Below are 115,343 nucleotides of genomic sequence, written 5' to 3' on the forward strand. Positions count from 1 at the left end.
CATTAAGGTCTCAGGGATATACTGACCCCCATGGATTCCAAATCTTCCTTTTGCCATAAGTTTCTATCTCCTTTTTATCAAATTCGTTCATAGAATTGATCGTACCTTTCAGCATTCGTCCCCCATCTTAAAAGAGGTGGAGGGATTTTGCTGAATGAAGTTAAAATAAAAAAAGCCTTCATCCCCTCATATAGGGACAAAAGCTTTGTGACTTCTGCGGTACCACCCAAATTGACGTAAAACGCCCACTCTACATGTATACAATCATATACACCCTTATGATAACGGATAGGTTCCCCGTAAGCACCTACTCTCTCCAACGATTTCAGGCTTCCCTCACAAGTCCATTCAGAATTATCATTGCAACCGCTTTTCACCATACAGCGGCTCTCTAAGTACAAATCCCAATTCCTACTACTCTTGCTCATAGGTTTAATAAATTAAGAATATTTTAGCACTTTAGTTATCGAGTTGTCTAGTAAAATATATTATTTTACAAAGGAAGAATGGCGTTCAAAAACAATCCCTGTCCTCTTTAGCTTAATAATTCACGGATATCCTCTTCCGTTAATACGGAGGTTGCCGCTGCATCTGAATCAATTATGTTGGTAATTAAATCTTTCTTTTTTGCTTGGAGTTCGTTTATTTTCTCTTCGATCGTACCACGGGAAATTAGTTTGAACACTTGAACTTCTTTTGTTTGTCCGATTCGGTGGGCGCGGTCCATTGCTTGTTCTTCTACCGCTGGGTTCCACCATAAATCATAGAGAATCACCGTATCTGCCCCGGTAAGGTTTAAGCCGGTTCCTCCTGCCTTTAAGGAAATGAGGAAAAAGTCTCGCTCACCTGAATTAAAGCGATCACATAGATCCACCCGCTCTTCAGAAGGGGTTTGCCCATCAAGATAAAAATAGGAGATTCCCCGAGTGGTTAATTCTTTGCCAATTAGATTTAACATTTTTGTAAATTGGGAAAAGATTAAAACCCGCCTTTGAGACGTTTGAGCTTCTTCCAACAATTGAAGAACTTGTTCAAATTTAGCTGAACTGCCTTTATAACCATCAACAAATAAGCTCGGATGGCAGCAGATTTGTCTAAGTCTTGTTAACCCGGCAAGAATTTTAATCCGATTTTTTCGGAAAGTCTCTTTATCAAGATGCTTTAATGAATCTTGTCTTAACTTAGCTAAGTAGGCCGCATAAAGTTTCTTTTGATCCGGCAACAAGTCAACCCCTACGAGGTCCTCTGTTTTTTCCGGAAGCTCTCTGAGAACATCCTCTTTTTTCCTCCGCAGCAAAAACGGCTTAATTCTCCTTGAAACGGTTTCGGTTCTCAAATGACTAAATTCCTTTAGCGTTCCTAATAACCCTGGAAACACGACATGAAAAATCGACCATAGTTCTTCAAGTGAATTTTCTATTGGAGTTCCTGTTAACGCAAAGGAGTGTGTTGCCCTGACCTTTTTCACTGCTTTAGCCGTTTGGGTGAACGGGTTTTTGAACGCCTGGGCTTCATCAAAGAAGACCATGTGGAACGGTTGTTTTTCATACCATTTGATGTCTGCTCGCAGTAAGGGATAGGATGTGATTAAAACATCTGAATCCATTCCATCTTTTTGTAAAAGAAAGCGTTCTTGCTTGTCCCCGTCAATAATTAGCGCTTGTAATTCCGGTGCAAACTTCATTAATTCACTCTGCCAATTATACGTTAAGGAGGTTGGACAAACGATGAGAACAGGCTGTTTCTTTTCCCGTATGCTATCCAATTCAGAGACAATAAACGAAATACTTTGCAAGGTTTTCCCAAGCCCCATATCATCTGCCAGAATTCCGCCAAATCCATAGTGTGCCAAGGTTTTAAACCATTTAAAGCCATTTTTTTGATAGTCTCGTAATACCGAATCTAGCCGGGCCGGGATCTTAAAATCCAGTAATTCCGGATGAGAAATCTCATTTAAAAATTGTTGAAACGATTCCTCGATCGTTAACAGATCACGATGCTCCTCTAAAATGTCTAAAAGCCGCATGCCCTTTGCAATGGGAATATCAAGCTCATTCTCCATATCCTCGGGGTCTAATGGAATTTCGTTAAGAAATTGTTGGAGCCGTTGAAATTCCTTTGTTTCTAACGAAAGCAAAGATCCATTTTTCAAACGATAATATTTTCGTTTTTCCTCTAACGCCTGTAATACTTCGCGAATTTGTTTGTCAGGAATGCCGTCCAATTCAAACTTAAATTCAAGCCAATTCATCCGCTCTTTTCTCATCTTAATCCGAATGCGGGGGCCAACCCCTACACCAATCACTCGATTTCTAACCGCTGTTGTCGCGTAAACAACAACAAATTTTTCGAGCTTTGGAATGATATTATGGAGAAATTCATATTCTAATTCCTCATTTTGCATATAATATCCGCTATCGGTTTTGGCAAATGAACTGTCATCCATCAATTGCAAGATGGTTTCTTCTTTTTGGACATCCCTTATGAGCAGAGGGTTCATCTCGAGCTTTTCTTCTTCAAGCGGATTAAATAGGATATGGTCGTATTGAAATTCGAGAGAGGCTAACAAACGATTATTCACACGATCCAAATAGAGTTTCGCTTGCAAAGGAACTTTCAACATTTGATGGGCCAATTCATCTGCTAGTTGAACACCCCCTAATGTTTTGAGCCCAGGGATGATTTTTTCTTTAAAAAAGGCAAGCTGGTCAGCTGGGATTGGAATGTAATTTTTTGTTTTTAGCATTTTTTTCATATCAATAAGACGCTGACAATCCTCGTTTTTGAAGCGAAAAATCTTACCTTTGGATAAAACGGTTTGATAGGCTTTTAGAACAATGATTTCATCCAACCCGTTTATTTCAAGCTGATAGCCTTGATTTTCCCTTAAGTGAAATTCGAGTGAAAGTGGATCAGTCGATACTTGTGGTTTCTCATAGACGGTTTCAAAGTACTCAAGTTTTACTAACGAGATCGGTTTTAATAAGTGTAATAGATTGTCCCATAACGAGGGTGGAATGAAGAGCCATCGCTTGTTTGTGTCAATGTCCTGATAAAATGTTTCATCGACCATGACTTTTATAAGCTGCTCTAAAATTTTATTTACATTTTGATGAAAGCAGTAGTTCTTCGGATGATACGTAAAGGTTGGAGTGATCGGATAAGTTTGCCCTGATTGCACTTGTTTTAAAAAGAATCGTATATCCTGTATAAAGGTAGAGTCGAGTTCAATCCCGATGGCCATCATTTTATCAAAAGGCTTAAGCGTAAATCCTAGTTCAAGAACTTGCCTGTTTTCAAAGTATTGTTGACTGCCGCTGGACTGGACAGGACTTAATTGAAATAGAGATATGAATCCTTCTGCTAAAGGTGACGATTTGACTTCAATTGCCGAAGTACCCTGTCTTTGTTTTTCATATATAGATAGTAGAACAGCTGCAATATGTTGACAGTCTTTTTGGAAAGACGATAATTGAGGGCAGCTGCACTTCGTATGAATGGAACGTTCTCCCTTTTGGATCGTGACGTGGAATTCCTCTGCCCCTGTCACAATCGCCTCACAAACATTTTCATCATATTGAGTAAAGGTTACCTTGTTTGCTCGGTAAAAGGCCTCTCCTCTTTTGAAGGAGACGGTTCCGCACATGTCTTTCATGATTTTCGGACTTAACTTGATATTCATATACACATGCTCCTTCCTAAGAATTTGAGGTCACTTTTACAAGTATACAAAAAATTTATCTATAAAATAAGGGGTGAGCTCCTTTTACTCCACATATACCGGAAAACGCCAACTTTGTTAAGGGATTGGCAATCACTGTCTTTAATGGAATATAAAAAGCAATCTAAGTAAATAGTAAGGTTGACATAGGAGGTGATAATAATGAATTCACAACGCGCGAAGGAAATTTCAGAGTCTGGAGATCTGGTTCAAGTTGTCTATAATAAGGAACCTGTTTATATACAACATGTTGATGAACAAACGGAAACCGCTCGAATTTACCCTCTTGATGAACCAAATAACGAGCAGACCGTTCCGCTTTCAAGTTTACACGAAAAGTAAATATTGTTTCCTAAACTGTACTCCCATACTTATAAAAAGGCTCGCGTATAAAGGCTTTCTATGGGAGGCATTTATCTTATAGCAAACATATTTTACTAGATATCAAGTATTAATTTATCAGAGAATCAAAAAGAAAGAAGTACTCCTTTCTTTCTTTTTGGTTTTTTACCTCCTTTACTTTCCAATGTTACAAGTGTACAAGCTAAATTACTGTAAAAACATAGATTATTATATGAAAAGGAATGGAGGTGAGCTAGTAGAATGCCTATAAAAAATAATCGATCTGCATTTTGTATTTTTCCTGGCTACAGATGGTGTGGTCCTGGTTGTAGTGGGCCAGGCCGACCAATTAATGATGTTGATGCTTGTTGTAAATACCATGATCTTTGTTTAGATAGACATCCACAGTGTTATTGTGATCGCAAATTCCTCGAATGTCTCCGTCCTAAAGTCAATCCTCATACTCCAAAAGGAAGAGTGGCAACTCTCATGTATATCTATATGAAAGCTCAAACCAAATTCACCTGTAATCATGATTAATTAAATGGATGATAACTATCAAAAACACAAAAGACAAATTTCTTATTTTAATAGGAACCAATAATGATATATATGGAATTTCTATTTACTAGATGGTTGTCCCTTTCAAATATTTATTTACAACATACTGTAATATATGAAGTTCTCTAAGGGAACTTCCAGACATTATTGGAGGTGAGCAATTCATGAGCAATTACGGAGGAGGCTACGGTGGTGGCTATGGCGGTGGTTCAAACTTTGCGTTGATCGTTGTGCTTTTCATCCTTTTAATTATTATCGGAGCTAGCTTCAGGAATTACTAGGGTGAAAGCGCCTATTTCTAGTTGGAGGTGAATACGATTATGAGTCAATCTGGTTCTGGGTTTGGACATGGATTTGCGTTACTAGTTGTATTGTTTATTTTGTTAATTATTGTTGGTTCCGCTTATATGGGCTACTAATAAAAGAAGCGGCTGATTTAAAAAGGGCCTGACACCTTTGTGTTAGGCTTTTTCTGTTACTAAAGAAATGTTGCTAAATTGTTCATTGTTTTACCCACTGATCTTTGTTAATTTAATCATGCATCTAGTTAAGTTATATTTCAACCAACTTCTTCACTTCATTGTGAAATACATAACAATTATAGGAGATGGAAAAATGCCAGTTTCAAAAGGATATTATGTTAAAGTCTTAAAGGACTTATGGATTGCGCTCAGACCTTTTTCATTAACACTTGCTCTTGCATCCATTACTCTAGGTCTTCTCGTTACACACCTAGAAGGGAAGTTATTATCAGGTGATTTAAGATTAGATATTTTTAAAATGGCCCTTATTTATGTCGGGGCGATTCTAAGTCAGAGCTGTGCCAATTTGATTAATGATTTTTATGAAGGGTCCTTTAAGTATCATCGACACGGGGAAAAGACGTATAAGTTTTTAAAATATGAAAGAACAGGCTTTGATCTATTAGTTTTGGCTCTAAGCATGTTATGTTTAGTCGGATTTTTCGCGATTGGGTATGTGCTTGTTCAGTATAGCACTCCTAATCTATACTATATCGGGATTGCTGGAATGATTGGTTCATATGCCTATACAGGGGAGCCGTTTGTTTATAAACGGAAAGGACTTGGAGCCCTTTTATCGTTTATTCTAATGGGACCATTGATGGTACTTGGAACGTATATGGTATTTACGAGCGAAGTTTCATTAGAACCGATTATTCTAACGACGCCAGCGGCATTAATGATTCCGTTGCTCATGCTTTCAAATGAAATTAGAGACTATGATAGAGATAAAGATCTTGGTATCCGAACCCTGACTGTAATAATAGGAGAAAAGGCAGGAAGGGCTTTATTTATTTCTCTCATGGTTATCGCCTATAGCATGACTGCCCTTTTAGTGCTAACAGGAAGCATGCCTACCGTAACTTTACTTGTGTTTTTAACCTTGCCTATAGCCATTCGAGCTTGCAAAAAAGTGGCACTCCCTAAAACAAGCGGAATCCGAATAACCAACTGGCTTCATATTGCCTTTAACTGTACAACCATTCTGGCATTAATAATAAGTTAAAAAAAAGAGGCTATCCGCCTCTTTTTATTTACCTATTCTAATCCATCCACAAACTTTAAACTCTATGAAATCAATGACTTTAAAAATAACAAATCCCATGATGCTTAAGGCTAATATGCCGCTAAACATTTCTACATAATTCACTTTAATCCAGCTGTCCATGATGAAGTAACCAATTCCATAGGTGGTGGCAAAGTTTTCACCATAGAATAACACAGAAATACTGACCCCTACACTGATTCGAATCGCAGTAATGATTTTCGGGAGCACAGATGGCATAATTAAATGCCTGTACATCTCAAGCTTATTTACCCCCAGTGATTTCACTGAATAGAACAGTTCTTTTGGAATTTCCTGAACACCATCACGAACGGCAACGATGATTTGAAATATGACAATTGTTATAATAAGCACAATCTTTGGGGTATTTCCTAGCCCAAATAAAATCATCAAGATTGGCAGAAAAGCAATTTTTGGCAATGGATATAAAATATACACAATGGGCGAGAGAAGCTCATCTGCTTTTTTACTCATGCCAATCCAAAGACCGATGATCGTTCCAGCTATAAGAGAGATGACAATCGCCACTAAAATCCTTAAAAAACTTACTAATAGATGAATGCTTAGTTCACCTGGAAAGATCTCAATAAAGTTGCCAATGGTTGCGAATGGCGATGGAATGGCAGATGTTTCGATAAGGAGATGAAGCACATACCAAAAGAGAAGGACAACGAGAAGTCCATATAATGTTCGTAATTGTCTAATCCATGAATGCTTCTTCATCCAACCATTTCCTTACCTCTAAACAAATTTGGTAAAACTCGAGATTATTTCGTAAGTCTTCTGCACCAAAGTGCGGATTTTTGATGATTTGTTTAATTTTCCCGTGTTCCATGACGATAATGTTCTGTCCGAGAAAAACAGCTTCTTCGATATTGTGCGTGACCATGACTAAGGTCATTTGTCGCTCCTTATACGTTTTTAAAATCAGGTTTTGCAAATGCTCCTTTGTCATGGCATCTAAAGCAGAGGTTGCCTCGTCCATCAATAACAAGTCAGGCTCGAGTGCCAATGTTCTTCCAATGGCCACCCGTTGCTTCTGGCCGCCGCTTAGTTCACCAGGCAGTCTTTTTTTAAACCGTTCCATACTAAGACTTTCAAGGATATCGGTCACCTTTTGATCGATTTCAGCTTTAGGTATTCTCCTCGACTTTAATGGAAAAGCGATGTTTTCCCAGACTGTCTTCCAGGGAAGAAGTCCATAATCCTGTAAAATGAGACCGGTACTGTTTCGAATCCCTGTCAGCACCTCCCCATTCACCTTTATTGACCCAGAGGTAGGTTTTATCAAACCGGCCAAAGCATAGAGAAAGGTCGTTTTTCCACAGCCTGATGGACCGATAATCGCATAAGTTGAGTTGCTTTCCATGTTGATCGAAATATTGCTTATGGCTGTATCCGCTCCATAACGTACTTGAAGTTGATCGACTTCAATCATTACTGAATGAAGCTCCCATCGACTAATTCTTCATAGCTAACATTCACTTTTTTCCCAATGACTTCTTCATTCCATTTCATCACACTTTGAAGAAACTCTTCACTTGGGACTCTAGCATGTTGATACTCGGGCATGATGATATTTTCCTTGATTTCTGGTTTCAAATCCAATGTTTGAATAAGGATGTCTCTGGCTTCTGAATCGTCTTTGACAATTTCATCCACAGCTTTATTATAGGCTTGATGGAAAAGTTTTAAGGCTTCTGCTTTTTCTCCGATCGCCTTGCCTGTAAACACCATCACATCTGGTGAAAATTCATCCATGTTTTCAATCAATTCTTTTTTAAGACCATTTAATTCCCCTTGTGATGCCATTGGCTCAGGAATAACCGCCATATCTAATTGACCCTTTGCAATCATTTCTAGACGAGCGGGTATTTCATTAATATATACTTTTTGCACATTATATGGTTCAAGGCTTCTGTCAGCTAAGTAGTTGGATACACTTACTTCCATCATACCGACTTTAATGTCTTTTTTATTCTCATCAAAATCTTTATTGATTAAAAAAGGAAAAGAAGCATCCGTACTAGTTGTTACTTTAATATCAAAGCCATTTTCAACGTTATTCACTAAAGCGATCACATCTGTCATTGCTCCATCTAATTCACCACTTTGTAGGGCACTTTGACGGTTCATCGCATTTGTATACAATTGAACATTCACATCAGGACCAAGTTCTTCAAAATAGCCTTTTTGATCAGCTAGAAAGATCGGTGCAGAATCGACCGCTGGCATTACGCCTACTTCAAGGGTCATATTTTCCCCTGAAGTTTCGACTGCCTTTTCGGAATTGCTTTGTGTTTCTTTAGCACCTTCTGATTTTTCGTTTCCTGCTGTTCCACATCCTGCTAGTAATGCTACAAAAACCATAAACACTATAGCAAAAAAGTAATTTTTCGCTTTCATTTCACATTCTCCCTTTTAACATTCTTTATAATATCAATAATATTATAGGTATTAATACCTTATAAAGCAAAAGGGTTTTTATTATTTTAGAATACTTGTTTGCAACCGTGATAATAGGACAAAAAGAAATGTACCTTGTCTCATAAGATATTTTTAGGAGTTATTTTTTCACAAAAAAATGTCTATAAATATGATTGACCTTCACGTTGCGTCAAGGTGTATGGTTAGTTTACAGGGAGGGAAATAGAATGGAATACACCGTGCAAAAGTTAGCGAAATTGGCAGGGATTAGTACACGGACCCTTCGATATTATGATGAAATTGACCTTCTTAAGCCGGCAAGAATCAACTCATCAGGATATCGAATTTATGCTCAAGAGGAAGTCGATAGGTTACAGCAAATTCTCTTTTATAGAGAACTAGGTGTGGAATTAAAGGATATTAAAGAAATCCTCACTAACCCTGCCTTTGACTCCAACAAAGCACTAAGAGAGCACCTACAGGAACTCCTTGAAAAAAGAATGCAATTAGATGTGCTAATTGCCAACGTTACTAAAACCATCGCCTCAAAGGAAGGGAGAATGACGATGTCTAATAAAGAAAAGTTTGCAGGCTTTAAGAAGAAAATGATTGATGAAAACGAGCAAAAGTATGGACAAGAAGCTCGTGATAAATATGGGGAAGAAGCGGTAGATGCCTCGAATTCCAAACTGATGAATATGACAGAAGAACAGTATAAGGAAATGACACTGATTGGTGAAGAAATCAACGTTACCTTAGCACAAGCCATGAAAACAGGGGATCCTACTGGAGAGTTAGCCCAGAAGACCGCTGATTTGCACAAAAAGTGGCTAATGTTTCATTGGAAAGACTACAGCAAAAAAGCCCACGCTGGCCTTGCACAAATGTATGTGGATGATGAACGATTTACTGCCTACTATGATAAAATTGAGCCTGGTGCAGCCCAGTTTTTACGGGATGCGATTCATTTTTATACAGGGGTTACGAATTAAAATGTTAATCAAAGAAAAAGGAACCTGACTGAGGTTCCTTTTTCTGTGATATGGACGTTGAACGATGATGAAGATCAGATTAGTAGCCTTTTTCTTTAGTAGATCGTGTTTTCAGTGCATTGATGAGGACATATTTCTGCATAAGTTTCGGGCAAAACGGTCTTCAGAGACTCGTTGAAGACATATTTCAACATAAGTTTCCTACATAACGGTCTTCAGGGCCTCGATGAAGACATATTTCTGCATAAATTTCGGGCAAAGCGGTCTTCACAAACTCGATGAAGACCAAATAACATAGCTGTTTAATCTAAATCGTCTTCATGCAAAGATTAGAAATAACAGTAGCTTCCTATCGCTTCTTAATAAACACTACTTTGAGATAATCTCCTTCAGGAAATTCCTTTATGGTTTTAAAATCTTCGGGTAACCCGTACTCTTCCAGGATCTCATACTTTTCATTTGTCTCTTGGAAAGCGGTGTGGATAAATCCTTTGAATTTTTTCATATCAAAGGCCGCACTATTGGTTGACGCTACGATAACACCGTCATCTGAAGTAATGGCGATTGCTTGTTTTAACAAGTTTGTATAATCTTTTGCTGCACTAAACGTGACTTTTTTCGAGCGCGCAAAACTAGGTGGATCGAGAATAACTAAATCGAAACTGAGATTCTTTTTAACCGCATATTTAAAATAACGGAAGACATCCTCGACGATAATATCTTGGGCCTCGTAATCAATCTCGTTCATGCTAAACTGCTCAATCGTCTTAGACTTACTGCGATTGGCTAGATCAACACTCGTTGTTTTCGTTGCTCCACCTAATGCAGCCGCGACTGAAAAAGCTCCCGTATAGGAAAACGTATTAAGCACCGTTTTTCCTTCAGCATACCGATCGCGAATCGCTTTACGGACATCTCTCTGATCTAAAAAGACACCTACCATTGCCCCATCATTCAAATAAACAGCAAAATGGATTCCATTTTCCTTTACAATAAGGGGAAATTCTCCTCGTTCACCTGTTACAAAGTCATCCTCTTCAACATACTTTCCATCCTGGGCAAATCGTTTTTTCTGATAGATGCCCTTGTAAGAAAATTGACTTGTAATGGCATCAATGATTTCCTCTTTAAATTGATAGATGCCTTCGCTATACCAATGGAAGACATAAAATCCATCGAAGTAATCAATGATTAAGCCGCCAATTCCGTCCCCTTCGCCATTAAACACCCGAAAGGCGGTTGTATCTTCATTTTCAAAAAATGATTTTCTATTTTCAATTGCTTTCTTAATTTTTTGTTGAAAAAACACTCCGTTAATGGACTCATTCTCTTTTCTCGTCAATATCCAGCCATAGCCTTTATTTTGCTTTCCATAATATCCTTTTCCAATAAATTGCCCACGTTCATCAACTAACCTGAGCAACATGCCTTCCCTATGAAGGTCCCTTATGTTTAAAATGGCATCTTTTAAAATAATTGGACTTCCGCTTTTCATTTTATTTACAAATTTTGAATGAATTCTTATTGTGGTCTCTGACACGCTTACACCTCAAATTTCTATATCACTGTACAACCTATCATATAATAATTCTAGCCTAAATAAAAATAAACTTGAGGAAGACCCCTTGTTTATTCTTTAAGAACGGTCGAGATAAATTACGTTAAATAGTAATAAAAAAAGGAGATGATCCGGTCATCTCCTTTTCTAATCCTTATATAGCTGCAAACTCAAATGATTTCGGTTTTTCTGCGTTTAGTCTGTCTAATTCACTATAGATTTTCTTATATTCAACAATCGATAATTCACCATAAATATAACTTTTCTGTAGATAATCGAGTAATTCATTAACATGTAATGGTTCACACTTCTTAACTTGTTGGAATCGCTTTGTTAATTCTGCAAGCATCTTTTTTATCCACTCTTTCGTTAGTTATTTTAATCAGGTGCTTAAGTTGTTAATAGTATAGCACGGGATGTTTTATTCTTTTATTATTAGAAAACTCAAACTAACGACAGGTTGTGACAAATTTCAAAACGAATTACCACAAAAATGGATGGTTCCCCTTTTTTCTACTTTTTGGCTTGGTAGACTTTTAGTTTTTTGCCTTTGATGGTTGTGTGTTTCATGGCATTCAAAACGACAGGCCCTTTTCCATTTAAAATTTCGACAAAAGAGGCGTTTTCCTCAATCGTGATAATCCCGATATCATCCGCTGAGACACCTTCGATTTTAGCAATCGTACCGACGAAGTCTAGGGCTCTGAGTTTCTTTTTCTTGCCTCCATTGAAATACAGCTTCATAATTCCCTTATTTAAAGCTGCACTTTTTGTTTCTTTTAACTCGGGCTTTTCGTTGAGTTTTTCATGAAAAGCGGCTGACATCCGTTCTACTTCTTCAATTGAAGGTTTCTCCATTCTTGGGAGTTGGAACCCGATGTACTCCTCAATCTCTTTTAGATATCTCTCTTCAAAAGGAGTCATAAATGTAATCGCCATCCCTGACTTACCTGCTCGGCCTGTTCTTCCTGTACGATGAACATAACTTTCTTTTTCTAAAGGGATGTCGTAATTAATCACAAGGGAAACGTCTTCAACATCAATTCCTCTTGCGGCCACATCGGTCGCGACTAAATAGCGAAACACGCCTCTTTTAAAATCATCCATGACAGCAAATCGGTCTTCTTGATACATCCCACCATGAAGTTTGTCACATGGATACTCATCAAGGTCTAACTGTTCCATCACATCATCTACACGTTCTTGGGTTCGGCAAAAAATGATACAGCTATCTGGATTTTCCACAGTCGTTACGTCCTTTAGAAGAGCATATTTTTCCTCGTCTTTTGTCATCAGTAAAGCATGGTCAATTCTGTCTACTGTTCTGCCAGATGCTTCGATTTCAATTTCAAATGGTGAATTCATATATGTTTGACATAATTTTTTTACCTCATCAGGCATTGTTGCTGAAAAAACGGAGGTCACACGGTCTGTTGGTAGCTTTTGAATAATTGCCTCGACCTGATCAATAAACCCCATATTCAGCATTTCATCGGCTTCATCTATGATAAGATATTTTATTTCTTCAATAGGGAAGGTCCCTTTTTCAATATGATCGAGAACTCTTCCAGGTGTACCCACAACAATATGTGTTTTTTGCTTCAATTCTAATTTTTGCTTGGCAAAGGACTGCTTACCGAAGAGTGCTGTTACTTTGACCCGCTTGAATCTGCCTATATTGGTTAAGTCCTCTCTAACCTGTGCAGCTAACTCTCGTGTCGGTGTCAAAATTAAGCACTGCGGTTTATTCTCTTCCCATACCACCTTTTCACAAAGGGGAATCCCATACGCAGCCGTTTTCCCGCTTCCGGTTTGCGAAACAACAATTAAATCTTTACTTTTTAATGCGGTGGGGATGACTTTCGCTTGAACGTCTGTTGGGGAAAGGTAGTTTAGGGCTTGTAGGGCCTTAGTAATTTCTGGACTTAAATCATAATCTTGAAAATTTGCATTCATAAAGTGACCTCGTTTATTTTTTCTATTAGTTTAACCATTATATTGATTTTTTTCTATAACCTAAAAAAAGAGCAAACCACAAAGGATTTGCTCTTACTTTATTAATCAAATTCGCCCGTCGAATTTGCGCCCGGATTTTTATTGAGCTCGCTCGATAAAATACCTTTAATAAATCCGTGGCATCCGCCGGAGGCCTAACTTCATTCAGCCGAAATTTAACTCTCATTAAATCAGAAACCTCTTTGGACTTCATTGCATACTTATAGAAGTGGAGGTTTTACTGAATGAAGTTATATAATTCTTACAGTAACAACTCCAGCAATGGCTTTAACTTTTTCTTCTAGGATTGGGATAATGTCGCTGCCTACTTGATCATCGATGTCAAGCATTGTGTAAGCATAGTCGCCACGGCTTCTGTTCACCATATCCGCAATGTTTAAACCATAGCTTGAAATCGCTGAAGTAATTTGGCCGACCATGTTTGGTATATTTTTATGAAAAGCAGCTACACGAGGCTTTCCTACATATGGCAAAGAAGCGTTTGGAAAGTTGACTGAGTTAACGATGTTTCCTGTTTCTAAATATTCTTTGACTTGGCGAGTTGCCATAATCGCGCAATTTTCTTCAGATTCTTTCGTTGAAGCCCCAAGATGTGGGATCGGAACAACATTTTTCATGTTTAAAACATTTTCATTAGGGAAATCTGTAATATATTTTCCTACATTCCCTTCTTCTAAGGCAACTTTCATATCATCTTCATTCACAAGCTCACCACGTGAGAAGTTCAAAATATACACATCTGGTTTCATGATGCTGAACGTTTCTTTATTAAACATGCCTCTTGTCTCATCCGTTAATGGCACATGAACAGTAATATAATCAGAGTTCTCAAATAGCTGTTCAATGGTCATGGCACGTTGGACGTTGCGAGCTAAATTCCAAGCTGTGTCAACAGAAATAAACGGGTCAAAACCAATGACATCCATATCTAAATCAAGGGCATCATTTGCAACGCGGGCACCGATTGCACCTAGTCCAATGATTCCAAGTGTTTTTCCCTTCGCTTCTTTTCCAACAAATTGCTTCTTGCCTGCTTCTACTAATTTCGGAATTTGTTCTCCTTCATCTTTTAACGTTTGAACCCAAGAGATTCCTTCAAATAGATTACGAGAAGCCGCCATGATTGTTGTTAACACTAGCTCTTTAACTGCGTTTGCATTGGCTCCAGGAGTGTTAAACACAACAATACCTTGTTCCGTGCATTTTTCAACTGGAATGTTATTTACACCCGCTCCTGCTCTAGCGATGGCTTTTAACCCTGTGCCAAACTGCATTTCATGCATGTTAAAGCTACGAACAACAATCGCATCTGGATTTTCGCTGTTATTATCAATCACATATTGATCTTGATTAAACACGTTTAATCCAGTTTGAGCGATATTATTTAATGTTTTAATTGTTTTTACCTTATTTGCCGTTAATGTTGCCATTAGAATCTCTCCCTTTATTAATTGAATTGTTTATATCCCCAAAATTTTCAGATACGAAAGACGATTCCAAACCCTATTTAACGTTTATGAATGTGCTCCCCCCTAAATGCACAAAGAGGTAAAGGACCAAAATCCCTTACCTCTGCCCAGGCGAACGGCTCGTTTCGATACTACGTGCTCCCTCACGGTACTCCGTGTTTCGCCAGTTACACATAGCCCTTTTAATTAATTGAATTTTAACAAATTAAAAATATTTATTCAAGTAAAAAGATTTAACTTTTTTAGAGATAGCCGGAGTCCGAATCGGAGGACTCATTCGGACAGAACCGGGAGCAAGAGGATAACCAGAATCCGAATCCGAGACTTATTCGGACATAACCAGGAGCAAGAGGATAACCGGAGTCCCAATCGCAGCCTTATTCGGACTGAACCGGGAGCAAGAGGATAACCGGAGTCCCAATTGCAGCCTTATTCGGACTGAACTGGGATGAAGAGGTTGACCAGAGTCCGAATTGCAGACTCATTGGACAGAACTGGGATGAAGAGGTTGAATGGAGTCCGAATACGACACTCTTTCGGACAGAACCAGGATGAAAAGGATTCCGGAGTCCCAATTGCAGCCTTATTCGGACAGAACTGGGATGAAGAGGTTGACCAGAGTCCGAATCGGACCCTCATTCGGACAGGACTAGGAGCAAGAGGATAACCAGAGTCCGTATCCGAGACTTATTCGGACAGAACCAGGAGCAAGAGGTTGACCGGAGTCCGAATCGGACCCTCATTCGGACAGGACTAGGAGCAAGAGGATAACCAGAGTCCGAATCCGAGACTTATTCGGACATAACCAGGAGCAAGAGGTTAACCGGAGTCCGTCTCCGACACTCTTTCGGACAGGACTAGGAGCAAGAGGATAACCGGAGTCCGTATCCGACACTCTTTCGGACAGAACCAGGAGCAAGAGGTTGAACGGAGTCCGTCTCCGAGACTTATTCGGACAGAACCGAGATGAAGAGGTTGACCGCAGTCCGAATCCGACACTCTTTCGGACTGAACCAGGAACAATAGGTTGAACGGAGTCCGAATTGCAGCCTTATTCGGACAGAACTAGGATGAAGAGGTTGACTGAAGTCCGAATCCGAGACTTATTCGGACATAACCAAGAGCAGGAGGATGACCGGAGTCCGAATCCGACTCTCTTTCGGACAAAACCGGGAGCAGGAGGATGATCAGAGTCCGAATCCGACTCTCTTTCGGACAGGACTAGGACCAAGAGGATAACCAGAGTCCGAATCCGACTCTCTTTCGGACAGGACTAGGAGCAAGAGGATAACCAGAGTCCGAATCCGAGACTTATTCGGACATAACCAAGAGCAAGAGGTTGACCGCAGTCCGAATCCGACACTCTTTCGGACTGAACCAGGAACAAGAGGATAACCAGAGTCCGAACTCGAGACTTATTCGGACAGAACTAGGATGAAGAGGTTGACCAGAGTCCGAATCCGACTCTCTTTCGGACAGGACTAGGAGCAAGAGGATAACCAGAGTCCGAATCCGACACTCTTTCGGACAGGACCAGGAGCAAGAGGATAACCAGAGTCCGAATCCGAGACTTATTCGGACATAACCAAGAGCAAGAGGTTGACCGCAGTCCGAATCCGACACTCTTTCGGACTGAACCAGGAACAAGAGGATAACCAGAGTCCGAACTCGAGACTTATTCGGACAGAACTAGGATGAAGAGGTTGACCAGAGTCCGAATCGGACCCTCATTCGGACAGGACTAGGAGCAGGAGGATGACCAGAGTCCGAATCAGACTCTCTTTCGGACAAAACCGGGAGCAGGAGATGACCAGAGTCCGAATCCGACACTCTTTCGGACTGAATCGGGAGCAAGAGGTTGACCGGAGTCCGAATTGCAGCCTTATTCGGACAGAGCCGGGAGCAAGAGGTTGACCGGAGTCCGAATTGTGACCTTATTCGGACAGAACTGGGATGAAGAGGATAACCAGAGTCCGAAGCCGACACTCTTTCGGACAGGACCAGGAGCAAGAGGATAACCAGAGTCCGAATCCGACACTCTTTCGGACAGGACTAGGAGCAGGAGGATGACCAGAGTCCGAATCCGACTCTCTTTCGGACAAAACCGGGAGCAGGAGGATGACCAGAGTCCGAATCCGACACTCTTTCGGACTGAATCGGGAGCAAAAACAACAAAGTCCCCTACCTCTATAAAGGTAGGGGACTTCTGCTGAAAGCTACAAGCTTATAGATATATTTTTATCAAACAAACCGGGGAATCCCACACAATTTTCATCGGGAAGATATTTGACTTATGATCTTGTTTTCTCTTTCTTCATTTGCTTACTACGCAATTGTCCACATGCTGCATCAATATCTGTTCCTTGTTCTTGACGGATAACACAGTTAATCCCATTCTTTTTCAATGTATCATAGAACGCAAGGATGCTTTCTTTTTCACTACGTTCATATTGGATATGTTCATTGACTGGGTTATAAGGAATTAAGTTCACATACGTTAGATGACGTTTATCCTTTATTAAATTCGCCAGTTGGACCGCTTCTTCCTTATGATCGTTAACATCTTTTAATAAAATATATTCAATCGTAATCCGGCGATTTGTTTTTTCTAGATAATATTCGATCGCTTCCATTAGCTTTTCAATCGGATACGCACGGTTGATTTTCATCACACGGCTACGTAGCTCGTTATTTGGAGCATGCAATGATAAAGCTAGGTTCACCTGTAAATCTAGATCAGCGAATTCATAGATCTTCGGAACTAATCCGCTTGTTGAAACCGTGATATGTCTCGCACCAATCGCCAACCCTTTTTGGTCATTGATAACCTTTAGAAATTTAACTAAGTTATCAAAGTTATCAAATGGTTCTCCAATTCCCATTACAACAATATGGCTGACTCGTTCGTCTTTACCTTGTTCATCTAAGTGATGTTGAACATTCATGATCTGCTCAACAATCTCACCGCTCGATAAATCGCGATTTTTCGCAAGAATTCCGCTGGCACAAAAGCTGCAACCGATATTACAGCCGACTTGAGTCGTTACACAAACCGAAAGGCCGTATTTATGTCTCATTAACACTGTTTCAATTAGATTGCCATCCTGCAGATTAAACAGGAATTTAATTGTTCCGTCTGCTGATTCTTGTTTTGTATTTAAAGTCGTTGTATGAATCAAAAAGTTCTCTTCTAATAATTGAAGAAGATCTTTGTTAATATTGCTCATTTTTGAAAACTCAGTGACGCGTTTATTATATAGCCAATCCCATACTTGTGAAGCACGGAATTTTTTGTGACCTCGTTCCAATAGCCATTCTGTCAGTTGTTCGAACGTTAATCCATAGATGGATTCTTTTTTCATCAGTTACCCTCTTTTCAAAAAATTCTTAGTCTATTGTACTTAATCTTTGCCCAACTAGCAATCGGATAAGCATAATTAGGTTTGTTTTTTTATGGGAATGGGTAAGCAAGACATTAACCTACACAGATTTTTTCATTGAAGAATAAAGTAAAGTGACAGAACAAATAATGACATTGTTAGGATACTTTAAAAGGAGAGCTTCGATGCATTGGTATGAAAAGTTAAATCAATATTTTCCGATTGTAGAAATGAAATCGAAGGAACATATGGAAACGTTGCTGAAGGAGCGTTCTGAAATTTATCACAAGGATGAAGGTCCTTATCACATTTTAATGTATGTGGAATTGGACAGTTTCATCTTTATTGATTACCTTCTCGTTTCCAGTAAGGCTAGAGGTCAAGGGCTTGGTCATCAATTATTGGAAAAGTTAAAGAAAAAAGAAAAGCCGATCATCCTTGAAGTGGAACCGATCAATTATAAGGATAGTGATACGGAGAAACGGCTTCATTTTTATAAAAGAGAAGGGTTTATCCATGCCAAGTCAATTGGGTATCACAGGCGTTCTTTAGCGACAAAGGAAATCAATCCGATGGAAATTCTCTATTGGGCACCACATGGGGAATCGGAAGAGATCATTTTTGAGGCGATGAAGAAAACGTATGACTTAATCCATACTTATAAAGACCAGCATTTCTATGGAGAGTCTTATCAGCCAGTCGATGAGGTCTTAACTTTTGACCAAAATAAAGAGAATGATCTGTTTGACCATCTTTAATAGAAAACATTAATGAATGAATCCTCCTAACGACAAGTCTATTATTTCGGTTAGCCGATTTCCATAAAAAAGAGGCTGTTTCAAGGGTGACTAGACACCTTTGGAACAGCCCTTTTTCATTTACTCATCTCTGTTTCTTAAACAATGATCACATTCCATTAAATAGGACTCTGCTTGTTCCTCAATCCCATGACCACACTCTGGACACTCTCTTTTCGGTAAGCTTCTAAAAAATTCAACTGGACTTTGTAACATTTGAACACGCTCCTTTTTTATAATACAAATTTATTATTTGTCGGTCTGTTATGATACAGTATATGCATTACTTGGTATTGTATGTAAGCCTTTTAAAACTTTTAACACTTTGTCTACAAAACATTAATTAATCTACATCCGTTTAAGCTCATTACAAATATAGAGATAAATGTAAAAGAGGCTGTTTTATTTAAATGTTGAAACAGCCCCCTTCTTTTTTTATAAACTATAACTCATTTATTCTTCTTTCATTCGTAAACAATGGTCACATTCCATGATGTAAGATTCTGCTTGTTCCTCAATTACTTGACCACACTCTGGACAAACTCTCTTTGGTAAGTTTTTGAAAAAATCAACCGGACTTTGTAACATCATTACCCTCTCCTTTTTATAATACAATTTTCACTGCCGTCTATCTGTTATGGTACAGTATATGCAAGTTAGGGTCAGGTATGTGAGCTTTTTGTAAATTTATTTATAATTTATTTCAAATACATTGTAGTTTGTTTTTGAAGTGGGAATGATACGAACTAAGGAGTTGATTTTTTATGAGGGATGATGAAAAAACGAATGATTCATTTGAAGGTTCCAATCGGATTCGTGAAAAGTTGAAAGAACGAAATTCAACTGTTTTTACTTCTGCTGCCAGACGGCGATTAGCCCTGCTCCATGAGATCCGTGATCGATGACTTATGTGAACGCTCTATAACGAAGGATTATGTCTTCACGCTTATAAAGCCCTGTTTCCTAAACACCGGCAGCTCGGTCTTCATAACCCCTTATGAAGACCGTTTTCTCCTTTTAACATCTGTATTACGATCCTTATCCCCTTATAAGGACCGGTTCCTTTTTACCCTCAGCCATTTCGCCTCATCAGCTTTCAGAATGAATGCTTTAAAAATTTCACTCATAAAAAAATTAAAAGAGTAAATGCATCGTCATTTACTCTTTTAAATCGTTATTTTTGTGCCAGATTTACGGCAGTTTCAGAGGCTTTTAAATCAACTAATAATTGTTCTCTGAGATCATGAGGGGCATAGAATCCTTTTGCGATCATAAAATTCGTTAGTTTTTCATGTGTGTCTACAGCATCTCGCAAGTGCTCCCTTAATACGGCACGTACTTTTGGTGTGGTCACCTCGGTAATCGCAACTGAATAGTCTTTTATCGCTGCCTTCGTTGCGATTAAGAAGTCTGTGGCAATGACTTGATCCGTCATTCCCCCCATCCCCATCATATTTTGAATGAGCCCATTCATTGTGTTTCCTCCCTAAGCGTTAATAACTCCTGTAATTGTTCAATGTGCTTTGTAGCCGTTGCTACGTCTTCTTCCATGATCGCTTTTAGTTCCGGGTCTTTCACCAATTTACTCATCGTTGTCGTCTTTGTTAACGTTAAATTTTTTGATGTTAATAACTCATGAACGTCCAATGTTTCGTGAAGAGCTAAATACTGCACCATGTTTCCACCCCATTATTGGCATTTTTTCAATCATAGCGTGTCTTTGATTTCGTTAAAATATTCATCTCGTATAAAAAGCAAGAGTGGTCGGGGACAATAAAGTGAAACTTTCATCAGTGGGTGCTCTTTCCCACTAATCGTTAGTTGAGGCCACCAGGCTTGTCCGTAAAGCCTGATAACGTTGTTTACTATTTGTATGGAGGTTGGGATATGCAAGAATCATTGGCACTACATGAAACCTTGGAAACTCATGAAATTCTTAATTTCAAAACCGTTTGTCTTTTAAAATCAAAACTCATGCAAGGTATTTGTTTTGATAATGAATTAAAGGCCTTAATGGAAAAGGATGTTCAACAATCAATCAAGGATATTAACGAACTTGTTACCTTTTATGAAAAAAATCAATTATTGCACTAACTTGGAGGTGTTCGTATGGAGGATTACTTAGATCCGCGGAATGCTGAGGGAATGCCGAATTTAGCTGATTCTGCGATTGCAATGGATTTTCTTTTAGCCGTCAAAACAGGGATTCGTAATTATGGCTTTGCTCTTACTGAAACAGCAAGTCCAGAATTGCGGAAAATTTTATTTAAGCAAATGAACTTAGCGATTGATTTGCATGAGGAAATTTCCAATTTAATGATAAAAAAGGATTGGCTCAATCCAAGTGATTTTGCTAAACAGTATGAAGTCGATCTAAAATCAGCAGAAACCGCTGTGCAAATCGCGAAAATGAATTTATTTCCACAAGATACGGATCGGTTGGGTATGTTTGCAACCCCGAATCAATAAAGGAGGTTACATAGATGAAAGCTGTAACATACCAAGGGATCAAAAATGTTGAAGTTCGAGAGGTAAAAACACCTGATATTAAAAATCCTGACGATATTATTGTTAAAATTACGACTTCAGCCATTTGTGGATCTGATCTGCATTTAATTCATGGAATGATTCCCAACACTCCGACCGATTTTGTGATTGGACATGAACCATTAGGAATTGTCGAAGAAGTTGGTCCAGAGGTAACAAAGGTGAAAAAAGGAGATCGGGTCATCATTCCATTTAATGCTGCTTGTGGCCATTGTTGGTATTGTGACCAAGATTTAACGAGTCAATGTGATAATTCGAATCCACATGGCGAAATTGGTGGTTTCTTCGGCTATTCAGAATCTAATGGAGGTATTGCTGGCGGACAAGCTGAATACTTGCGTGTTCCTTATGGTAATTTCACTCCTTTTAAAATTCCTGAAAGTTGTGAAGTCGAAGATGAAAAGTTAGTATTAATTGCCGATGCGGCACCTACTGCTTATTGGAGTGTTGACCATGCAGGAGTGAAAGAGGGCGACACGGTTGTGGTACTTGGCTGCGGTCCAGTTGGCTTATTAGCACAAAAGTTCTCATGGTTAAAAGGCGCAAAACGCGTCATAGCAGTTGATTATATTGATTACCGTTTGCAGCATGCGAAACGAACGAATAAAGTGGAGATCGTTAATTTTGAACAGCATGGGAATACGGGTGAGTACATTAAAGAGATTACTCAAGGTGGTGCGGATATTGTCATTGATGCGGTTGGTATGGATGGTAAATTCACTCCGCTCGAATTTCTAGCGACTGGCATGAAACTGCAGGGCGGGTCGATGAGTGCATTAGTGATGGCGACTCAAGCAGTCCGTAAAGGTGGCACGATCCAAGTAACCGGAGCGTATGGCGGTAGATACAATGCCTTCCCGCTTGGGGATATTTTTCAACGGAATGTTGACCTTAAAACAGGGCAAGCTCCTGTTATTCCATATATGCCTTTTCTTTATGAGCTAGCAAACGATGGAAAGGTTGATATGGCAGATATTATCACTCATGTTCTCCCGCTTGACGATGCCAAACATGGATATGAGGTTTTTGATACAAAAACAGAGGAGTGTATTAAAGTTGTTTTAAAACCGTAAATAATATTTATATGCTGGCATCATCTCTGCCGGCATTTTTTAGGCTTTTTTGTAAACTATAAGGGTTATATTTCAAGTTGACGAAGTCACTTTCTAATTTCTGCAGCCTTTTTCGTTGGTTGCTCAATTTGAACAATGACATAGCGATATTTCTTATGTCCTTTTAATTCGATTTGCAGCAACGGCCATGAACCTCCATAAGATAGAAAATACCATTCATCTCCATATTTGTAGCTGCCTTCATAAATATCCATTGGTGGATAGGACGTTCCCGGCATTCGGATCATCCATTCAGGCGCTTGAAATGGGCCGACAAAAACATGTTCGATTGTTTGGTAGGGGATGACAATTTTCTGCTTGAAGGCGAAGAAAGCATTTAAACCCGTTAATGTTAGCGTTAACTTTTCACCTTTGATTGTTATTTTTCTTCCCATCACAATCACCCCTTTTTTAATAATTATACTCCCATTTTGATGAATTATTTTACAGAAAATTTTAATTATATGTGAAAACTTTGCCAGCATATGAAGGCTTGAGAACGCAAATATTAACTAAAGGGAAGGATCATTTCTCATGCTTTTCAAAACATGAAAGGAGTTGTTCGCAAATGAATCAACGTTTAAACACTCTTTATAAAGTGGCGAGAAAACAGAATCTGCTTGGAAGACGGAGAAGAAATCGTAACATGTTGATGACTTCTTTAATTGGCTTAGGAGCTGGTGCTGCTGTCTATGGAATAAGGCGGAACCGGAATAACGTCAACCTTACAAGAACGGTTCAAAATGCGATGAACTCCCTCCAACATGCAAACATCGGCCGTAACATGTCCTCTGCTATGGCTGAGTTTTCAAAAGAATTTATGCCTAAAGGACAAAACCGTTAAACTAAAAAATAAAGGTGCAGGCGCCTTCCCTAAAAAATGGGGAAAGTACCTGCACCTTATTAAATTTCGTTAAAATTTTGTAAGGGTTAGTCCATTTCGTATAAAATCTGGATGGTTTCTTACTGCAATCTTAATCAATTTCTCGCAGAACTCGGCATGGATTTCCTACTGCGATTACATTTGCTGGAATGTCTTTTGTAACGACACTCCCCGCTCCAATGACGACATTGTCTCCAATCGTAATTCCCGGATTAATAATGACTCCACCGCCAATCCAAACGTTATTACCGATTGTAATGGGATAGGCAAATTCAATTCCTGCATTTCGTGGTTCAGGTTGAATCGGATGGCCTGCAGTAAACAAGCTTACATTTGGACCAAACATACAATTGTCCCCGATCGTGACAGGGGCACAATCCAAAATCGTACAATTATAGTTACTATAAAAATTTTCACCAATTGAAATATTGTACCCATAGTCACAACGAAAAGGCGGTTCAATAAAGAATTCTTTTCCTGCTTTGCCTAAAAGCTTCTTAATCATTTCATTCCGTTTCTCTATTTCACTTGGTCTTAAGGCATTAAAATCAAATAATACTTCTTTAGCATGCTGTCTTTCTTCCACTAACTCTTGGACAAATGACTTATATGGCTGCCCACTTAGCATTTTTTCTTTTTCTGTCACTTACGAATTCTCCTTTTTTATCAACTTATCTCATGTCTTTTTCAAAATGGTGTACTAGTCAATGGGTATTTTACCTATCACGAAGTACTAGATAGTTTAAGAGATGTTTCAAAAATGGAATCTGGGTTGGAAGTTCTTCCATGGCTTCAATCGCTTGGCAATAATGTTCCCACATCGCTATTTTGGCGCCTTCTAACCCTAAGACGGTTACAAAGGTAGAGTGATTGTTTTCCATATCTTGGCCAACCGGTTTTCCAAGTTGGTCATCACTGCTTTCAACGTCTAATAAATCATCCTTAATTTGAAAAGCAATTCCGGCATGACGAGCAAACTTTTTCAAAGCTGTTACCTCTTCATCGTTCGCTTGTGCAAGAATAGCAGGCATGATTAAAGAAGCTTCAAAAGCGACCCCGGTTTTATAAAAACACATCGTATTCAATTGTTCCAACGTCAATACATTGCCTTTTGATTGTAAATCCATCGCCTGTCCTTTGCACATTTCTGCTGTAACTTCAGCTGAGTATTGGATCAATTGGAGAACGGTTTCGGGATCAAACTTACGAAGTCCTGTTTGTTCCACAATCGCTTTTTGTGTCAAATAAAGACCCGTTAATTCTGCGATTGCTGTGTTATACACATGATGTAACGTGGACTTCCCCCTGCGAAAAGTTGCATTGTCTTGTGAAGGCAGATCATCAAAAATTAACGAGGCTGTGTGCATGTATTCTAATGATTTCAAAAGCGGCATCACTGCAGAAGCTTGTAATCCATAATGATCAACGGCCATCATCCATGCCATCACAGGCCGAAGCCTCTTTCCATCGCCTTCAAGGCTGTAATTTGCCGCTTCCATAATTGACTCATCAAGTAAAGCAGCATTACTTTTTAACACGATCGATAATTGAGCATTCATCTGCTCTCTTATATCTTCCACCTTGTCTAAAAACGCATCTTGTTCTTTGCGGTCATTTTTCAAATTCGTAATGATATGATCCCGTAGCAACTTATCGAAGAAATCAACATCATCTGCTTTATCTACCATTTTTTGAATTAAAGAATTGAACTCTGGCATATCAGCTGTTAGAAGGCTCATTACTTCATGATATTTCTTGTCACCCATTTTTTCCTTAAACCGTTTTAATCCATTAATGGCCCGATTAAGAATGACTTCACATGTTTTAGAATCGGATTGATAGATATTATGGATAAGATGAGAAATGACAGCCCAATATAATTCGAAAGGATTAATTAAATCGGGGCGCTCTTTATGGTATTGGTAAAAATACGTGTATGGTGTGACTGCCCCATCTCTCTGATCCTCAAACATGTCTGCAAAGTCATCTGCCAACTGGTTATAAATGCCATAATAAAAAGTCCGGCTTTCAAAGCCCTCATCCTCGGGTGCATCAATAACTGAACGAACAATCGAGCGGGAGGAAGATGATTTGAGGATAACCGGGATGTATAATTCTTCATTTCTATATTGCGCATAAGCTAAACTTTTCTGACGATCCACTTCTTGTGATTGGAAAAAGATATACGCCTCTTCGAAAAAAGATTTTAACGAATCTTGGTGTTGATGGTTTCTAATATATTCAAAGGCTTCCTTTAGTTCACTATGTATGAAGGTTATTAATTCTTTATTTTCGCCCCTCCATTCAGGTAGCTCTGGTACATAACCTGTCGTAAGGGTAGTCCGAATCAATTGAGTGTATTCGACTTGCTCACTCGGTGATAAAACATTGGCATCAAGAAGGTCGTCAATAAATGGATAAGTCAACCCATAGGAATAGCCAAGTCGAATTGCCTCATCCAGTCGCTGTTTCCGTTCTGAGGCAGGTACGTCCTCATTCATTTCCTCGATTACATGCATGAGGACCCCGGCAATAATTTTAATTAACTTTCTCTTGGCGTGTTCTGCGTCCATTTTCTCGGGAATATGAGAAGAAACTGTTTTTAGTTTTTCTATAAGCCAAATAAAGGTAGCTGGGATGCCTTCTTTCTCTGCCCATCGATATTGCCCGGCCAAGCTAAATTGATTGGATTGATCATCATCACTCGTCAATTGGACCTTTAAATCATTTACGATTTCTTTTACCCTTTTCTGCGTGTCTAGCGAATTTAAATCCTTCCCTAAATCCCTCATGAAGAGATAGGAAATGCTTCGATCGAGATAAGGTTCCAATTTGCCGGTAAAATTGAGCCATTGAATGTAGCCACGATACCCTTTCTTATCGGGACCTTTCTTTTTCCGTGAAAAAACGGATCGAAATGAATGGTGGATATGTTGTTGTTTCCAAGAATTGAAATCTTGTGTGAGGGTTGGGATAAAACTTTTTTCGCGAACTCCAGTAGATAGAGCTGCAAAATAACCCGCGGCCTTCCGCTCAGCTGCCTCATAACATTGGGTCGGATTAATTATTAATTCCCTGTTCATGCATGTTACCTCCGGGACAGAGGGACAGTCAGCTGCCCCAGTCCATTTTGTTTCGTGCGAATATATGATGCCTTATTCAATATTACTAAAAGGAATCAGTTTATAGACTTTTTTCTTGGCAAAAACTTTATGTATTCGTCATAATAATGTAATTATAAGTATAAATGGATGCACCTAACCCCTGCCATGTTTTAGGATGAATGATGAATGATTTTATGGAGCTCTTTATAAATAGCTACTACATCATCCAGTTTCATTCGGACAAGGCCACTTGAAGAAGGGGCGACAAAATCGATGGTGCCTGGAACGATTGATTTGTCCTGCTTTCCCCATGGAGCTGATTTAAGGCCACTGTATTGAAGGTAAACCCCTTTCCCGACAAAACAAACTACTTTAGGTGAGTACCTTTCGATTTTTTTCCGAAGTTCGATTCTGCCCTCTTGATATTCTTCTTTCGTAATCTCATCAGCAGCTTTCGTTGGTCTGGGTACAATATTTGTAAAACCATAACCAGAAGCCAGCAGACTGACATCTTCATCAGGCTGATATTTTCTTTGGGTTAAACCGGCTTGGAATAGTATTTTCCAGAATCGATTATTTGGGTTTGCATAGTGATGACCTGTTTCACCAGAACGAACACTAGGATTAAATCCGGTGAAAAGGACTTTTAAATTTTCATCAATAATATCAGGAATGGGTTTCATAAGATCACTCCTATTGTTAGTCCCATTTAACATAGCATATTTTAACTTACGAATGCGAGTATATCCAATATAGGAAGGACTATTTGGGTATATTAATAATGAAAAATAGGAATAAGGGAGAGAGAAGATTTTGTCTGATTTTTGTGCATCATTATGGCCAGAAGAACCAACACCTGACCATCTAAAAAATTGCAGTGAATGTGGTTTAATTGAACATGGATCACGAATGGTCTGGGGTGAAGGGAATCCCGACGCACCCATCCTTGTTTTATTAGATAATCCGGGTGCTCGAGAAGATCGGGAGAATCAACCATTTGTGTGTGGAACAAGACAAACATTGCAAAAGGCTGCTTATGAAGTTGGATTGACCGTCGATGACTTATATGTAACGTACGTGTTAAAAAGAAAACCGACTCGAGCCTATGACAAGGAACGAACCCGGCAAGTTTGTATGAATCACCTCAAGCAGCAACTAGATTCAAAACAGCGTCAACTGATTGTTTGTCTAGGTAACGTAGCTGTTCAATCATTTTTTCAAAATTCTGAAGTAGACGTGAAATCATTGCGGGGACAAGTACATCATGTCAATGGAAATCAAACAGCTGTTGCCTACCATCCTTTAGCAGTAAGACGACGTCCTAACCTATGGTCCTTGTTTTTAGAAGATTGGAAACTTATTGCAGAACATTGCGGTAGACAATAAAAAAACACCAAATTCTGGGCTCACTAGGTAACATCCAGAATTTGGTTCGTCTTACAAGCTCGGTACTAATTCTTCTTTACTTTTTACGAGATTTTCAATTTCATAAGCGGTTTCAAACCCGCCTCTTGTTGCTTCAGCAAGGGAGGCTGATCCAGCAGCATCGCCAATGACAAACACATGGTCAAATTGTAGTTTCAACGTTTCTTCTAATGGGTTATAAGCAGTTACGCCCATGGCAATGACAACTTGATCAACTTTCAATTCCTTTTCTAAACCTGATTGATCTTCTAATAAAACTCCATTCGAAAGAATCTTATCTACTCCATGATCGGTTATAATTTCCACATTTAACTTTTTCAATTTTTCAAAGAGACGTAGCCGAGTAAGGTTACTTATTTTACTTCCAGATTTCGTTGGCAATTCCACATATGTCACGTGGTTCCCTTGTTCAGCAAGACCCCGGGATGTGCTATAACAAACCATTCCGCTACCTAACACGGCTACCTTTTTACCTGTTAAAACGATCTGATCTTGTTTGACCTCCATATAGTTGCATACATGTGGATGTTGTACACCATCCATATTTGGAAGAAATGGTTTCGAGCCTGTAGCTAAAATAATGGCATATGGGTTTAGAGATTTAATTTCCTCTACTGAACCCTCTGTATTCAGTCTGACATCAACATGCAAACGTTCCAGTTCATTTTTCATATAGTCAACGTACCATTTTGTTTTCTTTTTATAGACAGGCTCTGTAACAAAGTTCAACTGCCCGCCAAGACGGTCCGTTTTCTCAAAAATTGTGACCTGGAAGCCTTTCTCTGATAAAACTTTTGCTGCTTCCATTCCACCTGGTCCACCGCCGACAATGACAACACGGCGGTCGCCCTCTATCTTCTCTAGTTCAGGAAATTCAAGTTCCCGACCTGCTCTTACATTGACAGAGCACTCTATATGCTCCTTAGAATAGACGCAATGCAAACAAGAAATGCACATTCTGATTTCTTTTTCACGACCTTCAGAAACTTTACGAACCCATTGGGAATCGGCAATATGTCCACGACCGATCGCGACAAAGTCTGCTTTTCCATCTGCAATAATGGCTTCGACAAATTCAGGTTGACGAATATTGCCTACCGTAATTACCGGAATCGCGACCTCTTTTTTCATCTCTTCGGCCAGATAAACCCGCCAACCTTGTTCAAACACAGGAGATTCTATAACTGTGTCCATTGAGTTATAATTTCCTGAACTAGCGTGAATTCCATCTACACCGATTTTCTCTAAGTACTTACTAACTTCTTTGCTAAGAGCGATGTCCATTCCGCCTTCATCAAATTCATTGACACTTAGTCTGACAGTTACGGGGTAGTCATTCCCGCATTTCTGTTTAATGCCAACGACGATTTCTTCTAAAAACCGAATTCGATTTTTAAAGCTTCCCCCGTACTCATCTGAACGTATATTAGTGTTCGGACTTAGAAATTGATTGATTAAATAGCCATGGGCACCATGAAGCTCAACTCCATCGATCCCAGCAAGTTTGCAGCGATAAGCAGCTTGTATAAATTTTTGTACAAGATCTTTTACTTCAGATGTGGTCAACTCCCGTGGTTCTTCGCCTATCGCCTTACAAATCACTGGGCTTGGTGCCACAATTTGTTTCCCGTCAATTAGGGTGGAACTTGATTCTCCACCACCATGGTGTAATTGAGCAAATAACTTTGTACCAGATGTGTGGATGGCACTGGCTAGACGTTGAAATCCAGGGATAAACTGATCATCATCAATACATAGTTGATTCACAGCGGCTTTTCCGAACTCTGAATCAATGCATACAAATTCAGTGATAATTAAGCCAACACCGCCTTGGGCTCTTTCCTGGTAATATCGAATCAGTCGATCTGTTATTTCACCGTTTGCTGTACCAAAGTTTGTTGACATTCCGGGCATGACGACTCTATTTTTTAATGTTAAATTCCCTATTTTTCTCGGGCTTAATAAGTGTGTGTAGTACAAGGTATAAACTCCTCCTCAAGTAAATTGAAGTACTATTTAAAGGTTATAATACGTTATCATAACTATATTTTAGGGTATTTAATTACTTGAGTCTGTGTTTTAAGTTACAGTTACTTCTCTCAATTTCTTATCCTAGGCTTTTGTTATACACCATAAAAATCATAGTTTGTCAAAAATAGAACCTCCCACAGTTTTTAGTTAAGTCAGTGATAAAGCTGTGAATCATAAAATTAACCAAGGGCACAGCTTATATTAATACTCTTATTAATTACATTAACGAGACAAACTTGCGAAAATAATTGAAGACTTACTAGGGATGATGGTTAATTTCCTCATCCCTTTTTATAGTAAACCTTAACAATACCTGCATAGATAACCTTAAAAATAAAGAAATAATTATTGGATTAATGTGAAAGTGAGGTTTAAGACGAATGGCTGTGATGAAGAAAGTTATAGCTAACTTATCCAAGATAATCCCTAATGTGTTGCAATGGATTTTAAACATATCATTAATGATCTTAGCTTTGGTTCTATCATTCCTATTGTTCAAGGAGCTTCTTTTATTCATTTTATTATTATTGGATAGTGAAATTAGTGACTTTACTATATTCCTTGAAAACATCCTGATATTTTTTCTTTACTTTGAATTTATCGCCATGATTGTAAAATATTTTAAAGAAAATTACCATTTCCCGCTTCGATATTTTATTTATATAGGGATAACGGCAATGATTCGTTTGATTATTGTTAATCATAAGGACCCAATGAATACGTTGATTTACTCTCTCATCATTTTAATTTTAATTATTGGTTATTTCATTTTGAACCTCACTCCACGAGAGAGACCAAAAAGTAGTTGGTTTTTTTCAAAAAGAGCATAGTGGAATGGGATTATACAAACCCTTATTAAAAAGGAATTGAGGTTCACAGCCAATCACACCTTTACTAACTGCTTACTTATATGTATCGGAAGTACATAGGGACAATTATTTATCTCTGTCCCTTTAGAAATATTCACAGCAACTAATATGTTTATTGTTAAAAATCAAATCAAACTCCTTCTTTATTACCCGTTTGTATACACATGAATAAAAATAATTAGGCATAATTATAAAAAAAGATTGGAGTTGATGGCTTGAGTCATTTCCTTCCAGAGAAACTATTTGTTGAATACAGGGATGGTGTTACCGCTACTAAACCCGTTTTTTCAAGGCGTTACACACTTACTCATTCTGATTTAACGGGAAAATTATTTTTAACCATTGGATTGCATTATGCCTGGGATAAAGTCAATTCGATAAGAGATGAAGTAATCGGTGAATGGAGTTCCAGTGGAAGTTTTTTATATTATTGTATTTATTTATATATAGACCACGGAGAAGTTAACAAAAATGTATCAGCCAAACGGAACGAAATATTTAGACGTGAATTACCGCTTGCTTTAACAGCGATTCGCTTTGGCGATCGGTATTTGTTCGATTCTTATCCTACACTAGATCATGCTCCCATAATCATCAACTTTATCTCTTCCTACCCTGAGTTTGCCAGACAAGAACGCTGGGGAACTTTCCAAAGATATTCCAAATCATTTCAAAACTTAAATTGACCTTTAATAAACCACTCTATTAACTTTTATCAGATTTATTTCTTTTAGTTAATAATTCCCCTACAGTCTTGTGATAATTGATGATGATACTTATTCTCAATTAAAAAATAGAATTCTCATTTACATTGACAAAACACCTTGTAAATTCTATAATCAAATTATAATAATTTTAATTATAGGAGTGTATACGGTGAACAATCATTCTTCTAAATATAATAAAAATAAGAAGCTCTTTATATGGGCCGCTTCATTAACGCTGTTTTTTGCTTTAATTGAAATCATATATGGATTTATTTCAGGTTCCTTAATGATGATGGGGGATGGCGTTCATATGGGTTCAGACGCCTTCTCTTTGATTCTTTCACTAATTGCTACTATGTTGGCGACAAAAGCGGCGACAAAAAGTAAAACATTTGGATACAAGAGATTTGAACCGATCGCTGCGTTTATTAATGGATTAACGTTAGTGATTATACCTATATTTATTATTACTGAGGCCATAAGCCGAATGGTTAATCCAATAGACATCATCCCTAACCAAATGTTAGTCGTTGGTTTGATTGGCTTAGTTGTAAATGTAATTGTTGGCTATATTTTAACGAAGGCCCATTCGAATTTAAATGTAAAGAGTGCGCTCCTGCATGTGTTAGCCGATTTATTTACGAGTGTGAGCGTAGTGGTTGCTGCTATTGGGATTAAATATTTCGGGGCAACCTGGTTAGATCCAATTGGTAGTATCCTAACATCAATGATCATTATTGCAGGCGGAGTCAAAATCACAAAGGAATCATTTAATATCTTAATGGAAGGTACACCTGAAGGTTATTCAGTCGATACAATTGAAAAGATCGTGAAAGATGTGGAAAAAAATCTTACTGTTGAAGATATTAAAGTTTGGTGTATAAATGAGGCAGAAATATATACCATTATTGACGTTAATTCAACATCAAAGAACGACAACAAACTTTTAAATAAAATTAAAGAAAAAATTGAAACTACCTTAAACATCCCATCCAAAAACATTTACGTAAACATAAATTAGGTAAGAGTTTACTGGAAGATGATCGGTAGGTAAAAAAAGCACAATTAACAGTAATATCAACTGTTTATTGTGCTTTTTACTAACCATAATATATTTAACTCGTTAATGAATTTCCTATTACTTTAAAAAGCCCATGAAATTTGAAAATGAAGTTACTAAATCTTGATAGTATCCGATTACTCGATCTTTGATTGTGTAGTCATCTGAAGAATTTTGTTCAGCTTTCTCTGTTTGATCTTGTTCAGTTTGATTTACTTCTTTTGTTTCTTCATCAGATGCTAGTCCCTCTTCTGTTTGAACAGTTTGTACAGAGGCAACTGGAGCTTCTTCACTTCCAGTCACTACACCCTCAACTGTAGTCGCTAGCTGGTTTTCATTCCCTAAGTTATCTACAGACACGTCTAATGATGTATCTGGTTCTAGGTCAACATTTACTGGTTCAACTGTTCCACTTAAGGCATCGACATTTGTTAGTTCAGCAGCTTGAGCAAGTTCCTGACCAATTAGAGTTTGATAGAATCCGACTAGACTTTGGTAGTTATTACCAAGTAATTGATATGTTGCATCAACATTTTGGTTTGATTCTTCTGAGTTAGTAGTATTTTCCTCCTGAGCACCACTTTCTGACACTTCATCTTCTCCTGGAGCTAATACACCTGGAGTTTCTGTTTCTTCCTCATTGACAACATCAGTTGGTTCAGGAGTTTCTTCTGTTACTTCGTTATCATCAGTTGTTGGTTCTTCATCAGATTCTGTTTCTGCTGGAGCTGCTGGAGCTTCTGTTCCTTCTTCTACTAATTCATCAGTTCCTGTTGTATCATCGACTACTTCGTCTTCTGATCCTTCACCAGTTTCTGTTGTATCTTCGGCTACTTCATTTTCTGCTACATCATCAGATTCTGTTGTATCTTCAGATGCTTCGTCGTCTGATACTTCATCAGATCCTGTTGTATCTTCAGATGCTTCGTTTTCTGCTACATCATCAGATTCTGTTGTATCTTCAGATGCTTCGTCGTCTGATACTTCATTAGATCCTGTTGTATCTTCAGATGCTTCGTCTTCTGGTACTTCATTAGATCCTGTTGTATCTTCGGCTGATTCGTTTTCTGATACATCATCAGATTCTGTTGTATCCTCCGCTGATTCGTCTTCTGATCCTTCATTAGATCCTGTTGTATCCTCCGCTGATTCGTCTTCTGATACTTCTGATCCTTCAGCTTCTGATGTGTCATCGCCTGGTTCACCTTCTGCTACATTATCGTCTGATTCATCTTCTGATCCGTCATCGTCTATTTTTCCTTCTAATGCGGCGTCATCTTCTTCAGTTTCTGGCTCTACTGGAGTTTCTGTAGCTTCTTCTACTTCTTCACCTTGTTCATCCTCATTTTTATTCGTTGTTTCATCTAAATGATTGTGGTCATGTTGTTTATTTATTTCTAAAGATTTATTTTTAGCGATTTGACTTATCATTTGCCCTTTGCCAGGAAATCCCGGATGATTACTTGCATGTTCAGATACTACTTGGCCATGATTTTTAGCTTGTTCGATTACTTCAGGAGTAACCCCATTTCTTTCAAGCTCTGCAGCTGAGATCGGTGCTCCCGCTGCTAAAAAGCCTGCCGCCATCATAGTCGTTGACATAACAAAAGGGGCAATTTTCTTTGATAATGGTTTGTTTGTTGAATTGTTCTGTTTTTTCATCATTACATCATCTCCTTGTTCATCTTTTATTGTAATTAGATGGAAACTTGGCTTTGGTTGTCTCGCGTTTAATAGAATAATAATCTATTATGTAGTTCCAATATTTTCCCCCGTTTCCAGTAATAACTATATAGAAATGATGTTAACGTTTGATGAATACTAGTTTTAAAAAGGTTGACGTTTTCCTTACGCATTTGTCGAATTTTGAAATAAATGAAATCTTTTAAAAGAAAATTTTATACATAAACCAACCAGAATGTTGACGCCTTCAATTTGATTCTCATCGATTTCTGATTATTTTCTATAACTTATTTTAAGTGAGTCTCCTACCCTGTTTTATAGAATTACAAACATTAAATACCATGGCAAAACCTATTTCTTTTATTAAAACAATATCTCAACTAGGTTAACTAATTCATTCAATTAAACTAAAAAAACAGTTGATGTCCAAATTTCTAGACATCAACTGTTTTATCCTATTACTATTTTCCTTTTTTTACCTCATGAAGACGGTCTGGGAAGTTTGTAAACATTCCCGTTACACCCCAGTCAATCAACTGTTTCATTCTCTCTTTATCATTTACGGTATATGGATGAATCTCAAGACCGCTATTGACTACCTTTTGAATATATTCTTCATTTAAATAGGTGTGGTTCGGTCCAATTCCCATTGCATATTCTTTTACATCCGCAATTTGCTCATCCGTGATTGTCGCATACGAACGGTAAGAAAGTAGTTGAACAAGGTTAATCGATGAATCTAGTTCATGCATGATTTTTAAGCTTTCAGGACTGAATGACTGGATTAGAAGTTTGTCTTTATTGATTCTATACTTGTCTACTAGACGCAATAATTCTTTTTCCATTCCTGGATAAATCGCTGGTGATTTCGTTTCAATATAATAACTGTTATTTTTTCCAAACTCTTGGAACACTTCTTCTAGTGTCGGTACTTGTAACCCTTGATATTCTGGCTTTGCATACTCTGGATAGGCTTCATTAAACCAACTGCCTGCATCTAATTCTTTAATTTCAGCAAGAGTCATGTCTTTTACATAACCTGTTCCATCTGTTGTGCGATCGACTTTCTCGTCATGCATGGCAATTAAATGACCATCTTTCGTCATTTGTAAATCGAGTTCAATATAATCCCCGTGCATTTTTTCTCCTCGATCATACGCGACTAACGTATGCTCTGGGGCATGTCCTGAAGCACCGCGGTGTGATACATTGACGATATCTTTATGTTTTTCCTTCGCCATTGCGGCACCCCCACCTGCTGTCACCCCCACTGCCATCACGAGGGCACTTAGTGCTGGTAACCATTTTTTCCCGATCATTTCTCCAACTCCCTACAATTTAATAGACTTCATATATAAAATATCAATCGAATATTAAATCGTATCTATAAGTTAAGTAAAAGAAGGTAAAGATATGATTAAAATTGTAAAAATTTGTTAGGTTTTGCCTAGTATATCCGAACTATGGGGAATTAGATACCTTCCCATTCACATTAAACTTATCTATCCTTTTTGAACTTTAACCTGCAAATTACAGAGAGACTACGTCAAATTAAATACGGCCACAGTGCCTTCTAAAAAGCCTTTGTGACCATCATCATTATTTGACTTTATTACCTTTAAAAGGATTCACCCCTTGGATTTGTTTCCTCCAAATAGATGGGTCCCCCGCACATCAAGATGTTTCAGCGATTTAGAAATTTGAAACCGATGACTTATATTACTGCTGAAATTTGAAAAAGTAAATATTAAAATGACCCTAAAAAGCACTTTTAACAATTTATTCACAATGGATGAAAGGAGGTGTAAATGAAGAAGCAGAAGCATTCTATGGTGAGCGACACTCTATTTATCTTCCGTTCCATCTATGCGAAGGGTTTTTCAAGTATTTTGTAATAAAAAATGACCACAGCGCATAGGTAGGTAGCAGCTGTGGCCATTTCATTATTCCTTAGTTTTTAATTCCAATGGAACTTTAATCACTTCTTTAAGCGTTTCGTCATTTAAAACCTTTTCTGCTGCGGAAACCGCTTCTTGGCCCATTAATGCTGGTTGTTGGGCAACGGTTGCAGTAAGTTGACCGAGCTCGACGGATTTAAGCGCATCTTCTGTTCCGTCAAACCCAACGATCACAATATCAAGACCCGCTGCTTTAGCCGCTTCGATCGCACCTAAAGCCATTTCATCATTATGAGCAAATACAGCTTGAACTCCACTTGTTCCTTGAAGTGTATTTTCCATAACGGTCAGTCCTTTTGTGCGATCAAAATCAGCCGGCTGACTGGCAACAATATCAAGCTTGATATCAGCGATATTATGGAACCCTTCTCCACGCTCACGTGTTGCGGATGCTCCTGGCACTCCTTGCAACTCGACTACTTTTGCCTGTTCGCCGGCTTTTTCAAGAATAAAGTTGGCTGCCATTTCACCGCCTGCCACGTTGTCAGAAGTAATTAATGTCTCTACTTCTCCTTCGTCGGCTGAACGGTCAATCGTAATAACCGGGATGCCTGCACTGTTTGCTGATTGTACAGCAGAGGAAACCGCTGCGGAATCCGTTGGGTTAATTAATAAGACATCGACACCTTGCTGGATTAAATCTTCAATTCCGCTAATTTCTTTAGACGCATCATTTTGCGCGTTGACTTCAATAACTTCCATTCCCTTTGATTTCGCCTGTTCCACAATCGCATCTCTCAGTGACACGAAGAATGGATTGTCTAAAGTCGAAACACTTAGTCCTAGTTTAATATTTTCATTTTTTCCAGATGAGTTATTCACTAAAGGACTTTCCATCGAGCAAGCTGTTAGAAAAATCATGGTCAATATCATAGCCATCGTCAGGATTTTCTTCATATTCTCACCTCATTATGATTTCTTTCTGTCAAGGAGTACGGCAATTAAAATCACGACACCTTTGACGACTTGTTGGTAAAACGATGAAATTCCTAATAAGTTCATTCCGTTATTTAATATACCAATGACGAGAACACCAATTAATGTTCCGGTAATTCGCCCTTTCCCACCGGAAAGACTTGTTCCACCTAATACAACGGCAGCAATCGCATCCATTTCATAGGCTTGTCCCGCAGTAGGTTGTGCAGAATTTAGACGAGAGGTTAAAATCATTCCAGCTAAAGCAGCTAGCATCCCACTGATGGAGTAAATCCAAATTTTTACACGGTTTGTTTTAATCCCAGAAATGATCGCCGCCTTTTCATTTCCACCAATGGCATAGGTTTGACGACCAAATGACATTTTATTCAATAAGTACCAAAGTGCAAAGAAAGCAATGATCATCGTAACAGCAGGTACTGGAATCGCTAGGAAATATCCTTTTCCAAATAGTTGGAAGGCATAAGAATCACCCAGACCTGTGATCGGTTTTCCTTCTGTATAAACAAGCGTTAATCCACGATAAACCGTCATGGTAGCTAATGTAACGATAAATGGAGCTAATTTTCCTTTGGAAATCAAAATTCCGTTAATCGCACCAAGGATTGCTCCAATAATCGTGCCAATAATAATCGCAATTATTGGATCAATTCCAGATACCATCATTCCGGCAGCTAGTGCGCTTGATAACGCTAGAATTGAACCAACGGATAGATCGATTCCACCAGTTAAAATTACAAAGGTCATTCCAAAAGCAATGAGTCCATTAATTGAGATCTGCCGTAATAAATTCATTAAGTTAGCAGGGTCAAGAAAGGACGGATTTAAGACGGTTACAATTAAAATAAGTGCAAGTAACGCGAGCAGGGCACCGAATTTATCTAATATGGCTGATAATTTTCCCGTTTTCATCATTTTCCCCCCGTTGCAAAGGTCATAATTTTTTCTTGTGTTGCTTCTTCTTTCATTAATTCACCCGTTATTTTTCCTTCGTGAACAACCAAAATTCGATCACTCATCCCAAGAATTTCAGGAAGGTCGGAAGAAATCATCACAATCGCTAACCCACGTTCGGTAAGCTCATTCATGAGATTATAAATTTCCCGTTTGGCACCAACATCAATCCCTCTTGTCGGTTCATCCATAATCAGCACTCTTGGTCCCGTGCCAATCCATTTCGCGATAACTACCTTTTGTTGGTTACCACCAGAAAGATTCCCAGCCGCTTGTTCACCAGACTCTGTTTTGATTTTCAAACGCTCAATCATTTGAGCGACAAATTGTTTTTCATCCTCTGTTTTAATAATGCCTTTTGGGGCAAAGCTATCTAGGTTTGGAAGGGCCATATTTTCACGAATGGAGAAATCAAGCACAAGTCCTTCATCTTTTCGGTCTTCCGTAATAAAAGCAAGGCCATGTTTGACAGCGTCAGCTGGATTTGAAATACTAACAGGCTTTCCCTTTATTTTGATTTCGCCACGCTCATGGGGATCCATCCCAAAGATCGAACGCATAATTTCTGTTCGTCCAGCCCCCATCAGACCTGAAACCCCGAGGATTTCCCCTTCTTTTACAGAAAAAGTAATATCCTGAAATCCACCTTTTTGCGTCAAACCCTTTACTTCCAAGACCGTTTCACCCAATGTTTGTTGGCGCTCAGGATACCTGTCTGAAAGTTCTCGACCGACCATTTGCTTCACAATCTCTTCAAAATTGGTCTGTTTGATTTCTGATGTGGCAACAGAGACACCATCACGCATAACGGTGATCCGATCGCAAATTTCAAAGATTTCTTCCATTCTGTGCGAGATATACACAATCGAAACCCCATTTGCTGTTAGCTCTTTCATAATTTTAAACAGTTTTTCAATTTCCCGATCGGTTAAGGCGGAGGTCGGTTCATCCATAATAATGACTTTGGCATCCATCATCAGGGCTTTTGCAATTTCAATCATCTGCTGTTCACCCACTGAGCAAGCCCCAGCTTCCTTATCAAGCGGGATCGAGATATCCAACCGTTTAAAAATAGCTTCCGCTTGTTTTTTCATTTCCTTCTGATTTAATTTACCGAAGGAATTGGTAATTTCTTTGCCGATAAATAGATTTTGTAGGATCGTCATTTGTGGCCAAATATTAAGTTCCTGTCGGATAAAGGCAAGTCCCGCTTTCTCAGCTTCCTTTGAATCTTTAAAAAGGGTTTCCTTTCCATCGATCGTGATGGTCCCTTGATCCAGAGGAAAAAGCCCAGTTAAGATATTCATGAGCGTGGATTTTCCTGCCCCATTTTCACCCATCAGTGCATGAATTTCACCAGGTTCAAGAGTGAAGTCCACCCCTTGCAATACTTTATTTGTGCCAAATGCCTTATGAATCGTTTCCATGACAATTCTCATGATTTTCACCTCTTTTATTTAGAAAAAGACATTCGCTTGTAAAATGCAGTTCGAATAGGGAGTCGTTTCACCTGTACGAATAATCGCTTTCGCATTTGCCGTCAGCTTTTTAAAATCCTCGTGGGACAAAAATTGGATATCTTGAGTGAAACGTGTTTTCATAAATTCGTATTGTTCCAGATTCTGTTCTTTAATTTCAGTCGCAAGATAAATTTTTTCAATATGCATATCATCTGCGACTACCTCCGTGACTTCTTGAAAAGACGGAGTGCCTGGTTTAAGAGCAAGATCAATTTTCATGACACCTTTCGGAACCGGCAGGCCTGCATCGCCAATTACGATTAAATCCGTATGCCCCAAATCAGCTAGTACCTTTGAAATCTCACTATTTAACACACCATGTTTCTTCATATCTTACAAACTCCCTTCAACCTCAGCGCGCGTAGGCATCCCACCTTGTGCACCAAATTTCGTAATGGAAAGGGAAGCTGCCCGGTTCGCAAATTGGATGGCTTCTGACATGTCTCTTCCTTCTGCCACCGCAACGGCAAAGGCAGCGTTAAAGGTATCGCCTGCACCTGTTGTATCGACCGCTTCAACTACATAGGCAGGAACGACCACTTCCGTTGATCCATTATGGTAGCGAACCCCGTTCTTTCCTTCCGTTATGATGAGTCGATTTGGATATTTGGCAAGCACCTTGGAACGAGATTCCCCTTCAAAAAGAACCGTAAACTCATGCTCATTTGGCGTAATATAGGTAGCATACTCGAGCACTTGTGCGCTTATTTTTCTTGCCGGTGCTGGATTTAGAAGCAACTTTTTACCTAAGCGATGACAAAGCTCTGCGACATATTCAACTGTGTCCTCTGGTGTTTCATGTTGAATCAGGATGATATCAGCTTGTTGTAAAACATCTTCTGCACCTTTGATATAATCAGGTGTTACTTCATCATTCGCTCCTTTAACAACAATAATACTGTTGTCGCCTTCAGCTAGAGTGATATGTGCCGTCCCAGTAGCTTGGTGTGTAACCGGTTCCACATTCGTTACAGAAACACGATTATTTTTTAAATTGTCTAAGACCTCTGTTCCAAATGCATCGTCCCCAACACGACCAATCATTGCGACATCGGCACCAAGCCTTGCAGCCGCAACTGCTTGATTGGCACCTTTTCCACCTGGGACTGTATGAAAGCTGTCCCCCATTAATGTTTCACCTGCTAAAGGTCTTTTATTAGCAGTAACAACTAAATCCATTGAAATACTGCCAATGACAGCGACTTTTACCATCTTAATCATCATCCTTTCTCGTTGAATCTCGTTCGATAAACTCCACAGGAAATTTATAATGTAAATGAGTTATTGGCTCTTGATTGATTTGCCCGATCAGCATTTCCGCTGCCTTCATTCCCATCTCATAGGCAGGTTGATGAATGGTTGATAAACCCGGGTAGACAATTCCGCTAATTGAGATATTATCAAAACCAATGATTTGAATGTCCTCCGGAACACGGCGTCCTTGACGTAAGGCTTCATTTAAGACCGCAATCGCCACAGCATCATTACAGGCAAGGACGGAATCAGAATGTGGAAATCTTTTAAACAATTCGATCGCCGTTTGTTCACCGTCTTGAAAAGATAATTTCGAGTCAATCATATTTACTGTAATATTCTCTTGTTGTAATATTTCAAAAGCTGCCTGAAAGCGTTCTTGAACAGGCTTTATCGTTTCAGGTCCTTTAATGATGGTTACTTCTTTGCAGCCTCGTTCGAGAATCTTCTCAGCTTGAAGTCTCCCACCTTGAATTTGGTCCGCAAACACCGCAGGAAAGTCCTCATTAATTCGGTCAAGTAAGACAATCGGGATCTTTGCTTTCTGGACTCTTTTGAGATCAATTTCATTTGTTGATAGAATCAAACCGACAACATTATTTTGTAAAAACGTTTCGAAATAATCATTTTTCTTCTCTTCTTTATCATCACTGTTTCCAATAATGATATGGTATCCTTCTTGATAAAAGAAATCTTCTATCCCTCGTGCAAGGGCTGGAAAAAACGGGTTAGCGATATCTGGGAGAATCAATCCAATTAATTTGGATTTCCTCTTAAACAATGAACGCGCAACCTCGTTTGGTTTATAATTCAATGAGTGTATTGCATTGTTGACCACTTTTCTCGTGTCTTCGTGAACGTATCCCTTATTGTTAATCACTCTGGATACTGTTGCCACCGAAACACCAGCAGCTTTTGCAACATCACGTATTGTTGTCATTAAGTATTCACCACCTGTAACCGGTTACATATAGAATAAATCCTTTTGTCGAATTTTGCAAGAGGGAGTTGTTTGAAGCTTTATCTATATTATGATCCTTTAATATATGACTTAATGACAAGTTTTCCATCCCAATCATGTTGTGGCTTTTGACAACCTTAGTAGAGATTTTGTCCAAGTACCCTTTTCTTGCATTGGTACTCTTTTCATGATTAGGTACTACTTTTGATAGCAATTTGAGCCACCTATAGTTCGCTTACTTTTATTACATTGTGCTTTAGCTAGCCTTTTAAACAAGAGCATCGAACATGAGCGCAAAATTAAAGGATGAATAGCACTTAACGCCATTCATCCTTTTTATCATTATCTATGAATCCTATAAACTATCCCCAAAATCTTCTCTAAATTTAGCAACTAATTCTTGCTGCCATTGGGAGGTTGTCGTTAATTTTCCAAAGAAGAAACGTAATACACTTGGTTCTTCAACAAATTTAAGCCCGCCGATTAATTTACGGTTTTCATATAACCAGGCAATGCGATCAACGACATAATTTATTTGAGATAAAGTATACACGCGTCTCGGTAAAGCCATACGAACTAATTCCATATGAGATAATGTTTCGTTTCCATTTTCATCGCGCTGTTCGGACATCGTTCCTCTTTCCATCCCACGTGCACCACTTATTATATAAATCGCTGCTGCAAGCGCACCTGCAGGATATTCTGATTGTGGAATGTGGTCAACAAACTCCATTGCATTGATATGACAGCCTAGTCCACCTGCAGGTGTTACGACAGGCACACCTTTCTTCATGAGTTCATTTGACATGTATTCAATAAACTGCGGCCCCTGATTAATCATTTCCTCATCCATCGTTTCTTCAAGACCAACAGCCATGGCTTCCATCTCGCGGACAGACATTCCACCATATGTTAAAAACCCTTCATAAAGTGTGACGTATTCACGCATTTTCATATAAACATCTTTACTGTTTGTACAAATTCCGCCGCCTCTCGCACAACCAAGTTTGCGGGCAGAGAAGTAGATAATATCGCATAAATCAGCAATTTCACGTGTAATTTCACGGATACTCTTATTTTGATAAGTTTCTTCTCTTGTTTTAATAAAATGAAGATTGTCTGCTAATAAACTAGCATCCAGCACTAAAAGGATTCCATATTCATCACATACTTTGCGAACTTCGTGCAGATTTTGAAGGGAATGTGGCTGACCGCCAATCAGATTCGTTCCTGCCTCCATACGGACAAATGGAATGTTCTCCACGCCATTTGTTTCAATTACATCTCTTAATTTAGCAATATCCATATTTCCTTTAAAAGGATCATCACTAGTAATTTTCAAAGCCTCGTCTTTAAATACTTCCTCTACTCGACCACCGTTTACAACAATATGTGATTTCGTTGTAGTGAAATGATAGTTCATTGGAACAACAGAACCTTGTTTGACATACGTTTTTGAAATAATATTTTCACACGCTCTACCTTGGTGAGCAGGAAGAAAATATTCCTTTCCAAAAATCTCTTGGATCTTACTTTCCAATTTTGTAAAAGTAGTGGAGCCTGCATAACTGTCATCGGCTTCGAGCATGGCTGCTTGTTGTTTATCACTCATGGCGTTAACACCACTATCTGTCAGCATATCCATGAAAACATCTTTATTTTTTAATAGAAACGTATTATAACCCGCTTCTTCCATTGCCTCTACCCTTTGTTCAATTGGCGGCAAGTTTAATTTTTGGACAATCCTTACTTTATGCATTTCTAGCGGTACTTCATTCCCGTAATAAAATTTAATCTTACTCATCGCTATGTCTCTCCGATCTATGTATTTTATACCTTATCGCGCTAAAGCGTTTTAGCTTAAAACTATTAAATAATATATTACTATAAATTATAAATTTTTAAAAGAGTATTAGAGTAACTATTTCAAAAACCTTTCGGGGCGTCACTGTGACCCGGCGCGGGGTGGTGATCCGATGTAATCTTGACAGGTTCTTGACATTTCTTAATAAAGTTCTGGAAATTGGTTCGGTATGATAAGGGTGTAAATAGATAAGACAACCTTATTAGGAGATGAAGAATATGAAATGGAATACAATTTTAGTAGCTGGAGCTTTAGTTGGAACGTTTGCATTAGGTGCTATGTTCTCTCCGATCGTTCAATCAGATGCAAGTGTTGACGAAAGAGTTGGGGCACCAGCAATGATGAGAACAGCGACTGACGAGAATGCTTCACAAGCATGGTCCAACCACCATGGATCAGGTCACATGATGGGAGATAACGGTGGAATGGGAATGGGCCACCATTTTAGTGGTTCCATGTCAACGATGATCGCTGAAGCCTTGAATCTCAGCGAAGAAGAGATACAGATTGCACGTAGTGAAGGGAAATCCATAGCAGATTTGGCAGAAGAAAAAGATATCTCACTCGATGAACTGAAGGCTAAAGTGTTGGAAGCTAGAAAAGCAGACCTTCAACAGCTTGTAAAGGATGGAGACATTACTCAAGAACAAATGGATAGAATGGTCGTTCATATGGAATCCATGGCGGCCTTTGCCCTCGAAAATAATGAATTTGGTCACGGACATATGAACGGTCGGGATGGAATGGGTAGCGGTCACCATATGAACCGTGGAAATATGCCATTCTAATAGCGATTAACCGCTCTGAGGTAAAACTTCAGAGCTATTTCTTATAGAGACGGAAGAATTGGTATAATAAGGAATAGACAAGGGGGTTATATCTTTGAGAAAAGTAATTGCCATTATTGACGATGAAGGTAAAATCCGTGATACAATTCGGACCTATTTACAAAATGAAGGCTTTGATACGATAGAAGGCATTGATGGTTTCGCAGCCGTCCAGCTTGTGAAAAACAAAAGTGTGGACCTCATTTTATTAGATGTGATGATGCCAATTATGGACGGGTTTCAAGCCCTACGTGAAATTCGATCCATTCATAGAAAAATGCCTGTAATTATGCTAACAGCTAAATCAGAGGAAATTGACAAACTGCTGGGACTTGAAATGGGGGCTGATGATTACATCACAAAACCGTTCAGCATGCGGGAGCTTGTAGCTAGAATTAAAACGGTTTTACGTAGAAGTGAGCCTGATCCAACGGAAGAACCGGACGAATTGATGATTAGAGGACCCATTGAAATCAATTTTCATACATATGAAGTAAAGTTAAACGACACACTCCTTAATTTAACTCCGACAGAATATAAGATTCTCGTCACTCTTGCCCAGAAACCTGGTCGTGTGTACAGCCGCTTGCAACTAATGAATAGTGCAATGGGTGAAGCTTTCGCGAATTATGAACGATCGATTGACACCCATGTTAGCAATTTAAGAAAAAAGATCGAAAAGGATCCAGCACATCCTGAATTCATCCATACCGTTTATGGAATCGGTTATCGCTTCGGAGAAACAACATGAAACTTCAAACGAAGCTGACCATTACCTTCATTTCCATTGTTATATTAATGGGACTCAGTCAATCAATTTTTTTACAATCAAAAATACAGGATACCTTTCATAACTATCTTGATCGGCAAAATATCGGATACTTAGAGCGAATGAAACAAAGTCTAACAGTTTATTATGAAGAAACAGGATCTTGGGAAAATGTTCAACAGCTATATTTCAATGAGTTCACTGGAAGTGGACATGGAATGATGCATGGTAGTCGCATGAATACGAACATGAACATGCATATGAGTAGCGCTGATCTTCTTCTCTTGGATCTAGATGGAACTGTGATTGCCGATACAACCGGCACAAGAATTGGTGAATCGGGTATGAACGTTAAGTGGAAAAATTCGGATATAACGATTGATGGTAAAAAAGTGGGAACGCTTCTCCTTTATCAATCAGGGCTTCAAAGTCTTGAAAAGGAGTTCATTTTATCTTCCAATCTCGCCATTATCGGAAGCAGCATCCTTGCCGCTCTGATCGCGGTTCTCCTAAGTATATGGATTACTAGAAAAATAACGAAACCATTAAAAGAACTCACGCAGAGAACAAAGCAAATAACAGCTGGTGAAAAATGGAAGCCTGTTGCCATTCATTCAAAGGATGAATGGCAGGAACTTGGGGATGCTTTCAATGAAATGGCAGAGCAGCTTGCGAAAAACGAGGAAATTAGACAAGCACTTGTCGCTGATGTCGCACATGAACTTAGAACCCCACTGACGATTTTGCTAGGAGAATTAGAGTCGATTCAAGAGGGAGTTATCCAACCTAATGAAGAAGTCATTCTGAACCTTACTGATGAGGTGTACCGCTTAAAACGGTTAGTGAATGACCTGCATCAGTTGAGTTTAGCGGAAGCTGGGAAACTTCCACTCAATAAACAGCCTGTGCAAATTCATGATCTGATTCAGCGTATATGTGGAAATTTCCAGTGGCTGGCAGATGAAAAGCAAATTACCCTTCACTATGATGGAATTCCTGAAGATGTTTGGATGGAGATCGATCCAGATCGGATCACACAAGTGGTTGTCAACCTCGTTGGGAATGCCCTTCGCCATACACCTGATCACGGATTCGTCGAATTAACGAGTTGTGAAAATGATGACTCATTTATTTTAAAGGTGTCCGATAGCGGGCCAGGGATTCCAGAGGATGCGCTTCCCTTCATTTTTGAGCGCTTTTACAAAGGGGATCCATCGAGGTCCCGTTCTGAAAGTGGGACAGGGCTAGGTCTTTCCATTGCGAAAGGATTTGTTGAAGCACACGGCGGCTCGATTTCGGTTGAAAGTGAAATTCATAAGGGAACCACTTTTACGGTTCGTCTGCCCGTTAAAAAAAGAGCCCAACAGTAACTAAAAGGATGGTCGGCAGCTATCGCCTCCCATCCTTTCTTTGTTGAGTCAACTGCATATATATTTATTTTCCTTTTGAAACAATCCTTCGTGATAAACGTGAAACATTCGCTGTGAAACAAGATTTTTCGGGGCGTCCCTGTGACGACTCCTTTAATAGACCGCTTCTCCTGAATCCAGTAGTGTCTGGATAGTAACGAATGTATATCCTTGGGCACTCAGTTCATCGATGATTTGCGGAAGTGCTTCAACTGTCCCATCCAGCAAGCCACCAGCTTGGAAATTATGTTGCAACATAATTCCCCCTGGAGCAGTTTGGTTTCTAACAATTTCTAAAATCCTTTCGGCTGACATTCCGCTCCAATCCAATGTGTCCACAGACCAACCGATCCCTCTCAGCCCCATTTGACTTAATGCAGCTCTGTCAGCTTTTGTAACTGCACCATAAGGTGGACGAAATAGATCTGATTTTTTCCCAATCACTCTTTCCAGTACTTGCTGGGTGGATTGGATTTCTTTCCTCACATCTGCTGACCAACTTTGTTTCAAATTAGGGTGGGACCATGTATGGTTGCCAAATGAATGACCTTCATTCACAATCCGTTTCATCATATCTGGGTATTGATTGACTTTTTCACCCATAACAAAGAATGTGGCTGGCACGCCCTTCTCTTTTAAGACATCAAGAATCATTGGCGTATAATAATCTTCTGGGCCATCATCAAAAGTAAGAGCTACAAGCTTTTTAGAACTTTTTACCGAGCTGATGAGTTTCTTGGACTCTGGAATATTTGTTGTAATGTATGTTCGATTCGATTTGGCATCATACCGAACGCCCATATCTAACTTCCTCACAACATCGATTAGGGGAATAAATACTTTTCCGTCAAATTCAAACGGTTCTGTTGCTAAAACCCCTCTTTTCCATGTCCCTGTTCTACGATCATAATCATCCGTAAATTTCTCTCCTACCGGTGCAGCAAACTTAATTCCTTTTGCTTGAAAAACAACAGAGCGCCACTTCGGATCCCAATCTACAAGGACACCGGCATGCTTTAAAAATTGCGCAGGCACAAGCAAATGACCATTTCCCATTGCATACTTCGTCTTATACGGTTTTCCATCAAAATAAATCTGTGCCTCAGGCAGTTCTGACTCATTTGCCAAGCCTGTTGCTGGTATAAAAGCAAATAAAAGAGCAAAAAGACAAGTAAAGATCCCCAGTTGTTTCGTCAAGCTATTTTTCATTGTTTCAACTCCTTATCATCATTAAGTATCCAGACAAAAATATGGATACATTTGATAAGGTTTCCTATTCTTTGGAAAAATATCTATAATAGATTCGGGGCGTCACTGTGACCTGTCGTAAATACTTTAACAAACCTTTTCATCCATTACTATTTTTTTGAAAACAGAAAATCCCCCATTTGAAAGGATAGGACCCTATCAAAAAATCGGGGGATTTTATCAGGTAAATAAAGATTGCACAGATTCAGGCAGTAGCTGAAAGAACAATCCTTGATATTGAATATCTAGAAAAGCAGCAATGCCAAGAACAATGATACCTATTATAAAAAGTAGCTTTCTCTTTAGACCCCGTTTCAAACAATTCTCCTCCATCTGAATAAGCGTTTTAATTTGCACATTTAATACTATATGAACCCGTTGAAAAAGTCTTTAGTTATAAATAGGAAACATTCGCTGTGAAACAGGAATGTTCGGGGCATCACAGGGGACGACATTCTAAGTAAGTGGGCCTTCTAAGAACAAGGGAAGTAATGAAGGTGGTCAAACAAATGATGTTTGACCACTTTTTACTACTGTGGAACAGGACCTTTCAGGCAGTCTCAGGATCTCTTCAATTCTATTCAAGCAAAAACTACTTTTTACCTTATAAATAATTACTCATACCGCAGTGATTCAATCGGGTCTAATCTAGATGCTTTGTTTGCTGGCAGGATGCCAAACACGATTCCAATCACCATCGAGAATAGGACACCTCCTGCGATTACTGGCCAGGATATGAGGGCTGGCCATCCGGCGAACGAGGAGACGATGGTGGCTGCTCCCCAACCTAATAATATCCCCATGCCACCGCCAATTAAGGTGAGGGTGACAGATTCAATTAGAAATTGTACGAGAATTTGTCCCCGGGTGGCTCCAAGTGCCATCCGTACCCCGATTTCACGAGTCCGTTCAGTTACAGAAACAAGCATGATATTCATAACTCCAATGCCACCTACGAGGAGAGAAATTCCAGCGATACTGCTAATAATAATCGTCATAATCTTGGTGATTTGGCCTACACTAGCAGCAATTTCCTCCATGTTAAGAACTTGATAGGCATCTTCTTTATCATGCATGCGGTTTAATAAGTCAGCCGCCTTTTTTCCAGCTGTTTCTAAGTCCTCTGGATTTGCAGCCTGTAAGGTGACTGCACTCAAGTCATTGGAAGCAAAAATGGTACGCCATGTGTTCCATGGTAGGTAGACTTCATTGGCTCCAAACGAGAAAATACCAGTTGTTTCTGCGAGAACTCCGACAATTTCAACAGGCTGGGAGCGAATAAAGATCACTTGACCGATTGGATTTTCGCCGTCAAATAAATCTTCTTGAAAATTTGCACTTACGACTGCAACACGCCGACCGCCGAGAAAATCAGCATCTAATAGATTTCTACCGGTTGTTACCTCTAGTCCATTTACATCCAAGTAGGCTTGGTTAATTCCCGTTATGGACGAGTCTAATTGTTCCTCACGATAGCGAACACTAGCAAATTCCGATGAGGTTGCAACAACTTTTGACACTTCCGGAATGTTATCAATGGCGCGGATATCCTCCTGCGTAAATGGATTATTCATCATGGCATTCGAGTCAGCTAGCATTTCCTCCTCTGAAGGCATATAAAATAACTCAATCGTATTTCCAGAACCGACAATTTGCGATTTCAACATCGCTTCCCCACCTTGTCCAATGGCAACAACGGTGATGACGGAACCGACACCAATGATGATCCCAATCATCGTTAAAATTGAGCGCATCTTATGGGCAAGGAGAGAGGAGAGCGCCATTTTCATGTTTTCAGCTAAACTCATTCATGGCTCCCTCCTTTGACAAGGGAATCATCCTGCATGATCAGGCCGTCACGAACAAATACAGTTCTTCCGGCATATTCAGCCACTTCGCTTTCATGGGTAACGAGAATAATCGTCGTTCCTTCCCGATTCAGCAACGTGAAAAGCTCCATAATTTGTACACTTGTTTTCGAATCAAGTGCTCCGGTCGGTTCGTCTGCTAAAATCAAATCTGGATTGTTGACAATGGCACGGGCAATGGCCACCCGTTGTTTTTGACCGCCTGATAATTCATTCGGCAAATGCCCCATCCGATCGCCAAGCCCGACTTTTACTAGTGCATCAGCGGCGCGTTCTTCTCGCTCTTTCTTTTTAACCCCTGCGTAAATCATTGGCAGCTCTACGTTTTTTAACGCATTCAACCGAGGCAACAGTTGGAATTGTTGAAATACAAACCCAATTGATTGATTTCGAACACGGGCCAATTCATTCTCGTCGTATTCGGAAACCAACACTTCATTCAGGTAATATTTACCGCTTGTCGGACGATCGAGGCAACCGATCATATTCATGATTGTCGACTTTCCTGAACCCGATGGCCCCATAATTGCGGTAAATTCTCCTCTTCCAATGTGGAGATCAATTCCTTTCAGCACATCGACCTGCTCTTTACCGATCGTGTAGCTTTTTCTTAGCCCTTTCAGGGTGATCATTTCACGTTCACTTCCATTCCAGACGTGACATCATCCCCTGGTTCCACCAAGACTTGATCCTCTTTTTTTAATCCACTTATAATTTCAATGTGTTCATCTGACACCAAGCCTACTTTTACTTCTTGTTTTTTCGTTTTTCCGTCGACAACCTTAAACACGTAGTTTTCAGCATCTTCTTGCTTAACGGCAGTAAGTGGAAGAGTCTGGGCCTTCCGTTCATCTGTAACGATCTCCATGACCATTTGGAAACCCGGCTTTAGACTCATATTTTGTGCATTAACGGTCACTTCAATGGGATATTGAACACCTGTCTCTTCCAATCCCATCGCTTCCTCCGGTAGATAAGCAATAAAACTAACCTTGCCAGTCCATGATTCCCCTGGCATCGCATCTGAAGTTAAGACAACATCCTGATCCTGCTGGATTTTTAACGTATCATATTCAGAGAGAGTTCCTTTGACAATTAATTGATCCAATGTTCCAATTTGCATAATTGACTGCGGCTGAGCTGCTGCTGCACCTGCTCCTGTGGACGCATCTTTATGAATGGAGACAACTTTTCCATCCATATCACTTCTGACGGTGAGTTCTGCTATTTGTTCTTCAATGCTTTGTTTTTGTAACCCGAGCTGCTCCATTTCAAGTCTAGCTTGCTTCACTTGCAAATTGACTTGATCTCGTTCGGCTTCTACCATTTCATTTTCTTTTTCTTCTTTTAATTGTTTATTAAGATCACTTAACTGATCTTGCAAACTGTTCAATTGCAGTTGACTTGATTGTCGCTGTAGGTTATTTTGTCTTTTTTCAAGATCAAGTGCATTATTTTCATAGCGAAAAAGAGGGTCACCCGCTTTAACATCGGCTCCTTCTTCCACATAATATTCAACGATTTTCCCTTTTTCAGGTGAAAAATAAATCGTTTGTTGATTTGCGAGCCTTAATGTCCCAGGGGTCATAACTTGTTCAGTAATCGTTTCTTCCTTTAAGGTTGTCACTTTCATTGTCACATTTCCGGCTTGGACATTTTTCCAAATATTAATCCCAAAGAGGAGGGCAATAACTGCCACAACCCCAATGGCGATCCAAATCTTTTTTTTCATAAAAATTAAACACCAACCATTCCACTAACCCCAGCTGCAATCATGGAGAAAATGAGTCCGATGACAAAGAACGCAATGGAAATGGTCCATGCTAATCCTTTTGAAAACTCAGCGACTTTATGAAGACCGATAGCGTTCAAAATGACACCCCAAATTGTAAATACTTCAAGTCCAGTTAAAAAGCCGCCGAGAGCACCTTCCGCTTGAATAATCGATCCTAAGCTTGTATAAATTGTATCGGACGTTCCACCTAAAAGAGCAATTCCGATTCCGTTAATAAGGATGCTGAGTGCGGATAAAATCATAATGTATGTATTCATAGAAAATAATTGCTTAAAACTAACTTCTGAGCGTGCGATTTTTGCAATTAAAAAATAGATGACTGTAGAAATTAAGATTCCAAAAATGGGTGTAATGATCCCCATAACAATCATTAATACCGAGTTAAATGCTTGCATGCCTGCTAAATCTTCTTCTGATACCCCATTGATTTCCGGTATTTTTCCAAAAGAACTTAAATACATGCCGATCACGAAAAGAATCGTGACAATCGCTAATGCTCCCCAAATTCTCGGTCGTTCTTTAATTCGTTCGAATTGCTCCGTCGGACTCCAGAGGATTCCCCAAATTGACGGTTTCTTTGCTTGTACTTCTTCTGACATAATTCCCATCCCTTTCGTTTTATGTTTTTAATAGGTTAGCAGTGGGCTTAGGTAATTTGACTTTATAAGACGTTGTAATTTAGTAATGTATCCTAAATTCCCCTAACCATCACCCCATATTTTTCCAGTTTAGTAGGAAATAATTAACATATTCACTATACCATAAATCGACAGGTTATTTAGAAATTAATCATATTTTTACAATTGATTGGAAGATAAGCCTGGTCCATTTGGAATGGGTACCTTTGTTTTATTTAAATGTTAGATATGAATGTTCTTTGCCTTTTTTCTTGGTAGGGATTATTAGGCACGTTCATCCTTTGATTCTTTCTTTTTACTAACAGCGAACTTTATCATTTGGGGCAGATTAATCTTATCCCCTTGCGATGGTAAGGGATGAAACGGATTTGGCCCCATTTTGGACAAGAACTTTCGCCGCATGTCTAAGGGTCGATCCGGTTGTATAAATGTCGTCTATGAGAAGAATGGTTTTGCCATCAATCTGGGCATCAATTTCAAGTTGAAATACTTGTTGTACATGGATTCGTTCATGCCGGGACTTTTTGGATTGTTTTTCAGCATGTGTTCGTTTGAGGATATTAGCTGGAGTTCGTCCCGCTTCAAGGAGGATGGCTTCCGCTTGGTTGAAGCCTCGTTCATGTAGCCGCTCCTGACTTAATGGGATCGGGACGAGCAAATCGGCTTTTTGTTGAGTTGTAATCTTTAGGACCTTTTCTGAAAAAATCTTAGCTAGAATATAGTCACCTCTATATTTGTAACATGCAATTACCTCTTGGAGAAACCCATTATACATGTAAAAGGATTCATTTTTTTCGAGACACCCTTTCCACTCTGGGTCCTCTTCCCAGCGAATACAGTCAGAACAGTGATCGTCCTTAATGAATCGAGGTTCTAGGTGTTCAAAGGAGCGCCCACAGATGAGACATGTTTTTCCCTCGATTTCCTGTAGCTTATCCTTGCATGCTTCACATAGTGTTTCTTGCTTTTCCTTAGCAACCAGTGCTTGCCAACCGATTTTGGGAATGATTTTGGTGTGGCAGATGAGGCAGTAGTCGAGCATGGGATCCGTCCTTTTTAGTATATTTCTATTTTCCATGAACTTCTTGATAATTCCTCTTTACTAAACCTTCCCCTTAATCATCAATCAACCCCTTCTCCCTGGCCTCTTGATTCATAGAGATAATTTGCCTTCGGGATTTGACCATGGCATTTGTTTTTCCGTGGTGGAAAAATGTGATGTTACCTGTCGGGTAATGAGGACTTCGGCCAACACGACCGGCAATTTGGACAAGGGCACTTTCAGTAAATATGTGATCTTCTGCTCCAAATACAGCTACGTCTAGATTTGGAAAGGTAACTCCGCGTTCAAGAATCGTCGTTGTTAAGAGGAGAGGAATTTCTTTGTCACGCATCCTTTGGACTTTTTCCTTTCGTTGAGGATCTTCTGCATGAACAGCTTCTATTTTTGGATGAATACTTGTGAGAATGGGGAGTAATTGTTCCATAAGCTCTATTCGTGGAAAAAATAGCAGGGCTTGTTTTTGTGATTGAATTCGTTCTGTTATCCAATCTAGAACGTTAGGAGGCAACCTTCCTTTCTTTAGCCTTTTTCTCCAATCTCCACACCACCTAAATACGGGAATAGGTAGAGAGTAACGGTGAAAACGGGCTGGAATGGTGACAAACTTTCTTTTTCCACGAAGACATTCTTTTTGCCATTGTTCGTTTGGAGTGGCGGTTAAATAGATAATGGCAGAAGCTGATTTGCGGGCTTGTTCCACTGCATACTGCAGCGAAGGATCGACAGAGTAGGGAAAGGCATCCACTTCATCTAAAATAACCACATCAAACGCCTTGTAAAAGCGGAGCAGCTGGTGGGTTGTAGCAATCGTTAAGGGAGCAGAGAGGTGACGGTCCTCACTTCCACCATATAAAGTCGCGACGGTGGTAGTGGGAAAAACTGTTTTCAGCCGCGGTGAAAGCTCGAGAACGACATCTGTTCGTGGTGTCGCCAAGCAAACTCGCTTACCAGCTTGTAATGCCTGGTTAATTCCATTAAATAATACCTCTGTTTTACCCGCTCCACATACCGCCCAAACGAGCAAGGGATCGAGTTGGTTGACCGCTTCGACCACTTGCTGGGATGCAATGGATTGTCCTTCGGATAAAGTTCCCGTCCAATGAAGAGGTGCTTCAGCGATTTCGGTTTGAAGCGGGACAGGGCCAGACCAATTGATTAGCGGGGTGCATGTGCTTGTCCGCCCCATCATAATGCAATTGCGGCAGTACGTACAGATTTCATCGCAGCGAGCACATGGGAATTGAGCAAATAGATGTGATGCTTTATTGCCACATCGAACACAGGTCGGTTGGTTGTTTTCAATCATGATGCTTTTACGATATTGAAGATAACCATTTTCATAGTGGGACTGGATGGTGTCGATTGGAAAAGGAAGATCGCTAGGGAGTAATTGCTTTCCGATTAACATGGATTGAAGTTCTTTATTATAGATAAAATTGGGGTTTAGTGGTGGTTGCGGGATTTGGCTGAGTTGAGAGATTGGCTTTGAGTTTGTATTTGCTGTTGTTCGTAATAGGGCTTCTGGAATCAATCGTTCGTTTTGAATAGAGAATCGCATGGGAACCACCTCAGTTTCATTTGTTGATGTTTATTATAGTGGGGATTGTGTGGGATTGTAATCATTTGTACTTCTGAAACTACCATTTAATTGATTCTATATTGGACTATAAAGTTATTTTTCTCAAGAGCTCGTTTTTTGATGCTATTTCGGACAATATTACTATTTTTGGCAAACGCACCTCTTTTTTGTGCTATTCCTGCTTAATACTACCATTCTGATAGCCCTTCCTAGCTTTTGGTTGTATCCCAAGAAAATGGCGTCATTTATGTTGCTAGGTCTATCAAAAAACAGATATAACGAGGCCAACTAGAGCCTCGTCACTTTATTTTTTTACCCATGCTAACCCCATTGAACCTTCGCCGAGATGGGTTCCGGTGACGGCTCCAAAGAAACTGATTTGAAACTCAACATTTGGAAGCAATGCTTCGAGCTCTGTTTTCCAAGCATGAGCTTCATTTGCTCGGTTCGCATGGATGATGACAGCTTCATATGCTTCGCCACTTTTTGCATCTTCTGTAATTAACTCTATCATGCGTTTCATGGCTTTTTTACGGGTACGGATTTTTTCAAAGGGGACGATGACTTTATTTTCAAAATGAAGAAGCGGCTTTACTTGCAGCAATCCCCCGATTAATGCCTGCGCGCTTGATAAACGCCCTCCTCGTTGTAAATGAGATAAGTCATCCACCATAAAATAAGCTCTTAAGGATGTCTTCATTTCTTGAAGGCGAGCAAGAATCTCTTGCGGAGATTTCTCTTGCATAGCCATTTTGGCAGCCTCGATCACGTAAAAACCTTGAGCCATACAGCTAACCTCGGAATCAAATGAAAACACCTCAGTCCCTTCTACCATCTGACCAGCAGTAACTGAACCTTGGTACGTACCACTAACGCCGCTTGATAGATGAATACTTATGACAGCATCGTGATCGTTCGACAACTTTTCATATAATGCAATAAATTCACCAGTTGATGGTTGTGAGGTTTTTGGCAATTCCTTTTGTTTCACTACTTGATAAAATTCTTCTGCCGTAAGCTCTATTTCTTCGCGATACGATTCCCCGCCAAAAATAACACTTAACGGAATGATGTGTATATGTAAATCAGCGGCTACATCTTTGGGAAGATAAGCCGTACTATCGGTAACAATCGCTGTTTTCATATCGGGTACCTTCCTTAATTTTTTTAGATATCCAATGCCCATTTTATCAGGCTTAACAGGCAGTGAGACCTCCACCTTAAGATTCTAAGTATAATAATAATAATAGATGATAGGTGGGGGATCAACTGCTCGTAAAGATCCGGAAGTTGAACACAGACTAAATACGCCTTCGGCAATGTCTGCGTGACCAGCATGCGGTGGCCGCGGGCTTTCCATCAGTAAGGGATAAAAGAAAGCCCCCACTGATGGAAGTGCCACTTTATATGAAAACATATTATATTGCATTCTGTTCCTAAGATAACATTTTTAGAAAATGCTTGGTTCGAGTGTCCTGATTCCTCTATTTTTTATTTCCACTAGAAGAATTTCAGTAAAGTCCCGATCAAGATTTAACTCAACTGCTTTTTCATAAGCCACAATTAAATCATAGTCAGACAAATTTCTTAACCCTTTCAATGCATTCACCTTCTACCATATATTAGGAGATCTAAATATATGTTTACCAGAGTTCGAGGGTATTTGTAAAGTGATATATACAAATTGCCACAATTTTTTCAATAATTCCGCAAAAATCTCTTTTAACGGAATACAATTTTGCACCAAAAAGAGAAATCCTCATGGAAGCCGGAATGGCATGATTAACAAAGAAGTTTCCGCTTACAAAAAAACACGCACCTCCCATGGAGGAGTGCGTGTTTATCAGTGAGGATGAAAGAACTTTCCCACTGACTTTATCTAACTTCAACCCAGCCTTTTTTGATGGCCTCAACAACGGCTTGAGTTCGATCGTTTACATTCATTTTTTGTAAAATATTGCTGACATGGTTTTTGACAGTTTTTTCACTAATAAACAAAGCTTCCCCGATGCCGCGGTTACTCTTACCATCAGCCAAAAGTTGGAGTACTTCACACTCACGACGTGTTAACAGATGAAGTGGACGTCGTACTTCGGTTTGTAAGAATGAGTTGTTAACACCGCTTTGCTCAGATGCTAAACGACGATATTCTTGTACAAGATTACCAGTGACCTTTGGATGCAAGTAACATCCCCCATTAGCTACAACTTTAACCGCTTCAATTAAAGCTTCTGCATCCATTTCTTTTAATAAATATCCAGCTGCACCCGTGCGTAATGCATGGGAGACATAATTCTCATCATCATGGATAGATAAAATAATTACTCGTGTATCTGGAAGGGAATCAATTAATTGTTTCGTTGCCTCAATTCCATTCGTATCTGGCATATTAATGTCCATTAAAACGACGTCTGGCTGATGATCAGTTACTAACTTAACAGCTTCTGTTCCATCATTTCCTTCTGCCACTACCTCAAATGAAGGTTCGAATTCTAAAATTCGTTTAACCCCTTCTCTAAATAATTGATGGTCATCTATAATAACAATCTTTGTCGACATAAAAAGCTCCGCCTCCCTAAAAACTATAAAACGTAAAATGATTATTCATCTATAAGTGGAACTTGGACTACTACCACTGTTCCTTTTCCAATCTGCGAATCAATTGAGAGGTTCCCGTCCAAAATATCGACACGTTCTCCCATCCCAATTAAACCGAAGGAATGAGGTTTTCTCTCCTCCATGTCAAAGCCTTTTCCATTATCGCGAACGACAACAGTGATAAAATCTCGTTGGATTTCCAGCTTAACAGAAACTTCGCTCGCCTCCGCATGCTTCATCACATTTTGGACGGCTTCTTGAATTAAGCGAAAAAGAGCAACTTCATATTTTGCCGGAAGTCTTCTTTCTTCCCCTATAAAAACAAAGTGAATCTGAGTTCGTTTAAAGTACTCCTCGGTTGTTTTTAAGTATTTTTTCAAAGTTGGAATGAGTCCTAAATCATCTAGGGCCATAGGACGCAAATCATAAATAATATGTCGAACCTCATAGAGAGCACCCCGGACCATGTGTTTCATATTGCGAATCTCTTTCATCGCTTCGTCTGGCCCTTGTTGCTGAAAGACCTTTTCGATTAAGTCTGATCGCAGCATGACATTCGCCATCATTTGCGCGGGACCATCGTGAATCTCTCGTGAAATTCGTTTTCTTTCCTCTTCTTGTGCTTCTATTATTTTTAAACCAAAATCCTGTTTCTGTTTTGCATCGGCCAGTACTTCTCCGATTTGTTTCAAGTCACTTGATAAGTAATGAAGAATAACGGTTATTTGAGAAACAAGCCGATCCGCTCGTTCAATCGTTTCTGATAAACCCAATAATCTACGTTCCAACTCATCACGTCGCATTCTGAGTTGCTTTTCACGTTGACGATTCAAATTTAGATCGGTTTGAATTTGATGAGCCACTTCATATACTTGCCGCACTTCTTCTTCGGAAAAATTGTTAAATTGCTGACTGACCTCAGAAAGTCTTCTGCGTGAAAGCTTTGCCTGTTGTTCTAGAATATCTCCTTCATGAATCGTATCGCTAACTTCTTTTTTAATTTCTTTTAGTTCGTGTGATAAAAGAAGAACATCATTCCGGCAACTTTCACCGATTTCGAAAACTTCCTTTTTGCTGTTTCCGACGGCATCCATCATTTTTTCAATAATCTTATCCAGTGCTTTTGTATCAAAATTTTTTATCTTCAATTTTCAATTCCCCCTGATACAAAAACATTCCATCTATATCCCTATTTTACCTTGTTAATAACATAAAGAACATGCTTATGCTTTTCAAAATATTGCAATGTTTGAATCTTCCTACCTACTAGGGAAAAGTAATTCCGCACTTTCCAGCTTTTACTTACTAGTCCGTTTGACTATATCTCGCATGCTCAAGGTACCGGTTATATTTTCTTACACTCTCCATATTATATCATTTTAAAAAAGACAGTCAGGTTAAAGTTTTATTACAATATCATTGAAAATAGACGGTTGAAGCATGTCGAGATATAATAGAGAAAAGGATTTTTTAAAGAATTTTGTTGAAAAATCGGACGAGAATGAACATCCAATTTGGAAAAAGATACCAACTTTATGACAAAGCGGTGACAACACTTAGTTTAACTCACTAATAAAACTTGTTAAAATGTTAGTCAATAAGAAAGGAGTCTATGACTTGTTATCAAAATATTATACCGTAAAAGGAATGGGTGAGCATGAGATTGTGATTGAAAAGTCTCGTTTCATTGCCCATGTTGCTAGAGTTGAAACAGAAGAAGCAGCCCAAGAATTCATCCAAACCATCAAAAAAGCCCACTGGAATGCCACCCACAACTGCTCAGCCTATTTAATCGGCGAAAATGATCACATCCAGAAAGCCAATGACGACGGCGAACCAAGTGGAACCGCTGGCGTACCCATTTTAGAAGTATTAAAAAAGAAACACTTAAAAGACACCGTTGTGGTGGTGACACGTTACTTCGGGGGCATTAAGCTAGGAGCTGGCGGTCTCATCCGTGCTTACGGGAAAGCTACATCCGAAGGGATTAACGCCACAGGCATCGTTGAACGTAAACTGATGAAAATCATGTCGACAAAAATCGATTACACCTGGCTTGGTAAAGTCGAAAATGAACTCCGATCCTCTGTTTATGAGATCAAGGAAATCCACTACTTAGACAATGTGGTGATTGATACGTATGTGGAAGAAGCCCACACTCAGGAGTTTATCGAGTGGATGGTGGAGTTGACGAATGGGCAGGGTGAGATATTAGAGGGAGAGATGGTTTATTTGGAGGCGGACGTTTAATACCATCTTTTGACATAAAATTGACAGAATTCACTAGTTAAATAATCATTGATACATAAATTTTGTCGGATTATAATATATAGAATAGGGAATTTATTATCCCTCGCAAAAGACGCGAAAAAAGAGGAGACAATCAATTGAATACTCGAAGTAAAAATACACTTAGAAAAAGGAAGAAAAGGCGACGCAGAATTGTCTTATTTACCCTCCTTCCATTATTACTTTTAATGCTCGGAGCAGTTGCTTATGGTGGGTATTTGCTGACAAAGGCTTACGATGTTGCCGCTGGATCTAAAGAGGAATTAGCCCGTGGGGAAATATCGGAAAAAAGAATTGCCGCTGTCGATCCGAAAAAAGACAGTATATCCATTTTGATTATGGGTGTAGACGACAGTAATGTTCGTGATTTTGGTCATACAACTAGAACAGATGCTTTAATTCTTGCTACTTTTAATGTAAATTCAAAGAGTGTAAAGTTGGTAAGCATTCCACGTGATTCGTACGTATATATTCCGGATAAAATGAAAAGAGATAAAATCACACATGCACATGTATATGGCGGAACGGAAGGAACCATTGAGACAGTAGAGGAACTTTTTGATTTACCCGTTGATTACTTTGTTAAGTTAAATTTTAACGCTTTTATCGATGTTGTCGATACTCTTGGAGGAATTAAGGTAGATGTCCCAATTACCTTTAGTGAACAAGATAGTAAGGATACAGCAAATGCCATTCACTTAGAAAAAGGGTTGCAAAAGTTAAACGGGGAAGAAGCATTAGCACTGGCTCGGACAAGAAAAATTGACAATGATATTGAAAGAGGAAAAAGACAGCAATTAGTCTTACGTGCAATTATTGATAAGGCTGTTTCGGTTGGATCGATTACAAAGTATGGCGGAGTAATGGAGTCCATGGGCAACAATATGTCAACGAATTTGGAGTTCGGAGAAATTCTTGGACTTTTCGAATATGCAACTTCTGGGTTAAATATTGAATCCATCCAACTAGAAGGACAGGACAATCGAATAAATGGCATCTACTATTATCAATTAGATGAATTAAGTGTTCTCGAAACAGCTCAAGAACTGAGAGAGCACCTTGAACTTACAGCACTCGCTACAAATATGTATAATTGAACAGATTGGCGCATGAATTCATTCATGCGCCACTTACTTTATCTTCTTAACAAAAAAGGTATCCATTTATATAAAAATGGATACCTTTTATTTTATCGATTCCTTACAGCAGGAAATTTACGGCCTTTTACTCTTTTTAAAATAGGTTGATAATCTTTACCAACGAGTCCTAGTACCTCAACACAGATTTCTATTAAAAGAAGGACAACTGCAATTAGAATAAGCGATCCCCATAACTTTGCTTGTGAGAAGATGATTGCTGTAAGACCAAAGAAAGCTGCAACTGCATAAATCAATAGTACAGTTTGTCGATGTGTAAAACCAAACTTTAATAAACAATGATGCAGATGAGATTTGTCAGGGGCCGATAAAGGTTGTTTATGGACCATTCTTCTAATAATAGCAAAGAAGGTATCTGATAATGGAACTCCTAATATTAGGACTGGAATTATAAAGGAAATCATTGTTACGTTTTTAAAGCCTAATAAAGATAGAACGGCTATGATATAACCTAAAAACAATGCACCTGTATCGCCCATAAAGATTTTTGCAGGATAAAAGTTATAAATAAGAAATCCAAGTGTACTAACTAGAACCAATGAGGCAATCGCTATTACATAGGTATTTCCCATGATTACAGCCATCCCTGCAATCGTAATTAGAGCAATAGAGGAAACTCCTGCTGCTAAACCATCTAACCCATCGATTAAATTAATCGCATTCGTCACTCCAACGATCCAGAGGATTGTAAGTGGAGTGGACAAAAATCCAAAGTCTATCTGTCCACCAAATGGTAGATTGATGAACTCAACTTGAATTCCTCCTCCAATTACAACAATCAAGGCAGCAAGCATTTGAGCAGCAAATTTTACTTTCGCAGATAATTCAAGGATGTCATCCACGATCCCAGTAATAATAATGACTACACTCCCCATTAAAATATAGGGATGATACGCTTTGGATGGGTCAAAAATAAATACACCAATTAAAAAACTTATATATATGGCTAATCCGCCTAATCTAGGCATTATTTTTTGATGAACTTTTCTTTGATTTGGTCGGTCTGTAGCTCCTATTTTAAAGGCTAATTTAATCATAAAAGGAGTAATGATTACCGACAACAAGAAACAAAGTATTAAGGTCACATAAAACATAAAGACCCTCCTCATGACTATAATACCCCTTATTACAAAAAGTTAGGGATACATTTCCTTCACTATACATCTTTAAACATTCATATTATTATACCATAGGTGGCAATTTAACTAATAACATTAACTAGTAAGATGGTTTTTTATAATTTGCTTGTAAGTATCAAAAATACTTCTCTGAAAAGTATCTAAAGTAAACAGTCTTGATGCCCGTTCATACAACATTTCGCCTTTCCTTTCTAATCCTCCATTTTCTTTTAATCGAATGGCTTCATCTAAAGAAAGGACCAACGCATTAATATCTTCTACTGGAACAATCCACCCATAATCTTTAGAAGGGATTAAATCTTGAACACCACCAACATCTGTTGTAATGACTGTCTTTTTTTCACGAGCAGCTTCTAATAATACTAGAGGGAAACTCTCACTGTAAGATGTTAATATTTCCAAGTCAGCCAATTTTAAAATACTCGGTACATCATCACGGAAACCAAGAAATAAAACATGATTCTCCAGTTTTAGCGACTTTGTCAATTGCTTTAATTGATCTTCTAAGAAGCCATCTCCAACTAGTAATAGTTTAACATGTGGGTGTTTGGCAATTATTTTGTGTAAAGCCTTAATTGCAATCATATGACCTTTTACTGGGGTTAATCTTGCAACCATGATAATGACAAAATCGTCCGAATCTAGCTTGAGTTCATTTCTCGATAACAGCTCAACTTCCTTATTTGAAAAATCAATGCCATTAAAGATGGTAGTAATCTTATCTTGCTGCACTCCTTCTTTACACAGTAATTCTTTAAAGCGAGAAGAAATGGCAAAATAATGATCAGGTTTTTTTAAAGCCCATACATGTAGCTTTGTAAAAATTTTCCCTGAAATCCCTTGTTTAAGGAAATCATGATAGGGATTGCTGTGCAAAGTCGTCACCCACTTACAGTTGGGTCGTTTTCTCTTAATAACATATCCATATACATTTGCTCTTGCTCCATGAGTATGGATAATATCTATCCCCTCTTTGTCTATAAATGAACAAACTTTGTTAATAACGGAAAAGTCAAACTTACTTTTTTGATTAAATAATTGCACCGGTATCCCTCTTGATACGGCTTCATGGTACATGAGTTCCTCTTCAAATAAGCCAAGAACCACATTTTCATTATTAGCAAGAAGTGCGAGGATGTGAACCATTCCTCCACCTGTCTCATTCCCCGCATTTAAATGAAGAATCTTCATGGTTTTCATCCTTCTCCTCATTAATTAGACCATTTTATTCAAACTTACATCTACTGGTGGGAAATCCCTATTGTTTGGTCTTTAATACTTTCAATAAAAACTTTGGAAGTGCTAGCATTCTTCTCCATCTTGAAGGCTGTTGAAGCAATCGATAAAGCCATTCAAGTTGTATTTTTTGCCAAAATTGAGGTGCCCTTTTAACCGTTCCAGCGAGTACATCGACACTGCCGCCAACACCAATAAAAACACCCTTCTCAAAAGTATTATAATGGCGATAGATCCATTGCTCCTGTCTTGGGAATCCTAATGCAACAAAGACTAGATCTGGTTTTAGACTGCGAATTTCATTCGGAACTTTTTCATCATCCAATGAAAAATAGCCATGGTGACGTCCAATTATATTGACCTTTGGGAACTGCTCCTGGATTCTATTCACAGCCTTAATATTAACTTCTTCTTTTCCTCCTAAAAAATATATACTCCAATTTTCATCATTTGCCTCTTTCAGTAATTCCATCATTAAATCATATCCCGTGATTCTTTCCTGAAGAGGTTGTTTTAATCTTTTGGAGGCAAGTAAAATTCCACTTCCATCGGGAACAACATAATCGGCCTCTTGAATGATTTTCATATATTCTTTATCCTCATTAGCGTACATGACAATTTCCGGATTAGCGGTTACGATAAAGGTTTTACATTCCTTTAAAATCTGCTCTCTTATATTTTTGACCATCCCCATAAAACTTGTATTAATAAATTGTATTCCCAGTACGTTTACCCTGTTCCTCATATTTCAACCATCTTCTTCAATGTTTTGCATAATTCAACCATTTAAATTTCCAGCCTCTATTCGTACTTTATAATAATATTATTAACAGACTATTAAAAAAGAGTGATTGTTCGGTTAATAATCTGTGACACCATGTAAAATTATAAGTTGTGTTGTTTTAAACTTAAAGCTTCTTTATAAATCGTCTCATATTTTTCCGCTGCTGCGATATGAGAATAATGTTCCTCTACTTTTTTACGAGCATTTTTTGATAGAGTTTCTCCTAATGATCCATCATCTAAAATTCTGATGATAGATTGAGATAAGTCTTCCGTATTCTTCTCCTCTACTAAAAGCCCATCTTTTTCATGCTCAAATATTTCTTTTAAACCGCCAACAGCACCTGCAATAACAGGAGCCCCAGATCCCATTGCTTCTAACGCGGAAATAGATGTAGCCTCTTCTACTCCATGGGAATGGATACTCGGAACCAAAACAATATCCGCAATACTGTATAGTTCCTTCATTTTCTCATGAGGAACAGATCCTAACAACCGTACTTTATCTTGTATCCCCAACTTATAGGCTGTTTGCTCAATGTTTGTATATTGCTCCCCAGTTCCAGCGTAAACCAGTAAAGTATTTGGATGCTTTTCCAACACTTTCGGAAGGGCCAATGTAGGATAGATAACTCCATTTTTTTCTGTTAATCTTCTCGGTACAAATAACACTTGTACATCTTTAGGGATCTCAAATTCTGTTTTGATTTGCTCAGCCTTCGACCTGTCAACTTTAAATTCATGAACATTAATAAAGTTCTTTATGGAATATGCTTCTACATCCGCTTGCCTTTTAATATATTCTTTAATTCGCTGATCCACAGCAATGACACTTGTCGCCTGCTGATAGGCCTTTTTTTCTGTCTCTATTATTTCTAGTTCTTCAGGGCTCCCTTGAATCACTGCTCCTCTACTAATGGCTTCGTATGAAAAATAGCCATGGACCGTTGCCACTGTAGGAATTCCTGATTCAATGGAGGCTAGAGCTGCATAGATATCTTGCGAATTAATGAGATCATATTTTCCCTTTACCTTTTCGATATACGATTTCAACATTTTCATTTTTTGCCGATCATTTAATAGCTGTCCCTTCCCCTTTTTAACCTTATTTATTAAATAACCCGGAGCCTGTGTAAATAGTTTTCTAGTAACGGGATTCATATCAGTAAAAGAAAGTACATCTACTTGATGACCTCTTTCCTGCAATCCTTTCATCAAGGTAGTGACATGAGTGGAAAGTCCTCCTTCATGTGGATATTCAAAAATAGTTGTTATAAGAATATTCATATTAAGACCCCTTTTTTAGTGATTGTAACAAACCCGATGTTTCTTTGACTTTTAGTAAAATTGATAGAAAGATATATAAACTAAATACAATGGCAGATATAATCACGAGGATTACGAACGTTGGGTACTGATTTACTAGAGAGTAAACGGGACGAGCAACGACATATAAGACAATAAACGATACCATGTACTTACCCATATCGAACATAAATCCCTTTAAAATTCCTTTTTCAGGTTTTGATTGTTTCCATAAAAAATAGAAAAGCAAGATGGCTTGCAGTAAGCTAGCAACAGTCATGGCCAACGCAATACCAGACACTTCCATAAATCGGGAAAATACAAAACTTAATACAATGTAGATAAGTGTCATAAAAAGACTGGAATACATCGACACCTTCATTGCCTTTAAGGCATATAGACAATTCATTAAATAATCACGTAAAGCTAAAAAGATTAAACCTAAGGAATAAAGGACAAAAACATGGGTTGTTTGAATGGTGGCAGAGCGATCAAAAGCTCCTCGTTCAAACGCCAATCGGATGAGTTCTTGACCACAAATGATCATGACAATGACAAACGGAATGGATATATAAATGATACTCCTTGCTCCTTTTATCACCACTTCAATAAAACGCCTCATATTTTGAATAGCCGATTCCACGATCGACGGGTATAAAACCGTTATTAATGGAGCCAATAGAACGCTTAAAGGGAGTTGCATCAACTTATTTGCATAATTTAAAGCAGATACACTTCCTTCCTCAAGTCCAGAAGAAATAATACGATCTGTAACCCCATTCATTTGGACAGCTAGTGAAGAAATAATAATCGGATAAAATAAGATAAGCGTTTCCTTGATTTTTCCCTTTTCTTGTTTAAAAGCAAAATTAAAGCGAATATTGTATTTAGATAAGCTAGGAACTTGTATAATAAATTGAAAAGCAGCCCCTAATAACACACCTATTGATAATCCAACAACCCCATATTGTTCAGCTAAAATAACAGTTGATAAAATAATCACAATGTTTTGCGCTGTCCCGGTTAACGCTGGAGAAATAAATCTTTTATGCGAATTCAGAACCCCGGTTGCAATAGTGGTTAAGGCAAAAAAGCAAATGCTTGGCAGCATGATTCTTGTTAATAAAGATGTAAGTTTGAGTTGTTCTTCGCTGAATCCTGGAGCTACTAGCTTTACAAGTGGTTGGGCAAAAATAAAGGCAACAACTGTTAGGAACAAAGCAAACATAAAAAATAAAGTTCCTAAGACACTCATCTTTTTATCTGCTTCAACTTGGTTCTTTTCTTTTTCTTCCATATAAATGGGAATGATCCCGGAATAAATCGTGATCCCGATAACCGTATAAAGCAAGGTTGGGATCATGTTGGCAACAAAAAAGACGTCCGCCTTCTCAGATGCACCAAAATAAGCTGCAATCATTGATTCCCTTACAAACCCTAAAACTTTTCCAATCGCAGAAATAATGGTGACGATACCAACCGCCTTGACGATCGTAGGAAGTTTATTTAATTTACCAATCATAAATTACCCTCAATTTCTATTAGAGAATTACCAGTTTAGATTGTATGATGAGCCAATAAGTTTGTACATTAATAACTGTCTAAATGGTTATGAATGGATCTTTTTACCCTGTAGGGCATATTTTAATAATCTGAGCCGGACTAAAGTCATTTCCTTTAAGACATCCCGGTATTGAATAAAATTATGTATCGCTTTACTATATTGTCTAGACTTTAAATAACGATCTGTTTCATGGTACCTTACGACAAAAGAAAAATCCTCTGCCCTTTTTTCTAAAGCCTTCATTAGTCCGGGTGTATACTCCTTTTTTGGATGTTGGAGGAGCTCCTCAGTTGCCCGCAGACATTCCTTTGACAGTTCAAACATGTTTTTAACTAATGACCCTTCACGGGATAAATAATAATAGTAGCCCTCCTTTAATAACCATGATTTTGACGTTTTCGTGATTAGCTCTAAATAAAACAGAAAATCCTCACCATATTTAATTGCCTCGTTATAATATATTTGGTTATCGGTAATTAACGTTTTGCGAATAATCGCCTTTAATATTCCTAAATCGTTTTCGACGAAATACTCTGGTGTAATTGGCTGATCGTCTGTTACCGTAATCCCTTTAAATTTATAATAGGTAGTCCAAGGAGATCTCTCTCCTTCTCGGATATAAAGAAGATTATCAAATATTAGATCTAAATCTTTTTCATTCATGACTTTCATCATATTTTTTAATCGATTTGGGTCCCACCAATCATCACTGTCGAGAATCGCTATGAATTCCCCTTTTGCTAACTCAATAGCGCGGTTTCTAGAATACGAAGGACCACTGTTTTTTTCATTTTGATAAACTCTAATTCTAGAATTATCGAATTGCTTAACAGCCTCTACACTTCCATCTGTTGAACCATCATCCACAACAATGATTTCAAAGTTTTGATAGGTCTGATTTAGTACGGACTGAATACAAGCATGAATGTACTTTTCCGTGTTATACGTGGGGATAATGATCGATACAAGACTCATAGTCGTGAATCCTCCTAAATGTAGCTTCAAGAAAATAGTAGAAGCTCTATACTCATTCGTCTTTTTTATTAATTTAATCGCTCTTTTTCCATAAGGCTCTTATTCAAGGTATAACCAAGAAAAATATAGAAATACAGGGTAAACGTTTTATCCTCCCAGATATTGTAGAGAAGTCCGGCTGCACTAGCACCTACCAAAATTGAGATAAAAAGAATCGATCCACCCACTTGCTTTCTTTTTTTCCAGAGAAGTACAATCATCCCAATGATAAATATAGCAAATGAGATGACACCCAAAATTCCCGTTTGTGTAATCACTTGAATATATTGATTATCTGAGTAAATCCCACTTGGAATTTGGTATTCTTCTAGAATGGGTGATGGATAACTAAGGGAGGCCGAATCACCAAAAGTTCCAAAACCAGTTCCAATAATCGGGTGATCCTTAAAGACTTCTATACCCTTTTTAACAATATAAATTCTCCCCCACTCCGTACTGGCCTGAATCGTATTTTGGTCAAAGGCTTCGGTCATTCTCTTTTTGAAATCACCTTGTTCTTTAATGGGTTCAACTTCAACATCCTCGACTACTGTTTCCGGCTGTTGTGCCATTCGTTGTTGTTGTTCCATATATTCCGTCAACCCAACAACGGGAAAATAAATAATGGGCAATGACAGGATGATACTTAGGGCAACTGGCTTTATGACCCGCCATTCTTTCGATAGAGCGATGTAAACGATAAATCCTACAATCATTGCAATAAAGGTTCCCCTTGAGTAAGTTAATAAAAACACCCCAAAGATTAAAAAGGAAAAGATCGTTAATAACAATCGATAGTTTGTATAAACCTTTTTTAGATAAATGGAACAGATAAAAGCAATCGCTAAATAGGTAGCAAACACATTCGGATTTCCAATTAAACCATAAATACGAATTCGATTGGTCTCAGGTAATTGCATGCTACTCCATGTTTCCGGAATCAATAAAGTACGTAAAGATACCTTTTCGACAATTCCCTGTAAACTCATCATGACCGCCATTATTACAGTGGTCCATAAAAAAGCATATAGATCTCTTTTATTAATTTTCTGTATACTTATAATAAGAATAAGTAAAAATGTGATTAAAAAAGCCCTTAATTGGAAAATAACGGCTATAATAGAAACACCAGTAATGAGTGCTGAGACAGTGCCAACCAAACAAAAGGCTAAAAAGCCTATAATGAAAATCGGAATTTTTCCAAGCTTTGGTTTTGTCTTGACCCATTGCCAAAGGGCTTGTACAAATAGAAGAACGATTATAAAATCGCCAACATATTTAATACTAGGACTCCATTCTATTAAGGCAGGTCTGATCGGAAAATAAATCAATAAAAAGAGTAGGCCTTGTTTTGGATTAAATAGAAGGATCATACCAATTAGCAGAGTGGCCAAATAACCAAAACTTGATATGGGAACCACCACACTAATGAGTAGTAGTAGAAGTGAAATGGGAAGAGCGTACTTTCTTAATCGATTCAATTTATAAACCACCTTTAAACAAACATTTAGTAACGACAATATTTTACAAAATTCCTTAATCATCATAACATATTGTTTATTAAAGGATATTAATATTACTTGAATAATTTGTAAATTTAACATTACATAGGAGTCGTAAACGAATGAATAATCAACCAATTCTTCTCGTACTTGGAATGTTTCCATGGGATTATAGCCATCTAAGTGATACAATCCGTTCCATGGTAAAATCGATGAAACATTCTAGGCTTATTTATATCAATCCTTTAGCCGAGGATCGGGCATTTACAACGAAATGGCAAAGCAAACGAAAAGAAAATATTGAAATATGGAATCCACCTTTTAGCTTTCTTCCGACTCGCTACGGGATCCATCGTTTGCGCGAGAAATTTTCTGCCCATTCTCTTGAACAACAGGTTGTAAAAGAGCTAGGGGCTGACTGGCGTCAAAAGACGATTATGTATGTTACACCAACGACACTCGAGCAGTCGTATGAATATGTTAGTGCCTTAAACCCGGAGAAATTAATTTTGGACATTCTTGATGATAATTTAAACTTCCCTTCGATATCCGAAGAAAAAAAGATAAAACTAACGGAAATGTTACGATCAATCAGCGAGCAGGCAACAACAGTTACGGCTGTATCTCAGTATTTAGTTGACCAAACAAAACAACTATTACATCGAGAGGATATACACTATCTGCCAAATGGCGTAGATGTAAAGATGTTCAAGACTATTGAAGATGGAGAGTTAGCTGATATAGAGGCAATTCCGCATCCTAGAGTCACCTTTGTCGGCGCCATTACTACTTGGATTGACCTTCCTTTAATCGAAAGGGTTGCAAATATGTTAGCAGATACCCAGTTTATTTTAATCGGCCCTATTGATCCCGCAATCGAAGATGATTCTAAAATAAGAAAATTAAAGTCGATGGAAAATGTCCACTTTTTAGGAGCAAAGCCGTACAACCAGGTTCCGCAATATTTGCATGCTTCAGATGTCCTTCTATTGCCAAGAACGATGGACCCTTATTCACTTGCCTGTGATCCTTTGAAATTATATGAATACTTAGCAACAGGGAAACCAGTCGTTTCCACGAACCATCCGAGTATTAATCGTTTTTTAGATTTTGTTTATACCGGGAAAACAGATGAGGAAATAGCACTTGGAATTCGGGAAGCGTTAACGAGGGGGAAAGAATCCATAGACTTACAGCAAAGTGTGATTAACAGCTTATCGTGGGAAACAAGAATGAATCAGTTAATGGATTTAGTGAATAAAAACGAGAGAAAAACAGTATCATTGAAATAAAATGAGCTGTAAAATAAAAAGAGCCCCAAGATTCAAGACCTCTTGGAACCGTTTTTTCTAATAGGTATGGAGCATCAAAGGAAATACATACTTCCTTTGACTCCTTCCTTATAAAGCAGAAACAGAGGATGTTTTTGTTTTGGTTTGTCTTTTGACCTCCATTGCTACAGAATCGTGTTGGAATAAATATTGAACTAATCTTTGACTGGATTGTCCGGTAGAATATTTATTCCACTTTTTAGCATATATTCTGATTTGATTATAATCAAACTGATTTTCTTTTATAATTTGAATAAGATCAGTCGTTTGCTTAACAATTGGACCTGGAACCATACGTTCATATTTGTCCCCTAAACCGCGTTCCTTTTGATAAGATTCCAAATCATAAGCAAAGAATATCATCGGTTTATTTAACAAAGAATATTCATATGGAATCGATGAGTAATCCGTAATCAAGTAATCAGCTATCACTAATAACTCATTAATATCATGCTGAGCCGATGAAAAGTCATAGACAAATCCAGGATAAGTTTCAGCATAATTTACTGAGTTTTTAACAGCTGGATGTAGTCTCAATAAGACCACATAATCTTTTCCCAACTCATTTTGCATGTTCTCGAGATCCAGCTTTAGGTCAAATCGGTCAAGTTGATGATCTCTATACGTAGGAGCATAGAGTATCTTCTTCTTATTTATTAATTCAGGATAGGCATTTACAAATTGGTTCTTGATCTTTGCATGAAGTTCTTTATTATAATAAAAATCCGTTCGAGGAACTCCCGTTCTAAGAATATTCTCTTTACGCAAATGAAAAGAATTTATAAACGTATTAGCCATGTGATCCGAACCAACTACAACTTTATTGAATTTCTCATAAACCTTTAAGAATCGTTGCTGAGCTCGACTACTTCGAAACTGAACTGAACGGTCTTCTAGTCCAAACTTTTTAATCGCACCAGACGCATGCCATAATTGGATACATTCTACGTCCTTTTTAAAATCGGTAACAGCTAAAAAACCAAAATAGTTATCTACAAATATATGATTGGATGTCGCTAAATGATAAATGGAACGCAAAATATCTATAATATGGAGCGTTTCAAAGGGAATTAATTTTATATCTGGATAGTCTCTAAAGTGCAGATTGCTAGTTCCTTTATAGAGAACCACTACGGTAATATCCTTATCTAACTTTCTGATTTCCTCGTAAACATACTTGCTGTTATCACCAAAGGAAACGACAAATGTAACTTTGTTTTTAAGCGGAAATAAGTTAAAGAAATCAAATACCAGCTTAAAAACGAATAAGTAAATGGTAATAATAAACTCTCTAACCATTATTTACACGATGAAGGTCCGACTTAATTTTTGTAGTCGAAATTCCAATGGTACGTGGCAAGTACACAACCTCACAATAGTCTTTAAGAAAATCAAACTTCCCTTTCCAATCATCACCCATGACAAAAATATCAATATCGTTTTCTATAACATCACTAATTTTTTGTTCCCAATTTGTTTCAGGAATAACTTTATCGACATATTTAATTGATTCAAGAATATATTTACGGTTTTCATAGCTATGATAAGCCTCTTTATTTTTACCCGCATTAAATTCATCTGTTGATAAACCAACCACTAAATAATCACCAAGGTCTTTTGCTCTTTTTATTAAATTAATATGTCCTACATGGAGTAAATCAAAGGTGCCATATGTTAAAACCTTCTTCATTCTTTATTTCATCTCCTTCATTGAGAGGTAAGAAGTAAGTTATTAATGAATTTACATATATTTACAATCTATAAAGTTCTCAAACAATTATTTACAAAACTTTAACTTTAAATTAACTCAAGGTATATTATATAACCTTAGCGCTTGAATTTCAAATTCATTTCTATTACCAATTTATTAAATTATTAATTCTGTTTTAATATTATAGGTTTCAAGAAACAAAAAATCCGGTATTTACACCGGATGTTCTAATAATTTTTTTATTTATTTAGAAATACTGTCTCAACAACTCTTTTACTAGATTCGCCAGATTCTAAATAGCAAAATGTATTATAAAAATAATCAAAGTTACTAGGTAAAGAATAACCAGGTTTCATCACTTTATCGATTTGATCGATACATTCTTCTGTTGTTTTAACGAGCGGACCTGGTGCACTGTTTTCAAATTCAAAGTAAAACCCTCTAAGGGTATCACGATATTCATCAATATCGTATACAAAGAAAATCATCGGTCGTTTAAGATTAGCATAATCAAAAAATACAGAGGAATAATCAGTTATTAATAAATCGGAAATGAGGTAAAGTTCTCTAATATCCTCATGGTGTGAAACATCAAGGGCAAACCCATGATAATTGGTTAAATCAAGGTTTTCTGCTATTAAATAATGCATTCTCAAAATAACAACGTATTCTTTACCTAGCTTTTCCCTCATTAAATCTAAATCTAATTTTAAGTTAAATTTATATTTACCCTTTTCATAAAACTCATTATCTCTCCAGGTGGGGGCATATAGTATGACCTTTTTATCATGTGGAATATTTAATTTCCTCTTTATCTTTAAAATCGTATCCATATTATTTTCATTAAATAGAGCATCGTTTCTAGGGTATCCTGACTCAATCATTTCCTTTCTAAAATCAAAAGCCCGACGAAAGATTTCTGTAGAATATCTATTCGGTGAAATTAAATAGTCCCAACGACTTGACTCATTTAAGAAATTTTTCTTATATTTCTCGGTAGTTGTTCCAGGCATATGAACTTCATCCATATCAGCCGCTAATTTCTTTAAAGGCGTTCCATGCCACGTTTGCACATAAACAGTATGTGCTGGTTTTGGTATCCAAAGTGGTGTTCGACTATTAAATACCCAGTACTTGGCTCGTGCCATTACCCAAAGCCACTTGATTGAAAATCTTGTTAATACCTCTACATCTTTCCCTTTAAAAGAAGAGATAAACTTTGGATCAACACTCCAGTACATTCTATATTCGGGATGTTGTTCCTTTAAATACTCATAAATAGCTCTTGGATTACAACTATATTGTTTACCGAGGAAGCTTTCGAATACAATTAAATTACGATTCGCAGGAAATAAACCGACAATTTTAAAAAGGTATTTATACGATTGTTTAACAATTCTAGAACGTTTTATTGTAATCATTACCTTTTTTAGCAATTTGTTTTTCCACCTTTACTTCAAAAATCAATTAACCCTAAAACTAACATAACTTAAAGTTATTTTAAGATCTTTTTATTATTATGCATTTGTATATTATAATATAAGAGCAGCATATAAACTACGTTAATTAGTTAACAAAAAACTAAAATTTAGTTTAAAAAAATATTATTGAGAGGTTTATAAAACTTGTTATGCGCTTTTCTATAATTATCCCTGTATATAATGCCGATAAATATTTAACTGACTCAATAGAAAGTGTGATTACTCAAACAGTAAACTTTAATGAATTAATAGAGATTATCTTGGTTGATGATGGGAGTACTGATTCATCAAAAGAAATTTGCTTAAATTATAAAAAACAATATCCTAATAATATAAAGTATTTTTATTGCAATAATTCTGGCCCTGGAAATGCAAGAAATATCGGAATAAATGCTGTATCAAGTACTTCAAAGATCATTGGTTTTCTCGACGCAGATGATTACCTATCCAGCAATACTCTTGAGGAAGTTGATTCATTTTTATCCCAAAACGAATCAGTACAATTAGCAGTCATACCTCTTTATCACTTTGAAAAAGTTAATAAGCCCCATAAACTTAATTATCGATTTGATAAAGGGAATCGAATTATTAACATTTTAGAAGAATACTCAGCCATTCATTTCCATATTGGCGGCTGTTTTTTTAGATCTGAACAATTTCTTAATGATAGTAAACTTCGCTTTCGTACAGATTTAAGATTTTGGGAAGATGCCTTATTTATAAATACCTTTCTGTTAAAAAACAAAGCATATGGGGTTATTTCAGAGCCAAAGTATTATTATAGACAACGTATGGATGAAGATTCACTAGTTAATAGTGCGTGGTATCAAAAGTCACGCTATACGGATATGATACGTTTTTGTTATCAGGAGTTAATTGATGAATCCATAGTAAAATATGGAAAGGTTATACCTTTTATACAGTATTTAATTGTATATCATTTAAAATTATATCTAACTAAAAAAAATAACCATATCATATATGAAGTACTGAATACAGAAGAGCAGAAAGTATTCTTTGAAAAATTCGTTAAATTGATCCAACAGTTCGATGAAAAGTTTATTATTGAACAAAAAATGCCGTTTTACCAAAAAAAGTATCTATTAAATTTGAAGTGGAATGGATGGCCATATAAAGAAACGAATATTCAAATACAAAAGTATAAAATTACAATAACTGAACTAAGTTTAAAAGGGAATAGATGGTATATAGAAGGTCATTTCAAAAATAAAGAATATATCATTAAAGAAACCGACCGACTGTTCGTCAAGAAAAACGATGATATTTATTATACATCAAAAAAAATCCTACCTTCAGATACAATAATTATATGGAATACAGTAGTAAGAGATTATACGAATGCTGGATTTAAAATAACCCTTCCTATTCAATGTTTCTCTTTCCAATTTGGACTAGACACAAAAGATGGTAAGGTACATTTATTAAATCGTGTAAATTTGCTTAAATTTACTATAAAGCAAAAAGTAAAGAAAATATTGAGAAAGTGATAAAAAAAATGATAGGGAATTTTTCCCTATCATTTTAATTCTTTAACATAGCCGCCACTGATCCAACCTTCAGCATTCTTGTAGTTAATCTTATACCAATTACCACTTTTAATAAAATCACCATTAGAATCAATCACACCACTAACTATTTCACCATTATATATGGTTCCTATAATGGAGCTACTTGTTGTATTAGGTTGATTTCGAACATTTAACGCGGAGGTAGTTATTTGAAGTGCATTTTCTAACGAAACATAATCACCGGATAACCATCCCAGTTCGCCAGATAATCTTACTTTATACCACCCACCATTTTGACCAACGACTTCTATATTTGTACCGTTATCCAAAGTCCTAATTATTGGTCCAGTAGGATATGTTCTAAGGTTAACATTTTCAGTTGTTTTTCCAGTTATACCCTCTGCTACAGGAAGTACAGCATACTGATCTTCTGCAGCTGGTTTTGTGGAAGTAGCAAGTGAACCATTAAAGTTTGGTACATCATAATTCAATGTAAAAGAATTAAGCATTCTATAAATGGATGCAATGTTTTTTGTTTGAGCAGTAGCCCAAATTACATGTGTTGCATATTGATGTTCACCAGGATTTGCGGGATTCCAACGCATCTTATAAAGTGTATCCTGGCCCTGACTAATATAGTTTGCTACTACTTCCTGCGCTCCACCAATAATTGCCAATTCCGGTGAAAACCACCCTCTATCAAATGCGTACTTAGCCCCGCCATCAATTGGATCATTATCTACGGCACCATATCCGTACATATTATAAACAATTTCGTAAGTTTTTTCTGTCACGCTAATATTCCCTAAAGAATCTCTTGTTACATTGCCATTCTCGTCTACCGGAATACCATTTGATAAAGTAGACTCTCCAAATCCAGTTTCATGAAGAGTATGTGCAATCAAATATGCTTCATTAACCTGATGAATATTCGCTGCATCAATAAACACCTGTCCTTTTCCCTTCAATATCCCTTTATCATAGAGGATATTTTGATTTATTTCTGTAGCACTTAAGCCTGCAGGTTTTGACAGTACCAAAAATTGGTAATACTCGTCTGTTCCGAATTCAAAGTTCAAAGGATTAGCATAGTACTCAACTAATGACCGACTTGCAATAAACTGTCCAGCTCCATCAACTTTTGGAGTTTTAGTCACTTGAATATCAATCATGTCACTAAAACTATAATCATAGTGTGTATTTTTTTTGATCACACTAGGTCCAGATTTTTCCACAGATCCGATATTTGATTTTTTAATATAGCCTACCTGGTTTCTCACCGTAGTCTTATACCAATTTTTACTGTAATTATAAAACTTTAATGTAGATCCTTTACTATATGTTTTGAGTTTTTGAGCACCAGAAGAAGGGAGCACATGTACACTGGTCTCCGAATTTAAAGCAATCCCCTGTAATGTTTCTGATGAAGGATTCGCTTCCTCTATATCAGCAGAATGGATAAAAATTGTATTTACTTTTCCATTCACTGTTGTTGAAGACTTATACCAATTGTCCGAATAGGTATAATATTTAAGGATGGAGCCCGGACTAAATTTCCTTAGCACTTTTGAATTCCTAGATGGAAGTGCATATACATTGGTTGGATTAATCCAAGCAATCCCTTCTTCCTTAATGGGTTTGTCCACTAGTAACTCAACATCAGATTCATGAATATAGATAGTATGATCAATACCATTTACTTTTACAGTCGAACTGTACCAATTAGGAATATAAGTATAAAACTTGAGTTCTTTCCCTGAATTAAAGGTTCTTAATACCTTTGAATCCCTAGACGGTAATGAATACATATTTGTTGGGTTTTTTAAAGCAATTCCCTGAACTAATACAGGATCAGTAACTGGTTCAGCAATACCAACATCCGATTTATGAATATAAATTGTCCTAATCTTACCGTTTACACTTACCGAGGATTTATACCAGTTTGTTGAAAACGTATAGTATTTTAATACTTTTCCAGAATTGAAGCTCCTTAACACTTCTGAATCCCTAGTCGGTAGTGCATACAGGTTTGTAGGATCTTTTAACGCAAGTCCTTCTAATAATTCAGGATCTTTGACCTTTTCCTCAACATCAGATTTATGAATATAAATTGTCCTGTTTTTTCCATCAATACTAACAGTTGATCTAAACCATTCAGATGAATGATTATAATACTTTAATACTTTACCAGGATTAAAAGTTCTTAAAACCTCTGAATCTCTTGATGGAGATTCATACATGTTTGTCGGAAACTTAATGGCGATGCCTTCTAAAACTGTTGTTGAACCCGTAACCTCTTTCGTTGGCTCCATTAGCTCCGTATTAGAACTAAATGTTGTCAATTGAACCTGATTCGTGTTAGAAGTATCATCAAGGGATTTTACGTCATCTTCCATTTCTTCTTGTTCATTAGTTTGAGATAATTCTGGTTCAACCGCTTGAGTTTCACTTATTTCAGAATTAATTTGAGATGACTCTGGTTCAACTTCTTGTGATTCACCAATTTCAGAATTATTTTGAGATGACTCTGGTTCAACTTCTTGTGATTCACCAATTGTAGAATTATTTTGAGATGACTCTGGTTCAACTTCTTGTGATTCACCAATTGTAGAATTAGTTTGAGATGATTCTGGTTCAACTTCTTGTGATTCACCAATTGTAGAATTAGTTTGAGATGATTCTGGTTCAACTTCTTGTGATTCACCAATTGCAGAATTAGTTTGAGACGATTCTGGTTCAACTTCTTGTGATTCACCAATTGCAGAATTAGTTTGAGATGATCCTGGTTCAACTTCTTGTGATTCACCAATTGCAGAATTAGTTTGGTCTACTACTCCCTCATTCTCTACAGGAATCAAATGTTCACTTTTAACATAGCCTTGTAATATTTCTTTACTTTCGGGCTCTTCGTATTGTACATTTGTATAACCATCATGCTTTTCCAAAACGAAAACTTCAGTACCATTACTAATTTCAGCTATTAGTCTACTATCTATGCTCATTTCTTCATATAACCCAATCTTTGCATTAGCATCTTGAGTATAAACAACCATACTATCAACTTTAGGAAATTGTTCCAAATCAGTAGTAGCAAAAACCTGTAATGGTATCATTGAAAAAAACAAGCAAATGACTAAAATAGCAATATTCAATTTTTTAAACCGCTTCATGTTACCTCCTTTTTATCTGCTCATACTATTCTTGTGTATTTTTCTATGTAGATACTATTAATCTTAAATCTGACACGTTGGTAAAAAACAATTGATTAATTGGTATCTATGGAAAACTATTCCTATCTTACCAATATGTCGACAAAGATGCTATACCAATCTAGTAATTCGCCATTAATTTCAGCAAAGTATGTCGGAAAAAAGAAAAGGTATATCAAATTAGACCGCACTGAGTCTATTTTGATATACCTAAAATAAAACTAAAACATAACAATAGTATGTTTCTTAATTATTTAATAAGACTTTAATTAATTTTTATTTATTTCTTTTATTGCATCATACACTCTCTTGGAATTATTACTATCTGTATATGAATAGAATTGATTAACTCTTTCTTTGTACTTATTTTCCATTTCACATTCATTGTTCATATATTCAATGATACGATCCGCAACATCCTTACTTTCCTTTAATACAGTACCAAATCCCATTTTTTCATAATCAAAATACCCCTGCTCTAAATGATTTGATTCAAATTGATAGTATATTACCGGTTTTTTCATATAAGCAAAGTCAAAAGCAACCGATGAATAATCTGTAATTAGAATACTCGACTGATTAAAATGATTACGATAACTGCTGTTTATATCGGCTACTTCAATTGATGAGTCAATTTGATAATCGCTTAATTGCTGCATAATATTTGGATGGGGGAAAAATACAATTTTATAATCATTTTCCTTTGCAGCATTTATTAATTCTTTATTTTTTAATAAGTCGTTAAAAGCTTTAAAATAAGTAGACTCTTTAAACAAAGGATTATATTGACGTTCTCCTGTTATAGGATTAATTTTCGCTACTAAATTACTTCGCCAAGTAGGCATAATTAAGATCCTTTTCTTATCTTCGTCCTTTAATTTATCAAACCGTGGGAAACCAGACAGAACAACCTCTTTTTTATCATAATCATAGTGTCCATTAACAATTGACTCATATTCTTTATTAGCAGCTGTAATAAATAATCGTATATTTTTTTTATATTTATTTAACCAATCTGAAATATCATCTTTTGTAATCCCATGTTGCAAGAATATATAATCGAAATTCAACAAATCCTTATAATACTTTTTCATTTTTCCAAATGGATTAACTATAAATTCATCTGCGTGAGATGAAATCACTTTGTCAGCTAAAAGCATATACATTTTATGCTTCCTAGATCCGTATGGAATAACCTTACCTATTTGCTTTAACCTCACATAATCTTCGCAATCCTTATTTATTACAAAGTACTTCTTTATATCATCATTTTGTTTTATAGAGTATTCAAATAAAACCTCGGCATTATCATCTGCCTTATTAACACGATCCATAAATAACCAGATAGGCTGTTTGCTAAAGTATTCCCGTATTAAAAATATTAATCGAACTAGCATAGCCTTCCTTGAACCTATTTTATTTATTTTAAATAATTGCTTTTGTAAAGCAAGTTCCTTTCTAAGTAAAAGCCTTAAATTACTTTTTTCAATTATAATCTTATTGATTTTGTTGTTATATGAAATTATATAACCATTTTTTTTATAATAAGAATACCCTTTAGCTGATATAAACGACTTACTCGCAAAAATCACATTTAACGGAACCTTTGTTTCCTTAATTTGAGCTAGAAATTGAATACTTTCACCATTTTCTTCAACTATACTTAAAGGAATTTTAAACTTAAAACCCTTCGCTTTATTAATTGTTTCACCGAATACATTTACATCTTTATAAAAGCGATCTACAGATTCTGCTTCGTATAAACGATTACCGAATAAGGCTACTAACTTTATTTCTTCATTTTCAAATAGAGAAGTAAAATGTCCTTCTACCAACAACTCATAACCTTCAATGTTTATTAGTTCAATAGCCAAGCGATTGTCACCTAAAATGTTCATTACTTTATTATCATGTAATAGAGCTGCATTATTTGGTGAAATAAACTGATGGTAAAACTCATTGTAACTTTGATTGTATTTAATTCTTAATAAATAATTTTTTCGCTGTAGGTTTAAATGAGTTTGAGCTAAAATTACCTCATCATTTATAAAGCCCAATAGCTCTCTTAATTTCAACAAAAATTGATTTGTCTCTTCAGCGTTCATGAGAGTACCAATTTGATTATTATTTAAACGCCATTGTAAGTCATACATTAGCATATACTGTATGTACTCAGGTACAAAGCTTAACTTTTCAAGAGACACATTTATTAAACTAAAAGAAAAGTTATTTAAACTGTGGAGATAATAATCTTTATCATTTAAAGATCGTTGAGTTGCAGAAGTTTGAGTACTCCTTTTACGGTATAAATACCTTGCATTCTTTACTACGCCATACTCGCATTTAGTTAATATAATTTTATTTAGCCATTCAGCATCTTCACCATATTTTAAAGATTCATTAAAACGTATGTTACCAATCGCACTTTTTCTAACAAATGAACTGGAAGATGACATTTGAATGGATTTATATTCTTTAAGAATATTTATAATTCGATTAGATGTATATTTATAATTCAGTAAATGTTTACCCTTTGCTTGATCAAACCAAAAAATAGGTATAGATACTACATCAATCCCATTTCCCTTTTCCTCAAAAAATTTATATACATTCTCTAATGTTTTAGGTGATAATTTATCATCGGGATCTAAAAAATTAATATATTTTCCTACTGCTTTATCTAAACCCGCATTTCTTGCACTACTTACTCCACCATTTTCCTTATCAATAAATACAACATTAGCAGGATATTTTTTCTTGAATTTGATACAGATGTCTTTACTATTATCTAAACTACCGTCATTAACTAATATTAATTGAACATATTTCTCGAAGTTTAAAGTTTGTTTTAATAAACTTTCAATAGCTTCTTCTAAATATTCTTCCACATTGTAAACTGCCATAACTATAGAAAAGTAAAAATCCCTTTTAAATTCGTTCATTTCCTCCATTAATATCACCCCGACTATATCTATTTCCATCCAAGTTCAATCTATTATTGGTTTTCTCCTTGACCAGGATTGTTAAAACTAGTTAATGCAGGTGTTACATAAATAGAATTCACATTGTTTAATAATAGTATGTGTTTAATGTCATGTTCCTTCACATATTCCCTGATTGCCTTACCTTTATAATGCCGGAGATCTATTACATGTGTTTCTCTATAATGGGGGGCTAAAAATTGTACAAACGCATTGGCATATGAATCCTTAATAACAAGAATATTATCTCTATTTTCATTCTCATCATTATGAATAGATAGATTCGCATAGTCTCCACCTAAATAAGCTTGATAACGATTTGTATAAGGATCCTCCATATCCAAAAAGGAATACTCATACAAACCCTTTCGCATTTTAGTTCCCCATTTCATTACAAAAGGTTCTGTTTGTTCTTTTAACGTTGCAACCATAATTTGATCTGATATTTCGGCATTTACACTTGTTGTTTTTCTTGCGTCAGACCCTATAAACGGCTTCCCTTTTAATTCCCAATTATAATCCTGGTAGGTATATACTTGTTCATTCATATCTTCTTTATCAAAGATATAAGACATTACATTTTGATAAGCATAAAATGCCGCTTTAGCTTGCCAATGATGATCAGTATAATAAAACATATGGTCTTCATCCATATGTTTTTCAAGGTAATCACGTGAATCAATAGGGTTGGCTACTTTACTCAACTCCTTGAATAATAAATCCATGTTTTCTTGGCCATAGCTTTGAAAATATGTTGGGAATTTATCTTGCATCATAGTTGACTTATTAGGCATTATAGCAGTATAAACTGTAACATTTAATTTTCCCATATCCTCCGCAAAGTTATTTATACTCTTTGCTACTCCCTTTGCACTTTCCAATGTCCCTCTTTCTACTTTTGACAATAAATAACCATCATCTGCAATATAAACATCATCGTATACATCCTGTCTAAAAACATTCCTTTCAATAAGTGCATTAGACTCTACAAATGATTCTCGTATCGGGAATTGGTCATTATAATATGTTTCAAAACGCTTCGAATATTCTCCAGTTGCAAACGATTCTAACGTAAAATCCGGACGTTTTACTAATTGCCTATTTTCTAAAACAGATTGGTCCTTATCCGGACTAATAAAATAGTATATAAAGAATCCTATTATAGTTACTAGAAAAAATATACTAATCAAAAGGGTCTGTAACTTAATGCTATTCATAAATAAGTATCCTCCATTACCTTAAAACCTGAAATATATGAACGGATTAAATGTAGTTGACACTAAACTAATTATCGTAATTAAGAAGAGAATGTAATAACCAAAGGATATTACAATATCAGCACTTACATTAATAACCGTACCCTTTCCAACTAAAAACTTATTTATTTTATTTTGTACATATGGAAAAACTGGGATAGATATAATTACAGCAAGCAAAATTATTACTCCGTATTGCGTAAAGTAAAAACTTGCATTAGAATCCCAGATTTGATTTCCGTTTAATCCAAACATTGTGCCTAAATAATTAAAAGCATAACTGAACGTTTCCGACCGAAAAAATACCCAACCAATTAGAAAGGCTAAAATAGTATAGATATGTTGTAAAATTAGTGGGATTTTCTCTAACAATTTTAATAAAAATGCTTTTTCAAGCATTATTAATATACCGTAATAAACTCCCCAGGCTATAAATGTCCATGAAGCGCCATGCCATATTCCTGTGGCTAACCATACAATGAAAATATTCCGATATAATTGAAATGTAGTTCCTCTATTACCTCCTAATGGGATATAAAGATAGTCACGGAACCAAGTAGATAATGAGATATGCCATCTTCTCCAAAATTCTGTAACTGAGCGAGAAATATAAGGGTAATTAAAATTCTCGAGAAACTCAAAACCAAACATTTTCCCCAACCCTATTGCCATATCGGAATAACCCGAAAAGTCAAAGTATATTTGTAATGCATAAGCAATAATTCCAATCCAAGCAAGTCCCATAGACAATTCATGCGTTGGTTGTGAAAACACCTGATCTGCAACCCAACCACAATTATTGGCCAATAACATTTTTTTAGCCAATCCCATAATAAACCGTTTACTACCTTCAGCAAACTTTTTTAAAGTTTCTTTTCTCCTAGTTATTTGTTCGGCAACTGTTTGATAACGAACAATAGGACCAGCAATTAATTGTGGGAACAAAGATATATATAGTGCGATGTTCAAAGGGTTTTTTTGAACTTTCCCATCTTTTCTATACACATCAATAACATAACTTAATCCTTGGAAGGTAAAAAAGGAGATACCTAAGGGTAAGGCAATCATCGGTATATCTATAGATAGATTAAAGATAGAGTTTATATTATCAATAACAAAATTAGCATACTTAAATATCCCCAACAATAGTAAATTTGCTATTATTGTAAGTGTGAGTATCCATTTTGTTAATTTCCTCTTATTCCTATTTGAATCAATTATAAGAGCAAAGATATAGTTAATTAATATGGAAAAAAGCATGATAAGGACAAATACCGGTTCTCCCCATGCATAAAAAAATAGACTTGCGCCCAATAAAATACTATTTTTTAAAAATCTTGGTGATATAAAATACAAAATCAGGACAACTGGTAAAAAGAGAAATAAAAAAGTTGTCGAACTAAATAACACTGGTCTTTTCCTCCGTTTCATCTCGGTGTCGAATCATGTTATAATTTACACATTTTAAAATTATTTCATAGGAGTATCCGTTTATCAAGTGTAATGCGAAAATTCCATAAAAACACTAATGTTACCATAAACAACTTTTTAAAATAATTTAGGGATATTTTAATATTGCACAAAAAAAGAGCTAAATCCCAAATGATTTAACTCTTCACTTTCTTAGACACTGACTAGTTTACTTTCTCCTTTTTGACGTTTCATTGCTTCTACCCGAAATTTCTTTTTCTCTTCGGCTGACATTGCTTTATATTTCTTTAGAAACTCCTCATATTTAGGCATAACATCGGTTATCAAACCATAATCTTTTACCTCTCCATACTCGAGCCACAATGCTTTTTCGCAGAATTTCTTCATTTGTCCAATAGAATGACTGATAAAGAAAATGGTTTTTCCTCTTTGTTTAAATTCATTCATTTTATCTAGGCACTTGTCAGCGAAAGTTTGGTCCCCCACAGATAAAGCCTCGTCAATGACAAGGATGTCAGGATCAACAGTGACAGAAATTGCAAATCCCAATCTAGATTTCATACCACTTGAATAAGATTTAACAGGTTGATCTATAAAAATACCAATATCAGCAAAATCAATAATTTCAGGCTCTAGTTCTTTAATTTGTGCTTTACTAAAACCTAACATTAAACACTTTAATTCAATATTTTCACGACCTGTTAATTGGTTATTTAAGCCAGCGTTAACAGCTATTAATGCCGGTTTCCCATGGACTTCCATTGTTCCTGTTGTGGGTGGTACGATTCCTGCAATAATATTAGATAGAGTTGATTTACCTGATCCATTTACCCCAATAAATCCTACAACATCGCCTTTTTCAGCTTCAAAACTCACATTTTGCAGAGCAAAGAAATCTTGTCCATAACTTTTAGGTAAAATAAGATCTAAAAGTTTCTCTTTATTTCCATTGTATATTTTATATTGTTTACTTACATTTTTTAAGATGACTGATTTAGTCATTGATTTCACTTCCTATTTACAAAAAGTCTACAAAACGATCCCTGAACTTCACATGTAAAACGGAGCCGATTAATAATAATACTAGAGTAATTCCCCAAAAATATAATGTATATTCCCAATGCTCAATTGGATACCATGAGATCCCCAAAATAGAAGCTCTATACCCTTCTGCTAAATAATAAAAGGGATTCAACTTCATAATCGTATGAATAATGGTTGGCTCGATCTGGTATGGCGGCCATAAAAATGGTGTTAAATAAATTAACACTCTAACCAAAGACTGGATAATCATTTGAAAATCACGCACAATCGTCGATAATGTTGAAGTGATCAGTGAAAATACGACTAAAAATATGACTGTAGATATAATAAAATAAATCAATTGTAAATAATATATATTTATTGGATAACCAAGAAATTGAAAAATTACAAGTACAACAGCTAAAAGCATTAAATGCTGATAAAGCTTTGCAAATATAACGTAAGTCGGTATTACACTCATCGGAAAGCTCATTTTAGATAGCATTCTTATCCGAGTATAAACCGATTTAGATCCTTGTGTAATGGCCTGATTTATAAAAAACCAAACGACCATACCTGAGAGCATCCATGGAAAATAAGGAATTTGCTCGCCATGTAATGTTACATCTGCTCTCCCTGTACTACTGAAGATTCCAAATCCAAACACAAACCAATAAATCGATATTTGAATCATAGGATTAATAATTTCCCATAATATCCCCAAGTAATTATTTCGGTTAGCACTTTTCATTTCATAAGCAGATAGACGCCTAACCAAATAGAAATGATTAATCTGCTCCTTCAAGACTGTTATAACTGAACGCATAAGTTAATCCTTCCTAAGATTTTTATAATTAAGCTATTTTTCATCTATAGCTCAATTTTTATACTAAATTAATATACTTAACATCAAAGATTCATTTTATCATCATACCAAAAAAAGATAAAGAAAGCTCTTTTCATTTTTGTTTCAATAGCATTAAAGAGATAATAGAAAGGCTGAAGGAATTTCCTTCAGCCTTTCTATTATCTCTGTTTGACCGGCACTTGTTTGTGCTCAATTTCAGTCTTATTATGTTCTGTCTTTACCCATGTGTGCTGTTGTCTCCATTTAATTAATCCAACAATTTGTGCATATAAAAAGGTATAGGCGTAAATGAAGACAGAATAGGTTATATGGAAGAATCTAAACTTATGTTTCGTGTCCACTTTAATTGCATAGTACATACAAAAAACAAATTGGTAGAGATACATCATTAATGTGATGACACTTGCTCCAAAGATCCATGTAACGGCATATTCTCCGATGGTCGTATAGATGCTATTATTAAAAAGACCATATCCAAGTGAAACCAATAAACCAATTAGAACGAGACTCACCTGTACGGCTCTTGTCATACCAAATAAATAAATTAGTTGGTCGATTATTTTAAATTTTCCTTTTTCGGTGAATAGTTTTTTGACCATCGGTTTAAAATTTGTAAACGCAACAAACCAATGCCCCTGTGACCATCTTGTCCGTTGTTTCAGACTAATTTTAAAATTATCAGGCTTCTCATCATAAATCCGAACAAAATGATTCCATAATATTCGTCCATTATCACGAACGATTTCCATTTCTAGTTCAAGGTCTTCTGTTAAAGAACGGAAACTAAAACCACCATGTTTCATTAAATAGTCTAGTCTCACGATAAAGCCCGTTCCCCCGATCGCATTAGGAAGTCCTAATCGATATTTTGCCAACTGAAAAAAACGGTTCGTATAATAATAACTCATTGCGTAACCTAATGATAAACTCGAATTGGAATTTTTTGAGTCCAAATAAATTTGGATGGCTTCCGGTTTATTTTTTGCGATATATTGAGAGTTCAATTCACGTAACACATCAGGATCGATGTGATTATCTGCATCCAGGATCATCAGGCAATCATATTTTTCAGTTAATTTTTCAAATCCTAAATATCGAAGGGCATATTGTAACCCGGCTGGTTTGCCAACCCCTTCACGAGGAAATAATTTTTCACTTGTATCTACAGTTTTGATGCCTTTTTCTCGGCATATTTCCCCTGTTCGATCAGAGCTATTGTCGTTAACAATATAAATATCATAGAGGTCTTTTCGATATTTAATATTTCTTAAATTATCAATCGTAGAGCCAATTACCTTTTCTTCATTATGGGCTGCCACTAATATTAGAAATTTAGTTTGGTCTTCTACAATTTCATAGTCCCTTTTAGCCTTTTTGAAACCAAAAAAGGTTAGAAACACATAATATAATGTTAAACCATATACATAAAGAGTTAATATCCCGAGAACCCCGAGGAATATTTCTGCTACAAGTCCCATTATTTACCTCCGTTTTTTGACAACTTATAGCCTAATCTTTCCACCCCCACCATATTTTATACTTCACTTTTTAGATGTCGTTCACTTTCGAAGAGGAAGAGAATTTACATATTGATCAGATAGGCTCATTAAAGACATGACTCTTTCAAAATCCGAGAAATATGGTTGAAACTCACTTAACGGTTGGTTTGTCTCTAGGGATATCGCTTTTCCATCTTGAAAACTCTCTCCAGGGATAAACAAAATATCATTATTGAAAAATGTCCCTGTTGGCAGGTAAAAACGATTTCCAACCACATTATTGGGGTAATTGATTAAATCTTGCCCAAAATGAATCTGATCAATGGGTATACCTAACAACAATGTGATTGTAGGCATGATATCGATCTGTCCACCTACTGTTTGTATTTCTATTCCTTTCGATCTTTCCGGATTAAAGATGATAAGGGGAATATTAAAACCATCTAAATGTTGATGGTACTCTCGTCCTAACATTTCATTAACCAAATCTTTATCCTGGTCTGTTTTTAACTGCAAACCATAATGATCCCCATAAATAACAAACAATGTATCCTCCCAGATTCCTTTATCCTTTAATCCCCGAATAAATTCACCCAATGCAAAATCAGCATAATAAATGGCTTGTAAGTAATCTTTGACACTTGTATTTTCAAAGTCATTTGGTAGATTCAATTGTGGTTTATTAGCTGGAATTTTAAATGGATGATGGCTCGACATGGATATCACATGGGCATAAAATGGTTCGCCTTCTTGATGTAACTTCTCTAAAGTACTTAATGTTTTCGAATATAAAACCTCATCAGAAGCACCAAATGAGATAACATCCTCCGTACCAAAAAAACTTTTTTCATATACGCGATCAAATCCCAATGCCTGGTACATTTCATTTCGATTCCAGAATTCAACATCATTGGTATGGTAGGTTAATGATTGGTATCCATGTTCCTTTAAGATTTTCGGTAGGCTCGGTATGCTTTTTTCGCTATATTCTTGAGACATTGCTCGATCACCAACAGGATATATCGATGTATTGACCATAAATTCGGCATCTGACGTATTCCCTTTTCCAATTTGTTGAAAAATATTAGGGAAATAATAGCTGGTTTTAATCAATTCATTTATAGTAGGGGTGATTTCTTGATCGGCTATTTCTTTACCAATAGGAAAATTTTGGAAGGCTTCAAGCTGAACCATAATGATATTCTTACCTTTTGCTTCGCCAAATAACTGTGCCTGTTGATTCGGATTGATTTCCTTGATTTGATTAATGTGTTCTTGACTTATAACGGTATCTTGTTCTTCGTCTTGATCTGCACTGATGGGCAAAGATAAATAAATACTATTATTAATCACCCCTAGATGTTGGGCCATTTTTATTTCATTGATGGCCTCATTCTTCATTTGCAATGTGTAAGAGGTCGTCAATACTGTGATGGAAGCTAAGCCTAAAATCAAAGAAACCTTCTTCGATACATTTCTACTTGTCATCTCTTTGTTTTTTATTAAAATCGCAATTAAAATCGGAAAATCAATTAAAAATAATAAATAATTTGGCTGTAATAGGGACACAATACTGTCGGTAAGTGCGCCTACTTGTCCAATCTGTTTAAATGCAGAAAACGTTGGAATCGCGCCATAATATGTATAATACATAAGAATACTTACATAAAGGATAGAAAGGATAAGAGAGCTTATTAAATACAAACTTACTTTTAACGTATAGGCCTTTCTAAAGAGGATTTCAATAAAAGAAAAGAAGATAAGCACTAGACAAAATTCATTAATCACAAATAAGATATCCACTTTATTAAAAAGTAGCCAATTTAATGCTATGATTTTTAATAAAAAAATGATTAAAAATAAAAAAAACAGAGTAATTCCCCTTTTCATATAAACACCTACAATATAATTCTTTTCGAGTACTTTATGATCTATAAAAGATTATTATTACCATATAAGGGAAATACCATTCTTTTCACCAATATAAAAAAGAAGGGAACCCCCCTTCTTTTTAGCAAAAGTTAGCTATTATCCTCTTTACTGCACAATTGAACCAGTTGGATCCACTACATCTGAAGTAATTGTTCCAGGGTAGTAGAAGTTAAGGATCTCTTGGAAACCTTTTCCTTCTTTAGACATTTGATAGGCGCCATATTGGCTCATACCAATGCCATGTCCCCAACCGCTGCCGTTAACGGTAATCTTTGTTCCATCATCTTGAACACTTTTGATATTAAGACTTTTCATAATATTGGTGGTAACCATCATTCTAAATGTATGAGCCCTGTCTGTAATGGTTGTTGAAAACAGCCTTATTTGACCATTTTCCATTACGTACTGATTTGTTTCTGCATCTCTTAACATATACTGAATGGTCAATTTACCCTTAATTGTTTTGTTTGTAGGAACATTCACATCAAAAGTTAATTCGGGAATACTTACGATTTTAACCTCATATCTAGGGGCAATATATCCATTTGCCTTTAACCAACTTTTCATATGATTGATAATCACTGTATCTTCATTAACTTCTTTTTTCTTATTCCACCATAATTCTGGTTGTGTTAGGTTTATGTCTGTTAAATCAATTTGCGTTTTTGTAATAGATAAATTCCAATTTTGATTTTGATTACCAATACTTGAACTTTTAGCATCATAAGGGTCTTCTTTCGCTTGTAAGTAAGGCACATGATTCCATGGAGCATCTCCCCATGAATTTACTTTTGAATGAACTTTCCCGCCATTACTTGATGAGTATAAGGCGTTCGCTCCAATAATTTGACCGTTGTACTTTAGAACTAAACCTTGTGTTTCTTCTACCGCACGATTTGTCGTATCATACCAGTAATATCCCGTATACGCCTGGTCAGACTGTCCATCGTCAATGGGACTTACCCCATAGGCATAGGTTCTTGCAGCAACAGCTTGCGCTTTAAGGGCTCCCATCCCACCTTGATTTCCCCAGCTTGGACTCATCTCTTTAGAAACAACACCTTTTAAGTAATCTTCGACTGGTAACGTATTATAAGGTCTAACATACCTTTCATTTTCAACTTCGAATTCCATCGACCCCAAATAGTTTCGGCCATTAATTGAAATCACATTTTGAGGATGATAAACAGACGGATTAACCGTAAAGGATGTTCCATAGTTTTTCACTTCTATGCCATTTTTGTATAAAATTAGCTGACCCGATTCAACTTTTAATACATAGGCACCACTTAAATTTAATCCATCTTCTTCTACTATAAAGTGGCCAGAAATTGATAAGTTAATAGAATTTTGATTCCCAAGATAAGCTGAGAGTTTTACCCTTATTTGAGAATCACTGTCCCCTGCTGCTGAAACAGTACCGATTGAAAAACATAAAGCTACAAGTAACTGAGTCGCTATAATAGAAATAATGACTTTTCTCCTCAATTGCCCACACCCTTTTATGATTCTTTTATCCTATATGATTATATTTCAATCATTTTAAGACTAGCAATCTATTATTCATGTAAATGACAGTGTAAGTTTTACCAAAATGGAATCTCATTGCTCTTTTAGAAACTTAATCACTTTACTGCTAAAGGGACAGTTGACTGGTAATATTACTAATATTGCATCTATTAAATATTCTATCTTTCGACTATTTTTACCTTTAATTAACACTAACTTTAAACTGATGGTTTAACCTATTAATAACAACCTCCGTCAATATAGATTCGAAGGATTGTAATTTTCTTGTGGCGCAAGAAAGATGATATACTTAGTTGGACATACAGCCTAATACATAAAGATAAAGGATATTAAAAAAATGAGGTGTTCTTATGAGTAAAATCAAAGTAATGACCATATTCGGGACAAGACCTGAGGCGATTAAAATGGCTCCGTTGGTACTGGAATTAGAAAAATATCCCGATCACATTGAATCCATTGTGACGGTTACCGCTCAACATAGGGAAATGTTGGACCAGGTATTAGAAGTGTTTAATATTCAACCTGATTATGACTTGAATGTTATGAAAGAACGCCAAACTTTAATTGAGGTTACACAAAGAGTTTTAGGTGGACTTGACGAAGTGATGAAGGAAGTCAAACCAGACCTTGTTCTTGTTCACGGGGATACATCAACGACCTTTGTTGCTGGCCTTGCCGCATTCTATAATCAAATTGCCATCGGTCATGTAGAGGCTGGTTTACGTACTTGGAATAAGTATTCACCGTTCCCAGAAGAAATGAATCGACAACTTACAGGCGTATTAGCTGATTTACATTTTTCACCAACTGTAAAATCACAGCAAAATTTATTAAACGAAAACAAAAAAGCGGAAACCATTTTCGTAACAGGAAATACGGCCATTGATGCTTTAAAAACAACCGTTACAGATTCTTATCAAAATGAAATTATCGATAAATTAGGTAACGATAAATTGATCTTACTAACCGCTCATCGTCGCGAAAACTTGGGAGAACCGATGAGAAATATGTTTAAAGCAATTAAACGTATCATCTCAGAACACGAAGATATTCAAGTCGTGTATCCCGTTCATTTAAACCCAGCTGTTCGAGAAGTCGCAGATGAGGTTCTTGGGAACGACCCACGCATCCACTTAATCGAACCACTAGGTGTTGTTGATTTTCATAACTTCGCTTCAAAAGCCCATATTATTCTAACGGATTCAGGAGGTGTTCAAGAAGAAGCCCCATCACTAGGTGTTCCAGTATTGGTTCTTCGTGATACAACCGAACGCCCTGAAGGAATTGAAGCAGGTACTTTGAAGCTTGCTGGTACAGATGAGGAAACGATTTATAACTTAACGAAAGAGTTACTGACAAACCCGCAGGAATACGAAAAAATGTCTAAGGCTTCTAATCCATACGGAGATGGAAAGGCTTCTTATCGGATTGTGCAAGCGATTCTATATCATTATGGAAAGCTAAATGAAGCTCCAGAGAGTTTCAAAGTATAATCTTTAACTATATTTTATCTACAAAATTTCAAAGCTCAGCCGTATTGTACAGCTGAGCTTCTTTTGTTTGTATTAAACGAGCTATTTTTTAATATCAAAATAATAAAGTGTAAATTTATTAAGCATCTAATAAAACTATGTTTTTTTGACGTCTGTTTTATATGCCCATGCAATGTTAGGAATGTATAATAGCGTTCTGACTAAACACAAGCTCCTATTTAAGATTAAGCATTCTTCCTTCTATAAACTAGCAACATCGCCCCACCTACAAGAACTACCACTAATCCAACTAAGATCAGATTAAAAGAATTGGTTGCTGTTACAGGGAGTGAATGCCCTTTCTTAGTAGTGTCAGACTCAGCCTTCACTGGGACTGCGCCTTTTCCATTACTATTAGGTTCACCTTTCGTAGAGCTGCTATTATCCTTCGGAATGGTAACTGTTTCATCTAGATCTTGTTCTTGATCTTGTTCTTGATCTTGCTCGTCCTCATCTTTGTCATCTTGACCTGGTTTTTTAATGGCCTCTTTTGTCATGACGACCTCAGATACACGATCGATCAATTCCCCTTTAAAATATGCCTCAATGGTAATTTCATATTCCGTATTTGGGGCTAAGTCGTTAATTACATAAGTATTTTGTGAGTTATCAAGTTCAGTAACTAATTCGCCATCGAGATAGACCCGATACTCGGTAACTAGTTCATTTAATTCAGAGAACCAGGATACTGCGATTGACCTATCTGTTGATTCAATCGAGGTCAGTTCAAGAAAGCCCATACTCACTCCATCATAGGCGACAAATACGTCATTTTCCTCTAATGTTCGGATGATCTCCATCGCCTCTGAGTCTTCTGTTAGGTCTAGCTTGGACATTTTATACATACTAACGTAAATAAGGTTTGGCAGTTCTAATAGAATACTAATATCATCTACATTTGTATTACTGATGCTTAAAAAGTAAAGATTTTCAAGATTTTTTAACGGGGATAAATCTTTAATTGGGTTCCCGCTAATCGATAAAGCCTCTAATCCTGTCATTGATTTTATCCACTCTAAGCTAGTCAAGTTTGTATTCGGTATTTCCAAACTTGTAAGGTTCAGTTTAGAAAGCGGAGAAAAATCAGAGATTGGATTTTTTCCAAGATGTAAACTGTCTAAATTGGCCAGCTGCTCGATCCCATTCAAATTAGAGATGTTGTTATCATAAAGGTCTAAATATACTAAACTTGTTATTTTTGTAAGTTCGGCAATGTTATTCATCTTATTTTTTGAAAGGCTTAAATACGATAAATTTGAAAGCCCACTTAAAGCTTTGAAGTCTCTCGTTTTTATTTCAGAAAGATCTAGATAATCTAATGCTTCTAAATCCGCTAAAGGTGAAAGATCTTCAATTGGGTTTTTACTTAAATCTAGTAGTACTAAATTCGTTAAGTTTTTTAATGGTGTGAGATCTTTAATCTTGTTCCCTGATAGGGTTAAATCCATTAAGTTTGTTGCCTTCTCCAGTCCGGATAAATCACTAATTGAGGATGATGGCAGGCTTAAGGTTTCCAAATTTTCTATATCACTTTCACGTAGATCTCGATCAAGACCTAAAGTGTCTTTAATAGCTTGTTCCAATTTTGGATCTTTAAAATGAACGACATTTCCTGTTGGTAAATCACGGGTTGTTTCAGTTAAATAGGCTTTCCCTGCAAGACTGCCGTCGATGTAAGCCTTTAAAACAATTTCATATTCTGTATTTGGTGTTAAATTACTTAAGACTTTTGAAGTTACATCTCCATTGAGAGTTTCCTCTTTTCCATTTACAGATAATACGTACTTATCCGGTGTGATAAACTCATCCTCTTCCGTCCAAACGGTCCAAGATAAGCCAATTTTCGATTCATTTACATAATCAGGTGATAGATCAATGTAAATCCCTTCACCAAGTTCTAAATGGACGGTAATTTGATGGCTTTCTAAGAATTCTACTTCTTCACGGAAACGTTTATTTTCCTCAAGCTCCACTGATCCGTATACATAGACTTCTTGTAAACGAGCCATCTCTGTTAAAAATGTTAGATCATTGAATGCTGAGTAGGAAATAGATAGTGACTCTACTTGATCCAACTTTTTCAAAACAGCCTTATCTGACAGTGGATTCCCTTCCAAATGAAGAGTTGTTAATTTTTCTAAACCGATTAGCGGTGTTAAGTCCTCGATATTATTTTCATAAATCATTAATGTCGTTAAATTTTTGGCCTTTTCCAATCCTGTTAATGATCCAATATCCATATATCCTAAGTAGAGTTCTGTTAATCCTTCCAGATCGCTCTCATAAACCTCGCGCTCGATCCCTAGTTCTTCTTGAATGCCTAGCTTCAGATTTGGATCAGGGAATTTTATCGGATTTCCGGTAGGTTTACCTAAAGTAATGAGTTCTACCTCATGAATGTCGACTACTTTAGAGCCAGATATAGCTTTTAATTCAAGTTGATAAATCGTATTCGGTTCTAAACCTGTTAACCGGTATTCACTTTCATCCGATTTAAATGTTTTTTTCAATTTCCCATCAACATATAGTTCATATTTATCGATACTTTCTAAACTATAATGCCCCCACGAAATGGTAGCTGAGGATTCCGAAACTTTATAAAGGTCTATGTAAAGCCCCTCTAAGATTTGAACCTTCACCCCTTTTGCTTGAAGGGATTGTATTACAGGGTTTTGCGCCAAATCAACGTCTAGATACCCAATATAAAGGGTTTCTAATGCAGGCAGTTGATCAAGAACATCAATATTAGATACCGGCAAATGGGTTAAAGTCAGTTCCGTTATGTGTTGCAGTGAACGTAATACGCTTAAATCATTAATTGAGACACTTTCAATATCTAAATACGTTAAATTGACCGCATGCTCCAATCCAACTAAACTATTAATATCTCCATATAGGTCGGCAATATAAAGAGATTCTAAATTTTGCAAATCCTGTTTTGTTATCGGTTTCTTCCTAAGACCTAAATCCTCACGAATCAGCTTTTCAAGGTTTTTGTCTTTAAAAACAACGGTTTCACCCGCTTCTTCTTGAATGGAGTCTTCTGTCTCTAATTCTTCCTCTTCCACTTTTTGGATTGTGCTTTCTTGATCATTTGTTTCTATACTAACTTCTTTACTACTTTGTTCCTCTTGTACGACAGATGTCTCTTCTGTTATTATTTCTTTTTGAGTTTCAGTCGCCTCAAGTTCTTGTGATACAAGGTTCTCTGTTTCTTCAAGGTCTTTTGGATCTTCAACGGTTAACGAATCCTCAACAGCTTTCGGATCTTCAACGGTGGATTCTTCCTCAAGGACATTTACATCATTTTGTAGAGTTTCACCTTGTTGGTTTGATTCGGTCTCCGTCTCTGACGCAACTGCAGCCGGACTAACTATTGAGAAAATAAAAACGATAATGAGGCATATATAAAGCCATCTTCTCCTACTCAACTCCCCCACTCCCCCTTATATAAAATTAACTTTTACAGGAATATTATACTAATTTTACAGATTTAGGGATATGCCTTTTTTAAAAATATTGTTACTTATTTATATATCGTGTCAAATTTTCGTTATTTTTAAAAAATTCATTAAAAAATCCCTCTCTACCCGTGCTCAAGAGGGATCAAATTTTAGAGGAAGTACAAACAATTGTATTAATCAAACGATTGATTAAATACAAACCTATTTCAATCGAACCATGAATGAAAAAATTCCGATCAACAAACCGACTAAAGCCATTCCTGTGGCTCCTAGCTTGTTTTTATTTTTTACTAAATAAAAGGCGTACCAAAAACTATAAACGAGACCGAATACAACAATAGTCCAAAAGAGGATTTCCATTTGTTAATCTTTCACCTTCTCGATATCCGATTCTCTCAATTGTTTACCGAACCCTGTTAATTCAATATCCATCGTTACTTCGACATCCGCAAAAGGATATTGTTTGTTATTCCAATCCCATTCTTCATACTCTTTGACCGAAAGAAATAAGGGACGGACATATAGAGACCAATAGAATGGTTCTGCCTTGTATTCCTGTTGCGTTTTTTTAATGAGTTTCTCAGCATTTTCTTTCATTTTCCTTTCTAATGCCGCTTTTAACTTTTTTTGATTTTCCAAATTTTCGGCATAGTTGATCATACTAGGAACGGATAGGACCTTTATTTCAACTGGATAGTTTACTTCTATTTTAGGCGGACCGTTTCTCAACCTGACTTTCACCCTCGTTGGTTTTATTTTCTGGATTCTCACCGTGATCTTTGACCTTTTATCCAAGGGGTCTTGAAAGCTGGAAAAAAGATCTCTCGATTTTACAGTGTTATCCAATAATCGTGTGATCCTCGTTTCTTCCCCATTTAATTTGCCAATCATTTTTCCTTCCTTAAATACAGCCGAACCGATCAACTGGACAGGATTCCCTCCTCTTTTTGGCACCTGGCCTGCTACATATTGATCTTCATCTTGGAACTTCATTCCCTTTTTTCCTTCGTTAACTGATCCATACATCGCAAGAAATAGGTCGGCATCGCCATCTGTAATTGCAAAAAATCGATTAATCGTTGACTCAGGAACTAATCCTGTTTCCATTGCACGGTCAATCAAAAATTGGTAATAACGATGCGGTCTGATCATCAGTTCAGGAGTATTTTTTTTAATAAAGTCAACGGCCTTTCCTTCTGAAACAATAATACTCACTTCTCTCCGAATTTCTCTCTCTTTGATCGCTGTACTTAGTAGCCGATAAAAAACATCCGTTTTTGCTAACTCTTCTGAGACAATCAATACTTTGTTATGACTAAAGGAGATTTCCCTTGTCACCGAAGAGTTAGCCATGTTTCGAGCAACGACAAAATCCGGTGCTGTTACCGTGATTACATCCGTGCTTTCTGCTTCCATTGACGGAGACGCTCCTTTAACGTTTAGTTTTGGATTGGAAAATTGAAAGGTGACATCAACGGCTTGTTCTTTTTCGATATCGACCCCGCTCGGAAGGTCCAGCCCGATTGCTTCCACATAAGACCTTTCTTCGATCTCTTTTTTGTCCCAACAACCTGTAAGTATAAACAATGAAAACAATAGAAATAAAAACATCCACCTTATCATGTTGTCCTTCTCTCCTTGATTTTTGTCATGATCCATAGGAGCAGAGGTAAAGATAGTAATAAGTATTTAAAGTAGACGATTGTATTCTTTCGGATCGCGAACATATTAACCTCATTGCTTTCCGGTATCAAAGCTATAATTAATATGAGAAGCGTAATCGGCATGAGGGCATGTTCAAATTCCTTTATTGAAAAAAGATACCCAAAAATTTTACCGATGACATAAATATAAACGATAAACTTCACAAACACGCCTATGAGCCAAAAGGTAATAAAAAACGTGTCTATATTGGTAATGGTTCTTCCTAGAGTAACAATCCGAATGGCTTCATTTAAGGGAAACGTAATTCTTTCAATACTTCTATAGTCAAATACCCACACATACGAGAGATACATTAAAGCCATTAACAAAGCAACAAAGATTAACGAGCTATATAAACTTCTCGTATACGTTTTATGATTTTTCACATACGGATACATGATCGCAAATACAAATGGGTCTAAATACAAAGAAGTATATCGAAAGCTGGCCTTTGCAATTTCCCACTGCCCCGTACCAAATAGGGGGAACATTCGATTAAAGGTTGCCTCCCTATACATTAAAAACATTAATAAACCTAATCCCAATAAGACATAAGGAAAGGCCGTCCATGCAATGGAACCCACCACTTCCCACCCTTTCTTTGCCCCCCACATACAAAGGAATAGAAAAAGTAAGCATAGGATGAACAAGGGGGTATTTGGAAAGTTAATTGTAATCAATTGTGTCATATAACTCCTTGAATCAGTTGCTGTATTAAGGGTCGTAAAGAACAGTATAATGAAGGCAATGACAAAAGCGATGGGTCTACCGAGGGTTAACTCTGCAACCTCCAAAATATGTTTAGACTTGTATTTTTTTAATACATAATTTAATAAAAGCAGAGATGGGATGGTAAGCAAAAAAGAGCCGATGACAATTATCCATGCTGCATTAAGCCCCTCTCTAAAAAGGAAGACCGTGCTCATGTCTGCGGACTTTGAACCAGTTGTGAAAAAGATGATTGAAAAAAATTCCTTAAATCCCATTTGGTCTTGTTCATCTTTTCTCAAAAAAATCACCCATCTTTACTGTTTTCAACCCTTATCTTTCGTTACATCTTTTGTTTTTGTAAAAGCAGGTCTAAACCTCTCGTTTGTCAGCAGTTTTCGAAATACCGTATCTTGAGATGATTGGTATTTTGGGGTAAGCGGTGCTAGATAGGGGACTCCGAAACTTTTTAGGCCTGTTAAATAAATCATACAAGCGACAAAAACAAAAACCATTCCAAAGATCCCAAATAAGCCTGCGGCCAGAAGAAAGATAAACCGTGCAATTCTGATCATATAACCAAGACTTAAATCACTAATCGCATAGGAGGATAATCCAGATAATGCGACAACAATGACCACAATTGGACTGACGACATTCGCTTCAACGCCCGCTTGTCCTAAAATTAAAGCCCCTACAATCCCGATGGTCGGACCAATTGGAACAGGGACACGGATTCCTGCCTCTCGGATGAGCTCGAAGGAAATTTCAAGTAGGATCAGCTCTAATATGGCAGGAAAAGGCACCATTTCCCGTTCCCCTGCAATCGCTAATAATAAATCGGTTGGAAGCATCTCAATGTGATAATTCGTAATCGCAATATAGGCAGCAGGCGTAAATAAAGTAATAAACATTGCCAAAACGCGAAGTAATCTCGTAAAATTCCCATAGATAAAACGTAAATAATGGTCATCACCTGTATGATAAAAAGACCAAAATGTCGCTGGTGTCACAAGGGCAAACGGGGAATTATTCATAACGACGATGACATAGCCATCCTCTATAAAAGAAGCCGCCCGGTCTGGCCGCTCCGTTTGTAAAATGGTTGGAACTAAACTTCTCTTTCGGTCCTCTATATGTTGAATTAACAGACTTAGATTTTGCACAGCGTCTTTAGTGATGGATCCAATTCGCCCTTTTACTTGGTTTAAGACTTTTTCACTTGCTAGTTCTTTATTGTAAATCAGATAGACCTCATTGTTTGACCGTGCCCCAATTGTCATTTTTTCGACCATAAAGTCTTCACTGTGAATTTTCTTACGAATCAGAGATATATTTACATCTGCCTTTTCAACAAAGGATTCTTTAGGCCCCAATAAGGTCGTTTCATTTTGCGGCTTTTCGACACTCCTGCCGGCTACCTTTCCCGTTTTAAAGAGATAGGCTTCAATACGCCCCTCCACTAAAAGCAACGTGTCTCCTATATTCACATCTCCAACCGCTTTGTCGATTTCTTTTTCTTCTTTAACACTGCTAATACTGACCAATGAGGGAACATCATGAATGACTTCATCGGTTTTTAACAACGGTCTGATGATTTCAGATTCAATCAGCTTCGTATCTGTCAAGGATGGGATATATACTAAGACAGCCTTCTTCCCCATCCCATGAATGATAAATTCTCTTACCATAAAATCCATGTTTGATGGGAATGAATAAAGCTGCTTCAACCGAGTTAAATCTTTCTCTAACTCCCCACAAAAGTACTTTCCCTTTTCAGAATGAGAGAACCTTTCTTGATTGCGATCTATTCGATTAGTTTTTTTGAAAAAAGGATTTGCCATATTCATTTCGCTCCTAGAGAGGTGATGCGGTTAATTGTTCGGGTCTGATCGTACATTTTTATTTCCTATGTAAATAGACTCCACTTTAGGTATTCTTTGTCAAAGGAACAATTATTATGAAAGGAATTTGGGGTTGATTTTTAAAAGGGTTTTATTTCGTTATAGGCGAACAAAGGGGTTAAACAAACGATTGATTAAACTGTTAATCCTTATTAAGAAATGGGAACATACGGACTAATCAATCGTTTGATTGATAAACATAGAGAGGGCAGATAACTCTAGACTAGAGTCGTTTTGAAGAATTGTTTTGGCAGAAGTTTAAATCAATAAGGGGCTCCAATATCAGTTAATCATCACTCCCTCCACCTGAATCACCGCTATCTGTGCTCTCACTTTTCGAGTCGTCATGATGCTCGTAAAAGTATTGATCGGAATGAGGATCACCAGTATTTGTAAAGCTTGCATTTGGAAACACAAACAATCCTACGACTGCAATGATAATACCGAGGAGTTCTAGGCCAATAAAGAAAAGGATGATACCAAGTAAGATCACAAGGACACTCATGAACTTTTTCATTCCCTTCCACCTCCTGTTGAAATGTAGTTCATCATATTCATGAGCTGCATTTTTTATTCTAAAGAATTCTCCTGTTTTGTTTTTTGACCAGGAGCCTTGCGCACCTTTAAATAGAGTTATAATATTATAAAAATAATATGATTTTTTTCGAATAGAATGTAACAAATCATAAAGGAGATGAAACGACCATGAAAAATCAATTAAAAGAGCTGGAAAATGAACTCTTTTCCATTTTCAATCATCTCCATCAAAATGCGGAAATTAGCTGGGAAGAAGTAAAAACGACTGAATTTATTCGGATGCAATTGGAAAAGGAAGGATTCCGGACCCAGACGTTTGATGATTGTACAGGTGTGATTGGAGAGATCGGGGAAGGTGATTTAACTGTTGCCATTCGAGCCGATCTAGATGCCCTCTGGCAGGAAAAGAACGGTGTCTGGCAGGCAGTTCATTCTTGTGGTCATGATGCTCATTCAACAATGGGGTTAGGGGTTGTAAAACTATTAAATAAAATTGGCTACAAGCCGCCTGGAAAGCTGAAAATGATTTTTCAACCGGCTGAGGAAAAAGGAACTGGTGCCTTGAAAATGCTCGAAAAACGAGTACTAGATGATGTTGATTATTTGTATGGGGTTCACTTACGGCCGATCCAAGAGGTACGAAGCGGCTATGCCTCCCCTGCGATTTGCCATGGAGCCGCTCAAGTGATCCAAGGGGAAATTAAAGGTTTAACTGCCCATGCAGCCCGACCTCATTTAGGGATTAATGCAATTGAGGTTGGGAGTAGCTTAATTGGAGCAATTGGCAACATTCATGTGGACCCCCAAATTGCGGCAAGCATTAAAATGACATCGTTTCATGCAGGTGGCCCAAATGGAAATATTATTCCTGACCGCGCAGAGTTCAACCTTGATTTACGGTCACAAAACAATGAGGTGATGAATCAGCTAGAGTACAAACTGACACAAATCGCAGAAGGAATTGCAGCTACATACGATGCGGAGATTCATTTAAAATCAGACATTAAACTCGCTGCTGCTCAACCCGATCCGGAGGCGATTAGCTTGATGTCAAGTGCGATTGTCGATACAATCGGCCAGCCGTTCTGTGCCCCGCCTGTTATTACTTCTGGCGGCGAGGACTTTCACTTTTATTCGTTAATGAAAAAAGATTTGAAGTCAACGATGCTTGGTCTTGGGTGTGATTTGCAACCTGGCTTGCATCACCCAGATATGACCTTCCAACGTAAGGACCTGTTGACCGGAATAGAAATTTTAGCAAAAACCGTAATCAAGACTTTTGATAAAGCTCTTTTCTAAAAGCTTTTAGAGAAAGAAACAATGTTTAATTTTAAAAACGATATTGATTAAAAAAGAGCTGTAAATTAACTTAAAATGCGAAAAATACCTTATCGCAAAGTTAAAATGTCTCTTTGATTTTAACAAAAACTTCAACGAAAACTCTGTTGAAAAACACGGGCCTAATCTGTTGGCCTGACGATAATAGAAGAAATAGGGACATCTCACCTTTTCTATACTACTAAAAGAGGCGATACAACAATGGAATTGACAATCAAGAGATTAAAAGACATAGAAGACTTTGAAAAGGTACATGAGTTAGATTTAAAGATTTGGGGTGCAGATCCAGTCCCTACCCACCAAACGATGACAGCGGCAAAAAATGGTGGTTTTGTGATTGGAGCTTTTGACGGGGATACATGTATTGGGTTTCAATATAGCTTTGCTGGATTTAAAGACGGAGAAGCCTATTTGTGCTCACATATGATGGGGATTGACCCGGACTATCAAAATCAAGGAGTCGGATCTCGCCTCAAACAAAGGCAAGCGGAGATTGCTAGACAAATGGGGTACAAGAAAATTCGTTGGACCTATGACCCGCTTGAAAGCCGGAATGGGTACTTAAACTTAACGAAGCTTGGGGCGATTTGTTCTGATTATGTTGAAAATTGCTATGGGGAGATGAAGGATGGCATCAATGCCGGTATGCCTTCCGATCGATTCCATGTAGAATGGTATTTAAACGATCCTTATTTGGAAGAACGAAAAAATCGGTTTGCCCATTTGGAGGTTACTGAGAATGGACTTGTGCTCCATTGGAGACAGCGAGCAGATGGGCTTCCACAAGCAGCAGAAGTCCGGAACAAAGATTATGTTGATGAACCTTACCTCTTTGTTCCGATTCCGGTTGAAAATCACAAGTTAAAAGAGACAGACCCACAGCTTGCACTAGACTGGCGTTATAAAACGAGAGAGGTGTTTGTTTCTCTATTTTCACAAGGCTGGGCTGCCTGTCATGTGATCCGCAAAAAGGACGAGCTTTGTGAGTATTATGTGCTTTGTAAACGGAGCGAATTGGGTTTATAGATTAAAACAGTTGGAGGCATACAACATGAAATTAGATCGTGTCGTTTTAAGACATTTACAGATGGAGATGAAATCTCCGTTCGCGACAAGTTTTGGTACGTTTAAAACAAAAGAGTTTATTTTAGTAGAAGCGATTGATGAAGACGGGGTTTCAGGCTGGGGTGAAGCAACCGCCTTTGATGCTCCGTGGTATAACGAAGAAACGGTAAAGACCAACTGGCATATGCTTGAGGATTTTCTAATCCCATTAAGCCTAAAAGAAAAGATCCAACATCCAAACGAATTGAACGAGCGCTTTGCGTTTATTCGGAAAAATAATATGGCCAAAGCAGCCATTGAAGGCGCTGTTTGGGATCTCTACGCAAAAAAACAGCAGCAACCATTAAGTAAGCTGATTGGCGGCAAGAAGAAGGAAATCGAAGTTGGGATTTCGATCGGCATTCAAAAAAATGTGGACGAACTGCTTTCCTTAATCGACGGGTATGTGGCAGAAGGTTATCGCCGCATGAAGGTAAAAATTAAGCCAGGCTGGGATGTGGATGTGATTGCTGCAATCCGGAATAAATTCCCTGATATCCAGTTAATGGCAGATGCTAATTCTGCCTATACATTAGCTGATATCGATTTACTGAAGCAACTGGATCCATTCAATTTAACGATGATTGAGCAGCCACTCGCATCTGATGATATTATCGACCATGCGACTTTACAAAAGCATGTGAAAACCCCGATCTGTTTAGACGAAAGCATCCATTCTGTTGAGGATACAAGAAAAGCCATCCAACTAGGAAGCTGCGGGATTATTAACATTAAGATCGGTCGAGTTGGCGGGATTACAGAATCAATTAAAATTCATGATCTTTGTAAGGAACATGGAATTCCCGTTTGGTGTGGCGGCATGCTTGAGGCGGGTGTTGGACGAGCCCACAATATAGCGATTACAACATTAGATCAGTTTATATTGCCAGGCGATACAGCAGCCTCCTCCCGTTATTGGGAACGAGACATCATTGACCCTGAAGTAACAATGAAGGATGGCATCATCACCGTTCCAGACGCACCTGGAATTGGCTATAAAGTCAATCGTCAAGTGGTTGATCAATATACAACTTATAGTAAAACGTATCGGTGAAACGTGGGGACGGTTCTCGCGTTTCATTCCGTAGTTTACTCAGATTAATAGCAGGTGAATCCCTGCTGAGGTCATTAAACCTCGGTATGGCTTATCGGAGGGGTCCCTGTAACGACCCGATTATTTCGTGGATAATGATGTGTTAGATAAGACGGGGGCGAGGGCGAGGGTCTCCTCCTTTCCATGCTGCCATTATAAGATTGAGATTCCCCAAGCATATGTTAGGAAACTCATTATTATGCGGTAATACTACTAAATATCTCATATCGAGCTGAAATCCACGGGTTGATATTTCATTTAATCTATGTTTTAATATCATTAACTTAATATTAAACTTGTTTTTTGGAGGAGTCTGTCACCAAGGGGATTGTGTGCCCTTTGGTAGCAGGCTCCTTTTTGTTTTCACTTGATGGTTGAATATTATGAATTCATCAAAAATTAATTCGAAAGGAGTTATTAACAATATGAACTTTGCTTTATTTTTACACTAACTATTAAGGAATAAGACCTTTATCGAAAGAGAAAGTTACATCTATATAATAAACACTTTTTTAAATAAAAAAAGGAGGTTGGTTCCTTGACGTTATTACATTGGGCTGTGGTTTCCCCCTTTATATTTGCCATTATCATTCCCTTTTTATATAGATATATAAGAAAAATGCATACGGGCTGGTTTGTACTCATCTTGCCTTTGGTCTTATTTATCTATTTCCTTACCTTCTTACCTGATACATCCTCAGGTAATGTGATTCAACAGAAGATGAATTGGGTGCCTTCATTGGGCATTAACTTCGATCTTTATGTGGATGGGTTAAGCTTATTATTTGCCTTGCTCATTACGGGGATCGGAACGTTAGTCGTTCTTTATTCGATTTACTATTTATCAAAAACAAAGGAAAAGCTAAATAATTTCTATGTTTACCTTCTATTATTTATGGGCGCGATGCTCGGAGTCGTTTTATCGGAAAATTTAATTGTTATCTATGTCTTTTGGGAAATCACAAGTGTTGCTTCAGCTTTATTAATTAGTTACTGGTTTGAGCGCGAAAAATCGATTTATGGTGCTCAGAAATCAATGTTCATTACCGTATTTGGTGGACTATCCATGCTTGGAGGCTTTTCTTTACTGCATGTGATTACAGGTACGTTTAGTATTCGAGAAATTATTGCCAATGCGGATCTTGTTCTTGCAAGTCCTCTCTTATTACCAGCGATGATTTTGGTCCTGCTTGGGGCATTTACAAAATCAGCACAATTTCCGTTCCATATTTGGTTGCCGGATGCGATGGAAGCTCCTACACCTGTTAGTGCGTATTTGCATTCGGCTACGATGGTTAAAGCGGGAATCTATTTAGTCGCTCGTCTCACGGGAGTATTTGGCGGAACACCTGAATGGTTTTGGACGGTTTCACTCGCAGGAATCATCACCTTGATTTGGGGATCTGTCTCTGCTGTCCGTCAAAAAGATTTAAAATCCATCTTAGCTTTTTCAACGGTGAGTCAACTTGGGATGATTATGAGTTTACTTGGCGTTGGTTCTGCCGCTTATTATTTTGGAGATAGTGACAATGCAATGTACACAACCGCCATTTTGGCAGCCGTCTTTCACTTAATCAACCATGCCACCTTCAAAGGTAGCTTATTTATGACGGTGGGAATTATTGATCATGAAACAGGTACGCGGGATATTCGTAAGCTTGGCGGACTTTTAACGATCATGCCAATCACAGCAACGATTTCCTTAGTTGGTTTAGCATCGATGGCTGGGTTGCCGCCATTTAATGGATTCTTGAGTAAAGAATTGTTCTTAATTGCCATGGTTAATGTAACTAAATTTGAATTTTTCAATTTACAAACATGGGGGATTCTTCTTCCGGTTATTGCTTGGATTGCAAGCATCTTTACCTTTGTCTACTGTGCGATTCTTTTCTTTAAAACGTTCACTGGCAAATTTCAACCGGAAAAACTGTCAGTTAAACACGTACATGAAGCACCTATCGGAATGCTGATTAGTCCTATCATTCTTGGTTTGCTTGTCGTACTATTTGGATTGTTCCCGAACCTTTTAACTAATTCCATCCTTGAACCAGCAATAACGGCAATTCTGCCAGGAATTTTTGAGGCTGGTCAACCGTTAAATTTCCATATCTATCATTGGCATGGACCTACATTAGAACTATTCATGACGATTGGGGTCATCGTATTCGGAACCTTGATTTATAAGAGTATGAAAAAATGGTCAAAGACCTCCTTTTATCAAAAGGAGCGGGATTTATTTAACTATGCATATGATGGCGGTTATGATGGCCTCATTAAAGGATCACAATTCATCACCCGTTTACAAATGACTGGAAGGCTTCGCGACTACTTTATTTATATGATCGCCTTCATGATTCTCATTTTAGTCTATACACTCGTTCGCTTTGATGCTTTTGCGATCAATACAACAAATTTATCGCCGATTGAGCCATTTATGTGGATTGTTTCGCTTATTTTTATTGCAGCGGTGATTTCTGTACCGTTTATTAACAACCGAATTACAGCGATTATCGTTGTCGGTGTTGCAGGTTTCTTGGTCTCCCTGATGTTTGTTCTTTTCCGAGCACCAGATTTGGCTCTAACCCAGTTGCTTGTTGAAACGGTATCCGTTGTCTTGTTTATGCTGATTTTCTACCATTTACCAAAGCTAAGAAAGGAAAAGATCAAGGCTCGTTTTAATGTCGTTCATTTGCTTATTTCTATTGCCGGTGGAGCGATCATTACCCTGATTTCCTTAAGTGCTTATGCATTAGGCTCTGATGCCGGGTTTGCAAGTATTTCAGAATATTTCATTGAAAATTCGAAAGTACTGGCTGGAGGCTATAACATTGTTAACGTCATTCTCGTCGATTTCCGCGGATTGGATACGATGCTTGAAATCCTCGTGTTAGGGATTGCGGCTCTTGCTGTTGTTGCCTTCATTAAACTTCGCATGAAAGGGGATGAGGATGTATGAAGCAAATGAAACCGAACAACAATATGATGATCCAAACAATTACAAGAATTGTGACACTGATCATTCTCGCCTTTTCCGTTTATCTTTTCTTGGCGGGGCATAATAACCCTGGCGGTGGTTTTATTGGCGGACTCATGACCGCTAGTGCGTTATTACTTTTATATTTATCCTTTGATATGAAAAAAATCAAAAAAGCGATTCCGTTTAATTTTACCCATTTAATCGGGATCGGATTACTACTAGCTGTTGGTACTGGGGTTTCTACGATGCTTTTCGGTTTTCCTTTTTTAACCCATTTCTTTGATTATTTTCAATTTCCGATTTTTGGGGAAGTGGAACTTACGACAGCATTAGGCTTTGATCTTGGGGTCTATCTCGTTGTTATTGGAATCGCCTTAACGATCATTTTAACGATTGCGGAGGATGAAAAGTAATGGAAATATTAATGTCAGTCATGATCGGTATTGTTTTTACCGTTAGTATCTATTTATTTTTGTCCAAAAGTCTATTACGTGTCATCTTCGGCACGTTGCTTTTATCACATGGAGTCCATTTGTTATTGATGACGATGTCTGGATTACAAAGGGGAGCTGCACCGCTATTAAGTTCAGGAGCAGAAGCCTATACGGATCCGTTGCCGCAGGCCCTTGTTTTAACGGCAATTGTCATCAGTTTCGGGGTAACTTCATTATTACTTGTTCTGGCTTATCGAACCTATAAAGTATATAAAACAGACGACTTAGAACAATTAAGGGGTTCTGCTGATGAATAACATAGTCATTCTTCCGATTATCATTCCTTTTATAATCGGAGCCTTATTAATATTTTTTTCGAAAAACCATCGGGTGCAAAGGGTTATTAGTGGAATAGCTGGCGTTGGTTTACTTGTGCTTTCGATCTACTTAGCATTTTTGGTCTATCCAAATAATACCCTTGTTTTAGAGGCTGGAAATTGGCCGGCACCGTTTGGCATTGTCCTTGTTGCTGACTTATTAGCAACACTTATGCTGCTATTAACAAGTATTATTAGTACGGCCTGTCTATTCTTTGCTTTTAAAACAATTTCTCCTCAGCGAGAAAAGTTTTATTTCTATCCCTTTTATTTCTTCCTTTTAACAGGAGTAAATGGTTCGTTTTTAACAGGGGATATTTTTAACTTATTTGTATTTTTCGAAGTAATGCTCATGGCTTCCTATGCGCTGATTGCTCATGGAGGTACAGCCTTACAGCTTCGAGAATCGTTTAAGTATGTGATTATTAACGTATTTGCATCTGCTCTATTTGTTATTGCTGTTGCTTTACTTTATTCCGTAACTGGAACACTAAATATGGCTCATATTGCCCAAAGGGTTGCTGAGCTTGAACAAACGGGTATTTTAAATGTAATCGCCATCCTGTTTATGGTTGTGTTTGGCATGAAAGGGGCCTTATTCCCTCTTTATTTCTGGCTGCCTCGTTCCTATTATGGACCACCTGCAGCAATCGCTGCTTTATTTGGCGGACTGTTAACAAAAGTTGGAATTTATGCCCTCATTCGAATGTTTACGTTGATCTTCAATCATGAATCTGATTTTACACATAAAGGGATTATTACGTTACTTGCAGGTCTAACCATGCTTCTTGGCGTATTAGGTGCAGTTTCGCAATTTAACTTTAAGCGAATTCTTTCTTACCATATTATCAGTCAGGTTGGTTATATGGTGATGGGACTTGGAATTTTCACACCGTTAGCGGTAGCTGGAGCGATTTATTATATTGCCCACCATATGATTGTTAAAACTGCGCTGTTTTTATACGCTGGAGTGGCGCAAAGAATTACAGGTACCAACGACTTGAGACAAATGGGCGGATTGCTTAAAACACACCCTTTGCTCGCATGGATGTTCTTTATCACCGCGATCTCCCTTGCTGGAATTCCACCTTTTAGCGGATTCTTTAGTAAGTTTCCAATTATCTTAGCTGGTTTCCAAGAAGGACAGTATGTAATATCCGGTGTCGCGCTGGTCGTTGGACTATTAACTTTATTTTCCATGATGAAGATTTTCAGCTATGCCTTTTGGGGAAAACAGAAACATTCAGAAGAGCAAGCTAAATTACCTGTTGGAAAATTACTATTGCCGATTATCCCACTTGTTGCGTTAACCATTATTCTTGGATTTGGAGCTGAGCCTGCTTTCCAATATTCCATGGTGGTTGCCGAACAAGTCTTAGATCCATCGGTTTATATTGAATCTGTTCTTAAGGAGTAGATGCCATTGGCTTATCAAATATTAATCAATATCGCACTTGCCGTCATTTGGACGTTTTTACAAAACAATTATAGTTTATCCAGTTTTTTCTTTGGCTATGCAAACGGACTATTGCTGCTTTATATCCTACGTCGCTTTTTAGTTTTTGATTTCTATTTTATTCGTGTCTGGGCCATAATTAAGCTTCTGTTTCTTTTCCTTAAAGAACTCGTGGTTGCCAATATTGATGTGATTAAAATTGTTCTAAATCCAAATTTGAGTAATTATACTCCAGGGATTGTGGCGGTTCCAACGAATCTTAATACAAAGTTTGAAATTACGTTATTAGCTTCCCTGATCTCTTTAACACCTGGTACGATATCGATGGACTTTTCAGACGATAGTAAAATTATTTACATTCATTCCATTCATATCGAGGATCGCGAAGAAATGATTGCTCAAATCCACAATACGTTTGAACGTGCCATTATGGAGGTGACGAAATAGTGCTTGATACCGTCGTTCACATTGTTTTAATTATGCTTGGTGTTTCTCTTTTTGCTTGCTTTATCCGAACCATCATCGGCCCTACCCTGCCGGATCGAGTATTGGCTCTCGATGCGTTTGGTGTTCAGCTTATTGGATTTATTGGAGTTGTGATGATTTTTCAAAACAGCATTGCATACTCTGACGTGGTGCTCGTACTAAGTATTCTTTCGTTTATCGGCACTATCGCACTATCAAAATTTATTGAAAAAGGGATGGTGTTTGATCGTGAATGAGTGGATTGTAAGCATACTTTTGATTATTGGTGGATTTTTAACTCTCTTGAGCTCAATCGGGTTAATACGACTTCCTGATGTATACGGACGTGCACATGCGGCTGGAAAAAGTGCGACTCTTGGCGTCATGTCTTTAATGTTTGCCGCTTTTATCTATTTCGCCGGCTCAGGAATCATGAATGCTAAAATACTATTAGCCATTCTATTCATCTTCATCACAGCACCCGTATCATCGCTTGTCATCAGTCGTTCAGCCTACCGAATTGGCGTTCCACTATCTAAATACAGCACCCATGATGAGTTAAAGCAAGTAGAAGAAGCTTCAAAAATGGAAAATGTGCAATAACTGTTTGTAGATAAGTTCATAAGACGAGAAAAGAAGCTGGTATTGGATATCAGCTTCTTTTCTTTTTGGCCAGATCACCGACCAAGTCACTGTGACGACCCGAATTATCCCCTATTATTTCGAATGCCATTTCCAGGCACTTGAGATGATGTCTTCTAAGTTGTATTGGGCTTTCCAGCCTAGTTCGCGGTAGATTTTATCCGATGATGCGACGAGTTGTGCCGGGTCGCCTTCGCGGCGGTCGGACATAATGGCATTCGCCTTTTTACCGGTTACCTTCTCACATGTTTCAATGACTTCTTTGACAGAATAACCTAGCCCGTTTCCAAGGTTGTAAGTCGCGGTTTCTTTTTTCCCGGAAAGCAATGCCTCTAAGGCTAAAATATGAGCGGTGGCTAAATCGGTCACATGGATGTAATCACGAATACATGTGCCATCGGGTGTGGGATAATCACTACCAAATACAGCAATACTTTCCCGTTGACCTAATAGATGCTGCAAAATGATTGGGATGAGATGTGTTTCTGGATTGTGGTCCTCCCCGATTTCCGCAGTTTCAAAGGCACCAGCTGCGTTGAAATACCGAAGTACGACATAATGCAATCCATAAGCCTTAGCATAGTCTGCTAATACTTGTTCGACCATTAATTTCGAACGTCCATATGGATTGATCGGATGGGTCGGTGTTTCCTCGGTAATGATGTCTACCTCTGGGATGCCATATGTAGCAGCTGTTGAGGAAAAAATAAAATTTTCTACTCCATATTTTTTCATCGCTTTCAACAAAGTTAACGTGGCAGATACATTATTTTCATAATACTTCATTGGATCTACAACTGATTCCCCCACCAAACTGTTGGCCGCAAAGTGCATAACTGCTTTGATTGGGTAGGTTGAAAATACTTTTTCTAAATCACTCTCATTGCCCAAATCGCCCTGAACAAAAATTGCTTTTTCATCAATCGCCCATTTATGTCCAGTTGATAAGTTATCAAGAACAACGACCTCTCTATCTTTGACTAACTCTTTAACTAAATGGCTGCCGATATAACCGGCTCCACCGACTACTAAAATCATCGAAACAACTCCTTTTTCTATTCATATAAAAGTGAAACTTCCATCAGTGGGGTTTCCTGCACCCCACTGTTGGAGAGCTTTAGGCCACGCTTTCTGATCACACGGACGTTGCTGTAGGTGTATTTAGTCTATGTTTAACTGTCCGTTAAGCCTGATAAAATTGATTATAACGTTTTTTACTTCAACATCACAGTCAGGTTATGATTAGCGTTTCATTATAATAAAGGCTAAAATTAGAGCAAAGGGTTTGAGGAGGAAAAAATTTATTTAGAATGAACATACTTGTCACATTGGATTCGCACTATTTGAAGCCTCTTCGTGTGATGTTGAAGTCTTTATTTTTCAATCATCAAGGAGAGCATTTTGACATTTATTTATTACACTCACGCATTAAGGATGAAGAGATTACAGAGTTACAGAATTTTATTCATGAAGAAGGCCATGAACTCTTTGTTATAAAGATTTCAAATGATTATTTTAAAGATGCTCCGATTATTAAACATTATTCAAGAGAGATGTATTACCGTCTACTCGCCTTTCAATTTCTACCTTCCCATTTAGAAAAAATATTATATCTAGACCCGGATATCCTGATTATTAATGAGATCCGATCCCTTTATGACATGGATATTAGCGAGTATATGTATGCGGCTGCCTATCATGACCGGGTTTCTGTAAAAGAAATCAACCGTCTTCGCCTATGGCCATACGAAATTGATGCTTACTTTAATTCAGGTGTACTTTTGATGAATTTAACTTCACATCGGAAAGAAATCGAGGTTGGGGAAATCTTTGACTTTGTAGCGAAAAATAAAAAGCGGCTTATCTTACCTGATCAAGATATCCTTAATGCTCTTTATTCCAAGAAAATAAAGCAGGTTGATGAAGTCCTCTATAATTATGATCCTCGTTTTTTCCATTTTTATAAACTCGCTAGTGATGGGTTATACGATATGGATTACATTATCCATCACACGTCAATTATTCATTTCTGTGGAAAACGAAAACCGTGGCATAAGCAATACACGGGTAAATTCCAATCTCTTTATAAGCATTATGAAAGGCTTGCCTTTTCGGAAAGAATAGCAATGAACCCGGTTTCCTAATGGAGCCGGGTTCTTTTTCTAAAGGCCTAGCAGCTGCTTCCGCTTAAAAAGGCGAAATTGCCACGTTCCTTTTTATAATCAAGGACTAATTCTCCTGTCCAACTTACCATTGTCGCATCCATCGCTACTTGAATTCCGTTAATGGTTTCAACATGATCCCCTGCTTGAGGCTCGTCCAGAGACACTCCAAAGTTGGGACCGCCTCAACCAAATCCTTTAAAATGAAGACGAATTCCAGGAAGCTTCTCTGACTGAATCAAAGAGATTAATTCATCCCTTGCTGTGTCTGTAATTTGCATTATAGCTTTCTCCCCTTATCAAATTATTCAACATTATATTATAGAGAATGGAGCTTTAAATAAAGGATTTTGCTCTGTCGCTAGAAAGAACCCTCTTTTTAGGATGCTTTGATTATATCCTTTTATTCAAATCGGGGGGTCACTGTGACGCCCCCTATTTCGACAATTTCCCGGATCTTTTCCCGGGAAATTATGAGTTATTTCCCCTTGTTTCGAGGAAATATGTCTGAGTGCATGACAATTTCACCCCTGTTTATATCAGGAACTTCTATATCCTAATTTCATAAATTATAATGAATCATTTTACTGAAGAAAGGTGGAATCCTGTGATGAATCACGATCCTAAAAGAAAGGATCCTTTTTCCGAATTAATGAAGCCACTTGATGCCTTTTTTAATGAAAAGCCAGTGAAGGGTTTTTTGCAATCCATCGATCAGTTATTTAATAAACCATTTCCCTTCCAATCCTCTTTCCATGTCAAGACATCTGAAACTGATTCTGAATATGTTTTGATGGCCGAACTACCTGGGGTGAAGAAAGAACAAATTAATATCGATGTATTGGAACGCTACTTAACGATTAGCGTACAAACCGAGGAGCAAATCATTACAGAAAATGACAAAGGAGAGATATTCAGCAAACAACAGTCATGGGGAAAATCAAGCCAAACGATTCCATTCCCACAGCCAATCAACGTAAACCAAGTAAAAGCCTCTTATGAAAATGGACTGCTGCGAATTACAGTTCCAAAGAGGAAAGGGAAACAAGTTTACTTGGATTAAGTTACAGTTTTCTTGATAAATCTGGCACCTGTCAATTAATAGTCCGAAGTTGATAACTCCGGACTATTATCCTTATCTTCTTACTCGTGCTGTCTTAAGCTGAACCGACTTCGAACCCTTCTTTTACGTTTTCTAACCTATGCTGTTTGAAGCTGATTAACTTCGAACACAACGATAATTCTCTTGGACTACCAAGTTTTAACAGTAGTACTACCATATTTCAAGGTTCCTCGCTGTCTTTGGTGCTATTCAAACATAAAACTACCAAACTTCAGGATTCCCCTCAGTTATTGATGTTATTAAAAATAGTACGATCTATTTCCCCTAATTCTCCTATTTTTAACCTAGGACTACTTCGGATCTATCCATCAGACTACTAAACCGCGTTTTCCAAAGTTCTCGAGGGTCCCCTAAGTATGCAATTCCCCAACGCCAATTTGTTTTCAGACAATTCAAAAGGTGATACAATTGCTCTTATGATATCTTGAAGGGTGTTGACCGTGGGATGAGTGTGAAGAGAGTTTATCTTTTGTTAATGGGACTGATGGTGGCATGGGGGTTTAATGTGTCATTTGTGAAAATTTTAGTTGAGGCTGTGCCTCCTGTAACGATCACATCGTTTCGGATTTTTACGGCTGCACTTACAGTTTTTGTCGTATTGAGTTTTATGCGGCAAGTTCGCCTTCCTCGCAAAAATGAACTGATCTACATTATTGGAGGAACCTTTACAAGTGTAGCCCTTCACCATTATTTCTTATCAACTGGCTTATCACACACATCGGCAACAAATGCCGGTCTGATTCTCGGAATGGGACCTTTGTTAACAGTACTTCTCTCCATGATTTTTTTAAAAAAGAAACCTACTCTTATTACAGGGCTAGGTTTTATTGTTGGTAGTGTCGGGGTTAGTATTACTGTTTTATTTGGAAGTGGACAATTACAAGGGATAAATATCGGGGATGTGGAAGTCTTTCTGTCTATCCTTTCACAGGCGTTGAGTTTTATTTTAATTAATAAGGCTGTAAAAACAATGGATCCACGGTTGTTAACCGGCTATATGCTATTGTTCGGTTCAATTATTCTTTTTATCCTTAGTCTTGG

General features: G+C 37.4%; 105 protein-coding genes, 1 pseudogene, 1 riboswitch and 1 other annotated feature (2 of these 108 cut by a window edge). Of the genes and pseudogenes, 39 read left to right on the forward strand and 67 right to left on the reverse strand.

Features of this window, described 5'->3' with window-relative positions:
* Positions 1–57, reverse strand: the beginning of a protein-coding gene (gene trpB, locus R4Z10_RS17790) for a tryptophan synthase subunit beta (protein WP_338470614.1). The gene continues 1,128 nt to the left of window position 1, outside the view; only the first 57 of its 1,185 coding nucleotides appear in the window; its start codon is at positions 55–57; its stop codon lies beyond the left edge, outside the window.
* Between the two features lie 132 nt (positions 58–189).
* Positions 190–437 (reverse strand) — a binding site (T-box leader).
* Between the two features lie 98 nt (positions 438–535).
* Positions 536–3,682: a DEAD/DEAH box helicase gene (locus tag R4Z10_RS17795; RefSeq protein WP_338470615.1), complete on the reverse strand. Its 3,147-nt coding sequence runs from the start codon at positions 3,680–3,682 to the stop codon at positions 536–538.
* Between the two features lie 201 nt (positions 3,683–3,883).
* Between R4Z10_RS17795 and R4Z10_RS17800 the strand changes: the two genes are divergently transcribed.
* From R4Z10_RS17800 to R4Z10_RS17820, 5 genes are all read left to right on the forward strand, one after another.
* Complete coding sequence (locus tag R4Z10_RS17800; protein WP_338470616.1) at positions 3,884–4,063, forward strand: small acid-soluble spore protein H; 180 nt, start codon at positions 3,884–3,886, stop codon at positions 4,061–4,063.
* A 261-nt stretch (positions 4,064–4,324) separates the two neighbouring features.
* Positions 4,325–4,603 (forward strand): phospholipase, encoded by a 279-nt coding sequence (locus R4Z10_RS17805; protein WP_338470617.1) that lies wholly within the window; start codon positions 4,325–4,327, stop codon positions 4,601–4,603.
* Positions 4,604–4,788: 185 nt separating this feature from the next.
* Positions 4,789–4,905 (forward strand): YjcZ family sporulation protein, encoded by a 117-nt coding sequence (locus R4Z10_RS17810; protein WP_338470618.1) that lies wholly within the window; start codon positions 4,789–4,791, stop codon positions 4,903–4,905.
* 39 nt (positions 4,906–4,944) lie between these two features.
* Positions 4,945–5,043 (forward strand): YjcZ family sporulation protein, encoded by a 99-nt coding sequence (locus R4Z10_RS17815; protein ID WP_338470619.1) that lies wholly within the window; start codon positions 4,945–4,947, stop codon positions 5,041–5,043.
* A gap of 196 nt (positions 5,044–5,239) precedes the next feature.
* Positions 5,240–6,151: a prenyltransferase gene (locus R4Z10_RS17820; protein WP_338470620.1), complete on the forward strand. Its 912-nt coding sequence runs from the start codon at positions 5,240–5,242 to the stop codon at positions 6,149–6,151.
* Positions 6,152–6,175: 24 nt separating this feature from the next.
* Here the strand turns inward: R4Z10_RS17820 and R4Z10_RS17825 are convergent, their stop codons facing one another.
* The 3 genes from R4Z10_RS17825 to R4Z10_RS17835 are packed head-to-tail and all read right to left on the reverse strand — an operon-like array spanning position 6,176 to position 8,617.
* Positions 6,176–6,934, reverse strand: a complete 759-nt coding sequence (locus R4Z10_RS17825) for an ABC transporter permease (protein ID WP_338470621.1) — start codon at positions 6,932–6,934, stop codon at positions 6,176–6,178.
* The gene (locus R4Z10_RS17830) at positions 6,912–7,649 is read right to left on the reverse strand and encodes an ABC transporter ATP-binding protein (protein ID WP_338470622.1); all 738 of its coding nucleotides are present in this window, start codon (positions 7,647–7,649) and stop codon (positions 6,912–6,914) included. Before R4Z10_RS17830 ends, R4Z10_RS17825 begins: the two co-directional genes overlap by 23 nt.
* Complete coding sequence (locus tag R4Z10_RS17835) at positions 7,649–8,617, reverse strand: ABC transporter substrate-binding protein (RefSeq protein ID WP_338470623.1); 969 nt, start codon at positions 8,615–8,617, stop codon at positions 7,649–7,651. Before R4Z10_RS17835 ends, R4Z10_RS17830 begins: the two co-directional genes overlap by 1 nt.
* 248 nt (positions 8,618–8,865) lie before the next feature.
* Here R4Z10_RS17835 and R4Z10_RS17840 point away from each other — a divergent pair, with 248 nt between their 5' ends.
* Complete coding sequence (locus R4Z10_RS17840) at positions 8,866–9,630, forward strand: MerR family transcriptional regulator (protein WP_338470624.1); 765 nt, start codon at positions 8,866–8,868, stop codon at positions 9,628–9,630.
* A 349-nt stretch (positions 9,631–9,979) separates the two neighbouring features.
* On the opposite strand, the gene R4Z10_RS17845 is transcribed toward R4Z10_RS17840, so the two are convergent.
* The 4 genes from R4Z10_RS17845 to R4Z10_RS17860 all read right to left on the reverse strand — a co-directional run bounded on the left by R4Z10_RS17845 (position 9,980) and on the right by R4Z10_RS17860 (position 14,634).
* Positions 9,980–11,170 (reverse strand): class I SAM-dependent rRNA methyltransferase, encoded by a 1,191-nt coding sequence (locus tag R4Z10_RS17845; protein WP_338470625.1) that lies wholly within the window; start codon positions 11,168–11,170, stop codon positions 9,980–9,982.
* 172 nt (positions 11,171–11,342) lie between these two features.
* Complete coding sequence (gene yppF / locus R4Z10_RS17850) at positions 11,343–11,537, reverse strand: YppF family protein (RefSeq protein ID WP_338470626.1); 195 nt, start codon at positions 11,535–11,537, stop codon at positions 11,343–11,345.
* A 164-nt stretch (positions 11,538–11,701) separates the two neighbouring features.
* On the reverse strand, positions 11,702–13,144 hold the full coding sequence (locus R4Z10_RS17855; RefSeq protein WP_338470627.1) for a DEAD/DEAH box helicase: 1,443 nt from the start codon (positions 13,142–13,144) through the stop codon (positions 11,702–11,704).
* Between the two features lie 290 nt (positions 13,145–13,434).
* Complete coding sequence (locus R4Z10_RS17860; protein ID WP_338470628.1) at positions 13,435–14,634, reverse strand: phosphoglycerate dehydrogenase; 1,200 nt, start codon at positions 14,632–14,634, stop codon at positions 13,435–13,437.
* Positions 14,635–14,771: 137 nt separating this feature from the next.
* Positions 14,772–14,854, reverse strand: a riboswitch (ZMP/ZTP riboswitch).
* A 276-nt stretch (positions 14,855–15,130) separates the two neighbouring features.
* Between R4Z10_RS17860 and R4Z10_RS17865 the strand changes: the two genes are divergently transcribed.
* A complete protein-coding gene (locus R4Z10_RS17865; protein WP_338470629.1) occupies positions 15,131–15,340 on the forward strand; it encodes a hypothetical protein in 210 nt (69 codons plus the stop codon).
* A 1,088-nt stretch (positions 15,341–16,428) separates the two neighbouring features.
* The gene (locus R4Z10_RS17870) at positions 16,429–16,587 is read left to right on the forward strand and encodes a hypothetical protein (protein ID WP_338470630.1); all 159 of its coding nucleotides are present in this window, start codon (positions 16,429–16,431) and stop codon (positions 16,585–16,587) included.
* A 377-nt stretch (positions 16,588–16,964) separates the two neighbouring features.
* On the opposite strand, the gene rlmN is transcribed toward R4Z10_RS17870, so the two are convergent.
* Positions 16,965–18,035 (reverse strand): 23S rRNA (adenine(2503)-C(2))-methyltransferase RlmN, encoded by a 1,071-nt coding sequence (gene rlmN, locus R4Z10_RS17875; RefSeq protein WP_338470631.1) that lies wholly within the window; start codon positions 18,033–18,035, stop codon positions 16,965–16,967.
* A gap of 203 nt (positions 18,036–18,238) precedes the next feature.
* Between rlmN and R4Z10_RS17880 the strand changes: the two genes are divergently transcribed.
* A complete protein-coding gene (locus tag R4Z10_RS17880; protein WP_338470632.1) occupies positions 18,239–18,811 on the forward strand; it encodes a GNAT family N-acetyltransferase in 573 nt (190 codons plus the stop codon).
* A 120-nt stretch (positions 18,812–18,931) separates the two neighbouring features.
* Here the strand turns inward: R4Z10_RS17880 and yhfH (R4Z10_RS17885) are convergent, their stop codons facing one another.
* Together yhfH (R4Z10_RS17885) and yhfH (R4Z10_RS17890) are read right to left on the reverse strand one after the other, a co-directional pair.
* Positions 18,932–19,066, reverse strand: coding sequence for a protein YhfH (yhfH, locus tag R4Z10_RS17885; RefSeq protein WP_338470633.1), 135 nt, complete (start codon positions 19,064–19,066; stop codon positions 18,932–18,934).
* Between the two features lie 237 nt (positions 19,067–19,303).
* Positions 19,304–19,438, reverse strand: a complete 135-nt coding sequence (gene yhfH / locus R4Z10_RS17890; RefSeq protein ID WP_338470634.1) for a protein YhfH — start codon at positions 19,436–19,438, stop codon at positions 19,304–19,306.
* A 176-nt stretch (positions 19,439–19,614) separates the two neighbouring features.
* Between yhfH (R4Z10_RS17890) and R4Z10_RS17895 the strand changes: the two genes are divergently transcribed.
* The gene (locus R4Z10_RS17895; protein ID WP_338470635.1) at positions 19,615–19,755 is read left to right on the forward strand and encodes a hypothetical protein; all 141 of its coding nucleotides are present in this window, start codon (positions 19,615–19,617) and stop codon (positions 19,753–19,755) included.
* A 269-nt stretch (positions 19,756–20,024) separates the two neighbouring features.
* Here R4Z10_RS17895 and R4Z10_RS17900 read toward each other — a convergent pair whose 3' ends face one another.
* The gene (locus R4Z10_RS17900; protein WP_338470636.1) at positions 20,025–20,324 is read right to left on the reverse strand and encodes a spore coat protein; all 300 of its coding nucleotides are present in this window, start codon (positions 20,322–20,324) and stop codon (positions 20,025–20,027) included.
* Entirely contained in the window at positions 20,321–20,527 is a 207-nt protein-coding gene (locus R4Z10_RS17905) for a hypothetical protein (protein ID WP_338470637.1), read from the reverse strand. The genes R4Z10_RS17900 and R4Z10_RS17905 overlap by 4 nt, the downstream gene beginning before the upstream one ends.
* A 210-nt stretch (positions 20,528–20,737) precedes the next feature.
* Between R4Z10_RS17905 and R4Z10_RS17910 the strand changes: the two genes are divergently transcribed.
* Genes R4Z10_RS17910 through R4Z10_RS17920 form a run of 3 tightly spaced genes read left to right on the forward strand, consistent with a single transcriptional unit; the run spans position 20,738 to position 22,470 of the window.
* The gene (locus tag R4Z10_RS17910) at positions 20,738–20,944 is read left to right on the forward strand and encodes a spore coat protein (protein ID WP_338470638.1); all 207 of its coding nucleotides are present in this window, start codon (positions 20,738–20,740) and stop codon (positions 20,942–20,944) included.
* Positions 20,945–20,959: 15 nt separating this feature from the next.
* Positions 20,960–21,319 carry a spore coat protein gene (locus R4Z10_RS17915; protein ID WP_338470639.1) on the forward strand — a complete coding sequence of 120 codons (360 nt, stop codon included), beginning with the start codon at positions 20,960–20,962 and terminating at the stop codon, positions 21,317–21,319.
* Positions 21,320–21,333: 14 nt separating this feature from the next.
* Positions 21,334–22,470, forward strand: coding sequence for a zinc-dependent alcohol dehydrogenase (locus R4Z10_RS17920; RefSeq protein ID WP_338470640.1), 1,137 nt, complete (start codon positions 21,334–21,336; stop codon positions 22,468–22,470).
* Between the two features lie 86 nt (positions 22,471–22,556).
* Here R4Z10_RS17920 and R4Z10_RS17925 read toward each other — a convergent pair whose 3' ends face one another.
* Positions 22,557–22,904 (reverse strand): hypothetical protein, encoded by a 348-nt coding sequence (locus R4Z10_RS17925; RefSeq protein WP_338470641.1) that lies wholly within the window; start codon positions 22,902–22,904, stop codon positions 22,557–22,559.
* 173 nt (positions 22,905–23,077) lie between these two features.
* On the opposite strand from R4Z10_RS17925, the gene R4Z10_RS17930 reads away from it, so the two are divergent.
* Complete coding sequence (locus R4Z10_RS17930; protein WP_338470642.1) at positions 23,078–23,353, forward strand: hypothetical protein; 276 nt, start codon at positions 23,078–23,080, stop codon at positions 23,351–23,353.
* Between the two features lie 130 nt (positions 23,354–23,483).
* Here the strand turns inward: R4Z10_RS17930 and R4Z10_RS17935 are convergent, their stop codons facing one another.
* The 3 genes from R4Z10_RS17935 to mug all read right to left on the reverse strand — a co-directional run bounded on the left by R4Z10_RS17935 (position 23,484) and on the right by mug (position 27,179).
* A complete protein-coding gene (locus R4Z10_RS17935) occupies positions 23,484–24,038 on the reverse strand; it encodes a sugar O-acetyltransferase (RefSeq protein ID WP_338470643.1) in 555 nt (184 codons plus the stop codon).
* Positions 24,039–24,108: 70 nt separating this feature from the next.
* Positions 24,109–26,475, reverse strand: a complete 2,367-nt coding sequence (locus R4Z10_RS17940; protein ID WP_338470644.1) for a polyprenyl synthetase family protein — start codon at positions 26,473–26,475, stop codon at positions 24,109–24,111.
* 191 nt (positions 26,476–26,666) lie between these two features.
* Positions 26,667–27,179 carry a G/U mismatch-specific DNA glycosylase gene (mug, locus tag R4Z10_RS17945; protein ID WP_338470645.1) on the reverse strand — a complete coding sequence of 171 codons (513 nt, stop codon included), beginning with the start codon at positions 27,177–27,179 and terminating at the stop codon, positions 26,667–26,669.
* A gap of 130 nt (positions 27,180–27,309) precedes the next feature.
* On the opposite strand from mug, the gene R4Z10_RS17950 reads away from it, so the two are divergent.
* The gene (locus tag R4Z10_RS17950) at positions 27,310–27,882 is read left to right on the forward strand and encodes a uracil-DNA glycosylase (protein WP_338470646.1); all 573 of its coding nucleotides are present in this window, start codon (positions 27,310–27,312) and stop codon (positions 27,880–27,882) included.
* Positions 27,883–27,933: 51 nt separating this feature from the next.
* On the opposite strand, the gene R4Z10_RS17955 is transcribed toward R4Z10_RS17950, so the two are convergent.
* Positions 27,934–29,901 carry an FAD-dependent oxidoreductase gene (locus R4Z10_RS17955; protein WP_338470647.1) on the reverse strand — a complete coding sequence of 656 codons (1,968 nt, stop codon included), beginning with the start codon at positions 29,899–29,901 and terminating at the stop codon, positions 27,934–27,936.
* Positions 29,902–30,332: 431 nt separating this feature from the next.
* On the opposite strand from R4Z10_RS17955, the gene psiE reads away from it, so the two are divergent.
* The 3 genes from psiE to R4Z10_RS17970 all read left to right on the forward strand — a co-directional run bounded on the left by psiE (position 30,333) and on the right by R4Z10_RS17970 (position 32,549).
* A complete protein-coding gene (gene psiE, locus R4Z10_RS17960; protein ID WP_338470648.1) occupies positions 30,333–30,782 on the forward strand; it encodes a phosphate-starvation-inducible protein PsiE in 450 nt (149 codons plus the stop codon).
* Positions 30,783–31,036: 254 nt separating this feature from the next.
* Positions 31,037–31,507: a staygreen family protein gene (locus R4Z10_RS17965; protein ID WP_338470649.1), complete on the forward strand. Its 471-nt coding sequence runs from the start codon at positions 31,037–31,039 to the stop codon at positions 31,505–31,507.
* Between the two features lie 190 nt (positions 31,508–31,697).
* A complete protein-coding gene (locus R4Z10_RS17970; RefSeq protein WP_338470650.1) occupies positions 31,698–32,549 on the forward strand; it encodes a cation diffusion facilitator family transporter in 852 nt (283 codons plus the stop codon).
* 117 nt (positions 32,550–32,666) lie between these two features.
* Here R4Z10_RS17970 and R4Z10_RS17975 read toward each other — a convergent pair whose 3' ends face one another.
* From R4Z10_RS17975 to R4Z10_RS18015, 9 genes are all read right to left on the reverse strand, one after another.
* On the reverse strand, positions 32,667–34,253 hold the full coding sequence (locus tag R4Z10_RS17975; protein ID WP_338470651.1) for a hypothetical protein: 1,587 nt from the start codon (positions 34,251–34,253) through the stop codon (positions 32,667–32,669).
* 479 nt (positions 34,254–34,732) lie between these two features.
* Positions 34,733–35,548 (reverse strand): glycerophosphodiester phosphodiesterase, encoded by an 816-nt coding sequence (locus R4Z10_RS17980; RefSeq protein ID WP_338473273.1) that lies wholly within the window; start codon positions 35,546–35,548, stop codon positions 34,733–34,735.
* A 666-nt stretch (positions 35,549–36,214) separates the two neighbouring features.
* A complete protein-coding gene (gene rbsB, locus R4Z10_RS17985) occupies positions 36,215–37,126 on the reverse strand; it encodes a ribose ABC transporter substrate-binding protein RbsB (RefSeq protein ID WP_338470652.1) in 912 nt (303 codons plus the stop codon).
* A gap of 12 nt (positions 37,127–37,138) precedes the next feature.
* A complete protein-coding gene (gene rbsC, locus R4Z10_RS17990) occupies positions 37,139–38,077 on the reverse strand; it encodes a ribose ABC transporter permease (RefSeq protein WP_338470653.1) in 939 nt (312 codons plus the stop codon).
* Positions 38,077–39,558, reverse strand: a complete 1,482-nt coding sequence (locus R4Z10_RS17995) for a sugar ABC transporter ATP-binding protein (RefSeq protein WP_338470654.1) — start codon at positions 39,556–39,558, stop codon at positions 38,077–38,079. The genes rbsC and R4Z10_RS17995 overlap by 1 nt, the downstream gene beginning before the upstream one ends.
* An 18-nt stretch (positions 39,559–39,576) precedes the next feature.
* Positions 39,577–39,969 (reverse strand): D-ribose pyranase, encoded by a 393-nt coding sequence (rbsD, locus tag R4Z10_RS18000; RefSeq protein WP_338470655.1) that lies wholly within the window; start codon positions 39,967–39,969, stop codon positions 39,577–39,579.
* A 3-nt stretch (positions 39,970–39,972) separates the two neighbouring features.
* The gene (gene rbsK / locus R4Z10_RS18005; protein WP_338470656.1) at positions 39,973–40,851 is read right to left on the reverse strand and encodes a ribokinase; all 879 of its coding nucleotides are present in this window, start codon (positions 40,849–40,851) and stop codon (positions 39,973–39,975) included.
* Position 40,852: 1 nt separating this feature from the next.
* Positions 40,853–41,833: a LacI family DNA-binding transcriptional regulator gene (locus R4Z10_RS18010; protein WP_338470657.1), complete on the reverse strand. Its 981-nt coding sequence runs from the start codon at positions 41,831–41,833 to the stop codon at positions 40,853–40,855.
* Positions 41,834–42,209: 376 nt separating this feature from the next.
* Positions 42,210–43,658 carry a tryptophanase gene (locus tag R4Z10_RS18015; RefSeq protein ID WP_338470658.1) on the reverse strand — a complete coding sequence of 483 codons (1,449 nt, stop codon included), beginning with the start codon at positions 43,656–43,658 and terminating at the stop codon, positions 42,210–42,212.
* Between the two features lie 278 nt (positions 43,659–43,936).
* Between R4Z10_RS18015 and R4Z10_RS18020 the strand changes: the two genes are divergently transcribed.
* The 3 genes from R4Z10_RS18020 (at position 43,937) to R4Z10_RS18030 (ending at position 46,684) form a co-directional block, all read left to right on the forward strand.
* Positions 43,937–44,506: a DUF2680 domain-containing protein gene (locus tag R4Z10_RS18020; protein WP_338470659.1), complete on the forward strand. Its 570-nt coding sequence runs from the start codon at positions 43,937–43,939 to the stop codon at positions 44,504–44,506.
* Between the two features lie 94 nt (positions 44,507–44,600).
* Positions 44,601–45,296 (forward strand): response regulator transcription factor, encoded by a 696-nt coding sequence (locus R4Z10_RS18025; protein WP_338470660.1) that lies wholly within the window; start codon positions 44,601–44,603, stop codon positions 45,294–45,296.
* Positions 45,293–46,684, forward strand: coding sequence for an ATP-binding protein (locus R4Z10_RS18030; protein ID WP_338470661.1), 1,392 nt, complete (start codon positions 45,293–45,295; stop codon positions 46,682–46,684). The genes R4Z10_RS18025 and R4Z10_RS18030 overlap by 4 nt, the downstream gene beginning before the upstream one ends.
* Before the next feature lie 153 nt (positions 46,685–46,837).
* Here R4Z10_RS18030 and R4Z10_RS18035 read toward each other — a convergent pair whose 3' ends face one another.
* The 12 genes from R4Z10_RS18035 to R4Z10_RS18090 all read right to left on the reverse strand — a co-directional run bounded on the left by R4Z10_RS18035 (position 46,838) and on the right by R4Z10_RS18090 (position 58,660).
* Positions 46,838–47,932, reverse strand: coding sequence for a polysaccharide deacetylase family protein (locus tag R4Z10_RS18035; RefSeq protein ID WP_338470662.1), 1,095 nt, complete (start codon positions 47,930–47,932; stop codon positions 46,838–46,840).
* A 219-nt stretch (positions 47,933–48,151) separates the two neighbouring features.
* Positions 48,152–48,289: a hypothetical protein gene (locus tag R4Z10_RS18040; protein ID WP_338470663.1), complete on the reverse strand. Its 138-nt coding sequence runs from the start codon at positions 48,287–48,289 to the stop codon at positions 48,152–48,154.
* Between the two features lie 296 nt (positions 48,290–48,585).
* Positions 48,586–49,779: an ABC transporter permease gene (locus tag R4Z10_RS18045; RefSeq protein ID WP_338470664.1), complete on the reverse strand. Its 1,194-nt coding sequence runs from the start codon at positions 49,777–49,779 to the stop codon at positions 48,586–48,588.
* Positions 49,776–50,471 carry an ABC transporter ATP-binding protein gene (locus tag R4Z10_RS18050; RefSeq protein ID WP_338470665.1) on the reverse strand — a complete coding sequence of 232 codons (696 nt, stop codon included), beginning with the start codon at positions 50,469–50,471 and terminating at the stop codon, positions 49,776–49,778. The genes R4Z10_RS18045 and R4Z10_RS18050 overlap by 4 nt, the downstream gene beginning before the upstream one ends.
* Entirely contained in the window at positions 50,468–51,571 is a 1,104-nt protein-coding gene (locus tag R4Z10_RS18055; protein WP_338470666.1) for an efflux RND transporter periplasmic adaptor subunit, read from the reverse strand. The genes R4Z10_RS18050 and R4Z10_RS18055 overlap by 4 nt, the downstream gene beginning before the upstream one ends.
* A 5-nt stretch (positions 51,572–51,576) precedes the next feature.
* On the reverse strand, positions 51,577–52,233 hold the full coding sequence (locus tag R4Z10_RS18060) for a Yip1 family protein (RefSeq protein WP_338470667.1): 657 nt from the start codon (positions 52,231–52,233) through the stop codon (positions 51,577–51,579).
* 373 nt (positions 52,234–52,606) lie between these two features.
* A complete protein-coding gene (locus R4Z10_RS18065; RefSeq protein WP_338470668.1) occupies positions 52,607–53,314 on the reverse strand; it encodes a ComF family protein in 708 nt (235 codons plus the stop codon).
* Positions 53,315–53,387: 73 nt separating this feature from the next.
* Positions 53,388–54,893, reverse strand: a complete 1,506-nt coding sequence (locus R4Z10_RS18070) for a DEAD/DEAH box helicase (RefSeq protein ID WP_338470669.1) — start codon at positions 54,891–54,893, stop codon at positions 53,388–53,390.
* 325 nt (positions 54,894–55,218) lie between these two features.
* Positions 55,219–56,058, reverse strand: coding sequence for a DegV family protein (locus R4Z10_RS18075; RefSeq protein ID WP_338470670.1), 840 nt, complete (start codon positions 56,056–56,058; stop codon positions 55,219–55,221).
* 306 nt (positions 56,059–56,364) lie between these two features.
* Positions 56,365–56,514, reverse strand: coding sequence for a sporulation histidine kinase inhibitor Sda (gene sda, locus R4Z10_RS18080; protein WP_338470671.1), 150 nt, complete (start codon positions 56,512–56,514; stop codon positions 56,365–56,367).
* 275 nt (positions 56,515–56,789) lie between these two features.
* Positions 56,790–57,473: a response regulator transcription factor gene (locus tag R4Z10_RS18085; RefSeq protein WP_338470672.1), complete on the reverse strand. Its 684-nt coding sequence runs from the start codon at positions 57,471–57,473 to the stop codon at positions 56,790–56,792.
* 41 nt (positions 57,474–57,514) lie between these two features.
* Positions 57,515–58,660 carry a histidine kinase gene (locus R4Z10_RS18090; protein WP_338470673.1) on the reverse strand — a complete coding sequence of 382 codons (1,146 nt, stop codon included), beginning with the start codon at positions 58,658–58,660 and terminating at the stop codon, positions 57,515–57,517.
* 469 nt (positions 58,661–59,129) lie between these two features.
* Here R4Z10_RS18090 and R4Z10_RS18095 point away from each other — a divergent pair, with 469 nt between their 5' ends.
* Both R4Z10_RS18095 and R4Z10_RS18100 read left to right on the forward strand, forming a co-directional pair.
* Entirely contained in the window at positions 59,130–59,762 is a 633-nt protein-coding gene (locus R4Z10_RS18095; protein WP_338470674.1) for a YigZ family protein, read from the forward strand.
* Positions 59,763–59,899: 137 nt separating this feature from the next.
* Entirely contained in the window at positions 59,900–60,898 is a 999-nt protein-coding gene (locus R4Z10_RS18100; RefSeq protein ID WP_338470675.1) for an LCP family protein, read from the forward strand.
* 92 nt (positions 60,899–60,990) lie between these two features.
* On the opposite strand, the gene R4Z10_RS18105 is transcribed toward R4Z10_RS18100, so the two are convergent.
* From R4Z10_RS18105 to R4Z10_RS18135, 7 genes are all read right to left on the reverse strand, one after another.
* Entirely contained in the window at positions 60,991–62,052 is a 1,062-nt protein-coding gene (locus R4Z10_RS18105) for an MraY family glycosyltransferase (RefSeq protein WP_338470676.1), read from the reverse strand.
* A 120-nt stretch (positions 62,053–62,172) separates the two neighbouring features.
* Entirely contained in the window at positions 62,173–63,297 is a 1,125-nt protein-coding gene (locus tag R4Z10_RS18110) for a glycosyltransferase (RefSeq protein ID WP_338470677.1), read from the reverse strand.
* Between the two features lie 58 nt (positions 63,298–63,355).
* Positions 63,356–64,078, reverse strand: coding sequence for a WecB/TagA/CpsF family glycosyltransferase (locus R4Z10_RS18115; RefSeq protein WP_338470678.1), 723 nt, complete (start codon positions 64,076–64,078; stop codon positions 63,356–63,358).
* A gap of 140 nt (positions 64,079–64,218) precedes the next feature.
* On the reverse strand, positions 64,219–65,403 hold the full coding sequence (locus R4Z10_RS18120; RefSeq protein WP_338470679.1) for a glycosyltransferase family 4 protein: 1,185 nt from the start codon (positions 65,401–65,403) through the stop codon (positions 64,219–64,221).
* A gap of 1 nt (position 65,404) precedes the next feature.
* Positions 65,405–66,943 carry a murein biosynthesis integral membrane protein MurJ gene (murJ, locus tag R4Z10_RS18125; protein ID WP_338470680.1) on the reverse strand — a complete coding sequence of 513 codons (1,539 nt, stop codon included), beginning with the start codon at positions 66,941–66,943 and terminating at the stop codon, positions 65,405–65,407.
* Between the two features lie 87 nt (positions 66,944–67,030).
* Positions 67,031–67,960 carry a glycosyltransferase family 2 protein gene (locus R4Z10_RS18130; protein WP_338470681.1) on the reverse strand — a complete coding sequence of 310 codons (930 nt, stop codon included), beginning with the start codon at positions 67,958–67,960 and terminating at the stop codon, positions 67,031–67,033.
* Positions 67,961–68,028: 68 nt separating this feature from the next.
* Positions 68,029–69,480: an O-antigen ligase family protein gene (locus R4Z10_RS18135; protein ID WP_338470682.1), complete on the reverse strand. Its 1,452-nt coding sequence runs from the start codon at positions 69,478–69,480 to the stop codon at positions 68,029–68,031.
* Between the two features lie 143 nt (positions 69,481–69,623).
* Here R4Z10_RS18135 and R4Z10_RS18140 point away from each other — a divergent pair, with 143 nt between their 5' ends.
* Positions 69,624–70,793 (forward strand): glycosyltransferase, encoded by a 1,170-nt coding sequence (locus R4Z10_RS18140; RefSeq protein ID WP_338470683.1) that lies wholly within the window; start codon positions 69,624–69,626, stop codon positions 70,791–70,793.
* Positions 70,794–70,901: 108 nt separating this feature from the next.
* On the opposite strand, the gene R4Z10_RS18145 is transcribed toward R4Z10_RS18140, so the two are convergent.
* The 3 genes and pseudogenes from R4Z10_RS18145 to R4Z10_RS18155 form a co-directional block, all read right to left on the reverse strand.
* On the reverse strand, positions 70,902–72,131 hold the full coding sequence (locus R4Z10_RS18145; protein ID WP_338470684.1) for a CDP-glycerol glycerophosphotransferase family protein: 1,230 nt from the start codon (positions 72,129–72,131) through the stop codon (positions 70,902–70,904).
* Entirely contained in the window at positions 72,124–72,522 is a 399-nt protein-coding gene (gene tagD / locus R4Z10_RS18150) for a glycerol-3-phosphate cytidylyltransferase (protein WP_338470685.1), read from the reverse strand. Before tagD ends, R4Z10_RS18145 begins: the two co-directional genes overlap by 8 nt.
* A gap of 260 nt (positions 72,523–72,782) precedes the next feature.
* Positions 72,783–73,961: pseudogene (locus R4Z10_RS18155) on the reverse strand (CDP-glycerol glycerophosphotransferase family protein); the annotation flags it as partial.
* 212 nt (positions 73,962–74,173) lie between these two features.
* On the opposite strand from R4Z10_RS18155, the gene R4Z10_RS18160 reads away from it, so the two are divergent.
* The gene (locus R4Z10_RS18160) at positions 74,174–75,532 is read left to right on the forward strand and encodes a glycosyltransferase family 2 protein (protein WP_338470686.1); all 1,359 of its coding nucleotides are present in this window, start codon (positions 74,174–74,176) and stop codon (positions 75,530–75,532) included.
* 29 nt (positions 75,533–75,561) lie between these two features.
* On the opposite strand, the gene R4Z10_RS18165 is transcribed toward R4Z10_RS18160, so the two are convergent.
* The 9 genes from R4Z10_RS18165 to R4Z10_RS18205 form a co-directional block, all read right to left on the reverse strand.
* Entirely contained in the window at positions 75,562–78,723 is a 3,162-nt protein-coding gene (locus tag R4Z10_RS18165; protein ID WP_338470687.1) for an SH3 domain-containing protein, read from the reverse strand.
* A 308-nt stretch (positions 78,724–79,031) separates the two neighbouring features.
* On the reverse strand, positions 79,032–81,713 hold the full coding sequence (locus R4Z10_RS18170) for a CDP-glycerol glycerophosphotransferase family protein (RefSeq protein WP_338470688.1): 2,682 nt from the start codon (positions 81,711–81,713) through the stop codon (positions 79,032–79,034).
* 44 nt (positions 81,714–81,757) lie between these two features.
* Entirely contained in the window at positions 81,758–82,960 is a 1,203-nt protein-coding gene (locus R4Z10_RS18175) for a DHHW family protein (protein ID WP_338470689.1), read from the reverse strand.
* Between the two features lie 21 nt (positions 82,961–82,981).
* A complete protein-coding gene (locus R4Z10_RS18180) occupies positions 82,982–84,409 on the reverse strand; it encodes an MBOAT family O-acyltransferase (RefSeq protein WP_338470690.1) in 1,428 nt (475 codons plus the stop codon).
* A gap of 213 nt (positions 84,410–84,622) precedes the next feature.
* The gene (gene tagH / locus R4Z10_RS18185) at positions 84,623–85,432 is read right to left on the reverse strand and encodes a teichoic acids export ABC transporter ATP-binding subunit TagH (RefSeq protein WP_338470691.1); all 810 of its coding nucleotides are present in this window, start codon (positions 85,430–85,432) and stop codon (positions 84,623–84,625) included.
* 16 nt (positions 85,433–85,448) lie between these two features.
* On the reverse strand, positions 85,449–86,279 hold the full coding sequence (locus tag R4Z10_RS18190; protein WP_338470692.1) for an ABC transporter permease: 831 nt from the start codon (positions 86,277–86,279) through the stop codon (positions 85,449–85,451).
* Between the two features lie 200 nt (positions 86,280–86,479).
* Complete coding sequence (locus tag R4Z10_RS18195; RefSeq protein WP_338470693.1) at positions 86,480–87,799, reverse strand: glycosyltransferase; 1,320 nt, start codon at positions 87,797–87,799, stop codon at positions 86,480–86,482.
* Between the two features lie 81 nt (positions 87,800–87,880).
* The gene (locus R4Z10_RS18200) at positions 87,881–89,623 is read right to left on the reverse strand and encodes an LTA synthase family protein (protein ID WP_338470694.1); all 1,743 of its coding nucleotides are present in this window, start codon (positions 89,621–89,623) and stop codon (positions 87,881–87,883) included.
* A gap of 234 nt (positions 89,624–89,857) precedes the next feature.
* Complete coding sequence (locus R4Z10_RS18205; protein WP_338470695.1) at positions 89,858–91,240, reverse strand: SpoIID/LytB domain-containing protein; 1,383 nt, start codon at positions 91,238–91,240, stop codon at positions 89,858–89,860.
* A 392-nt stretch (positions 91,241–91,632) separates the two neighbouring features.
* Here R4Z10_RS18205 and wecB point away from each other — a divergent pair, with 392 nt between their 5' ends.
* A complete protein-coding gene (gene wecB / locus R4Z10_RS18210; protein WP_338470696.1) occupies positions 91,633–92,775 on the forward strand; it encodes a UDP-N-acetylglucosamine 2-epimerase (non-hydrolyzing) in 1,143 nt (380 codons plus the stop codon).
* Positions 92,776–92,999: 224 nt separating this feature from the next.
* Here the strand turns inward: wecB and R4Z10_RS18215 are convergent, their stop codons facing one another.
* From R4Z10_RS18215 to R4Z10_RS18240, 6 genes are all read right to left on the reverse strand, one after another.
* Positions 93,000–96,245, reverse strand: a complete 3,246-nt coding sequence (locus tag R4Z10_RS18215; protein WP_338470697.1) for a leucine-rich repeat domain-containing protein — start codon at positions 96,243–96,245, stop codon at positions 93,000–93,002.
* 234 nt (positions 96,246–96,479) lie between these two features.
* Positions 96,480–96,638, reverse strand: a complete 159-nt coding sequence (locus tag R4Z10_RS18220) for a hypothetical protein (protein WP_338470698.1) — start codon at positions 96,636–96,638, stop codon at positions 96,480–96,482.
* 3 nt (positions 96,639–96,641) lie between these two features.
* A complete protein-coding gene (locus tag R4Z10_RS18225) occupies positions 96,642–97,901 on the reverse strand; it encodes a Ger(x)C family spore germination protein (protein WP_338470699.1) in 1,260 nt (419 codons plus the stop codon).
* Positions 97,898–98,992, reverse strand: a complete 1,095-nt coding sequence (locus R4Z10_RS18230) for an endospore germination permease (protein ID WP_338470700.1) — start codon at positions 98,990–98,992, stop codon at positions 97,898–97,900. Before R4Z10_RS18230 ends, R4Z10_RS18225 begins: the two co-directional genes overlap by 4 nt.
* Positions 98,993–99,016: 24 nt before the next feature.
* Positions 99,017–100,534 carry a spore germination protein gene (locus tag R4Z10_RS18235; RefSeq protein ID WP_338470701.1) on the reverse strand — a complete coding sequence of 506 codons (1,518 nt, stop codon included), beginning with the start codon at positions 100,532–100,534 and terminating at the stop codon, positions 99,017–99,019.
* Positions 100,535–100,880: 346 nt separating this feature from the next.
* Entirely contained in the window at positions 100,881–101,111 is a 231-nt protein-coding gene (locus R4Z10_RS18240; protein WP_338470702.1) for a hypothetical protein, read from the reverse strand.
* Positions 101,112–101,299: 188 nt separating this feature from the next.
* Between R4Z10_RS18240 and R4Z10_RS18245 the strand changes: the two genes are divergently transcribed.
* From R4Z10_RS18245 to mnhG, 10 genes are all read left to right on the forward strand, one after another.
* Positions 101,300–102,430, forward strand: coding sequence for a M20 peptidase aminoacylase family protein (locus tag R4Z10_RS18245; protein ID WP_338470703.1), 1,131 nt, complete (start codon positions 101,300–101,302; stop codon positions 102,428–102,430).
* Positions 102,431–102,670: 240 nt separating this feature from the next.
* Positions 102,671–103,495, forward strand: coding sequence for a GNAT family N-acetyltransferase (locus tag R4Z10_RS18250; protein WP_338470704.1), 825 nt, complete (start codon positions 102,671–102,673; stop codon positions 103,493–103,495).
* A 25-nt stretch (positions 103,496–103,520) separates the two neighbouring features.
* Positions 103,521–104,627 carry an o-succinylbenzoate synthase gene (gene menC / locus R4Z10_RS18255; protein WP_338470705.1) on the forward strand — a complete coding sequence of 369 codons (1,107 nt, stop codon included), beginning with the start codon at positions 103,521–103,523 and terminating at the stop codon, positions 104,625–104,627.
* 577 nt (positions 104,628–105,204) lie between these two features.
* The gene (locus R4Z10_RS18260) at positions 105,205–107,622 is read left to right on the forward strand and encodes a Na+/H+ antiporter subunit A (RefSeq protein ID WP_338470706.1); all 2,418 of its coding nucleotides are present in this window, start codon (positions 105,205–105,207) and stop codon (positions 107,620–107,622) included.
* The gene (locus tag R4Z10_RS18265) at positions 107,619–108,056 is read left to right on the forward strand and encodes a Na(+)/H(+) antiporter subunit B (protein WP_338470707.1); all 438 of its coding nucleotides are present in this window, start codon (positions 107,619–107,621) and stop codon (positions 108,054–108,056) included. Before R4Z10_RS18260 ends, R4Z10_RS18265 begins: the two co-directional genes overlap by 4 nt.
* On the forward strand, positions 108,056–108,394 hold the full coding sequence (locus R4Z10_RS18270) for a Na(+)/H(+) antiporter subunit C (RefSeq protein WP_338470708.1): 339 nt from the start codon (positions 108,056–108,058) through the stop codon (positions 108,392–108,394). Before R4Z10_RS18265 ends, R4Z10_RS18270 begins: the two co-directional genes overlap by 1 nt.
* Positions 108,387–109,871, forward strand: a complete 1,485-nt coding sequence (locus tag R4Z10_RS18275) for a Na+/H+ antiporter subunit D (RefSeq protein ID WP_338470709.1) — start codon at positions 108,387–108,389, stop codon at positions 109,869–109,871. The genes R4Z10_RS18270 and R4Z10_RS18275 overlap by 8 nt, the downstream gene beginning before the upstream one ends.
* Positions 109,872–109,877: 6 nt before the next feature.
* A complete protein-coding gene (locus R4Z10_RS18280; RefSeq protein WP_338470710.1) occupies positions 109,878–110,357 on the forward strand; it encodes a Na+/H+ antiporter subunit E in 480 nt (159 codons plus the stop codon).
* Complete coding sequence (locus tag R4Z10_RS18285; RefSeq protein WP_338470711.1) at positions 110,357–110,632, forward strand: Na(+)/H(+) antiporter subunit F1; 276 nt, start codon at positions 110,357–110,359, stop codon at positions 110,630–110,632. Before R4Z10_RS18280 ends, R4Z10_RS18285 begins: the two co-directional genes overlap by 1 nt.
* Positions 110,625–110,978 (forward strand): monovalent cation/H(+) antiporter subunit G, encoded by a 354-nt coding sequence (gene mnhG / locus R4Z10_RS18290; RefSeq protein ID WP_338470712.1) that lies wholly within the window; start codon positions 110,625–110,627, stop codon positions 110,976–110,978. The genes R4Z10_RS18285 and mnhG overlap by 8 nt, the downstream gene beginning before the upstream one ends.
* 114 nt (positions 110,979–111,092) lie before the next feature.
* On the opposite strand, the gene galE is transcribed toward mnhG, so the two are convergent.
* A complete protein-coding gene (gene galE / locus R4Z10_RS18295) occupies positions 111,093–112,055 on the reverse strand; it encodes a UDP-glucose 4-epimerase GalE (RefSeq protein WP_338470713.1) in 963 nt (320 codons plus the stop codon).
* Between the two features lie 272 nt (positions 112,056–112,327).
* Between galE and R4Z10_RS18300 the strand changes: the two genes are divergently transcribed.
* On the forward strand, positions 112,328–113,161 hold the full coding sequence (locus tag R4Z10_RS18300) for a glycosyltransferase family 8 protein (protein WP_338470714.1): 834 nt from the start codon (positions 112,328–112,330) through the stop codon (positions 113,159–113,161).
* Positions 113,162–113,187: 26 nt separating this feature from the next.
* On the opposite strand, the gene R4Z10_RS18305 is transcribed toward R4Z10_RS18300, so the two are convergent.
* A complete protein-coding gene (locus tag R4Z10_RS18305; protein WP_338470715.1) occupies positions 113,188–113,346 on the reverse strand; it encodes a hypothetical protein in 159 nt (52 codons plus the stop codon).
* A gap of 443 nt (positions 113,347–113,789) precedes the next feature.
* On the opposite strand from R4Z10_RS18305, the gene R4Z10_RS18310 reads away from it, so the two are divergent.
* Positions 113,790–114,242 carry an Hsp20/alpha crystallin family protein gene (locus tag R4Z10_RS18310; RefSeq protein ID WP_338470716.1) on the forward strand — a complete coding sequence of 151 codons (453 nt, stop codon included), beginning with the start codon at positions 113,790–113,792 and terminating at the stop codon, positions 114,240–114,242.
* A gap of 505 nt (positions 114,243–114,747) precedes the next feature.
* Positions 114,748–115,343, forward strand: the 5' portion of a protein-coding gene (locus R4Z10_RS18315) for a DMT family transporter (protein ID WP_338470717.1). The gene runs 349 nt beyond the window's last position; only the first 596 of its 945 coding nucleotides appear in the window; its start codon is at positions 114,748–114,750; the stop codon falls past the right edge of the window.

It is taken from the genome of Niallia sp. XMNu-256, assembly GCF_036670015.1.
Lineage (GTDB): Bacteria > Bacillota > Bacilli > Bacillales > Cytobacillaceae > Bacillus_BD.

Excerpts from the sequence above, each read along its gene's own strand:
- R4Z10_RS17795 (WP_338470615.1), bottom strand. The coding sequence starts at position 3,682 with ATGAATATCAAGTTAAGTCCGAAAATCATGAAAGACATGTGCGGAACC.
- R4Z10_RS17800 (WP_338470616.1), top strand. The coding sequence starts at position 3,884 with ATGAATTCACAACGCGCGAAGGAAATTTCAGAGTCTGGAGATCTGGTT.
- R4Z10_RS17805 (WP_338470617.1), top strand. The coding sequence starts at position 4,325 with ATGCCTATAAAAAATAATCGATCTGCATTTTGTATTTTTCCTGGCTAC.
- R4Z10_RS17810 (WP_338470618.1), top strand. The coding sequence starts at position 4,789 with ATGAGCAATTACGGAGGAGGCTACGGTGGTGGCTATGGCGGTGGTTCA.
- R4Z10_RS17815 (WP_338470619.1), top strand. The coding sequence starts at position 4,945 with ATGAGTCAATCTGGTTCTGGGTTTGGACATGGATTTGCGTTACTAGTT.
- R4Z10_RS17820 (WP_338470620.1), top strand. The coding sequence starts at position 5,240 with ATGCCAGTTTCAAAAGGATATTATGTTAAAGTCTTAAAGGACTTATGG.
- R4Z10_RS17825 (WP_338470621.1), bottom strand. The coding sequence starts at position 6,934 with ATGAAGAAGCATTCATGGATTAGACAATTACGAACATTATATGGACTT.
- R4Z10_RS17830 (WP_338470622.1), bottom strand. The coding sequence starts at position 7,649 with ATGATTGAAGTCGATCAACTTCAAGTACGTTATGGAGCGGATACAGCC.
- R4Z10_RS17835 (WP_338470623.1), bottom strand. The coding sequence starts at position 8,617 with ATGAAAGCGAAAAATTACTTTTTTGCTATAGTGTTTATGGTTTTTGTA.
- R4Z10_RS17840 (WP_338470624.1), top strand. The coding sequence starts at position 8,866 with ATGGAATACACCGTGCAAAAGTTAGCGAAATTGGCAGGGATTAGTACA.
- yppF (WP_338470626.1), bottom strand. The coding sequence starts at position 11,537 with ATGCTTGCAGAATTAACAAAGCGATTCCAACAAGTTAAGAAGTGTGAA.
- R4Z10_RS17855 (WP_338470627.1), bottom strand. The coding sequence starts at position 13,144 with ATGAATGCAAATTTTCAAGATTATGATTTAAGTCCAGAAATTACTAAG.
- R4Z10_RS17860 (WP_338470628.1), bottom strand. The coding sequence starts at position 14,634 with ATGGCAACATTAACGGCAAATAAGGTAAAAACAATTAAAACATTAAAT.
- R4Z10_RS17870 (WP_338470630.1), top strand. The coding sequence starts at position 16,429 with ATGACCAGAGTCCGAATCAGACTCTCTTTCGGACAAAACCGGGAGCAG.
- rlmN (WP_338470631.1), bottom strand. The coding sequence starts at position 18,035 with ATGAAAAAAGAATCCATCTATGGATTAACGTTCGAACAACTGACAGAA.
- R4Z10_RS17880 (WP_338470632.1), top strand. The coding sequence starts at position 18,239 with ATGCATTGGTATGAAAAGTTAAATCAATATTTTCCGATTGTAGAAATG.
- yhfH (WP_338470633.1), bottom strand. The coding sequence starts at position 19,066 with ATGTTACAAAGTCCAGTTGAATTTTTTAGAAGCTTACCGAAAAGAGAG.
- yhfH (WP_338470634.1), bottom strand. The coding sequence starts at position 19,438 with ATGTTACAAAGTCCGGTTGATTTTTTCAAAAACTTACCAAAGAGAGTT.
- R4Z10_RS17895 (WP_338470635.1), top strand. The coding sequence starts at position 19,615 with ATGAGGGATGATGAAAAAACGAATGATTCATTTGAAGGTTCCAATCGG.
- R4Z10_RS17900 (WP_338470636.1), bottom strand. The coding sequence starts at position 20,324 with ATGAATGGGCTCATTCAAAATATGATGGGGATGGGGGGAATGACGGAT.
- R4Z10_RS17905 (WP_338470637.1), bottom strand. The coding sequence starts at position 20,527 with ATGGTGCAGTATTTAGCTCTTCACGAAACATTGGACGTTCATGAGTTA.
- R4Z10_RS17910 (WP_338470638.1), top strand. The coding sequence starts at position 20,738 with ATGCAAGAATCATTGGCACTACATGAAACCTTGGAAACTCATGAAATT.
- R4Z10_RS17915 (WP_338470639.1), top strand. The coding sequence starts at position 20,960 with ATGGAGGATTACTTAGATCCGCGGAATGCTGAGGGAATGCCGAATTTA.
- R4Z10_RS17920 (WP_338470640.1), top strand. The coding sequence starts at position 21,334 with ATGAAAGCTGTAACATACCAAGGGATCAAAAATGTTGAAGTTCGAGAG.
- R4Z10_RS17925 (WP_338470641.1), bottom strand. The coding sequence starts at position 22,904 with ATGGGAAGAAAAATAACAATCAAAGGTGAAAAGTTAACGCTAACATTA.
- R4Z10_RS17930 (WP_338470642.1), top strand. The coding sequence starts at position 23,078 with ATGAATCAACGTTTAAACACTCTTTATAAAGTGGCGAGAAAACAGAAT.
- R4Z10_RS17940 (WP_338470644.1), bottom strand. The coding sequence starts at position 26,475 with ATGAACAGGGAATTAATAATTAATCCGACCCAATGTTATGAGGCAGCT.
- mug (WP_338470645.1), bottom strand. The coding sequence starts at position 27,179 with ATGAAACCCATTCCTGATATTATTGATGAAAATTTAAAAGTCCTTTTC.
- psiE (WP_338470648.1), top strand. The coding sequence starts at position 30,333 with ATGGCTGTGATGAAGAAAGTTATAGCTAACTTATCCAAGATAATCCCT.
- R4Z10_RS17975 (WP_338470651.1), bottom strand. The coding sequence starts at position 34,253 with ATGATGAAAAAACAGAACAATTCAACAAACAAACCATTATCAAAGAAA.
- R4Z10_RS17980 (WP_338473273.1), bottom strand. The coding sequence starts at position 35,548 with ATGGCAGTGGGGGTGACAGCAGGTGGGGGTGCCGCAATGGCGAAGGAA.
- rbsB (WP_338470652.1), bottom strand. The coding sequence starts at position 37,126 with ATGAAGAAAATCCTGACGATGGCTATGATATTGACCATGATTTTTCTA.
- rbsC (WP_338470653.1), bottom strand. The coding sequence starts at position 38,077 with ATGAAAACGGGAAAATTATCAGCCATATTAGATAAATTCGGTGCCCTG.
- R4Z10_RS17995 (WP_338470654.1), bottom strand. The coding sequence starts at position 39,558 with ATGAGAATTGTCATGGAAACGATTCATAAGGCATTTGGCACAAATAAA.
- rbsD (WP_338470655.1), bottom strand. The coding sequence starts at position 39,969 with ATGAAGAAACATGGTGTGTTAAATAGTGAGATTTCAAAGGTACTAGCT.
- rbsK (WP_338470656.1), bottom strand. The coding sequence starts at position 40,851 with ATGGTAAAAGTCGCTGTCATTGGCAGTATTTCAATGGATTTAGTTGTT.
- R4Z10_RS18010 (WP_338470657.1), bottom strand. The coding sequence starts at position 41,833 with ATGACAACAATACGTGATGTTGCAAAAGCTGCTGGTGTTTCGGTGGCA.
- R4Z10_RS18015 (WP_338470658.1), bottom strand. The coding sequence starts at position 43,658 with ATGAGTAAGATTAAATTTTATTACGGGAATGAAGTACCGCTAGAAATG.
- R4Z10_RS18020 (WP_338470659.1), top strand. The coding sequence starts at position 43,937 with ATGAAATGGAATACAATTTTAGTAGCTGGAGCTTTAGTTGGAACGTTT.
- R4Z10_RS18030 (WP_338470661.1), top strand. The coding sequence starts at position 45,293 with ATGAAACTTCAAACGAAGCTGACCATTACCTTCATTTCCATTGTTATA.
- R4Z10_RS18035 (WP_338470662.1), bottom strand. The coding sequence starts at position 47,932 with ATGAAAAATAGCTTGACGAAACAACTGGGGATCTTTACTTGTCTTTTT.
- R4Z10_RS18045 (WP_338470664.1), bottom strand. The coding sequence starts at position 49,779 with ATGAGTTTAGCTGAAAACATGAAAATGGCGCTCTCCTCTCTCCTTGCC.
- R4Z10_RS18050 (WP_338470665.1), bottom strand. The coding sequence starts at position 50,471 with ATGATCACCCTGAAAGGGCTAAGAAAAAGCTACACGATCGGTAAAGAG.
- R4Z10_RS18055 (WP_338470666.1), bottom strand. The coding sequence starts at position 51,571 with ATGAAAAAAAAGATTTGGATCGCCATTGGGGTTGTGGCAGTTATTGCC.
- R4Z10_RS18060 (WP_338470667.1), bottom strand. The coding sequence starts at position 52,233 with ATGTCAGAAGAAGTACAAGCAAAGAAACCGTCAATTTGGGGAATCCTC.
- R4Z10_RS18065 (WP_338470668.1), bottom strand. The coding sequence starts at position 53,314 with ATGCTCGACTACTGCCTCATCTGCCACACCAAAATCATTCCCAAAATC.
- R4Z10_RS18070 (WP_338470669.1), bottom strand. The coding sequence starts at position 54,893 with ATGCGATTCTCTATTCAAAACGAACGATTGATTCCAGAAGCCCTATTA.
- R4Z10_RS18075 (WP_338470670.1), bottom strand. The coding sequence starts at position 56,058 with ATGAAAACAGCGATTGTTACCGATAGTACGGCTTATCTTCCCAAAGAT.
- R4Z10_RS18085 (WP_338470672.1), bottom strand. The coding sequence starts at position 57,473 with ATGTCGACAAAGATTGTTATTATAGATGACCATCAATTATTTAGAGAA.
- R4Z10_RS18105 (WP_338470676.1), bottom strand. The coding sequence starts at position 62,052 with ATGTTTTATGTGACCTTAATACTTTGTTTCTTGTTGTCGGTAATCATT.
- R4Z10_RS18110 (WP_338470677.1), bottom strand. The coding sequence starts at position 63,297 with ATGAAAACCATGAAGATTCTTCATTTAAATGCGGGGAATGAGACAGGT.
- R4Z10_RS18115 (WP_338470678.1), bottom strand. The coding sequence starts at position 64,078 with ATGAGGAACAGGGTAAACGTACTGGGAATACAATTTATTAATACAAGT.
- R4Z10_RS18120 (WP_338470679.1), bottom strand. The coding sequence starts at position 65,403 with ATGAATATTCTTATAACAACTATTTTTGAATATCCACATGAAGGAGGA.
- murJ (WP_338470680.1), bottom strand. The coding sequence starts at position 66,943 with ATGATTGGTAAATTAAATAAACTTCCTACGATCGTCAAGGCGGTTGGT.
- R4Z10_RS18130 (WP_338470681.1), bottom strand. The coding sequence starts at position 67,960 with ATGAGTCTTGTATCGATCATTATCCCCACGTATAACACGGAAAAGTAC.
- R4Z10_RS18140 (WP_338470683.1), top strand. The coding sequence starts at position 69,624 with ATGAATAATCAACCAATTCTTCTCGTACTTGGAATGTTTCCATGGGAT.
- R4Z10_RS18145 (WP_338470684.1), bottom strand. The coding sequence starts at position 72,131 with ATGGTTAGAGAGTTTATTATTACCATTTACTTATTCGTTTTTAAGCTG.
- tagD (WP_338470685.1), bottom strand. The coding sequence starts at position 72,522 with ATGAAGAAGGTTTTAACATATGGCACCTTTGATTTACTCCATGTAGGA.
- R4Z10_RS18160 (WP_338470686.1), top strand. The coding sequence starts at position 74,174 with ATGCGCTTTTCTATAATTATCCCTGTATATAATGCCGATAAATATTTA.
- R4Z10_RS18165 (WP_338470687.1), bottom strand. The coding sequence starts at position 78,723 with ATGAAGCGGTTTAAAAAATTGAATATTGCTATTTTAGTCATTTGCTTG.
- R4Z10_RS18170 (WP_338470688.1), bottom strand. The coding sequence starts at position 81,713 with ATGGAGGAAATGAACGAATTTAAAAGGGATTTTTACTTTTCTATAGTT.
- R4Z10_RS18175 (WP_338470689.1), bottom strand. The coding sequence starts at position 82,960 with ATGAATAGCATTAAGTTACAGACCCTTTTGATTAGTATATTTTTTCTA.
- tagH (WP_338470691.1), bottom strand. The coding sequence starts at position 85,432 with ATGACTAAATCAGTCATCTTAAAAAATGTAAGTAAACAATATAAAATA.
- R4Z10_RS18190 (WP_338470692.1), bottom strand. The coding sequence starts at position 86,279 with ATGCGTTCAGTTATAACAGTCTTGAAGGAGCAGATTAATCATTTCTAT.
- R4Z10_RS18195 (WP_338470693.1), bottom strand. The coding sequence starts at position 87,799 with ATGGGACTTGTAGCAGAAATATTCCTCGGGGTTCTCGGGATATTAACT.
- wecB (WP_338470696.1), top strand. The coding sequence starts at position 91,633 with ATGAGTAAAATCAAAGTAATGACCATATTCGGGACAAGACCTGAGGCG.
- R4Z10_RS18220 (WP_338470698.1), bottom strand. The coding sequence starts at position 96,638 with ATGGAAATCCTCTTTTGGACTATTGTTGTATTCGGTCTCGTTTATAGT.
- R4Z10_RS18225 (WP_338470699.1), bottom strand. The coding sequence starts at position 97,901 with ATGATAAGGTGGATGTTTTTATTTCTATTGTTTTCATTGTTTATACTT.
- R4Z10_RS18235 (WP_338470701.1), bottom strand. The coding sequence starts at position 100,534 with ATGGCAAATCCTTTTTTCAAAAAAACTAATCGAATAGATCGCAATCAA.
- R4Z10_RS18240 (WP_338470702.1), bottom strand. The coding sequence starts at position 101,111 with ATGAAAAAGTTCATGAGTGTCCTTGTGATCTTACTTGGTATCATCCTT.
- R4Z10_RS18245 (WP_338470703.1), top strand. The coding sequence starts at position 101,300 with ATGAAAAATCAATTAAAAGAGCTGGAAAATGAACTCTTTTCCATTTTC.
- R4Z10_RS18250 (WP_338470704.1), top strand. The coding sequence starts at position 102,671 with ATGGAATTGACAATCAAGAGATTAAAAGACATAGAAGACTTTGAAAAG.
- menC (WP_338470705.1), top strand. The coding sequence starts at position 103,521 with ATGAAATTAGATCGTGTCGTTTTAAGACATTTACAGATGGAGATGAAA.
- R4Z10_RS18265 (WP_338470707.1), top strand. The coding sequence starts at position 107,619 with ATGAAGCAAATGAAACCGAACAACAATATGATGATCCAAACAATTACA.
- R4Z10_RS18270 (WP_338470708.1), top strand. The coding sequence starts at position 108,056 with ATGGAAATATTAATGTCAGTCATGATCGGTATTGTTTTTACCGTTAGT.
- R4Z10_RS18275 (WP_338470709.1), top strand. The coding sequence starts at position 108,387 with ATGAATAACATAGTCATTCTTCCGATTATCATTCCTTTTATAATCGGA.
- galE (WP_338470713.1), bottom strand. The coding sequence starts at position 112,055 with ATGATTTTAGTAGTCGGTGGAGCCGGTTATATCGGCAGCCATTTAGTT.
- R4Z10_RS18300 (WP_338470714.1), top strand. The coding sequence starts at position 112,328 with ATGAACATACTTGTCACATTGGATTCGCACTATTTGAAGCCTCTTCGT.
- R4Z10_RS18310 (WP_338470716.1), top strand. The coding sequence starts at position 113,790 with ATGAATCACGATCCTAAAAGAAAGGATCCTTTTTCCGAATTAATGAAG.